At 71.0% G+C, this 115,343-nt stretch carries 92 protein-coding genes and 4 tRNA genes; 74 read left to right on the forward strand and 22 right to left on the reverse strand.

The genetic code is table 11. The annotated features are described in order from the left end of the window. Positions 1-251: 251 nt before the first annotated feature. Positions 252-2,849: an aminopeptidase N gene (gene pepN / locus ABTX18_RS05275; protein WP_352121392.1), complete on the reverse strand. Its 2,598-nt coding sequence runs from the start codon at positions 2,847-2,849 to the stop codon at positions 252-254. 134 nt (positions 2,850-2,983) lie between these two features. Here pepN and ABTX18_RS05280 point away from each other — a divergent pair, with 134 nt between their 5' ends. Next, positions 2,984-3,634 carry a mycothiol-dependent nitroreductase Rv2466c family protein gene (locus tag ABTX18_RS05280; protein WP_352121393.1) on the forward strand — a complete coding sequence of 217 codons (651 nt, stop codon included), beginning with the start codon at positions 2,984-2,986 and terminating at the stop codon, positions 3,632-3,634. Positions 3,635-3,677: 43 nt separating this feature from the next. Here ABTX18_RS05280 and ABTX18_RS05285 read toward each other — a convergent pair whose 3' ends face one another. Then, on the reverse strand, positions 3,678-4,211 hold the full coding sequence (locus tag ABTX18_RS05285) for a DUF4240 domain-containing protein (RefSeq protein ID WP_352121394.1): 534 nt from the start codon (positions 4,209-4,211) through the stop codon (positions 3,678-3,680). 161 nt (positions 4,212-4,372) lie between these two features. Here ABTX18_RS05285 and ABTX18_RS05290 point away from each other — a divergent pair, with 161 nt between their 5' ends. Continuing rightward, positions 4,373-5,263, forward strand: coding sequence for a DUF4232 domain-containing protein (locus tag ABTX18_RS05290; protein WP_352121395.1), 891 nt, complete (start codon positions 4,373-4,375; stop codon positions 5,261-5,263). A gap of 150 nt (positions 5,264-5,413) precedes the next feature. On the opposite strand, the gene ABTX18_RS05295 is transcribed toward ABTX18_RS05290, so the two are convergent. Further along, positions 5,414-6,055 carry a superoxide dismutase gene (locus tag ABTX18_RS05295; protein ID WP_352121396.1) on the reverse strand — a complete coding sequence of 214 codons (642 nt, stop codon included), beginning with the start codon at positions 6,053-6,055 and terminating at the stop codon, positions 5,414-5,416. A 181-nt stretch (positions 6,056-6,236) separates the two neighbouring features. Beyond that, positions 6,237-7,658: an amino acid permease gene (locus ABTX18_RS05300; RefSeq protein ID WP_352121397.1), complete on the reverse strand. Its 1,422-nt coding sequence runs from the start codon at positions 7,656-7,658 to the stop codon at positions 6,237-6,239. Between the two features lie 414 nt (positions 7,659-8,072). On the opposite strand from ABTX18_RS05300, the gene ABTX18_RS05305 reads away from it, so the two are divergent. After that, the gene (locus tag ABTX18_RS05305; protein WP_352121398.1) at positions 8,073-8,669 is read left to right on the forward strand and encodes a biotin transporter BioY; all 597 of its coding nucleotides are present in this window, start codon (positions 8,073-8,075) and stop codon (positions 8,667-8,669) included. Between the two features lie 120 nt (positions 8,670-8,789). On the opposite strand, the gene ABTX18_RS05310 is transcribed toward ABTX18_RS05305, so the two are convergent. After that, on the reverse strand, positions 8,790-10,244 hold the full coding sequence (locus ABTX18_RS05310) for an amino acid permease (RefSeq protein WP_352121399.1): 1,455 nt from the start codon (positions 10,242-10,244) through the stop codon (positions 8,790-8,792). A 230-nt stretch (positions 10,245-10,474) separates the two neighbouring features. Here ABTX18_RS05310 and ABTX18_RS05315 point away from each other — a divergent pair, with 230 nt between their 5' ends. Both ABTX18_RS05315 and ABTX18_RS05320 read left to right on the forward strand, forming a co-directional pair. After that, the gene (locus ABTX18_RS05315; protein ID WP_352121400.1) at positions 10,475-10,963 is read left to right on the forward strand and encodes a ribose-5-phosphate isomerase; all 489 of its coding nucleotides are present in this window, start codon (positions 10,475-10,477) and stop codon (positions 10,961-10,963) included. An 85-nt stretch (positions 10,964-11,048) separates the two neighbouring features. Beyond that, positions 11,049-11,858 (forward strand): Fpg/Nei family DNA glycosylase, encoded by an 810-nt coding sequence (locus ABTX18_RS05320; RefSeq protein WP_352121401.1) that lies wholly within the window; start codon positions 11,049-11,051, stop codon positions 11,856-11,858. A gap of 101 nt (positions 11,859-11,959) precedes the next feature. On the opposite strand, the gene ABTX18_RS05325 is transcribed toward ABTX18_RS05320, so the two are convergent. After that, entirely contained in the window at positions 11,960-13,192 is a 1,233-nt protein-coding gene (locus ABTX18_RS05325) for a GNAT family N-acetyltransferase (RefSeq protein WP_352121402.1), read from the reverse strand. Between the two features lie 105 nt (positions 13,193-13,297). Between ABTX18_RS05325 and ABTX18_RS05330 the strand changes: the two genes are divergently transcribed. Next, a complete protein-coding gene (locus tag ABTX18_RS05330) occupies positions 13,298-14,443 on the forward strand; it encodes a PP2C family protein-serine/threonine phosphatase (RefSeq protein ID WP_352121403.1) in 1,146 nt (381 codons plus the stop codon). A gap of 119 nt (positions 14,444-14,562) precedes the next feature. Beyond that, positions 14,563-15,048, forward strand: a complete 486-nt coding sequence (locus tag ABTX18_RS05335; RefSeq protein WP_352121404.1) for an HD domain-containing protein — start codon at positions 14,563-14,565, stop codon at positions 15,046-15,048. 57 nt (positions 15,049-15,105) lie between these two features. Here ABTX18_RS05335 and ABTX18_RS05340 read toward each other — a convergent pair whose 3' ends face one another. Then, a complete protein-coding gene (locus tag ABTX18_RS05340; RefSeq protein ID WP_352121405.1) occupies positions 15,106-16,254 on the reverse strand; it encodes an acyltransferase family protein in 1,149 nt (382 codons plus the stop codon). Positions 16,255-16,743: 489 nt separating this feature from the next. Here ABTX18_RS05340 and ABTX18_RS05345 point away from each other — a divergent pair, with 489 nt between their 5' ends. Further along, positions 16,744-16,938, forward strand: a complete 195-nt coding sequence (locus tag ABTX18_RS05345; RefSeq protein ID WP_136325240.1) for a hypothetical protein — start codon at positions 16,744-16,746, stop codon at positions 16,936-16,938. 139 nt (positions 16,939-17,077) lie between these two features. Here the strand turns inward: ABTX18_RS05345 and ABTX18_RS05350 are convergent. After that, positions 17,078-17,151: transfer RNA gene (locus ABTX18_RS05350), tRNA-Gly, on the reverse strand. Positions 17,152-17,316: 165 nt separating this feature from the next. Here ABTX18_RS05350 and ABTX18_RS05355 point away from each other — a divergent pair. The 5 genes from ABTX18_RS05355 to clpX all read left to right on the forward strand — a co-directional run bounded on the left by ABTX18_RS05355 (position 17,317) and on the right by clpX (position 22,010). Then, a tRNA-Pro gene (locus ABTX18_RS05355) sits at positions 17,317-17,393 on the forward strand. 151 nt (positions 17,394-17,544) lie between these two features. After that, the gene (tig, locus tag ABTX18_RS05360; protein WP_352121406.1) at positions 17,545-18,921 is read left to right on the forward strand and encodes a trigger factor; all 1,377 of its coding nucleotides are present in this window, start codon (positions 17,545-17,547) and stop codon (positions 18,919-18,921) included. Positions 18,922-19,185: 264 nt separating this feature from the next. Then, positions 19,186-19,791, forward strand: coding sequence for an ATP-dependent Clp protease proteolytic subunit (locus tag ABTX18_RS05365; RefSeq protein WP_352121848.1), 606 nt, complete (start codon positions 19,186-19,188; stop codon positions 19,789-19,791). Positions 19,792-19,870: 79 nt separating this feature from the next. Then, complete coding sequence (locus ABTX18_RS05370) at positions 19,871-20,554, forward strand: ATP-dependent Clp protease proteolytic subunit (RefSeq protein ID WP_306070064.1); 684 nt, start codon at positions 19,871-19,873, stop codon at positions 20,552-20,554. Positions 20,555-20,711: 157 nt separating this feature from the next. Further along, complete coding sequence (gene clpX / locus ABTX18_RS05375; protein WP_352121407.1) at positions 20,712-22,010, forward strand: ATP-dependent Clp protease ATP-binding subunit ClpX; 1,299 nt, start codon at positions 20,712-20,714, stop codon at positions 22,008-22,010. A gap of 74 nt (positions 22,011-22,084) precedes the next feature. On the opposite strand, the gene ABTX18_RS05380 is transcribed toward clpX, so the two are convergent. Both ABTX18_RS05380 and ABTX18_RS05385 read right to left on the reverse strand, forming a co-directional pair. Beyond that, a complete protein-coding gene (locus ABTX18_RS05380) occupies positions 22,085-23,077 on the reverse strand; it encodes a hypothetical protein (protein WP_352121408.1) in 993 nt (330 codons plus the stop codon). Between the two features lie 94 nt (positions 23,078-23,171). After that, a complete protein-coding gene (locus tag ABTX18_RS05385) occupies positions 23,172-23,297 on the reverse strand; it encodes a hypothetical protein (protein ID WP_352121873.1) in 126 nt (41 codons plus the stop codon). Between the two features lie 276 nt (positions 23,298-23,573). Between ABTX18_RS05385 and ABTX18_RS05390 the strand changes: the two genes are divergently transcribed. The 21 genes from ABTX18_RS05390 (at position 23,574) to ABTX18_RS05490 (ending at position 52,987) form a co-directional block, all read left to right on the forward strand. After that, positions 23,574-26,195: a valine--tRNA ligase gene (locus tag ABTX18_RS05390; RefSeq protein WP_352121409.1), complete on the forward strand. Its 2,622-nt coding sequence runs from the start codon at positions 23,574-23,576 to the stop codon at positions 26,193-26,195. A gap of 114 nt (positions 26,196-26,309) precedes the next feature. Continuing rightward, positions 26,310-27,833, forward strand: a complete 1,524-nt coding sequence (gene folC, locus ABTX18_RS05395; RefSeq protein ID WP_352121410.1) for a bifunctional tetrahydrofolate synthase/dihydrofolate synthase — start codon at positions 26,310-26,312, stop codon at positions 27,831-27,833. Between the two features lie 5 nt (positions 27,834-27,838). Continuing rightward, positions 27,839-28,195: a DUF4233 domain-containing protein gene (locus ABTX18_RS05400; RefSeq protein WP_352121411.1), complete on the forward strand. Its 357-nt coding sequence runs from the start codon at positions 27,839-27,841 to the stop codon at positions 28,193-28,195. A 108-nt stretch (positions 28,196-28,303) separates the two neighbouring features. Next, complete coding sequence (ndk, locus tag ABTX18_RS05405) at positions 28,304-28,717, forward strand: nucleoside-diphosphate kinase (protein WP_024492992.1); 414 nt, start codon at positions 28,304-28,306, stop codon at positions 28,715-28,717. 289 nt (positions 28,718-29,006) lie between these two features. After that, a complete protein-coding gene (locus tag ABTX18_RS05410; protein ID WP_352121412.1) occupies positions 29,007-30,026 on the forward strand; it encodes a rod shape-determining protein in 1,020 nt (339 codons plus the stop codon). Between the two features lie 99 nt (positions 30,027-30,125). Beyond that, positions 30,126-31,178 carry a rod shape-determining protein MreC gene (gene mreC / locus ABTX18_RS05415; RefSeq protein ID WP_352121413.1) on the forward strand — a complete coding sequence of 351 codons (1,053 nt, stop codon included), beginning with the start codon at positions 30,126-30,128 and terminating at the stop codon, positions 31,176-31,178. An 11-nt stretch (positions 31,179-31,189) separates the two neighbouring features. Next, positions 31,190-31,855, forward strand: coding sequence for a rod shape-determining protein MreD (mreD, locus tag ABTX18_RS05420; RefSeq protein ID WP_352121414.1), 666 nt, complete (start codon positions 31,190-31,192; stop codon positions 31,853-31,855). 106 nt (positions 31,856-31,961) lie between these two features. After that, positions 31,962-34,127, forward strand: a complete 2,166-nt coding sequence (mrdA, locus tag ABTX18_RS05425) for a penicillin-binding protein 2 (RefSeq protein WP_352121415.1) — start codon at positions 31,962-31,964, stop codon at positions 34,125-34,127. Further along, entirely contained in the window at positions 34,127-35,317 is a 1,191-nt protein-coding gene (rodA, locus tag ABTX18_RS05430) for a rod shape-determining protein RodA (protein ID WP_352121416.1), read from the forward strand. Before mrdA ends, rodA begins: the two co-directional genes overlap by 1 nt. Before the next feature lie 52 nt (positions 35,318-35,369). Further along, positions 35,370-36,899 (forward strand): CYTH and CHAD domain-containing protein, encoded by a 1,530-nt coding sequence (locus tag ABTX18_RS05435; RefSeq protein ID WP_352121417.1) that lies wholly within the window; start codon positions 35,370-35,372, stop codon positions 36,897-36,899. A gap of 50 nt (positions 36,900-36,949) precedes the next feature. After that, on the forward strand, positions 36,950-38,875 hold the full coding sequence (locus ABTX18_RS05440) for a TIGR03960 family B12-binding radical SAM protein (RefSeq protein WP_352121418.1): 1,926 nt from the start codon (positions 36,950-36,952) through the stop codon (positions 38,873-38,875). Positions 38,876-38,980: 105 nt separating this feature from the next. Beyond that, positions 38,981-40,171 (forward strand): hypothetical protein, encoded by a 1,191-nt coding sequence (locus ABTX18_RS05445; protein ID WP_352121419.1) that lies wholly within the window; start codon positions 38,981-38,983, stop codon positions 40,169-40,171. Positions 40,172-40,293: 122 nt separating this feature from the next. Continuing rightward, the gene (locus ABTX18_RS05450) at positions 40,294-41,076 is read left to right on the forward strand and encodes a TIGR03936 family radical SAM-associated protein (RefSeq protein ID WP_352121420.1); all 783 of its coding nucleotides are present in this window, start codon (positions 40,294-40,296) and stop codon (positions 41,074-41,076) included. A gap of 230 nt (positions 41,077-41,306) precedes the next feature. Next, on the forward strand, positions 41,307-45,374 hold the full coding sequence (locus ABTX18_RS05455) for an Rne/Rng family ribonuclease (protein ID WP_352121421.1): 4,068 nt from the start codon (positions 41,307-41,309) through the stop codon (positions 45,372-45,374). 110 nt (positions 45,375-45,484) lie between these two features. Continuing rightward, entirely contained in the window at positions 45,485-46,375 is an 891-nt protein-coding gene (gene galU / locus ABTX18_RS05460; protein WP_352121422.1) for a UTP--glucose-1-phosphate uridylyltransferase GalU, read from the forward strand. 60 nt (positions 46,376-46,435) lie between these two features. Next, entirely contained in the window at positions 46,436-47,188 is a 753-nt protein-coding gene (locus tag ABTX18_RS05465; RefSeq protein WP_352121423.1) for a phosphocholine cytidylyltransferase family protein, read from the forward strand. After that, entirely contained in the window at positions 47,176-48,237 is a 1,062-nt protein-coding gene (locus tag ABTX18_RS05470) for an iron-containing alcohol dehydrogenase family protein (protein ID WP_352121424.1), read from the forward strand. The genes ABTX18_RS05465 and ABTX18_RS05470 overlap by 13 nt, the downstream gene beginning before the upstream one ends. A 196-nt stretch (positions 48,238-48,433) precedes the next feature. Continuing rightward, positions 48,434-48,754: a 50S ribosomal protein L21 gene (gene rplU / locus ABTX18_RS05475; protein WP_018551604.1), complete on the forward strand. Its 321-nt coding sequence runs from the start codon at positions 48,434-48,436 to the stop codon at positions 48,752-48,754. A gap of 14 nt (positions 48,755-48,768) precedes the next feature. Continuing rightward, the gene (gene rpmA, locus ABTX18_RS05480) at positions 48,769-49,026 is read left to right on the forward strand and encodes a 50S ribosomal protein L27 (protein WP_018103204.1); all 258 of its coding nucleotides are present in this window, start codon (positions 48,769-48,771) and stop codon (positions 49,024-49,026) included. Between the two features lie 141 nt (positions 49,027-49,167). Beyond that, entirely contained in the window at positions 49,168-50,607 is a 1,440-nt protein-coding gene (obgE, locus tag ABTX18_RS05485) for a GTPase ObgE (protein WP_352121425.1), read from the forward strand. A 340-nt stretch (positions 50,608-50,947) separates the two neighbouring features. After that, entirely contained in the window at positions 50,948-52,987 is a 2,040-nt protein-coding gene (locus ABTX18_RS05490) for a glycosyltransferase (protein ID WP_352121426.1), read from the forward strand. Between the two features lie 101 nt (positions 52,988-53,088). On the opposite strand, the gene ABTX18_RS05495 is transcribed toward ABTX18_RS05490, so the two are convergent. Together ABTX18_RS05495 and ABTX18_RS05500 are read right to left on the reverse strand one after the other, a co-directional pair. Next, positions 53,089-56,658 carry a bifunctional glycosyltransferase/CDP-glycerol:glycerophosphate glycerophosphotransferase gene (locus ABTX18_RS05495; RefSeq protein ID WP_352121427.1) on the reverse strand — a complete coding sequence of 1,190 codons (3,570 nt, stop codon included), beginning with the start codon at positions 56,656-56,658 and terminating at the stop codon, positions 53,089-53,091. Between the two features lie 23 nt (positions 56,659-56,681). Continuing rightward, entirely contained in the window at positions 56,682-58,913 is a 2,232-nt protein-coding gene (locus tag ABTX18_RS05500; protein WP_352121428.1) for a bifunctional glycosyltransferase/CDP-glycerol:glycerophosphate glycerophosphotransferase, read from the reverse strand. 307 nt (positions 58,914-59,220) lie between these two features. Between ABTX18_RS05500 and galE the strand changes: the two genes are divergently transcribed. The 4 genes from galE to rfbD all read left to right on the forward strand — a co-directional run bounded on the left by galE (position 59,221) and on the right by rfbD (position 63,414). Then, positions 59,221-60,192: a UDP-glucose 4-epimerase GalE gene (gene galE / locus ABTX18_RS05505; RefSeq protein WP_352121429.1), complete on the forward strand. Its 972-nt coding sequence runs from the start codon at positions 59,221-59,223 to the stop codon at positions 60,190-60,192. A 266-nt stretch (positions 60,193-60,458) separates the two neighbouring features. Continuing rightward, positions 60,459-61,529, forward strand: coding sequence for a glucose-1-phosphate thymidylyltransferase (locus ABTX18_RS05510; RefSeq protein WP_352121430.1), 1,071 nt, complete (start codon positions 60,459-60,461; stop codon positions 61,527-61,529). Beyond that, the gene (rfbB, locus tag ABTX18_RS05515; RefSeq protein WP_352121431.1) at positions 61,526-62,512 is read left to right on the forward strand and encodes a dTDP-glucose 4,6-dehydratase; all 987 of its coding nucleotides are present in this window, start codon (positions 61,526-61,528) and stop codon (positions 62,510-62,512) included. Before ABTX18_RS05510 ends, rfbB begins: the two co-directional genes overlap by 4 nt. After that, positions 62,509-63,414, forward strand: a complete 906-nt coding sequence (rfbD, locus tag ABTX18_RS05520; protein ID WP_503061099.1) for a dTDP-4-dehydrorhamnose reductase — start codon at positions 62,509-62,511, stop codon at positions 63,412-63,414. Before rfbB ends, rfbD begins: the two co-directional genes overlap by 4 nt. Here the strand turns inward: rfbD and ABTX18_RS05525 are convergent. Then, entirely contained in the window at positions 63,395-64,051 is a 657-nt protein-coding gene (locus ABTX18_RS05525) for a dTDP-4-dehydrorhamnose 3,5-epimerase family protein (protein WP_352121432.1), read from the reverse strand. The two genes, rfbD and ABTX18_RS05525, sit on opposite strands and share 20 nt — an antisense overlap. 241 nt (positions 64,052-64,292) lie before the next feature. On the opposite strand from ABTX18_RS05525, the gene proB reads away from it, so the two are divergent. From proB to ABTX18_RS05550, 5 genes are all read left to right on the forward strand, one after another. Next, positions 64,293-65,378, forward strand: a complete 1,086-nt coding sequence (gene proB, locus ABTX18_RS05530) for a glutamate 5-kinase (protein WP_352121850.1) — start codon at positions 64,293-64,295, stop codon at positions 65,376-65,378. Positions 65,379-65,520: 142 nt separating this feature from the next. Next, a complete protein-coding gene (locus ABTX18_RS05535) occupies positions 65,521-66,021 on the forward strand; it encodes a DUF8830 family protein (RefSeq protein ID WP_352121433.1) in 501 nt (166 codons plus the stop codon). A 75-nt stretch (positions 66,022-66,096) separates the two neighbouring features. Then, entirely contained in the window at positions 66,097-67,380 is a 1,284-nt protein-coding gene (locus ABTX18_RS05540) for a glutamate-5-semialdehyde dehydrogenase (protein WP_352121434.1), read from the forward strand. Positions 67,381-67,445: 65 nt separating this feature from the next. Next, positions 67,446-68,042 (forward strand): SCO2584 family spore wall biosynthesis protein, encoded by a 597-nt coding sequence (locus ABTX18_RS05545; RefSeq protein ID WP_352121435.1) that lies wholly within the window; start codon positions 67,446-67,448, stop codon positions 68,040-68,042. A gap of 428 nt (positions 68,043-68,470) precedes the next feature. Then, the gene (locus tag ABTX18_RS05550) at positions 68,471-69,574 is read left to right on the forward strand and encodes an SCO2583 family membrane protein (protein WP_352121436.1); all 1,104 of its coding nucleotides are present in this window, start codon (positions 68,471-68,473) and stop codon (positions 69,572-69,574) included. On the opposite strand, the gene ABTX18_RS05555 is transcribed toward ABTX18_RS05550, so the two are convergent. Continuing rightward, positions 69,522-70,646 (reverse strand): M48 family metallopeptidase, encoded by a 1,125-nt coding sequence (locus tag ABTX18_RS05555; protein WP_352121437.1) that lies wholly within the window; start codon positions 70,644-70,646, stop codon positions 69,522-69,524. The genes ABTX18_RS05550 and ABTX18_RS05555 overlap by 53 nt on opposite strands. A 110-nt stretch (positions 70,647-70,756) precedes the next feature. Here ABTX18_RS05555 and ABTX18_RS05560 point away from each other — a divergent pair, with 110 nt between their 5' ends. The 9 genes from ABTX18_RS05560 (at position 70,757) to ABTX18_RS05600 (ending at position 75,790) form a co-directional block, all read left to right on the forward strand. Beyond that, positions 70,757-70,909: a hypothetical protein gene (locus tag ABTX18_RS05560; RefSeq protein WP_352121438.1), complete on the forward strand. Its 153-nt coding sequence runs from the start codon at positions 70,757-70,759 to the stop codon at positions 70,907-70,909. Positions 70,910-70,993: 84 nt separating this feature from the next. Beyond that, positions 70,994-71,155, forward strand: coding sequence for a hypothetical protein (locus ABTX18_RS05565; RefSeq protein ID WP_018518201.1), 162 nt, complete (start codon positions 70,994-70,996; stop codon positions 71,153-71,155). 38 nt (positions 71,156-71,193) lie between these two features. After that, the gene (gene nadD / locus ABTX18_RS05570) at positions 71,194-71,811 is read left to right on the forward strand and encodes a nicotinate-nucleotide adenylyltransferase (RefSeq protein ID WP_352121439.1); all 618 of its coding nucleotides are present in this window, start codon (positions 71,194-71,196) and stop codon (positions 71,809-71,811) included. A 19-nt stretch (positions 71,812-71,830) separates the two neighbouring features. Then, entirely contained in the window at positions 71,831-73,597 is a 1,767-nt protein-coding gene (locus tag ABTX18_RS05575; protein WP_352121440.1) for an LCP family protein, read from the forward strand. 215 nt (positions 73,598-73,812) lie between these two features. After that, positions 73,813-74,244, forward strand: coding sequence for a ribosome silencing factor (gene rsfS, locus ABTX18_RS05580; protein WP_352121441.1), 432 nt, complete (start codon positions 73,813-73,815; stop codon positions 74,242-74,244). Next, positions 74,241-74,894, forward strand: a complete 654-nt coding sequence (locus ABTX18_RS05585) for a histidine phosphatase family protein (protein WP_352121851.1) — start codon at positions 74,241-74,243, stop codon at positions 74,892-74,894. The genes rsfS and ABTX18_RS05585 overlap by 4 nt, the downstream gene beginning before the upstream one ends. Before the next feature lie 127 nt (positions 74,895-75,021). Continuing rightward, positions 75,022-75,094, forward strand: a tRNA-Ala gene (locus ABTX18_RS05590). Between the two features lie 280 nt (positions 75,095-75,374). Beyond that, positions 75,375-75,608: a hypothetical protein gene (locus ABTX18_RS05595; RefSeq protein ID WP_148018647.1), complete on the forward strand. Its 234-nt coding sequence runs from the start codon at positions 75,375-75,377 to the stop codon at positions 75,606-75,608. A 109-nt stretch (positions 75,609-75,717) separates the two neighbouring features. Beyond that, positions 75,718-75,790 (forward strand) — tRNA-Ala (locus ABTX18_RS05600). Between the two features lie 67 nt (positions 75,791-75,857). Here ABTX18_RS05600 and ABTX18_RS05605 read toward each other — a convergent pair. Further along, a complete protein-coding gene (locus ABTX18_RS05605; protein WP_352121442.1) occupies positions 75,858-77,435 on the reverse strand; it encodes a ferredoxin in 1,578 nt (525 codons plus the stop codon). Next, positions 77,432-78,685, reverse strand: a complete 1,254-nt coding sequence (locus ABTX18_RS05610; protein ID WP_352121443.1) for a ferric reductase-like transmembrane domain-containing protein — start codon at positions 78,683-78,685, stop codon at positions 77,432-77,434. Before ABTX18_RS05610 ends, ABTX18_RS05605 begins: the two co-directional genes overlap by 4 nt. A 395-nt stretch (positions 78,686-79,080) precedes the next feature. Between ABTX18_RS05610 and leuS the strand changes: the two genes are divergently transcribed. The 3 genes from leuS (at position 79,081) to ABTX18_RS05625 (ending at position 83,844) form a co-directional block, all read left to right on the forward strand. Continuing rightward, complete coding sequence (gene leuS, locus ABTX18_RS05615; RefSeq protein WP_352121444.1) at positions 79,081-81,948, forward strand: leucine--tRNA ligase; 2,868 nt, start codon at positions 79,081-79,083, stop codon at positions 81,946-81,948. A gap of 135 nt (positions 81,949-82,083) precedes the next feature. After that, positions 82,084-82,800, forward strand: a complete 717-nt coding sequence (locus tag ABTX18_RS05620; protein WP_352121445.1) for a hypothetical protein — start codon at positions 82,084-82,086, stop codon at positions 82,798-82,800. Positions 82,801-82,998: 198 nt separating this feature from the next. Then, positions 82,999-83,844 carry a DegV family protein gene (locus ABTX18_RS05625; RefSeq protein ID WP_352121446.1) on the forward strand — a complete coding sequence of 282 codons (846 nt, stop codon included), beginning with the start codon at positions 82,999-83,001 and terminating at the stop codon, positions 83,842-83,844. A 371-nt stretch (positions 83,845-84,215) separates the two neighbouring features. Here ABTX18_RS05625 and ABTX18_RS05630 read toward each other — a convergent pair whose 3' ends face one another. Then, complete coding sequence (locus tag ABTX18_RS05630) at positions 84,216-84,443, reverse strand: hypothetical protein (RefSeq protein ID WP_352121874.1); 228 nt, start codon at positions 84,441-84,443, stop codon at positions 84,216-84,218. Positions 84,444-84,639: 196 nt separating this feature from the next. Here ABTX18_RS05630 and ABTX18_RS05635 point away from each other — a divergent pair, with 196 nt between their 5' ends. The 4 genes from ABTX18_RS05635 (at position 84,640) to ABTX18_RS05650 (ending at position 89,890) form a co-directional block, all read left to right on the forward strand. Beyond that, positions 84,640-85,326 carry a ComEA family DNA-binding protein gene (locus ABTX18_RS05635; RefSeq protein WP_503061100.1) on the forward strand — a complete coding sequence of 229 codons (687 nt, stop codon included), beginning with the start codon at positions 84,640-84,642 and terminating at the stop codon, positions 85,324-85,326. Beyond that, positions 85,323-87,908, forward strand: a complete 2,586-nt coding sequence (locus ABTX18_RS05640) for a ComEC/Rec2 family competence protein (protein WP_352121448.1) — start codon at positions 85,323-85,325, stop codon at positions 87,906-87,908. The genes ABTX18_RS05635 and ABTX18_RS05640 overlap by 4 nt, the downstream gene beginning before the upstream one ends. Before the next feature lie 70 nt (positions 87,909-87,978). Continuing rightward, positions 87,979-88,821 (forward strand): arylamine N-acetyltransferase family protein, encoded by an 843-nt coding sequence (locus ABTX18_RS05645; RefSeq protein ID WP_352121449.1) that lies wholly within the window; start codon positions 87,979-87,981, stop codon positions 88,819-88,821. A 184-nt stretch (positions 88,822-89,005) separates the two neighbouring features. Further along, positions 89,006-89,890, forward strand: a complete 885-nt coding sequence (locus tag ABTX18_RS05650) for a YceI family protein (RefSeq protein ID WP_352121450.1) — start codon at positions 89,006-89,008, stop codon at positions 89,888-89,890. A gap of 39 nt (positions 89,891-89,929) precedes the next feature. On the opposite strand, the gene ABTX18_RS05655 is transcribed toward ABTX18_RS05650, so the two are convergent. After that, positions 89,930-90,175: a hypothetical protein gene (locus ABTX18_RS05655; protein ID WP_352121451.1), complete on the reverse strand. Its 246-nt coding sequence runs from the start codon at positions 90,173-90,175 to the stop codon at positions 89,930-89,932. Between the two features lie 121 nt (positions 90,176-90,296). Between ABTX18_RS05655 and holA the strand changes: the two genes are divergently transcribed. Further along, a complete protein-coding gene (gene holA, locus ABTX18_RS05660) occupies positions 90,297-91,292 on the forward strand; it encodes a DNA polymerase III subunit delta (RefSeq protein ID WP_352121452.1) in 996 nt (331 codons plus the stop codon). Positions 91,293-91,894: 602 nt separating this feature from the next. Here holA and rpsT read toward each other — a convergent pair. Further along, positions 91,895-92,161 carry a 30S ribosomal protein S20 gene (rpsT, locus tag ABTX18_RS05665; RefSeq protein ID WP_136325190.1) on the reverse strand — a complete coding sequence of 89 codons (267 nt, stop codon included), beginning with the start codon at positions 92,159-92,161 and terminating at the stop codon, positions 91,895-91,897. 214 nt (positions 92,162-92,375) lie between these two features. Between rpsT and lepA the strand changes: the two genes are divergently transcribed. The 4 genes from lepA to hemW all read left to right on the forward strand — a co-directional run bounded on the left by lepA (position 92,376) and on the right by hemW (position 99,885). After that, the gene (lepA, locus tag ABTX18_RS05670) at positions 92,376-94,250 is read left to right on the forward strand and encodes a translation elongation factor 4 (RefSeq protein WP_352121453.1); all 1,875 of its coding nucleotides are present in this window, start codon (positions 92,376-92,378) and stop codon (positions 94,248-94,250) included. Between the two features lie 356 nt (positions 94,251-94,606). Continuing rightward, on the forward strand, positions 94,607-96,496 hold the full coding sequence (locus ABTX18_RS05675; RefSeq protein WP_352121454.1) for an AMP-dependent synthetase/ligase: 1,890 nt from the start codon (positions 94,607-94,609) through the stop codon (positions 96,494-96,496). A gap of 198 nt (positions 96,497-96,694) precedes the next feature. Continuing rightward, on the forward strand, positions 96,695-98,599 hold the full coding sequence (locus ABTX18_RS05680; protein ID WP_352121852.1) for a SpoIIE family protein phosphatase: 1,905 nt from the start codon (positions 96,695-96,697) through the stop codon (positions 98,597-98,599). 53 nt (positions 98,600-98,652) lie between these two features. Further along, entirely contained in the window at positions 98,653-99,885 is a 1,233-nt protein-coding gene (gene hemW / locus ABTX18_RS05685) for a radical SAM family heme chaperone HemW (RefSeq protein WP_352121455.1), read from the forward strand. A 53-nt stretch (positions 99,886-99,938) separates the two neighbouring features. Here the strand turns inward: hemW and ABTX18_RS05690 are convergent, their stop codons facing one another. Then, positions 99,939-100,760, reverse strand: coding sequence for a DUF3097 domain-containing protein (locus ABTX18_RS05690; protein WP_352121456.1), 822 nt, complete (start codon positions 100,758-100,760; stop codon positions 99,939-99,941). Between the two features lie 25 nt (positions 100,761-100,785). Continuing rightward, the gene (locus tag ABTX18_RS05695) at positions 100,786-101,526 is read right to left on the reverse strand and encodes an MBL fold metallo-hydrolase (protein WP_352121457.1); all 741 of its coding nucleotides are present in this window, start codon (positions 101,524-101,526) and stop codon (positions 100,786-100,788) included. 183 nt (positions 101,527-101,709) lie between these two features. Here ABTX18_RS05695 and hrcA point away from each other — a divergent pair, with 183 nt between their 5' ends. The 9 genes from hrcA (at position 101,710) to ABTX18_RS05740 (ending at position 112,495) form a co-directional block, all read left to right on the forward strand. Beyond that, a complete protein-coding gene (gene hrcA / locus ABTX18_RS05700; RefSeq protein WP_352121458.1) occupies positions 101,710-102,726 on the forward strand; it encodes a heat-inducible transcriptional repressor HrcA in 1,017 nt (338 codons plus the stop codon). Further along, on the forward strand, positions 102,727-103,866 hold the full coding sequence (gene dnaJ / locus ABTX18_RS05705) for a molecular chaperone DnaJ (RefSeq protein WP_352121459.1): 1,140 nt from the start codon (positions 102,727-102,729) through the stop codon (positions 103,864-103,866). It abuts the gene before it with no gap. A 113-nt stretch (positions 103,867-103,979) separates the two neighbouring features. Further along, positions 103,980-105,053, forward strand: a complete 1,074-nt coding sequence (locus tag ABTX18_RS05710) for a nitronate monooxygenase (RefSeq protein ID WP_352121460.1) — start codon at positions 103,980-103,982, stop codon at positions 105,051-105,053. Continuing rightward, a complete protein-coding gene (locus tag ABTX18_RS05715; protein ID WP_352121461.1) occupies positions 105,050-105,796 on the forward strand; it encodes a 16S rRNA (uracil(1498)-N(3))-methyltransferase in 747 nt (248 codons plus the stop codon). The genes ABTX18_RS05710 and ABTX18_RS05715 overlap by 4 nt, the downstream gene beginning before the upstream one ends. A gap of 72 nt (positions 105,797-105,868) precedes the next feature. Continuing rightward, positions 105,869-106,426 carry a hypothetical protein gene (locus tag ABTX18_RS05720; RefSeq protein ID WP_352121462.1) on the forward strand — a complete coding sequence of 186 codons (558 nt, stop codon included), beginning with the start codon at positions 105,869-105,871 and terminating at the stop codon, positions 106,424-106,426. A 148-nt stretch (positions 106,427-106,574) separates the two neighbouring features. Continuing rightward, complete coding sequence (locus tag ABTX18_RS05725) at positions 106,575-109,787, forward strand: S41 family peptidase (RefSeq protein ID WP_352121463.1); 3,213 nt, start codon at positions 106,575-106,577, stop codon at positions 109,785-109,787. 372 nt (positions 109,788-110,159) lie between these two features. Beyond that, positions 110,160-110,519: a histidine triad nucleotide-binding protein gene (locus ABTX18_RS05730; RefSeq protein WP_352121464.1), complete on the forward strand. Its 360-nt coding sequence runs from the start codon at positions 110,160-110,162 to the stop codon at positions 110,517-110,519. Positions 110,520-110,549: 30 nt separating this feature from the next. Then, positions 110,550-111,458, forward strand: coding sequence for a ribonuclease Z (locus ABTX18_RS05735; protein ID WP_352121465.1), 909 nt, complete (start codon positions 110,550-110,552; stop codon positions 111,456-111,458). A gap of 44 nt (positions 111,459-111,502) precedes the next feature. After that, positions 111,503-112,495, forward strand: a complete 993-nt coding sequence (locus tag ABTX18_RS05740) for an adenosine deaminase (protein ID WP_352121466.1) — start codon at positions 111,503-111,505, stop codon at positions 112,493-112,495. Here ABTX18_RS05740 and ABTX18_RS05745 read toward each other — a convergent pair. Further along, the gene (locus tag ABTX18_RS05745; RefSeq protein WP_352121467.1) at positions 112,459-113,811 is read right to left on the reverse strand and encodes an MFS transporter; all 1,353 of its coding nucleotides are present in this window, start codon (positions 113,809-113,811) and stop codon (positions 112,459-112,461) included. The genes ABTX18_RS05740 and ABTX18_RS05745 overlap by 37 nt on opposite strands. A gap of 358 nt (positions 113,812-114,169) precedes the next feature. On the opposite strand from ABTX18_RS05745, the gene ABTX18_RS05750 reads away from it, so the two are divergent. Then, on the forward strand, positions 114,170-115,282 hold the full coding sequence (locus ABTX18_RS05750; RefSeq protein ID WP_352121468.1) for a carbohydrate kinase family protein: 1,113 nt from the start codon (positions 114,170-114,172) through the stop codon (positions 115,280-115,282). The last annotated feature ends 61 nt before the right edge of the window (positions 115,283-115,343 follow it).

The following is a 115,343-nucleotide window of genomic DNA, read 5'->3' on the forward strand; positions in this document are numbered from 1 at the left end:
GCCAAACCCGGCCCGTCGAGCCCACCCAGCCCGTCGAGCCCACCCAGCCCGTCCGGCGTTTGAGGACGGAACCCGTCGCCGGGGGGCCGGGCACCTGAACGAGGCCGTCACGCCGGACGGGCCGACCACTCCGGCCCGTCCGGCGCCGCACTCGGCAAACCCAGCCCGTCCGGCGTTTGAGGACGGAACCGTCGCCGGGGTGATGCGGCGCCCCCGCAAGCGCACCGCATCACCCGCGAACGCGAACCCCGCTAGGCCGCGGCCGAATCGCACCGCTGCGCCCGCAGCCCCCGCGCAAGGTCGTCCCGCGCCTCCAGGACCAGCCGCCGCAGCGCCGGCGCCGCGTCCGCGTGTGCCTCCAGCCACGCGTCCGTCGCCGCCAGGGTCGCGGGGTCGTCCTGAAGGGCCGGGAACAGGCCCCTCACGACGGCCATCCCGATCTGGATGGACCGCTCGGCCCACACCCGCTCGATCACCTCGAAGTACCTGGCCGTGTACGGCGCCAGCAACTCCCGCTGCGAGGACTGCGAGAAGCCCAGGATCGTGGCCTCCACCAGCGCGTTGGACAGCGCGTCCGACTCCACGACGCCCGCCCACGCCTGCGCCTTGACCGCGGCCGAGGGCCGCGAGGCCAGGCAGCGCACCTGGTGCCGCTTGCCGGACGCCGTGTCGTCCCGGGCCAGTTCGGCCGCGACGGCCGACTCGTCGGCCACGCCGTGCGAGGCCAGCGGGGACAGGAACGCCCACCGGAGCTCCTGATCGACGTCGAGCCCGTCGATGCGGGCGGTCCCGTCGAGCAGCCCGGACAGCAGCTGGAAGTCGGTCTCCGAGGCGGCGACCGCCGCGAAGAAACGGGCCCACGCCAGCTGGGGCTCGCTGCCCGGCGCCGCGAGCCGCAGCTCGCGCAGGGCGCCCTCGGCCAGCGCCCGGCCGCCTTCCTCGCGCCACGACGGCGCCGCGTAGTGCACCAGCGCCGTCCGCGTCCACGCGTGCAGCATCTGCAGGACGCCGATGTCCGTCTCCCGGCCGGAGAAGTCCAGGACCAGCGCGACGAAGTCGCGGGCGGGCATCAGCCCGTCCCGGGTGAGGCTCCACAGCGCGGACCAGCACAGCGCCCGCGCCAGCGGGTCCGTGATGTCGCCCAGATGCGCCCGCAGCGTGGCCAGCGACACCTCGTCGAAGCGGACCTTGCAGTACGTCAGGTCGTCGTCGTTGACGAGGATCAGCTCGGGCCGCTCGGCCCCGGCCAGCTCCGTGATCACGGTGCGCACACCCGCCACGTCCGCCTCGGCCCGGGCGTATCGCACCAGGTCACCGGCGGGCGTGCGCCGGTACAGGCCGACCGCGACCCGGTGGGGCCGCAGCTCCGGATGCGACTCGGCCGCCTCCTGGAGGACCGCCAGCTCGGTGATCCGGCCCGCGGCGTCGTACGTCGCCACGGGGGTCAGCGAGTTGACGCCGGCGGTCTGCAGCCACGAGCGCGACCACGAGGTCATGTCCCGCCCGGACGTCTCGGCCAGCACCGACAGCAGGTCGCCCAGCTGCGTGTTTCCGTACGCGTGCTTCTTGAAGTAGCGCCGCGCACCCTCCAGGAACGCGTCCCGCCCCACGTACGCCACCAGCTGCTTCAGCACCGACGCGCCCTTGGCGTACGTGATGCCGTCGAAGTTCAGCTTGGCGTCCTCCAGGTCACGGATGTCGGCCGTGATCGGGTGCGTGGACGGCAGCTGGTCGGCGCGGTAGGCCCAGGACTTGCGGTTGTTGGCGAAGGTGATCCAGCCGTCCTCGAACCTGGTGGACTCCACCATGGCGAAGACGCCCATGAAGTCGGCGAACGACTCCTTGAGCCACAGGTCGTCCCACCACTGCATGGTGACGAGGTCGCCGAACCACATGTGCGCCATCTCGTGCAGGATGACATTGGCCCGGCTCTCGTACGCCGCCCGCGTCACTTTCCCGCGGAAGATGTACTCCTCACGGAACGTGACACAGCCCGGGTTCTCCATCGCGCCGAGGTTGTACTCGGGCACGAACGCCTGGTCGTACTTGCCGAACGGGTACGGGTAGTCGAAGTGGTCGTGGAAGAAGTCCAGACCCTGCTTGGTGATCAGGAAGACGTCGTCCGCGTCGAAGTGCCGGGCGAGCCCCTTGCGGCACAGCGCGCCGAGCGGGATCTCCAGCTTCGTGCCGTCATCGAACGTACGGCTGTAGGAGTCGGTCACGTAGTGGTACGGGCCGGCGACGACCGCCGTGATGTACGTCGAGATCGGCTTCGTCTCGGCGAACCGCCACACCCCGCCCGCGCGGGACTCCTCGGCGCCGTTGCTCCAGACCGTCCACTCCTCGGGGGCCGTCACCTGGAAGCGGAAGGGGGCCTTGAGGTCGGGCTGCTCGAAGTTGGCGAAGACGCGCCGCGCGTCGGCCGGTTCGTACTGCGTGTAGAGGTAGACCTCGCCGTCCTCCGGGTCGACGAAGCGGTGCATGCCCTCGCCCGTCCTGCTGTACGCGCACTGCGCGTCGACCACCAGGACGTGTTCGCCCTCCGACAGGCCGGTCAGCGCCACCCGCGTCCCGTCGAAGACGACGGCCGGGTCCAGCGCCGTGCCGTCCAGGGTCACCGCGTTCACGGACGGGGCGATCAGATCGGCGAAGGTCGTCGCACCGGCGCGCGCCGAGCGGAAGCGGATCGTCGTCACCGAACGGAAGGTCCTCGGACCGGAGGTCTGCTCGCCCTCCCCGTCGGGCCCGCCGATCGCGGAACGGACGTCCAGCACGACGTCGTAGCCGTCGACGCTCAGCAGCTCGGCCCGCTCATGGGCCTCGTCGCGGGACAGGTTCTCACCGGGCACGAGCACACTCCTTTGTGTCACGTTCGAATAGTTTGATCCTCCCATGCCGACTTCCGGACGGGCGCTCGGGAATGGCGGGAGCGCCCGGCGGTGTTGTGGGTCACAGCATGCGATGGGTCCCTATGAGGAGAGAGATGTCTGACAACAGCACGGTGACCGGCAAGACCCCCGCCGATTTCTGGTTCGACCCGCTCTGCCCCTGGGCCTGGATGACCTCCCGCTGGATGCTGGAGGTGGAGAAGGTCCGCGACGTCGAGGTCCGCTGGCACGTGATGAGCCTGGCCGTTCTCAACGAGAACCGGCTGGACGAGCTGCCCGAGGAGTACCGGGACATGCTGGAGAACAAGGCCTGGGGCCCGGTCCGCGTCGTGATCGCCGCCCAGCAGAAGCACGGCGACGACATCGTCGGCCCCCTGTACACCGCGCTCGGCACCCGCTTCCACAACCAGGGCGAGGGCCCCACCCGTGAGGCGGTCGAGGGCGCGCTGAAGGACGTCGGCCTGCCGGTCGAACTCGCTGAGTACGCCGACTCCGACGCGTACGACACCGAGCTGCGCGCCTCCCACCAGGAGGGTATCGACAAGGTCGGCCAGGACGTCGGCACCCCGGTCATCGCGGTGCCCGGCGCGGACGGCGAGCAGATCGCCTTCTTCGGCCCGGTCGTCACCCCCGCTCCGAAGGGCGAGGACGCCGCGAAGCTGTGGGACGGCACGCTGCTGGTCGCGTCGATCCCGGGCTTCTACGAGATCAAGCGGACCCGCACGCAGGGCCCGATCTTCGACTGACCCCGAGGGGGTGCGGGGCCACCCGGCTCCGCACCCCGCCGGCTCACCCGTTAAGCGCGTCCAGCTCCGGCAGCCGCAGAGCCACCCGCTCCGCGTCGTCGAAATCGAAGTCCCACTCCGGGTCCAGACCGGGGTAGTCGATCGTGAACGAGCCCTGCGGCAAGGTCTTGCCCGTCGCCGTCCGGTACGCGTCCCACGCCACCCCGAGCACGCGCTCGCACTCCAGCTCCATGCCCTCGGCCGCCGCCGCCCTGACCACCGGCAGACCGGCCAGCGCGTCCGGATCGGCCACCACCCGCTCGAACACCTCCCGGCCCTGCGCTATCAGCCAGCCTCGGAAATAATCGAAACCGTCGTCCGAGCAGCCGCCGTTGATCGTGTACGCGGCTGCCCAGAGCGGAGCCCGGTAGGAAGCCGCCATCCGGTCCCACAGCAACTGCTGCGCGACGAGGATCTCGTCGGCCGGCCGCTCGGCGAGCAGCGCCGTCACCCGTTCGGCCACGGCCTCGGCGTCGGAGGGGTCGACGACCAGGGTGCGCGCGTCGTCGATCAGCTTCCAGAAGTCCTTGGTGTCCATGCGATCAAGCATGAAGCAGGGGTCTGACAGTGAGGATCTAGGCCGTTCGTCGGGGCCCGACTCCGGGCCTGCCCGGATGCGGCCGCGGTTGTGACGCCACCGTGACGCCGTATGTGACCCGGATCACAGCTCGGGCCCGTGGCCCCTGATCTTCTGGGCGCATGCGTATCGCCGCCACCTCAGTCGCCCTGTGTGCCGCCCTCGCGAGCACCGCACTGCTCGCCGGATGCGGGACGGAGACGGCCGGCGGTTCCGGGGCCCCCGCCGCCTCCGCCACGTGCGCCTCCGCCTCTCCCGCCGCCGACCCCTCGGGGCGGACGTGGGACAACGTGACGCTCGTCCACCGTGTCTGCGGTCCCTCCGGGGCTCCGGTCACCGAGTTCGAGGTCACCAACACCGAGAGCCAAGCGCTCACCTTCGTCATCACCTTCACCCTGATGAACGAGTCCGGGGAGGCCATGGACAACACCACGCGCACGGTCGAGTCGGTGAAGCCGGGCCAGACCGTGCGGCGCGCCCTCGATACGCAGGACACACCGGTCGCGACCTCGGGGAGCGCGCGGATCATGAAGGTGCGGACCGTCGCGGCGGACGAGGCGCCTTCGGGGTCCGGAGCCTGCCCGCCCTCCGGGATCCGGGTCACGGCCGACCGGGGCGACGCCGCCATGGGGCTGCGCGTGGTGGGCCTGCACCTGCTCAACTGCGGCACCGCCGCGTACGAGGTCGAGGGATACCCCGGACTCCAGCTGCTGGGCGAGGACCGCGCGCCGGTGAGCGGTGTGCGGATCCTCCACGGCACCGACAAGATCTCCACCGGGATCGGCGGCGACGCCGCGCCCCGGCCCGTCACGCTGAAGCCGGGCGAGTCCGCGTACGCCAACCTGGCATGGCGCAACACCACCGGCGCGGGCGAAGCGGTGAACGCCCCGTACGTCAGGGTCACCGCGAAGGCCGGTGCCGCGCCCGTGACGGTGACCCCGGAGCTCGATCTCGGGACCACGGGCAGGCTCGGCGTCGGCCCGTGGACGAAGGACGACACCTCGGCCCGCTGAGCCGAGTCCCTCGGGGCGGGCCCGGAGCCCCGGACGTACAGCAGAAGGCCCCCCGCGAGTCACGTCCTCACGAGGGGCCCTCCTTCATCCGCCTGCCCGGTGACGGTTGAGAAGACGATCACGAGGCAGGACGTTCTCCGTGCGCCGGCGTCAGGGCGCGAGCAGCAGCACGTCCGCGCGCTCCTTGGCGGCCGCGTACCGCTTCGCCACGTCCTGCCAGTTGACGACGCGCCACATCGCCTCGATGAAGTCGACCTTCTGGTTTTTGTACTGGAGGTAGAAGGCGTGCTCCCAGGCATCGAAGACCAGGACCGGGACCGAGCCCTGGCCCACATTGCCCTGGTGGTCGTAGACCTGCTCGACGATCAGCCTGCCGCTGAGCGGCTCGTACGCGAGGACGCCCCAGCCGGAGCCCTGCGTGGTGGCCGCGGCCTTCGTCAGCTGGGACTTGAAGCCCTGGAAGGAGCCGAACGAGTCGGTGATCGCGTCCGCGAGGTCGCCGACGCCGTCCGCGGCGAGGGGCTCGCCGCCGCCGTCACCGGTCATGTTGTGCCAGTAGACCGAGTGCAGGATGTGGCCGGAGAGGTGGAACGCCAGATTCTTCTGGAGCCCGTTGACCGCCCCCCAGGCCTCCTTGTCCCGCGCCTCCTCCAGCTGCTCCAGGGTGTCGTTCGCGCCCTTCACGTACGCCGCGTGGTGCTTGTCGTGGTGGAGCTCGATGATCTGCGGATTGATGACCGGTTCGAGCGCCGCGTAGTCGTACGGGAGTTCCGGGAGCGTGTACGTGGCCATGATCGAACCCTCCAGCTGCTGAACTGTTGCTATTGCGACCTATGTGCAAGAGCAGGCTAACAGCAGGAGTGGGTGAGAGGTCATCAGTCCCTCGGCTCGGGGCCACGGGCCCGCAGGTGCATGCGAAAACGCCGGGCGGGCCCGATCACTCGGGCCCGCCCGGCGTTCTCGCGTACCGGAGTTACTTGTTCGTGGCCGGCGCGGCGCGGCGCTGCCGTACGGCTCCGATCAGGACCAGGACCGCCGTCAGCGCGCCCGTCGCCAGCAGCTGGTCGCGGGTGCCGGGCTGGCGGAGCATCAGGAAGAAGATGCCGGCCATGGCGAGGAGCGCCAGCACCGTCAGGCCCGGGAAGAGCCACATCCGTACCACCAGCTTCTCGGGCGCCTCGCGCTCCAGCCGGGCGCGCAGGATCAGCTGGGAGACCGCGATGAAGATCCAGACGACCAGGATCACCGCGCCGATCATGTTGAGCAGCCACGGGAACACGTCGTCGGGCCGCCAGTAGCTCAGCAGCACGCACAGGAAGCCGAACGCGGACGAGACCAGGACCGCCGTGCGCGGCACGCCGGAGGTGACCCGGCCCAGGCGCTTGGGGCCCTGGCCGCGGGCCACCAGCGAGCAGGCCATGCGCGAGGCGCCGTAGATATTGGCGTTCATCGCCGAGAGCAGCGCCACCAGGATGACCACGTTCATGATCTCGGCCGCGCCGGGGATGCCGAGGTGGTCCAGAGCCGCGTAGAACGGGCCCACCTCCACGACCTTCGCGTCGTCCCACGGGACCAGCGTGACGATGACCGCCATGGAGCCGACGTAGAACAGCGCGATCCGCCACATCGCCGTCCGCACGGCCTTCGCGACACCCTGGACCGGATTCTCGGACTCCGCCGCGGCGATGGTGACCGTCTCCAGGCCGCCGTACGCGAAGACGGAGGCGAGCAGCCCGATGACCAGGCCGTCGGAGCCGTTCGGCAGGAAGCCGCCCTCGCCGCTGAGGTTGGCGGTGCCGGGGGCGTCCGTGCCCGGGAGCACGCCGAGGATCGCCAGCACGCCCAGCACCAGGAACAGCGTGATCGCGGCGACCTTGAGCGCCGCGAACCAGAACTCGAACTCGCCGAACTTCGTCACCGAGGCCAGGTTCGTCCCCAGGAACACCACCATGAACAGCGCCACCCAGGCCCACTCCGGGGTCCCGGGCAGCCAGCCGCCGACGATCTGCGCGGCCCCGATGCCCTCCAGGCCGACGGCGACACAGAGCAGCACCCAGAACGCCCAGCCCGCCGTGAATCCCGCCCATGGCCCGATCGCCCGCTCGGCGTGCACCGAGAACGATCCGGAGGCCGGGTTGGCCGCCGACATCTCGCCGAGCATGCGCATCACGAGCATGACCAGCAGCCCGGAGACCGCGTACGCGATGACGATGGAGGGCCCGGCGGCGGCGATGCCGGCGCCGGAGCCGACGAACAGCCCGGCGCCGATGACCCCGCCGAGGGCGATCATCGACAGGTGGCGCTGCTTGAGTCCGTGGGTGAGGGCCGAGTCGCTTCCGGTGCCGGAGGCGGCGGCGGGGGAGCCTGTGGGGGGAGGCGCGGAGGTCCGAGGCATGGACGAGCTCTGTTTCGGTCGGCGAGACGGGGGAGGTGGGCCCGGTGAGACGGGGGACTGCGCACAGTCTGAACACGTGCCCCGGTCACGGGGAACGACTGTCCGCTATACGGTCACCAGGCTCACACGCCGCGCACACCCGGCCGCGCTGGGCCGGGCGCGGTCACGAGCCGTCGCTTTAGAGGGAATTCACAGTCCCGACACGCGGCGCCTTCCCGGCCGGCGGCTGCGGCATCCGCTCCCACCTCCGTGACGAGCATCACGCCCCGGCGTGATTGCATGCCGACACTTGTGCGAACCCCACCAATCCCTCAACCGTCCCTTTGTGGGCCGCTGATGGTGATCCGGCCACAGTCCGTCGGCTAACGTCAGCCTCAGTCTGTCCCCACCTGCCCTCACCCCGCCGGAGTCCCGATGAGCACTGCTGCCGCCGCCCCCGTCCGTACCGGAGCGGTCCTCGCCGACCTGCTGCCCGCCGTCCGGCACCGCTACGCCGTGGACACCGCCCTGGTGCTCGGCGGCGCCGCGCTGACCGGCATAGCGGCCCAGATCGCCGTCCCGGTCCCCGGCTCCCCGGTCCCCGTCACCGGCCAGACCTTCGCCGCGCTCCTCGTCGGCACCGCGCTCGGCGCCCGCCGCGGCTTCCTCGCGCTCGCCGTGTACGCACTCGTCGGCATGGCCGGCATGCCGTGGTTCGCGGGCGGCAGCTCCGGCGCGGGCGGCGCGTCCTTCGGCTACGTGCTCGGCATGCTGCTCGCGGCCACCGTCGTCGGCGGTCTGGCCCGCCGGGGCGGAGACCGCTCGGTGCTGCGCACCGCGGGCACGATGGTGCTCGGCTCGGCGATCATCTACGCGGTCGGCGTGCCCTACCTGGCGCTGTCCACCGGCATGTCGGCGAGCGCCGCGATCGCGGCCGGCCTGACGCCGTTCCTGCTCGGCGACGCGCTGAAGGCGGCACTCGCCATGGGCGCGCTGCCCGCCTCCTGGAAGCTCACCGGCCGTCGCGGCTGATGCCACCGCTTGCGTAAACACCTCGGAAGAGGCTCGCCGGGTCGCATCGCGACACCGACCGGCGAGCCTCTTCCGCGTCTCCGCACCCCTCGGCGCGGTCCCCGCCGCCGAAGGAGTGGTTCAGCGACCGGCCGCCGGCTCACCGCTGCGGCGCCTGCGCGCCTCACGGACCAGCGACACGGCCACCACCAGCACCGCGACCAGCAGCGAGAGCAGCACCTGCTCGCGCCCGGCGTCGTCGGTGAGCATGTAGACGAGCACGAACGAGATCATCGCGATCGTCGCCCAGGTCAGGTACGGGAAGAGCCACATCCGCACGATCAGCTTCTCGGGCGTCTCGCGCAGGATGATGCCGCGCATCCGCAGCTGGGTGAAGCAGATGACCAGCCAGACGAAGAGCGCGACCGCGCCCGAGGAGTTCAGCAGGAACGCGAAGACGGTGTCGGGCCACTGGTAGTTGAAGAAGACGGCCACGAAACCGAAGACGACGGAGGACAGGATCGCCGCCTGCGGCACGCCCCGCTTGTTGGTCCGGGCGAACGCCTTGGGCGCGTCACCGCGGCCGCCGAGCGAGAACGCCATCCGGGAGGCCGTGTAGAGGCCGGAGTTCAGGCAGGACAGCACGGCCGTCAGCACGATGACGTCCATCACCTGACCGGCGTGCGGGATGCCGATGACGTCGAGCGCCGCGACGTAGCTGCCCTTCTCCAGGATCGACGGGTCGTTCCACGGCAGCAGGGTCAGCACGATGAAGATCGAGCCCAGGTAGAAGACGGCGATCCGCCAGATGACGCTGTTGGTTGCCTTCTGCACGGCTCGCTGCGGGTTCTCCGACTCGCCGGCCGCCAGGGTGACGATCTCGCTGCCCATGAACGAGAAGACGACCATCAGCACCCCGGTGAGGATGGCGCCGGGACCTTCGGGGAAGAAGCCGCCGGTGTCGGTGAGGTGGGCCAGTCCGGATCCGCCGCCGTCCGTTCCGGGCAGCACCCCGAAGACGGCGAGCAGGCCGACGATCACGAACGCGCCGATCGCCACCACCTTGATACCGGCGAACCAGAACTCGAACTCGCCGTACGAACCGACGGACACCAGGTTCGTCGCCGTCAGCACCAGCATCACGATCAGGGCCCAGCCCCACTGCGGGATGCCCGGCACCCAGCTCTCCAGGATCTTGGCGCCCGCCGTGGCCTCGACGGCGAGCACCACGACCCAGAAGAACCAGTACAGCCAGCCGATCGAGAAACCGGCCCAGCGGCCCAGGGCCTGGTCGGCGTAGGCGGAGAAGGAGCCCGATGCGGGGCGGGCGGCCGCCATCTCGCCGAGCATCCGCATCACGAAGACGACCATCAGGCCGACCAGCGCGTACGACAGCAGGATGGCCGGTCCGGCGGCGGCGATGCCGGCGCTGGAACCCACGAACAGGCCCGCGCCGATGACACCGCCGATCGCGATCATCGAGAGGTGACGGTTCTTGAGACCGGCCTGGAGCCCGTCCTGGGGCTCCGTCCGGTCCGAACGGTCCGGCCCGTCGGGCTGGTGGCCCGGCCCTGCCAGAGTCGTCTGCGACGTCATGGATCGAATCCTTACGTTTCGGATCACTCGGTTGCGTGGCCGGCCGCCCCACGGTGGTAGAGCGGCAAGCGATGCATTGAAGCCCGGCGAACCCCGAAAACGGAACCCTTTACTCCGATTCGTTGACCGGATCGTTGCCTCAGTGGTGTTGCCCACACAGGGCCCGCACATCAGGGGCACGCCGCACCCCGTCGTCGGCTACCCCGGGCCGCACGTGCCACACTCCTCCCATGCGCGTGTACCTCGGATCCGACCATGCCGGTTACGAACTCAAGAACCACCTCGTCGAGTGGCTCAAGGCACAGGGCCACGATGTCGTCGACTGCGGCCCCCACATCTACGACGCCCAGGACGACTACCCGCCGTTCTGCCTGCGTGCCGCAGAGAAGACGGCCGCGGACCCGGACAGCCTCGGCATCGTGATCGGCGGCTCCGGCAACGGCGAACAGATGGCCGCGAACAAGGTCAAGGGCGTCCGCGCCGCACTGGCCTGGAGCGAGCAGACCGCCGCGCTCGGCCGCGAGCACAACGACGCCAACGTGATCGCCATCGGAGGCCGGATGCACACGGCCGAGGAGTCCACCAAGTTCGTCGAGATCTTCCTGACGACCCCGTACTCGGGCGAGGAGCGGCACACCCGCCGCATCGAGATGCTCACGGCGTACGAGAACACCGGCGAGCTCCCCCCGATCCCGGCCCACCACCCGCAGCAGGCCTGACCACCCTCGTATCCTGAACCGTGCCGCCGGTACCCCCGGCGGCACAGCCATGTCCGCCCGCGCCTCACCGAGGAGAACCCCAGCCGTGCCCGAGGGACACACCATCCACCGCCTCGCGGACGACCACAGGGACAGGTTCGCCGGGTGGTCGGTGCGGGTCAGCAGCCCGCAGGGGAAATTCTCCGACGGCGCCGCCCTCCTCGACGGCCGCGTGCTGGACGGGGCCGACGCGCACGGCAAGCACCTCTTCCTCGGCTTCGAGGACACCGGCTGGGTGCACATCCACCTCGGCCTGTTCGGCAAGCTCGGATTCGGTACGGTCCCGGCCCCGCCGCCCACCGACACGGTCCGCCTCCGCCTCCTGAACGACGCGCACCACGCGGATCTGCGCGGCCCCACCGCCTGCGCCCTGATCACCGACGGCGAGAAGCGGGCGATACACGACCGCCTCGGCCCCGACCCGCTGCGCCCCGGTGACGACGGCGAGCGGGCCTGGCAGCGGATCTCCCGCAGCCGGATCACCGTGGCCGCCCTGCTCATGGACCAGAAGGTCGTCGCGGGCGTGGGGAACGTGTACCGCGCCGAGGTGCTGTTCCGGCACGGCATCGACCCGTACCGGGCCGGCAAGGACCTCAGCCGCCGCGAGTGGGACGCGATCTGGAGCGACCTGGGCGCGCTGATGCGTGAGGGCGTACGGAACAACCGCATCGACACCGTGCGCCCCGAGCACCTGCCCGAGGCGATGGGCCGCCCGCCGCGCGTGGACGACCACGGCGGCGAGGTCTACGTCTACCGGCGCGCACGCCAGTCCTGCCACATCTGCGGCACGGAGATCCGCACGGCGGACCTGGCCGCCCGAAACCTCTTCTGGTGCCCCGGCTGCCAGCCCCGCTGACCGATCAAGCCCGACCGCCCCACCAAGCCCGTCCGGCGATTGAGGACAAGCCCCGTCGCCGGACGAACCCGCACCCCGCTAAACCCCGGCGACAGCCCCCGCTAGAACCCCCGCGGCAACCACGGCGCCACGTCGGACAGGAACGCCGACGACGCCTCCGCCACCGCCCCGGCCCGCAGCTCCCGGACCCGCCCGGCCAGGGCCAGCGCGCCCAGCGCCTCATCACCCAGGTAGGCGGCACCCAACTCCCGTACCGACAGCGCCAGATCGGCCGCGTCCTCGGTGCGCTTGCACGACGCGCCGCCCTTCGCGTCCGCGGTCAGCCGCCAACGCCCGGCGTTCCAGGGGCAAAATGTGTCCTCGACCTCGAACACCACGTCCAGCGGCCCCCGGTAGGTCCGCGCCTCCAGCGCGGCCCCCACGTCCACCAGCCGCACGTGCAGCGAGTCCCGCAGCCGGATGTCACACCGCCGCACGTCCGACACCAGGTGCAGCACGGCATCGTCCACCGGCCGGTTCCGCGCCTCGACCGTCGACGTCAGGTCGATCCCGAACAGGAACCGCCAGAGCGCCGCGTACGCCGCCGGGTCCAGCGCCTGCAGATCGCTGACCGTGACGCGGCCCTTGGGACCCGACCTGTCCCATTCCGGCTTGATGTGGTAGTTCGTGTAACCGACCAGCTCGCCGTCCCGTTCCGCCAGCAGGCACTGCAGCACCGAACCGCCCTGGCGTGAACTCGCCGGATCGACCAGCGGCTTGCGCTCCCAGCCGGGCCCGTGTGCCGGGGTGCCGGGCCGCCCCGCCACCAGCCGCGCGTACACGCTCTCGCACGCGGCGACCGCCTCGTCCTCGCGCGCGTATCGCAGCCGGACCTCGTCCGTCCCCTCGGGCACGCTCAGCCGCACCCGGTCCGTGTCGATCGCCAGGGACATCTGGCGGGTCGCCGCCCCGTACCCGAACCGGCCGTAGATCGCCGGCTCCGATGCCGTGAGCACGGCGATCGGCTCGCCCAGCGCCCGCACGTCGTCGAGCTGGCGGCGCATCATCGCGGTCAGCAGACCGCGCCTGCGGTGCGTGGCCGCGACGCTCACCATCGTGACCCCGGCCGCCGGGACCATGGCCCCGCCGGGCACTGCCACGCGGAAGCTGAACGCCCCCGCCGTCGCGACCACGTCGTCGCCGTCCCAGAACCCGATCGACCGCTCGCACTCGGTGACCTCCCGGTCCAGCTCCCGCTGCTCGGGAGACTCGGGGACGCCTCCGAACGCGAGCTCCAGGGACGAGAACCACTTCTCCCACTCGGACGGCTGCAAAACGCGGAGCTCCGTTGTCATATGCCATGCCTACCAGGGCGTTCGCAGCGAGGCGAGTCGTTTTCGAACGCATTGTCACAGGGGTCCCCCTGCACCGGAGCCCGCCGGGTGGATAAGGTCCCCGCAATGGCCCGACGCGCAGGAGCAGAGACGTACCCGGCCCGATTGCGGAAATCGGCGCACCGGGTACGCACCACGCTGCGCAGGTCCGGCGTCGACTACTTCCGCGGTGACGGCTCGGACTGGATCGCCCTGGCCGGCCTGCTGCTGACCATCCCGGCGATCACCTGCGGCACCTTGCTGAACCCGATCTGGTGCTCGCCGACCGTGCTCGTCCTGCCGATCGTCGCCGGCGGCCTGCTGCTGCGGCCCGCCAGCCTGCTCGGTCTGTACGCGACCGCCGCCGCGGCCCTGATCGTGGAAGCCCTCATGCTCGGTCCGTACGAGGACGGCCCGGCCCGGGTCACTCCCGGCACCGTGCTCACGGTCGCCGCCTGCGGCTTCCTGGGGCTGATCCTCGCTCAGTTCCGTGCCCGGGTCGGCGTGCCGTGGCGGCGCGGCGGCACCATGCTCTTCGACCTGCGCGAACGCATCCGGGTCCAGAGCGCGCTGCCCCGCCTCCCGCAGGGCTGGCACCGCGAGATGTCGCTGCGCCCGGCCGGCGGGCAGTCCTTCTCCGGGGACTTCGTCGTCGCGGCCCGCACCAACGGCGGCCGCACCCTGGAGGCCGTACTCACCGACGTCTCGGGCAAGGGCATGGACGCGGGCTCCCGGGCGCTGCTGCTGTCCGGCGCCTTCGGCGGCCTCCTCGGTTCGCTGCCGCCGCACGGCTTCCTGCCCGCGGCCAACGGCTATCTGCTGCGCCAGGACTGGGACGAGGGCTTCGCCACCTCGATCCATCTGGTGCTGGACCTGGAGTCCGGCGACTACGAGCTCCTCTCGGCAGGGCATCCCCCCGCCCTCCAGCTCCACGCGGGCAGCGGCCAGTGGGAGGAGAAGGCGGCGGAGGGCCCGCTGCTCGGGGTGTACGACGGGGCGGAGTTCGACGCGGTGAAGGGCCACCTGGCCCCCGGGGACGTACTGATGCTGTTCACCGACGGACTGGTGGAGGCCTCGGACCGGGACATCGCGGAAGGCATCGACCGTTTGACGGGCGCCGCCGACCGCTACGTCACCACGGGCTTCGAGGGCGCGGCCTGGCACCTCATCGAGGCCTGCGCCAAGGACGTCAACGACGACCGGGCTCTGCTGCTGCTGTCCCGCAAGTCCTGAACCCCGAACCGTACGCAATCGGTTCGAACCGGACGCGCGTCAACACAGGCCACCCCGTCACCGGATCGGGAACGCGGCCGCCTCCCGCCCGCCGGACGCGACCGGCCTAGGGTCGGGTCATGACCGCATCACGAGCACAGTTGACCCTGGCCGAGGTCGAGGCCGTCGCCCGCCAGGCCCATGCCGCGCAGCGGGACAAGGCGGGCAGGCCGTACAGCGAGCACCTCGCGGCCGTCGCGGAGGGCGTACGGGCCCGGGGCGGCAGCGACGAACAGATCGCCGCGGCCTGGCTGCACGACGCGGTCGAGGACGACGCGCTGTCGGAGCGGTGGCTGGCCGGCGCCGCGCTGCCGCAGCAGGTCAAGGACATGGTCCTCGCGCTCACCAAGCGGGACGGCGAGGACCTGCCGGCGTACACCCGCCGCATCCTGGCCACGCCCGGCGCTCTGGTGGTCAAGGAGGCCGACCTCGCGCACAACGCCGACGCGGCGCGCCTCGCGGTGCTGGACGCGGCGACCCGTACCCGGCTGACCGGGAAGTATGCGCTGGTACGGGCGTTGCTGGGCCTCACCGTCCCACAACCCGCCCCCGGGCGACGGGATTGAGCCAACACGGGGAAGCCCGGCCCGCGAACGGGCCGGGCTCCTGTGTGTGACCCGCACTCAGAGCCTGGCGGCGTCCCGCCGGAAGGCCCAGTTCATGTCCGGCTCGGTCACACAGCGCAGGACGCGTCGCACCGGCGGCGTGCACATCAGCGTCACCCCGGCCGAGGCGACGACGCTGACCAGAACCAGGCCGGCCGGCGAGATCATCCACTCGTTCCGGTCGAACACGCCCGCGTAGCCTGCGCCCTTCACCAGGAAGCCGTGCAGCAGATAGCCGCAGATCGTGCCGGCTCCGAGCACCGTGAACCACATGTGGCGCCGGGGGACCAGGGACAGGAACGCGGCGGTGAGGAGCGTCCCGCAGCCGAACAGCGCGAGGGTCATCACCACGCCGGACCACCAGGGGTTCCCCATGTCCTGGGCGGCGGAGTTACGCAGGAACCAGCCCAGTTCCATCCGGGGCGCCGCCCAATAGGCGAAGACCACCGCGACCGCGAACAGCGGCAGGGCGAGCATCCGCACCTCGCGGCGGCGGACCAACTGGAAGTGCTCGGGCCTGAGCTGGAGTCCGAGCACGAAGAACGGCAGGAACTGCAGGACGCGCGGCAGGTCGAGATCGCCGCCGATGCTGGGGGCGAGCGAGGCGAGACAGGCGATGACGAGCGAGACCGCCAGCGGATGACGCAGGGTGCGCCACAGCGGTGTGGTGAGCCGCCAGATGAACAGTGCGGCCAGGAACCAGGTGAGGTACCAGGGCTCGGTGAGGCTGATCGGGGCGCCGGGGTCGTCCGCGTACCGCCGGAACAGGGAGTAGGCCGTCTCGAACACCACATACGGCACGGCAACGCCCGTGACCAGGCGCTTCACCTTGGCCGGGGTCATGTCGAACGAGCGTGAGAAATAGCCGGAGATGATGATGAAGGCCGGCATGTGGAACGTGTACGTCACCATGTACAGCGCTCGGGCGGCCCTGCTCCCGTCCATGACCGGCACCCATGAGTGGGCCACCGCGACGAGCACGATGGCCAGGTACTTGGCATTGTCGAAGTAGGCGTCACGCCTCTTCGCGGCGGGTGTCTGCGCAGGCCCGCCCGACGCCGGTACGGGGCCGCCGTCCGTCGCCGCCGGTGCTTGGCGTCTGGGCTCCTGCTCCCGGGTCGCCGGTGGGAGCGTGGCCCTCTGAAATGCGTTCGGAGCGTGGAACATTTCAAGCACCTTAGACGTCTCATTCGCCATTCGTAAAACTGCTGCCGAATATCGCGCACGCCCGTTCGAACGAATGCCCAATCATCGAAATCTGTCTGGTATGCCCGTGTTAATCCTCCTTAAATGGTGCATATCGGCAGGTGGTTGGGGAGTGTGAATTACTTCTCCCTGGGTGGGCGGTAATGCCTGTGAATGAACTGTGTGGATACGGAAACGATCGCCGTCGCAATTTCTTTTCCGGCAGAGCGTGCTCACGGCCGGGACGTCGCGCCGCCGGCCCTGTGGCCGCGCGGCCGGAGTGCGGTCCGGCGCCTCAAGTGACCGGCGCACAGGGGGCGCAGGGGGCGCAAGTTGGCGCGATATCGCCAGGTCGATTCGTCACCTGGCAGCGACCACGGGGGAGTTGGTGGCACGATGGACGGAACGGAGGAGTGCGCGGCCGCACGCCTCCGGGCCGGCAAGGCGGACCGACCGAGGGTGTGAGCAGTCGTGGCCATTTCACTGTCCGTGGTGCTTCTTTTGGCGATCATCCTGGTGGTCCTGATCCGAGGTGGCTCCATCAAGGCCGGACCCGCGATCGTGGCGGTGCTCTTCGGCTTCTTCCTGGCATCGACCGGCATGGCGCCGTCGATCAACAGGTTCATGAACTCGATAGCGGAGACGATCAACCAGATCAGCTTCTGAGGCCTCCGGCGCCGGGGCGGCCGCGCCGCCCCGGGAGCGCGCCCCGGGGATTCCACTCCGCGAAATCCACTCCGGGAATCGCGAAGGGCCCGGTCCGGCGGACATCCCCGAGGGGATCCGCCGGGCCGGGCCCGAAGCATGGAGCGGGCGACGGGAATCGAACCCGCGTAGCTAGTTTGGAAGACTAGGGCTCTACCATTGAGCTACGCCCGCATGCAGTGCACCGCAGGTCACCGGGACCGCGGCACGAGAAGCATCGTAGCGGGTCGCGGGCGCTGCCCGCACACCTGGTGGCGGAGCGCGCCGCCGAGTCCGGCGCGGTCCGCGTAAAGCGTCCGGCGCACCGCCCGTCGGCATGTACCCTACGTGTCGCACCGACGGGGTGTGGCGCAGCTTGGTAGCGCGTCCGCTTTGGGAGCGGAAGGTCGTCGGTTCGAATCCGGCCACCCCGACCACCGGCAAGATCGCATTGTGGGAGTTCTCCCCCTTGCCGTTACTATGCAAAATGCGTGCCCGTGTGTCTGATGTACCGGGCTCGGTCCGCGAAGCCGCCTCCTGTGCGGTGGAGCAGAACCCCAAGAAGTCAGCCACCAAGGAGACCGAACCGTGAAGAGCGCCGTGGAGACCCTGAACCCGACTCGGGTTCGGCTCAGCATTGAGGTGCCCTTCGAGGAGCTCAAGGACAGCCTCGACGCGGCGTACAAGAAGATCAACCAGCAGGTCACGGTGAAGGGGTTCCGCAAGGGCAAGATCCCCAACCGGATCATCGACCAGCGGTTCGGCCGTGGCGCAGTGCTGGAGGAGGCCGTCAACGACGCCCTCCCGAAGTTCTACACCGAGGCCGTCAACGAGGGAGAGCTCAACGTCCTCGGCCAGCCGGAGGTCGACATCACGGAGCTGAAGGACGGCGAGCTGCTGTCCTTCACCGCCGAGGTTGACGTACGCCCCGAGATCGAGATCCCGGACTACTCCGGCATCGAGGTCACCGTCGACGCGCTTGAGGTCAGCGACGAGGACGTCGAGAAGGCCGTGGAGCAGCTGCGCGAGCGCTTCGCCTCGACCAACCCGGTCGAGCGCGCCGCCGCCGAGGGCGACGTCGTGACCATCGACCTGCAGGCCAAGGTCGAGGGCGAGGTCCTCGAGGACGGCGTGGCCGAGGGTGTCTCGTACACCATCGGTTCCGGCGAGCTCCTCGAAGGCATCGACGACGCCGTCACCGGCCTGGAGGCGGGTGGCGAGGCCACCTTCACCTCCCAGCTGAAGGGCGGCTCCGCCGAGGGCAAGGACGCCGAGGTCACCGTCAAGGTCACCGCCGTCGCCGCCCGCGAGCTCCCCGAGCTGGACGACGAGTTCGCCCAGATGGCCAGCGAGTTCGACACGCTGGACGAGCTGAAGGCGGACAGCCGCAAGCGCCTTGAGGACACCAAGCAGTACGAGCAGGCCACCCAGGCCCAGGAGCGCGTCCTCGAGGAGCTGCTGAAGCTCGCCGAGGTCCCGATCCCGGAGAAGCTGCTCGCGGACGAGGTCCAGACCCGCAAGCACAACCTCGAGCACCACCAGCTCGGCCAGATGGGTCTCGACCTCGAGAAGTACCTGGAGATCCAGGGCAAGACCCTCGAGGAGTTCGAGGCGGAGACGTCCGAGCAGGCCATCAAGGGCATCAAGACCCAGTTCATCCTGGACGAGCTCGTCAACAAGGAGAAGCTGAACGTCAACCAGGAGGAGCTCACCGAGCACCTCCTGCGGCGCGCGCAGTCCTCCGGCATGAGCCCCGACCAGTTCGCCCAGGCCGTCGTCGAGGGCGGCCAGGTGCCGATGCTCGTCGGCGAGGTCGCCCGCGGCAAGGCGCTGGCCGTGGTCGTCGAGGCCGCCAAGGTCGTCGACACCAACGGTGAGGTCGTCGAGCTGGAGGACGACGAGGAGGCAGTGGACGAGGCCGCCGAGGGCACCGACGCCGCCGCCGAGGAGAAGACCGAGGCCTGAGCCTCGCGCTGAACCCGCACGACGGGCTCCGGACGCCACCGCGTCCGGGGCCCGTCGTCGTATCGGCGGACGCCCCCACAACCCTTGTGCGGACTGCGGACCTTGCGCTCCCAGCGAACAGTTGCGGAAGCGGGATGGCGTTGTCCCACCTGCGCGTTAGGGTCCATGAAGAGGAAGGGTCGGGGAGCCCCGGCCCACCCGGTACGAAGACGCTGAGACGGCCGGAGCCGTCAGAGACGAGCAGGTGGATACGTGACGAATCTGATGCCCTACGCCGCCGGAGAGCCGTCCCTCGGTGGAGGCCTCGGTGACCAGGTCTACAGCCGACTGCTCGGCGAACGCATCATCTTCCTCGGTCAGCAGGTCGACGATGACATCGCCAACAAGATCACCGCACAGCTCCTCCTCCTTGCCGCCGAGCCGGACAAGGACATCTACCTCTACATCAACAGCCCCGGTGGTTCGGTGACGGCCGGCATGGCGGTCTACGACACCATGCAGTACATCCCGAACGACGTCGTCACCATCGGTATGGGCATGGCGGCCTCGATGGGCCAGTTCCTGCTCACCGGCGGCGCCGCCGGCAAGCGCTTCGCGCTCCCGAACACCGACATCCTCATGCACCAGGGTTCGGCCGGTATCGGCGGTACGGCCTCGGACATCAAGATCCAGGCCCAGTACCTGCTGCGCACCAAGCAGCGGATGGCGGAGATCACCGCCCGCCACTCCGGCCAGACCGTGGAGACGATCATCCGCGACGGCGACCGCGACCGCTGGTACACCGCGGAGGAGGCCAAGGACTACGGCCTCATCGACGAGATCATCACGGTCGCATCGGGCGTTCCGGGCGGCGGCGGCACCGGCGCCTGACCCGGTCAGCACCGGATCGCGCCGCACCGCACCGCTTTCTCTCGTACGCCGAGACACCCAGCCACAGAACGCCACCAGGATGGTGAACACCCACATGAACAACTTCCCCGGCGCGTCCGCAAACGGCCTCTACACCGGCCCGCAGGTGGACAACCGCTACATCGTCCCGCGCTTCGTGGAGCGCACCTCGCAGGGCGTGCGCGAGTACGACCCCTACGCGAAGCTCTTCGAGGAGCGCGTGATCTTCCTCGGCGTGCAGATCGACGACGCCTCCGCCAACGACGTCATGGCGCAGCTGCTGTGCCTGGAGTCGATGGACCCGGACCGGGACATCTCGATCTACATCAACAGCCCCGGCGGCTCGTTCACCGCGCTCACCGCGATCTACGACACGATGCAGTTCGTGAAGCCGGACATCCAGACGGTCTGCATGGGCCAGGCGGCCTCCGCCGCGGCCGTGCTGCTCGCCGCGGGCACGCCGGGCAAGCGCCTGGCGCTGCCGAACGCCCGCGTCCTGATCCACCAGCCGTCCTCGCAGACCGGCCGTGAGCAGCTCTCCGACCTGGAGATCGCGGCCAACGAGATCCTGCGGATGCGGGCTCAGCTGGAGGAGCTGCTGGCCAAGCACTCCACCACGCCGATCGAGAAGATCCGCGACGACATCGAGCGCGACAAGATCCTGACGGCCGATGACGCCCTGGCCTACGGTCTGGTCGACCAGATCGTCGCGACCCGTAAGAGCGCGGCCGGAGCGGCCGCCTGACGTCGGCCTTTACCCCTTGGTGCGGCAAGGTCACCCGGCCCCGGCCGTGTGAACCGTGCCAAGGGGGGCCCGAACGGGGGCCCAGGCAAGGTACCGTCGGATAGAGGCACCAGGAGCCGCTGAACCAGGCGTCTCCCAGGCGAAGGGGAAGCACCTCGTGGCACGCATCGGTGATGGCGGCGACCTGCTCAAGTGCTCGTTCTGCGGAAAGAGCCAGAAGCAGGTGAAGAAGCTCATCGCAGGACCCGGTGTGTACATCTGCGACGAGTGCATCGATCTCTGCAACGAGATCATCGAGGAGGAGCTCGCGGAGACGAGCGAGGTCCGCTGGGAGGAACTTCCCAAGCCCCGCGAGATCTACGAGTTCCTCGAGGGATACGTCGTCGGGCAGGAGCCCGCGAAGAAGGCCCTCTCGGTAGCGGTGTACAACCACTACAAGCGGGTCCAGGCCGGGGAGAACGGCGGCGGCGGGAGCCGCGACGACGCGATCGAACTCGCGAAGTCCAACATTCTGCTGCTCGGCCCCACGGGCTCGGGCAAGACACTCCTCGCGCAGACGCTGGCCCGCATGCTCAACGTCCCGTTCGCCATCGCCGACGCGACGGCGCTGACGGAGGCCGGCTATGTCGGCGAGGACGTCGAGAACATCCTGCTGAAGCTGATCCAGGCCGCGGACTACGACGTCAAGAAGGCCGAGACCGGGATCATCTACATCGACGAGATCGACAAGGTTGCCCGCAAGAGCGAGAACCCGTCGATCACCCGCGATGTCTCCGGCGAGGGCGTCCAGCAGGCCCTGCTGAAGATCCTCGAGGGCACCACCGCCTCCGTACCGCCGCAGGGCGGCCGGAAGCACCCGCACCAGGAGTTCATCCAGATCGACACGACGAACGTGCTGTTCATCGTGGGCGGCGCGTTCTCCGGCCTCGAGAAGATCATCGAGTCCCGGGCCGGCGCCAAGGGCATCGGCTTCGGCGCCACGATCCGCTCCAAGCGGGAGATCCAGGCGAGCGACCAGTTCCAGGAGGTCATGCCGGAGGACCTGGTGAAGTTCGGGATGATCCCCGAGTTCATCGGCCGCCTCCCCGTTCTGACCTCGGTCCACAACCTCGACCGCGAGGCCCTGCTCCAGATCCTCATCGAGCCGCGCAACGCCCTGGTGAAGCAGTACCAGCGGCTGTTCGAACTCGACGGTGTGGAGCTGGACTTCGAGCGCGAGGCGCTGGAGGCCATCGCCGACCAGGCGATCCTGCGCCAGACCGGCGCGCGCGGCCTGCGCGCGATCATGGAGGAGGTCCTCCAGTCGGTGATGTACGAGGTGCCGTCCCGCAAGGACGTGGCCCGCGTCGTCATCACGGCGGACGTGGTCCGCAACAACGTCAACCCGACCCTGGTCCCGCGCGAGCCGCGGACGATCGGCAAGGGCGACGACGGACGGCACGAGAAGTCCGCGTAGCGGTTGGTTGATCTGTACGCGAAGGGGCGCCCCACCGGTTTCAGCCGGCGGGGCGCCCCTTCGCGTCGCGGTGATCAGATCTTGGTGCGAGAGGTGTTGTAGAGCTTGGCGGCGAGGGCCGCGACATCATCCTGCGACATGGACTTGTTGGTCATGGCCAGGCTCATGTCGAGGCCGGTGACGATGCCGACGGTGCTGTAGTCCGCCCAGATGCAGATGGGCATCTCGAAGGACTTGGGCCCCTTGTCGACGCTTCCGTCGCCCTCGGGGTTTTCCATCTTCAGGTTCTGGCACCGCATCAGCGCGCCCTTGAACCCGGACGGCGTGACGTCCTTGGGAGAACCGACCAGCTCGGCGGTGGTCTTGTCGTCCCCCTTCGCCATGTCGGCCTTGGCGTCGTCGAACGAGTGGTTGATCACCGAGGCCGGGTCACTGACGTCGCCCCAGTAGCCCTGGAAGCTGAGGACCTTCATGCTCAGGTCCTTCTCCGAGCCGCCCGTGTAGTTGGAGGCGGTCTTGCTGGGGCTCTTGACCCCCGATGCCTCGATCTTGGTCTTCTCGGCGCCGGTCAGCGGGCTGACGGATTTGGCTGCCGACTCGGACTTGTACGAGTCCACCGCGCGCGGCGGCGTCAGCTTGTACCCCTTCGTGGAGTCCGCGACATCGCTGTTGCTGGCGCCGCCCGACGTCAGGAAGTACACCCCGCCGCCGATCACCGCGAGCGCGACGATGACGCCGCCGATGATCAGGCCCGTCTTCTTCTTCGGCGGGGCGGCCGGGGGGAAGCCCGGCTGCTGGCCGTAGGCCGGCTGGCCGCCGTACGGGGGGGTGGGGGGCTGCTGCCCGTACGGGCCGGGCTGCTGGGCCTGCGGGTAGCCGTAGCCCGGCTGCGGGGGCTGCTGCTGGGGCGGGACGCCCTGGGGGGCCTGCTGCGGGTAGCCGTAACCGGGCTGGCCCTGCGGCGGCTGGCCGTACGGCCCCGGCTGACCCTGCGGGGGACCGCCGTACGGTCCGGGCTGGCCCTGCGGCGGCTGGTCGCCGTACGGGCCCGGCTGGTTGTAGCTCATCTGCGGAGTCCCCTGTTCGTGATGCTTACGCGTTCCGAACATACTGACGGACGCTCCGCGCGCGTGGGGCACCGGGAGGCGGACCGTTAGTCAACTAACAATGCCGGTAGGAGACCTCCGACACCCAGCAGGCCGCCTCCTTCGCCGCGCGCAGGGTCGACTCCAGGGCCGACGCCTGCACGGCATCGGGCACGAGCTTGACCTGCACCACGAGCTTCATACCGATGACCGTACAAACCTCACCGGACATATGGGCGACTTCCGTAAACCAGTCCCACCTTCCAGCGAACCAGCGACCACCTGTTCGACCCCGGCGCTCTCCGGCTCCGCCGGACACCCCCTCCCGGGCGCTCCGCGCCCGGAAGACGCCGCTACGCGCCGCGTCGCAACCACAGGATGAGATTCCTCCCGGGCGTGAACGCCCGGGGCTCCTCGCAAGATCACGCTGAACAAACCGGTTTCAGTGCATGACTGTGACGGCCCTAAACTGTGCGGCGTGACCGAGAACGCAGCGCAGCAGCCAGCCAGCATCCCCGAACTGCCGACCCAGTACACGCCGGCCGACGTAGAGGGGAAGCTGTACGAGCGCTGGGTGGAACGCGGTTACTTCGAGGCGGACGAGAACAGCGAGAAGCCGCCGTACTCCATCGTCATCCCGCCGCCCAACGTCACCGGCTCCCTGCACCTGGGACACGCCTTCGAACACACGCTGATCGACGCCCTCGTCCGCCGTAAGCGCATGCAGGGCTTCGAGGCGCTCTACCAGCCGGGCATGGACCACGCCGGTATCGCCACCCAGAACGTCGTCGAGCGCGAGCTCGGCAAGGAGGGCAAGTCCCGCCACGACCTGGGCCGCGAGGCCTTCGTCGAGCGCGTCTGGCAGTGGAAGAACGAGTCCGGCGGCCAGATCTCCGGACAGATGCGCCGCCTGGGCGAGGGCGTCGCCTGGTCCCGTGAGCGCTTCACCATGGACGAGGGCCTGTCGAAGTCCGTCCAGACCGTCTTCAAGCAGATGTACGACGACGAGCTGATCTACCGCGCCGAGCGCATCATCAACTGGTGCCCGCGCTGCCTCACCGCGATCTCGGACATCGAGGTCGAGTACCAGGAGGACGACGGCGAGCTCGTCTCCATGCAGTACGGCGAAGGTGACGAGACCATCGTCGTCGCCACCACCCGCGCCGAGACGATGCTCGGGGACACCGCCGTCGCCGTCCACCCCGACGACGAGCGCTACAAGCACCTGGTCGGCAAGCAGATCAAGCTGCCGCTGACCGACCGCACCATCCCGGTCGTCGCCGACCACCACGTCGACCCCGAGTTCGGCACCGGCGCCGTCAAGGTCACCCCGGCGCACGACCCGAACGACTTCGAGATCGGCAAGCGCCACGACCTGCCGTTCCTCACGGTCCTCGACGAGCGCGCCGTCATCACGGCCCCCGGCCCCTTCCAGGGCCTGGACCGCCTGGAGGCCCGCTCCGCCATCGTCGCCGCCCTGCGTGCCGAGGGCCGGATCGTCGCCGAGAAGCGGCCGTACGTCCACTCCGTCGGCCACTGCTCGCGCTGCAAGACCACCATCGAGCCGCGCCTCTCCCTCCAGTGGTGGGTCAAGGTCGCCCCGCTCGCCAAGGCGGCCGGTGACGCCGTCCGCGACGGCAAGGTCAAGATCCACCCGCAGGAGATGGAGAAGCGGTACTTCGACTGGGTCGACAACCTTCACGACTGGTGCATCTCGCGGCAGTTGTGGTGGGGCCACCGCATTCCCGTCTGGTACGGCCCGAACGGCGAGGTCGTCTGCGTCGGACCGGATGACGAGGCGCCCACCGGCGAGGGCTGGACCCAGGACAGCGATGTCCTGGACACCTGGTTCTCCTCCGGCCTGTGGCCGTTCTCCACGCTCGGCTGGCCCGAACAGACCGACAGCCTCGCGAAGTTCTATCCGAACTCCGTCCTCGTCACCGGCTACGACATCCTCTTCTTCTGGGTCGCCCGGATGATGATGTTCGGCCTGTACGTCAACGACGGCGTCCCGCCGTTCGGAACGATCGTCCTGCACGGCATGGTCCGCGACGAGCACGGCAAGAAGATGTCGAAGTCCTTCGGCAATGTGGTCAACCCGCTGGACTGGATGGACAAGTACGGCTCCGACGCGCTCCGTTTCACCCTCGCGCGCGGCGCCAACCCCGGTACCGACGTCCCGATCGGCGAGGAGTGGGTCCAGGGTTCCGCCAAGTTCTCCAACAAGATCTGGAACGCCACCCGCTTCGCCCTGATGAACGGCGCGACGATCGAGGGCGAACTGCCGTCCGCCGACGAGATGTCGGTGACCGACCGATGGATCCTGTCGCGCCTGAACAAGACGGTCGCCGAAGTCGACGCGTACTACGACGACTACCAGTTCTCCAAGCTCAGCGAGTCGCTCCGGCACTTCGCCTGGGACGAGGTCTTCGACTGGTACCTCGAACTGTCGAAGACCACGTTCTTCGGCGGCGGCCGGCCGGCCGAGGTCTCGGGCCGGGTCCTGGGCGAGGTCCTCGACGTGATGCTGCGGCTGCTGCACCCGGTCGTCCCCTTCGTCACGGAGACCCTCTGGACCGCGCTCACCGGCCGCGAGTCCGTCGTCATCGCCGAGTGGCCGGCGGACAGCGGCTTCCGTGACGACGCGGCCGAGAAGGAGATCGAGCTCGTCCAGCAGGTCGTCACCGAGGTCCGCCGCTTCCGCTCCGACCAGGGCCTGCAGCCCGGCCAGAAGGTCCCGGCCGAGCTCACCCTGACCGGCACGCCGCTCGCCCCGCACGAGGCGGCCATCCGCCAGCTGCTGCGCCTGCAGCCGGCCGGGGACGGCTTCCACGCCACCGCGTCGCTGCCGGTCGCGGGTGCCACCGTCGCCCTCGACCTGTCCGGCACGATCGACATCGACGCCGAGCGCAAGCGCCTGACGAAGGACCTGGAGGCCGCGCAGAAGGAGAAGGCCCAGGCCACCGGCAAGCTCGGCAACGAGGCGTTCCTGGCCAAGGCCCCGGACAACGTGGTCGACAAGATCCGCGGCCGCCTCTCCAAGGCCGAGGCCGACATCGAGCGGATCACCGGCCAGCTCGCGGCCCTGCCGCAGGGCTGAGACCACGGAAGCCCCCGGCCCCCCGCGCACACATGAAGGGGGGCCGGGGGCTTCGCCGCACCCCCGCTCCCGGGCGCTGCGCGCGATGTCCGTGCCGGTCCGTAGACTGGCCCCGTGAGTGAGCCCCGCCCTTCCGACCGGCACGACGCGTCCGACTCCGACGAGACCTTCGCGGAGATCGTCGACGAAGCGACCCAGCGCGACCCCGACCTGGCGGTGATCGAGGCCGGGAGTCGTACGCTGCGCGCCGCCTCCGGACCGCCCCAGGGCGACGACGTCCCCGCCCGCCCCGCCGACCCCGAGGTGGACAAGGCGCTGCGCGCGGTGGAGCAGGAGCTCGCCGGGCGCTGGGGCGAGACCAAGCTGGAGCCGTCCGTGACGCGCATCGCCGCGCTGATGGACGTGCTCGGTGACCCGCAGCACGCGTACCCCTCCATCCACATCACGGGGACCAACGGCAAGACGAGCACCGCCCGCATGATCGAGGCCCTGCTCGGCGCCTTCGACCTGCGGACCGGCCGCTACACCTCGCCGCACGTCCAGTCGATCACCGAGCGGATCAGCCTGGACGGCTCCCCGATGGACCCCGAGCGGTTCATCGAGACCTACCAGGACATCAAGCCGTACGTCGAGATGGTCGACGCGCAGCAGCCCTACCGGCTCTCCTTCTTCGAGGTGCTGACCGGCATGGCGTACGCGGCCTTCGCCGACGCGCCGGTCGATGTAGCCGTCGTCGAGGTCGGCATGGGCGGCGCCTGGGACGCGACCAACGTGATCGACTCCACGGTCGCCGTCGTCACCCCCATCTCGCTCGACCACACCGACCGGCTCGGCTCCACACCGGGCGAGATCGCGGTCGAGAAGTCCGGGATCATCAAGCAGGGCGCGACGGTCATCCTCGCCCAGCAGCCCGTCGACGCCGCCCAGGTCATGCTCAAGAAGGCCGTCGAGGTCGACGCCACCGTGGCCCGTGAGGGCATGGAGTTCGGCGTCGCCTCCCGGGAGATCGCCGTCGGCGGCCAGCTGCTGACGCTGCGCGGCCTCGGCGGCGAGTACGAGAACGTCTTCCTTCCGCTGTACGGCGCGCACCAGGCGCGCAACGCCGTGGTGGCGCTCTGCGCGGTCGAGGCGTTCTTCGGCGTCGGCGCCGAGCAGACCGGATCGCTCGACGCCGACATCGTCCGCAAGGCCTTCGCCTCGGTGATCTCCCCGGGCCGCCTCGAAGTGGTCCGCTCCAGCCCGACCGTCGTCCTGGACGCCGCGCACAACCCGGCGGGCGCCCTGGCCACCGCCGAAGGGCTCTCCGAGGCGTTCGGCTTCTCCCGGCTGATCGGTGTGGTCGGCGCCAGCGCCGACAAGGACGTGCGGGGGCTCCTGGAAGCCTTCGAGCCGATCTTCGCCGAGGTCGTCGTCACCCAGAACTCCAGCGGACGCGCGATGGACGCCGACGAGCTCGCCGCCGTCGCCGTCGAGGTCTTCGGCAACGACCGGGTCCAGGTCGAACCCCGGCTCGACGACGCGCTGGAGGCGGCGATCACCCTCGCCGAGGAAGAGGACGAGTACGCGGGCGCCGGGGTGCTGGTGACCGGATCCGTGATCACGGTCGGCGAGGCCCGGCTGCTTCTGGGAAGGGGCTGACCCCCGTGCGTACGCTCTGTGCGTCGACGCTGATCGGCGAGTTCTTCGTGATCGGATTCGCCGGACTCGTCGCGATGAAGTCCGACGACCTCACGTCCGCCACGGTCTGGACGGTCTGCGGCATCGGCATGCTGCTCTCCGTGCTGCTCTGCGGGATGATCACCCGCCCGGGGGGCATACAGCTCGGCTGGGCGCTCCAGATCGCCCTGGTCGCCAGCGGCTTCGTCGTCCCGATGATGTTCATCCTCGGCGTGGCCTTCGGCGCCCTGTGGTGGGCCTCCGTGCACTACGGCCGGAAGATCGACGAGGCGAAGGCCCGGTGGGCCGCGCAGGAGGCGGCGCAGGCGCCCGCCGGCGGCTGATCCCTGTGCGGGAGCCCGGCCACCCGGCGGCTGAGCCCGGCCGCCGGCCCGTCGCCGTACCCCTGTAATCTCGCTTCACCGCACCCGTATGCCTGCAAGGAGCCGCACATGACCCAGCGCACCCTCGTTCTTCTCAAGCCCGACGCCGTCCGTCGCGGTCTGGTCGGCGAAATCGTCGGCCGCATCGAGCGCAAGGCCGGCTGGAAGATCACGGCGCTGGAGCTCCGTACCCTCGACCGCGCCACGCTGGAGCAGCACTACGCCGAGCACGTCGGCCGGCCGTTCTACGAGCCGCTCGTCGAGTTCATGCAGTCGGGCCCCGTCGTCGCCCTGGTCGCCGAGGGCGAGCGGGTCATCGAGGGCGTCCGCGCCCTGGCCGGCCCCACCGACCCGATCGCCGCCGCGCCCGGATCGATCCGTGGCGACTTCGGGACGATCACCCGGGAGAACCTCATCCACGCCTCGGACTCCGAGGAGTCCGCAGAGCGAGAAATGAAGCTGTTCTTTCCCGGTCTTTCCTGACCTCGGGTCAGCCGAACAGCGCTCATGACCTGGGGCGACCGAAGTAATTCGGCCGCCCTTCGGCATAGGGTCCCCGATCGCGGGAACGCATCCCTCCGACGTAACGTCACCATGAGTGGAACGGCCACCCGTTCTGCTCAGCATGGCGAAGGACCCTCGCGCTGTGTCGGTGTCTCCGGCACTACGATGGAAGCTTCCACGCCCGCAGCGCTCATCCCGCCTACCAAAACAAGCCATCGCTTTCGCTTGGAAGGCCCGACGCATCCTCATGGGGAACAAGGGGAACTCAATGTCGTTCATCGGCCGTGACATGGCTATCGACCTCGGGACTGCCAACACGCTGGTGTACGTCAGGGGGCGCGGCATCGTTCTGAACGAGCCGTCCGTCGTGGCCATCAACACCAACACCGGCGGCATCCTCGCGGTCGGCTCCGAGGCCAAGAAGATGATCGGCCGTACGCCGGGCAACATCGTTGCCGTACGGCCCCTGAAGGACGGCGTGATCGCCGACTTCGAGATCACGGAGCGGATGCTCCGCTACTTCATCCTGAAGATCCACAAGCGCCGCTACCTGGCCCGCCCCCGGGTCGTCGTCTGCGTGCCCTCCGGCATCACAGGGGTCGAGCGACGCGCCGTCATCGAGGCGTCGACGCAGGCCGGCGCGCGCCAGGTGCACATCATCGAGGAGCCCATGGCGGCGGCCATCGGCTCCGGCCTGCCGGTCCACGAGGCCACCGGCAACATGGTCGTCGACATCGGTGGCGGCACCACCGAGGTCGCGGTGATCTCGCTCGGCGGAATCGTCACCGCCCAGTCCATCCGGGTCGCCGGTGACGAACTGGACAACGCGATCATCCAGCACATCAAGAAGGAGTACTCGCTCCTGCTCGGTGAGCGCACCGCCGAACAGATCAAGATCACCATCGGCTCGGCGTTCGAACTGGAGAAGGACGAACACACCGAGATCCGCGGCCGCGACCTCGTCTCGGGCCTGCCCAAGACCGTGGTCATCTCCGCCGCCGAGGTCCGCAAGGCGATCGAGGAGCCGGTCAACGCGATCGTCGACGCGGTCAAGACGACGCTGGACAAGTGCCCGCCGGAGCTCTCCGGCGACGTCATGGACCGCGGCATCGTCCTCACCGGTGGCGGCGCCCTGCTGCGCGGCCTGGACGAACGGCTGCGCCACGAGACCGGCATGCCCATCCACATCGCCGAGAACCCGCTGGACTCCGTCGCGCTCGGATCCGGCAAGTGCGTCGAGGAGTTCGAGGCGCTCCAGCAGGTGCTGGACGCCCAGCCCCGACGGTAGAAACCCGAACGGCCCTCCGTGCGGACGCTGCCGCTCCGCACGGAGGATCGTTGATATACAGGCACGAACATTCCTACGAGGAAGGCACGGCCGCCGCACGTGAGGGACACACGAGAGAGCCGGCTGCTCCTGGTGCTGCTGATCGCCATCGCATTCGCACTGATCACGGTGGACATCCGCGGCGGCGAGGCGTCACCGGTGGACGGCGCCCGGCAGGCCGCCGCCACCGTCTTCGGGCCGGTGGAGAACGGCGTGGCGGCAGCGGTCGACCCGGTGGGCAACGCCATAGGGGCCGTACGCGCCTCCGGCACCCGCCACGACAAGATCGCCGCGCTGGAGAAGCAGAACGCCGAACTCAAGGCGAGGCTCGGCAGTGACGACCGCAACCGCAGCCGCGTCCGTGAGCTCGACAAGATGCTCAAGAAGTCGGACGCCGGCCAGTACGGCATCAAGGCCGCCGAAGTCATCGCCATAGGAGCGGCCCAGGGCTTCTCCTGGACGGTCACCATCGACGCCGGGTCCAAGGACGGCCTCAAGCGCGACATGACCGTCCTCAACGGTGACGGACTCGTCGGCCGCGTCACCACCGTCGGCCCGGACACCGCCACGGTGCTCCTGGCCAACGACCCCGACTTCACCGTCGGCACCCGGATGGAGTCCACCGACGAACTCGGCTTCGCCACCGGCCAGGGCTCGCGCCCGCTGTCCGTCCAGTTCCTGAACGGCAAGGCCAAGGTCAAGAAGGGCGACCGGCTCGTCACCTTCGGCTCCAGCAAGGACAAGCCCTTCGTGCCCGGCGTCCCGGTCGGCGAGGTCGTCCGGGTCGACCCGTCCGGCGGCGACCTCACCCGTACGGTCTACGTCCGGCCGTTCGTCGGCTTCACCAAGCTCGACATCGTCGGCATCGTCGTCCAGGCGCCCCGCGAGGACCCGCGCGACGCGGTCCTGCCGAAGAAGCCCGTCAAGGCCGCCAAGCCGAAGCCCACCCCGACCGTCACCGTCACCATCTCGCCCAACGGCGACATCGTCGACACCAACGGCAAAGTCGTCGGGAACATCCACGAGAGCGCGACCCCCAGCGGCAGCCCGAACCCGAACCCCAGCGGGAACGCGACACCGAACGCCGACAACGCGGTAAACGAACAGAGGTAGAGCTGATCCCCATGCGCGTCAACCGGACTCTGCTCTCCATCGTTCTGGTCGTGATCGCCCTCGTCGTCCAGGTATCCGTACTCGCCCGGCTCCAGCTCCCCGGCGCCGTACCCGACCTGCTGCTCATGGTCGTCCTCGGACTCGCCTTCGTGTACGGGCACGTCAGCGGGGGCCTCATCGGCTTCGGCGCGGGCCTCCTCGCGGACCTCGCGCCCCCGGCCGACCACGCCGCCGGACGCTACGCCCTGGTGCTCTGCGTCATCGGCTACCTCGCCGGACTGGCCAGGCCCGAGAACGGGCAACTCAAGTCCGCCTTCCTCCCGATGGCCGTGGTCGTCGCGGCGGCGATCGGATCGACGCTGCTCTACGCGGGCGTCGGCGCCCTCGTCGGCGACACGGCCGCCCGCCATGTGGGCCTGGGCAGCCTGCTGTTCACCGCGGCCGTCTACGACCTGCTCCTCGCGCCGTTCACCGTCCCGCTGATCATGGCCCTCGCCAGACGCACGGTGAACGACCCCCTGGCCGAGTCCTCCTCCGGCCGCGGCGACGTCGCGGCCGGCTGGCTCGCCGCGGGCACCGGGCTGCGGATCGGCAGCCAGCGCGGCGGACTCCGCGTCAAGGCCGCCCGCAACCGGGCCGCGCGCGCCGGACGGATCAAGGGAGTCAAGCGACTGTGAGGCCGCACCACCCGGGGGCCGCCGACCGCGCCCCCCGTACCCCCAGCCGAACCACCACCGGGGGCCACCCCCGTACCCCCAGCCCGACCACCAACGGGGGCGCCCCGTGAGCAATATTCCGGAGACGGGACGGACCCAGCGGGTCCAGATCCGCCTCATCGTCATCCAGGTCCTCGTCTTCTCCCTGCTGCTCACCCTCGGCGGCCGCCTCTGGTACCTCCAGATCCGCAACGGCCAGGAGTACTCCGACGAGGCGAAGAACAACCACGTCCAGCAGGTCGTCCAGCCCGCCGCCCGCGGCTCCATCCTCGACGCGCGTGGCGTACCCCTCGCCGACAACGAGACCCGCCTCGTCGTCTCCGCCAGCCGCACCGAGCTGCTGAAGATGGACGACGACGGCAAGGGCGTCCTGACCCGGCTCGCCGACGTACTCGACATGAAGCCCAAGGACGTCATCGACAAGGTCCGGCTCTGCGACGCGAAGACCCCGCAGCCCTGCTGGAACGGCTCGCCCTACCAGCCGATCCCCGTCACCGACGAGGCCACCACCCAGCAGGCCCTCCAGATCCGCGAACGCGCCGAGGACTTCCCCGGCATCACCGCCGAACCCACCGCCGTCCGCCGCTACGCCGCCCCCGGCAAGGCCAACACCGCCCAGGTCCTCGGCTACCTCTCACCCGTCACCGACGAAGAGATCACCAAGGCCCAGGACACCGAATCGCCCTACCTCCGCTCCGACCAGGTCGGCCGCTCCGGCCTGGAGCGCACGTACGACAAGGAACTGCGCGGCAAGGCAGGCGTCACCCGCTACGAGGTCGACAACCTCGGCCGGGTCATCGGCCAGGCCAAGAACGACGAGGCGGAGGCCGGCGCCAGCGTCGTCACCTCCATCGACGCCCGCGTCCAGGCCGTCGCCGAGTACGAGCTCAACCAGGCCATGAAGACGGCCCGCAAGGAGTTCGACACCAACACCGGCGAGAACTACAAGGCCGACTCCGGCGCCGTCGTCGTCATGGAGGCCAAGACCGGCCGCGTCGTCTCCATGGCCTCGCTGCCCAGCTACGACCCCAACGCCTGGGTCGGCGGCATCTCCGCCAAGGACTACGCCAGGCTCACCGGCAAGAATTCCAACTTCCCGCTCCTGAACCGGGCCATCCAGGGCCAGGCCGCCCCCGGCTCCATCTTCAAGGTCATCTCCTCCACCGCCGCCGTCAACGCCGGATACCCCTTCGACGGCAACTACCCCTGCCCCAGCTCGTACTCCATCGGCGGCCAGACCTTCAAGAACTTCGAGTCCCAGGGCCACGGCAGCATCACCATCGGCCGCGCCCTCGAAGTCTCCTGCGACACCGTGTACTACGGCCTCGCGCACAAGGAGTGGCAGAAGGACGGCGGGAACAGTCCCAAGAAGAACCCGAACGACTGGTTCTACAAGACCGCCCACCAGTTCGGCCTCGGCAAGGAGACCGGCATCGACCTCCCCAACGAGGTCAGCGGCCGGGTCCCGGACCGCCAGTGGAAGAAGAACTTCGCCAAGGCCAACCACGACGCCTGGTGCAAGCAGGGCAAGAAGGGCGGCACGTACGTCGAGCAGATCGCGTACGAGAACTGCCTCGAAGGCGACAAGATGCGCGCCGGTGACTCCGTCAACTACTCGATCGGCCAGGGCGACACGCTCGTCACCCCGATCCAGATGGCCACGATCTACGCGGCCATCTCCAACGGCGGCACGCTGTACGACCCCACCGTCGGCAAGGCGATCGTCAGCGGCGACGGCAAGTCCGTCCAGATGATCGAGCCCAAGTCGCACGGCAAACTCCCCTTCACCAGGAAGACGCGCAACCAGATAGACGAAGCCCTCGCGGGTGTCGCGACCCGCGGCTCCGCCGCCTGGCGATTCGGCGGCTGGCCGCAGGACAAGATCCCGATGCACGCCAAGACAGGCACGGCCGAGGTCTACGGCAAGCAGACGACCTCCTGGTTCGCCACGTACACCAAGGACTACTCGATCGTCATGACGATCTCCCAGGGCGGTACGGGTTCCGGTGCCTCGGGACCCGCCGTCCGCAACATCTACAACGCGCTCTACGGCCTCGACGCCACGGGCAAGCAGGACATCAAGAAGGCCCTGCTGCCGACGCCGCAGAAGTCCCTGCCGAAGATCCAGACGGACGGCACCATCGACGCCCCGAAGATCAAGCCCTACAACCCCGCCTCGCAGAAGCCGCCCACCGAGCAGACGCTCGCCGCGGTGCTGGGGAGGCGCGACTGATGGCTGGCTTCTCTGTCCCTCGCTACGGCCCCGAGCGCTCCGCGTGGGGCCGGCTCACCGCCCGTGACTCCGTCGTGCGCCGCCTCGACTGGCCGCTGCTCGGCTCGGCGATCGCGCTCTCCTTCATCGGCTCGCTGCTCGTCTGGTCGGCGACCCGCGGACGCGACACGCTCACCCACGGCGACCCGTACTACTTCCTCTTCCGCCACGCCCTCAACACGGGCATCGGCTTCGCCCTGATGGTCGGCACGATCTGGCTCGGCCACCGGACCCTGCGCGGCGCGGTGCCGATCCTGTACGGCCTGTCCGTGCTCCTCGTGATGGCGGTCCTCACCCCGCTCGGCGCCACCGTCAACGGCGCCCACGCCTGGATCCTGCTGCCCGGCGGCTTCTCCCTGCAGCCCTCGGAATTCACCAAGATCACCATCATCCTCGGCATGGCGATGCTGCTCGCCGCCCGCGTCGACGCGGGCGACCAGCTGCACCCCGACCACCGGACCGTCGCCAAGGCCCTCGGCCTCGCGGCGCTCCCGATGGCCGTCGTCATGGGCATGCCGGACCTCGGCTCCGTGATGGTCATGGCCGTCATCGTGCTCGGCGTCCTGCTGGCCTCCGGCGCCTCCAACCGCTGGGTCTTCGGACTCCTCGGCGCAGGCACCGCGGGCGCCGTCGCCATCTGGCAGCTCGGACTGCTCGACGACTACCAGATCGCCCGGTTCGCCGCCTTCGCCAACCCGGCGCTCGACCCGGCCGGCGTCGGCTACAACACCAACCAGGCCCGTATCGCGATCGGCTCCGGCGGCCTCTCCGGAACCGGCCTGTTCCAGGGCACCCAGACCACCGGCCAGTTCGTCCCCGAGCAGCAGACCGACTTCGTCTTCACCGTCGCCGGTGAGGAACTCGGCTTCCTCGGCGCCGGACTGATCCTGGTCCTGCTCGGCGTCGTCCTGTGGCGCGCCTGCCGCATCGCCCGCGAGACCACCGAGCTCTACGGCACGATCGTGGCCGCCGGAATCATCGCCTGGTTCGCGTTCCAGGCCTTCGAGAACATCGGCATGACGCTCGGCATCATGCCGGTCGCCGGACTGCCCCTGCCGTTCGTCTCCTACGGAGGCTCCTCGATGTTCGCCGTCTGGGTGGCCATCGGACTGCTCCAGTCGATCAGGATGCAGCGGCCGATAACGGCCTGATCCGGCACACACCGCCCTGCATATCCGCCCCTTTCGCGGATAGATTCGGTATATGGCGGACTCCAAGCGAGAGATCGAGCGGAAGTACGAAGCCGCGACCGAGACCCGGCTGCCCGACCTGACGAAGGTGCCCGGGGTCTCGGCCGTCCTCCACCGGGGCGTGAGCGAACTCGACGCCGTCTACTACGACACCCATGACTTCCGCCTTGCCGCGGACTCCCTGACCCTGCGGCGCAGGACCGGCGGGAGCGACGCCGGCTGGCACCTCAAATTCCCCGTCGCCCCCGGCGTCCGTGACGAGATCCAGGCCCCGCCGGCCGACACGCTCCCCGGCGAACTCGCCGCACTGCTCCGCTCCCGGGTCCGCGACGCGGAGATCGTCCCCGTCGTCCGGATCCTCACCACCCGCGACGTCCACCACCTCGTCGACGACGAGGGAGGGCTCCTCGCCGAACTCGGCGTCGACGAGGTCTGCGCCCAGCGGCTGCCGGAGAGCGGCGGCCCCACGGCGGCCTGGACGGAGATCGAGGTGGAGCTCTCCGACGACGGCGACCCCGCGCTCCTGGACGCCGTCGAGAAGCGGCTGTGCAAGAAGGGCGTGCGGCCCGCGGCCTCCACCTCCAAGCTGGCCAGGGCCCTGGAGGAGACCGCATCGGGCTCCGTGCCCCCCGGGACGAAGGAGCGGCAGGGCGCCCCCGTCACCGCGGGGGACCACGTCCTCGCCTACCTACGCCGCCAGGCCGAGGCGATCGTCACCCTCGACCCGGCGGTGCGGCGCGACCTGCCCGACTCCGTACACCGGATGCGGGTCGCCACCCGTCGGCTGCGCAGCGCCTTCAAGACGTACCGCGCCCTCCTCGACCGGAGCGTCACCGACCCGGTCGGCGACGAGCTGAAGTGGCTCGCCACCGAGCTCGGCGCCGGACGCGACCACGAGGTGCTCGACAAACGCCTGCGCACCCGCCTCGGCGGCGTCCCGCAGACCCTGCTCCTGGGGCCGGCCGCCGCCCGGTTGCACGTATGGTCCACCGCCCACGGCATCGAATCCCGGGAGCGCGTCCTCGCCGCGCTGAACGGCGCGCGCTATGTGGCGCTCCTGGAGCGCCTCGACGCGCTTCTCGCGGACCCGCCGCTGCGCAAGGCCGCAGGCCACGCCCCCGGCAAGGAGCTGCCCCGGGCCGTTTGGAAGGACTATGAGCGCCTGGCGGCCCGTGTCGCCCACGCCTTCGAACAGCCGCCCGGTCACGACCGGGACGTGGCGACGCACGAGGCCCGCAAGGCCGCCAAGCGCGCCCGCTACGCGGCGGCCGCCGCCAGGCCCGCGCTCGGGAAGCCCGCCAAGAAGTTCGCCAAGCGGATGAAGGCCGTGCAATCGGTGCTCGGCGACCACCAGGACAGCGTCGTCGCCCGCGACACCCTGCGCACGCTGGCCGTCCAGGCACATGCGGCGGGGGAGACCGCCTTCACCTGGGGGTTGCTGTACGGGGAGGAGGAGGCGTCCGCCGCCGGCCGGGAGCGCGAACTGCCGCAGGTCTGGGCGAGGGCGTCCAGGCCCCGGCTGCGGTCGGCGCTGAAGGGCTGAGCAGCGCGGTACGCTGGATGGTCACCCCTGCCAGCTCTCGAAAGTTCGCGATGTCTGTCGATTCGGTCTTCCCACAGCTCGAAGCTCTGCTCCCGCATGTGCAGAAGCCCATCCAGTACGTCGGCGGTGAGCTGAACTCCACCGTCAAACCGTGGGACGAATGCGACGTCCGCTGGGCCCTCATGTACCCGGACGCCTACGAGGTCGGGCTCCCCAACCAGGGCGTCATGATCCTGTACGAGGTGCTCAACGAGCGCCAGGGCGTCCTCGCCGAGCGCACGTACAGCGTCTGGCCGGACCTCGAAGCGCTGATGCGCGAGCACAAGGTGCCGCAGTTCACCGTGGACGGCCACCGCCCGGTCAAGGCGTTCGACGTCTTCGGGCTGAGCTTCTCCACCGAGCTCGGCTACACCAACATGCTCACCGCCCTGGACCTGGCCGGCATCCCCCTCTCCGCGAAGGACCGCGGCCTCGACGACCCGATCGTGCTCGCCGGCGGCCACGCCGCGTTCAACCCCGAGCCCATCGCGGAGTTCATCGACTGCGCGGTCATCGGCGACGGCGAGCAGGCGGTCCTGGAGATCACCGAGATCATCCGCGCCTGGAAGGCCGAGGGCCGCCCCGGCGGCCGCGAGGAGGTGCTCTTCCGCCTCGCGAAGACCGGCGGCGTCTACGTCCCCGGCTTCTACGACGTCGAGTACCTCCCGGACGGCCGCATCGGCCGCGTCGTACCGAACAAGTCGGGCGTGCCGTGGCGGGTGTCCAAGCACACCGTCATGGACCTCGACGAGTGGCCCTACCCCAAGCAGCCCCTCGTCCCCCTCGCCGAGACCGTGCACGAGCGGATGTCCGTGGAGATCTTCCGCGGCTGCACCCGCGGCTGCCGTTTCTGCCAGGCCGGCATGATCACGCGCCCCGTGCGGGAGCGAAGCATCACCGGCATCGGCGAGATGGTGGAGAAGGGCCTCAAGGCGACGGGCTTCGAGGAAGTGGGTCTGCTGTCCCTCTCCTCCGCGGACCACAGCGAGATCGGTGAGATCGCCAAGGGCCTCGCCGACCGCTACACCGAGGACAAGATCGGCCTCTCGCTGCCGTCCACCCGCGTCGACGCGTTCAACGTGGACCTGGCCAACGAGCTGACCCGCAACGGACGCCGCTCCGGCCTCACCTTCGCCCCCGAGGGCGGCTCCGAGCGCATGCGCAAGGTCATCAACAAGATGGTCTCGGAGGAGGACCTGATCCGTACGGTCTCCACCGCGTACGGCAACGGCTGGCGTCAGGTGAAGCTGTACTTCATGTGCGGCCTGCCCACCGAGACCGACGACGACGTCCTGCAGATCGGCGACATGGCGGTCAAGGTGATCGCCAAGGGCCGAGAGGTCTCCGGACAGAACGACATCCGCTGCACCGTCTCCATCGGCGGCTTCGTCCCCAAGCCGCACACCCCCTTCCAGTGGGCCCCGCAGCTCAGCGCCGAGGAGACCGACGCCCGGCTGACCAAGCTCCGCGACAAGATCCGCGGCGACAAGAAGTACGGCCGCTCGATCGGCTTCCGCTACCACGACGGCAAGCCCGGCATCGTCGAGGGGCTGCTCTCCCGCGGTGACCGCCGCGTCGGCGCCGTCATCCGGGAGGTCTACGAGGCCGGCGGCCGCTTCGACGGCTGGCGCGAGTACTTCAGCTACGACCTCTGGATGAAGAGCGCCGAGAAGGCACTGCCCGCCTTCGGCGTGGACGTCGACTGGTACACCACCCGCGAGCGGACGTACGAGGAGGTCCTGCCCTGGGACCACCTGGACTCCGGTCTCGACAAGGACTGGCTCTGGGAGGACTGGCAGGACTCGCTCGACGAGACCGAGGTCGAGGACTGCCGCTGGACGCCGTGCTTCGACTGTGGCGTCTGTCCTCAGATGGACACGAGCATTCAGATCGGCCCCACAGGCAAGAAGCTCCTTCCGCTGACGGTCGTGAAGTGAGGAACCGTCAGTGAGGTGACACCGCCCGGCTCCTGACGGGTGACAGCTCGGTGACGAAGGCCCGGTCGGGGAAACCCCCGACCGGGCCTTCGCGTCATCAGCTGCATGGAATACGGAAAGCACCAGGCACCCGCGCGGTACGAGAGCGGTGACGGCTGTCTGACCACGCTCGTCAGGATTCCGGTGCGGATCGTCGTCCTCGTGCTCGTCCTGCCGGTGCGGATGGTGTGGGACGCCCTGGTCGTGGGCGCGCGTGCCGCCGACCGGATCCTGCTGCGCCCGCTGGGGCGCGCGCTGGCGTGGCTCTTCGAGGTACTGGCCGTGATTCCGGCCCGATGGCTGTACGCCCAGGTGCTGACCCCGCTCGGGCACGGGCTGCGGTGGCTGGCCACGGCGGTGTTCGTGTGGCCGTGGGTCGCGCTGTGGCGGTACGTGGTGGTGCCCGGGGTCTGGTATGGCATCGTGGTGCCGGTCACATGGGTCTACGCGCACGTGCTCACGCCGATCGGGCACGGGCTGCTGTGGTTCCGGCGGGCGCTTCTGGACCCGGCCGGACGGGGGATCGCGACCGCTGTGAAGTGGCTGCTCACCGTCGTGCTCGTGATGCCGGTGGTCCTGCTGTGGCGGTATGTCCTCAAGCCGCTGGGGCTGGCCGTCGCCTGGCTGGTGGAGCATCTGATCGTGCTGCCCCTGGCGTGGACGTACCGGGAACTGCTCACCCCGCTGGGCCACGGCATCGCCTGGCTCCTCGAGCTCCTGGTCCGCGGCATCGAGGCCGGCTGCCGGGGGCTGTGGGCCGCCGTGCGGTGGCTGGTCACCGTCCTGCTCGTGATCCCGGTGGTGTGGGTGTACCGGCGCGTCCTGACGCCCGTCGGCCGGGAGATCGCCGCCGCGTTCGGCGTTGCCTGGCGGGTCGCCGGATTCCTCTCGCGGGCTGTCGGGCGGGCCCTGGCCTGGCTGGCGTGGCACCTGGTCGGGGCGCCGGTGACCTGGGCCTACCGCAACGTGTGCACCCCGGTCGGGCACTTCCTGCGGGACGCCGTACTGGCGCCGGCCGGACGGGCGGCCCTCGCGATGGGCCGGACGGCCCGGCAGACGCTGCGTACGGCACGCGAGACCGTGCGGCAGGCCAGGCGCGACGCATGGCGGGCCCTGGTCGGCGGAGCCCGGGAACCGGAGCCCCGGGAACCGGGAAGCGTCCTTGCGCGTACTCTGGGTAGTACAACGACTGTGCCCAGCGCGGTGCCCGAACCAGAGATCTCCCTGCGGACAGAGAAATCCGCTCCGCAGGGGTGAGCCGGACCGGACACGCCGGGGCCATCCGTATTTGTGGGCGGCGCGCCACCGCGTCCGCCCCGCACCGAGGAGAAGAACCACTGGGCAAGCGACAGCCCGAAGGCCCGCCGCCCGCACCGGCAGTGCAGCGCATCCGACTGCGCTACACCAAGCGCGGCCGCCTCCGGTTCACCAGTCATCGAGACTTCCAGCGTGCCTTCGAGCGGGCGCTGCGCCGCTCCGAGGTGCCCATGGCCTACTCGGCGGGCTTCACGCCGCACCCCAAGGTCTCGTACGCCAACGCCGCACCCACCGGCACCGGCAGCGAGGCCGAGTTCCTGGAGATCGCCCTCACCGAGGCCCGTGACCCGGGCACCCTGCGCGAGCTGCTCAACGACTCGCTGCCCGACGGTCTCGACATCACCGACGCCGTCGAGGCCCGCACCTCGGGTCTCGCGGACCGGCTCACCGCCTCCATCTGGGAGATGCGGCTGAACGGGGTAGCCGTCGAGGACGCCGAGAAGGCGGTCGCAGCGTTCAACGCGGCGGAGAGCGTCGAGGTCGAGCGCCGTACGAAGAACGGGGTGCGGAGCTTCGACGCACGGTCCGCCGTCGTCGACCTGCAGGCCCTTGATCATCAGCCTGATAGGCCCGGCGACAAGGCCTGTGCGATACTGCGGCTGGTTGTTCGGCACGTGACACCTGCCGTTCGGCCTGACGACGTCCTGTCCGGTCTCCGCGTTGTGGCCGACCTGGCGCCGCCGGTCCCCGCAGCGGTGACCAGGCTGGCGCAGGGGCTCTTCGACGAGGAGTCCGGCACGGTGACCGACCCGCTCGCGCCTGACCGCGAGGCAGCCCCGGCCGCTCCATCCAAGGCCGCCGGGACCGCCGTCGCGACAGCGCCTGAAGGTGCAGGTTCCGCGTAGGGCGGTCGTTGTAGCGCAGCCCTCGGACTCGGGAGCCACCTGGGCCGGGCCGCGCGCTGACCCATAAGACTTTCGCCAGGCCGTGCGCACCGCGTAGGGAACCGGCGAGCCAGACATTCAGCCCCCGTGCGGCGCCCGCGCCCCGGACGGCGGAACCGCGTACACCACGCGGACCGTGCCGGACCGGAATCAGACGCGGCGCCCGGGAGCCCGACGGGAGAACCGCCCGCATGCCTCAGCCCATCGAACCCGGCACGACCGGGAACGCAGAAGACAACAACGCCCCCGGGGACAAGCTGCCGCCGCGCCGCAGGCGCCGCGCCGCGTCCCGCCCGGCCGGCCCGCCCACGGCGGGCGTCCAGGCCGGCGCCGAGGCTCCGGCCATACCGGCCGTTGACGCCGGAGAGTCCCAGAGCAGTACCGAGACCACCCCCGAGGCCGCGCCGCCCGCCCGTGCGCGCCGCCGGGCCGTCCGCAAGGCGACCGCCCCCGCCGGTGCGCCGCAGGCCGTGGAGACCGTGGAGATCGTGGAGCCGGCACTCGCGGCTCCCGCACCGGCCGAGGAGCAGGCCGCGCCGCCCGCGGAGGAGCAGGCCGTGGAGCCGGTCGAGGCGCCGCGTGCGCGTCGCCGTGCGTCCCGCAAGGCGACCGCCCCGGCGGGTGCCCCGCAGACCGCCGAGGCCGCCGTGGTCGTGGAGCCGGCTGCGGAGCCGGTCGAGGAGGACGCCGCGGAGCCGGTCCAGGCACCGCGTGCCCGCCGCCGGGCCGTCCGCAAGGCGACCGCCCCCGCCGGTGCGCCGCAGGCCGCCGAGGTGGCCGAGATCGTCGAGGAGGCCGTCGCGGCCGAGGCCGCCGAGCCCGCCGTGGCCGAGCCCGTCACCGAGGCGCCGCGTGGCCGTACCCGGCGCAGGGCATCCGCCCCCGCCGGCGCCCCGCAGGCCACCCGGACCGAAGCCGCCGAGCCGGCTGCCGCAGCCGCGCCGGTCGCCGAGCCCGCGCCCGCGCCGGTCGAGGAAGAGGCCGCGGAGCCCGTCGAGGCCCCGCGTGGCCGCCGTCGCGCGTCCCGCAAGGCGAGCTCTCCGGCGGGTTCCCCGCAGGTCACCGAGGCCGCCGAGGAGCGCACCGAGGTCCCGGCGGGCGAGAGCCTGCCCGAGGCCGCCGTGGAGGAGCTGGCCGCCGAGACGGCCGAGGTCGAGGAGGCCGCCCCGCGCGGCCGTCAGCGCCGCCGGGCCACCGCCGCGGCGGGCCGGCCCGAGTTCACCGGCAAGGTCGAGGAGCCTGCGCGCGGCAGCCGCCGGGCGACGCGCCCCGCAGTCGCCGTGTTCCAGGCGCCGGTCTTCGCCGAGCCGATGTTCCAGACCCCGGAGACCGCGGCCGCCGCTGCGGCCGCCGCACCCGCGGCCCCGCTCGACGAGGAGCCCGAGGACGAGACCGTGACGGTGGAGGAGCAGGCCGCTCCCGAGCAGGCCGCCCCCGCCGAGAGCGGCGGTTCGCGTCGCCGTCGCCGCCGCCGCGGTGAGGCCGCCGAGGCCGAGCCCGTCGCCGCCGCTCCCGCCGCCGCGCCGGTCCAGGAGCAGGCCGAGGACGAGCAGGAGCCTTCGAACGAGAGCGACGCCGAGCAGGACGGGGAGGAGACCGACGAGTACGGCGACCGCCCGTCGCGCCGTCGCCGTCGCGGTGGCCGTCGCCGCCGCCGGGGCGAGTCCGCCGAGGACGACGCCGCCGAGCAGCACGCGGAGGACGCGGTCGCCGAGCGTTCCGAGGACGAGCACGAGGGTGCTCAGGAGTCCGAGGACGAGCAGGACGACAACGACAACGGGGCTTCCGGATCCAGCAGCAGCCGTCGGCGCCGTCGCCGTCGTCGCCGCAGCGGTGACGCCTCGTCCGACGCCGAGAACGGCACGGACGACCCGGAGCGCACGGTCGTCAAGGTCCGCGAGCCGCGGGAGCGCCGCGCGAAGGAGACGGCCGAGCGCGAGCCCGGCACCGGCTTCGACGAGGTCCAGTCCATCAAGGGCTCGACCCGTATGGAGGCGAAGAAGCAGCGCCGCCGTGAGGGCCGCGAGCAGGGCCGTCGCCGGGTGCCGATCATCACCGAGGCGGAGTTCCTCGCCCGTCGCGAGGCCGTCGAGCGCGTCATGGTCGTCCGCCAGAGCGGCGAGCGCACCCAGATCGGCGTCCTCGAGGACGATGTGCTCGTCGAGCACTACGTCAACAAGGAGCAGGCCACCAGCTACGTCGGCAACGTCTACCTGGGCAAGGTCCAGAACGTCCTGCCGTCCATGGAGGCCGCCTTCGTCGACATCGGCAAGGGCCGCAACGCCGTCCTGTACGCCGGTGAGGTCAACTTCGAGGCGCTCGGCATGGCCCATGGGCCGCGCCGTATCGAGACCGCGCTCAAGTCCGGTCAGTCCGTCCTCGTGCAGGTGACGAAGGACCCGATCGGCCACAAGGGCGCCCGCCTGACCAGTCAGGTCTCGCTGCCCGGCCGCTACCTCGTCTACGTGCCCGAGGGCTCGATGACCGGGATCAGCCGCAAGCTGCCCGACACCGAGCGCGCCCGGCTCAAGACCATCCTCAAGAAGATCGTCCCCGAGGACGCGGGCGTCATCGTCCGTACCGCGGCGGAGGGCGCCAGCGAGGACGAGCTGCGCCGCGACGTCGAGCGGCTGCAGCAGCAGTGGGAGGACATCCAGAAGAAGTCGAAGAGCAGCGGCAGCTCCAACGCGCCGACGCTGCTCTACGGCGAGCCGGACATGACCGTCCGGGTCGTCCGCGACATCTTCAACGAGGACTTCTCCAAGGTCATCGTCAGCGGTGACGACGCGTGGGAGACCATCCACGGCTATGTCTCGCACGTGGCGCCCGACCTGACGGACCGGCTGTCGCGGTGGACCTCCGAGGTCGACATCTTCGCGACGTACCGGATCGACGAGCAGCTCATGAAGGCGCTGGACCGCAAGGTCTACCTGCCGAGCGGCGGCTCGCTGGTGATCGACAAGACCGAGGCGATGGTCGTCGTCGACGTCAACACCGGCAAGTTCACCGGTCAGGGCGGAAACCTCGAGGAGACCGTCACCAAGAACAACCTGGAGGCGGCCGAGGAGATCGTGCGTCAGCTGCGGCTGCGCGACCTCGGTGGCATCGTCGTCGTCGACTTCATCGACATGGTGCTGGAGTCCAACAGGGATCTGGTGCTGCGGCGTCTGCTGGAGTGCCTGGGCCGTGACCGTACGAAGCACCAGGTCGCCGAGGTCACCTCGCTCGGCCTGGTCCAGATGACCCGTAAGCGGGTCGGCCAGGGTCTGCTGGAGTCGTTCTCCGAGACCTGTGTCCACTGCAACGGGCGCGGCGTGATCGTGCACATGGAGCAGCCCACCTCGGTCGGCGGCGGCAACGGCAAGCGTGCCAAGAAGCGCCGCGGCGGTGCGGGCCTGGAGCACGACCACGACCACGAGCACCTTTCCGAGTCGGACACCGACGTCGAGACCGAGGCGGAGGTGGCGGCGGAGGTCGCGGCCCCGCTGGCGCTTCCCGAGCCGGAGTTCGTCCCGGACGAGGAGCTGTACAGCAGCCCGGCCGAGGCCGAGGCGGCTGCCGGTCGTGGCCGCGGCCGGCGCCGGGCGACCCGTAAGGCGACGGCTCCGGCCGGCGCCCCGCGGGCCGCGTCCGCTCCGGCCCCGGTGGCCGAGCCGGCCGTGACGCCGGAGCCCGTGGTGGAGCCGGAGCCCGTCGTGGCACCGGAGCCGGTCGCCGAGGCCCCGGCCGAGGCGCCCCAGGGTCGTACGCGCCGTCGGGCGACCCGTAAGGCGACCGCCCCGGCGGGTTCGCCCGCACCGGCCGCCGAGCCTGCCCCGGTCGTCGAGCCCACGCCCACCCCCCTCGCGGAGGAGCCGGTGTCCGACGCCGATCCCGTCGCCGCGGAGGACCCGGTCGTCGAGGCGCCGCACGTCGAGGCCCCTGCCGAGGAGCCGGCACCGCCGCGTGCCCGGCGCCGGGCGACCCGTAAGGCCACCGCGCCCGCGGGTTCCCCCGCAGGCGCCGAGGACGCCGCGGTCGTCGTGGTGACGGGCGCCGAGCCGGAGTCCGCCCCCGAGGCCGAGGCCGAAACGGCACCGGCGAAGAAGGCGGTCCGCAAGACGGCGAAGAAGGCCACGGCGAAGAAGGCGGCCGTCAAGAAGACGACGGCTGCCAAGAAGACCGCCGCGAAGAAGACGACGGCGAAGAAGGCGGCGAAGAAGACGGTGGCGGCCGAGCAGTCCTCGCCGTCCGTCACGGCTTCGGCCGACGAGGCCTGATCCGCCTCGCACCGCGCGCGACACAGTCGGGCCGGTCCCTCCACGGGGCCGGCCGGCTGCGTTCCGGCGTCCGGCCGCCCCTGCCATCTGATACGGAAGTTTCTCAGCACATGCGCAAGATCCAGAAGGCCGTCATACCTGCCGCCGGGCTCGGTACCCGGTTCCTGCCGGCGACCAAGGCGACTCCCAAGGAGATGCTGCCGGTCGTCGACAAGCCGGCGATCCAGTACGTCGTGGAGGAGGCCGCCGCCGCGGGGCTGAGCGACGTGCTGATGATCACCGGGCGCAACAAGCGTGCCCTCGAGGATCACTTCGACCGGAACTACGAGCTGGAGTCGGCGCTCACCCGCAAGGGCGACGACGAACGGCTGGTCCGGGTCCAGGAGTCCAGCGACCTGGCGACCATGCACTACGTCCGGCAGGGCGACCCGAAGGGCCTCGGCCACGCCGTCCTGTGCGCGGAGCCGCACGTCGGCGCGGAGCCCTTCGCGGTCCTGCTCGGCGACGACCTGATCGACCCGCGCGACCCGCTGCTGACCCGCATGACCGAGATCCAGGAGCGCGAGGGCGGCAGCGTCGTCGCGCTGATGGAGGTCGCGCCGGAGCAGATCCACCTGTACGGATGCGCCGCGGTGGAGTCCACGGCTGATGGCGACGTCGTCCGGGTCACCGGTCTGGTCGAGAAGCCCGAGCCGGGCGACGCCCCCAGCAATCTCGCGGTCATCGGACGGTACGTCCTGGACCCGGCCGTATTCGGGGTGCTGCGCGACACGGAACCCGGCCGGGGCGGCGAGATCCAGCTGACCGACGCGCTGCAGCAGCTGGCCGCGGACGAGAAGCTCGGCGGTCCGGTGCACGGCGTCGTCTTCCGCGGCCGCCGCTACGACACCGGCGACCGGGGCGACTACCTGCGGGCCATCGTCCGGCTCGCCTCCGAGCGCGAGGACCTGGGCCCCGACTTCCGCAGCTGGCTGCGCGACTTCGTGACCAACGAGCTCTGAACGACCGCACCCGCACACACTCCACCGACACCCCCGCACCAAGGACCAAGGAGAACCCTCATGATCGGCATGATTCTGGCGGCCGGCGCAGGCCGACGTCTGCGCCCCTACACCGACACGCTTCCCAAGGCCCTGGTGCCGGTCGGTCCCGAGGGGGACGAGGAGAGCCTGACCGTCGTCGACCTGACGCTCGGCAACTTCGCCGAGGTCGGCCTGACCGACGTCGCGATCATCGTGGGCTACCGCAAGGAGGCCCTGTACGAGCGCAAGGCCGCCCTCGAGGCCAAGTACGGCGTCACGCTCACGCTGATCGACAACGACAAGGCCGAGGAGTGGAACAACGCCTACTCCCTCTGGTGCGGCCGTGACGCCCTCAAGGACGGCGTGATCCTCGCCAACGGCGACACCGTGCACCCCGTCTCCGTCGAGAAGACGCTGCTCGCCGCCCGCGGCGAGGGCAAGAAGATCATCCTCGCCCTCGACACGGTGAAGCAGCTCGCCGACGAGGAGATGAAGGTCGTCGTCGACCCCGCCAAGGGCGTTCAGCGGATCACCAAGCTGATGGACCCGGCCGAGGCCACCGGCGAGTACATCGGTGTCACCCTCATCGAGGGCGACGCGGCCGCGGAGCTGGCCGACGCCCTGAAGACCACCTTCGAGCGCGACCCGGACCTCTACTACGAGGACGGCTACCAGGAGCTCGTCAACCGCGGCTTCAAGGTCGACGTGGAGCCGATCGGCGACGTCAAGTGGGTCGAGATCGACAACCACGAGGACCTGGCCAAGGGCAGGAAGATCGCGTGCCAGTACTGACCCGGCTGATACCCGCGCCGGTCGTCGTCGACATCCGGGCCGGCGCTCTGGCGGATCTGGCGGGCGTCCTCGCCGATCAGCGGATCTCCGGCTCGGGCAAGCTGGCGATCGCGATCAGCGGGGGTTCCGGCCGGGCGCTGCGGGAGCGGCTCTCGGACAGCCTGCCGGGTGCTTCATGGTTCGAGGTGGGCGGCGGCACGCTGGACGACGCCGTCAAGCTCGCCGAGGCCATGAAGTCCGGCCGGTACGACGCCGTCGTCGGTCTCGGCGGCGGCAAGATCATCGACTGTGCGAAGTTCGCCGCGGCGCGCGTCGGGCTGCCGCTGGTCGCCGTGGCGACGAACCTGTCCCACGACGGTCTGTGCTCACCGGTGGCCACGCTGGACAACGACGCGGGCCGCGGCTCGTACGGTGTCCCGAACCCGATCGCCGTCGTCATCGACCTCGACATCATCCGTGAGGCGCCGGTCCGCTTCGTACGGTCCGGGATCGGTGACGCGCTCTCGAACATCTCCGCCGTCGCAGACTGGGAGCTCGCCCACCGGGTCAACGGCGAGGACATCGACGGACTGGCCGCCGCGATGGCCAGGCAGGCCGGCGAGGCCGTGCTGCGCCACCCCGGGCACCTGGGCGACGACGCCTTCCTCCAGGTGCTGGCCGAGGGGCTGGTGCTGACCGGTATCTCGATGTCGGTGGCGGGGGACAGCCGTCCCGCCTCCGGCGCCTGCCACGAGATCAACCACGCCTTCGACCTGCTCTTCCCACAGCGGGCGGCGAGCCACGGCGAGCAGTGCGGTCTGGGTGCGGCGTTCGCGATGCACCTGCGCGGCGCGCACCAGGAGTCCGTACGGATGGCCGAGGCGCTGCGGCGCCACGGGCTGCCGGTCACGGCGGAGGAGATCGGCTTCAGCGCGGACGAGTTCGTCCAGGTGGTCGAGTTCGCCCCCCGGACCAGGCCCGGCCGCTACACGGTCCTGGAACACCTGAACCTGTCCGCGGACGGGATCAAGGACGCCTACGCCGACTACGTCAGGGCGGCGGCGGCCTGAAAGTCGGCCCGGTTTGACCGGGCTGTACAAGGCCCCGTAATCTTGACCGTCGGCGTTTGTTCCGCCACACCTCTGAGCACCCACCTCCCGCTCGTACGGGAGAGGCCGCTCGTCCAATCCGGATCGTCATGGGTCTTAGGACCCGTGTGAGCGGCTGGCTTCAGAGGTTTCCGCTTCGAGTGAGAGTGAGATCCGCGTGTACGCCATCGTGCGCAGCGGTGGTCGCCAGCACAAGGTTGCTGTCGGCGACATCGTTGAGGTTGACAAGATTCCCACCGCCAAGGTTGGCGACACGGTAGAGCTCTCTACCCTGCTCGTTGTCGACGGCGACGCCGTGACCAGCGACCCGTGGGTGCTGGACGGCATCAAGGTCCAGGCCGAGATTGTGGACCACCACAAGGGCGCGAAGATCGACATCCTTCGCTACAAGAACAAGACCGGCTACCGCCGTCGCCAGGGTCACCGCCAGCAGTACACGGCGATCAAGGTCACCGGTATCCCCGCGGCTGCGAAGTAAGGGACTGAGGAGACATGGCACACAAGAAGGGCGCATCGTCCACCCGGAACGGGCGCGATTCCAATGCTCAGCGGCTCGGCGTGAAGCGCTTCGGCGGTCAGGCCGTCAACGCCGGTGAGATCCTGGTCCGCCAGCGCGGCACCCACTTCCACCCGGGCACGGGCGTCGGCCGTGGCGGCGACGACACGCTGTTCGCCCTCGCCGCCGGTGCGGTCGAGTTCGGCACGCACCGTGGCCGCAAGGTCGTGAACATCGTTCCGATCGCCGGCTGATTTTCGGCGCTCGTCGAGCGGTATGACGTGGAGGCGGACCTCACTTCCTGTTACGGGAAGTGGGTCCGCCTTTCGCGTGTTGCTCCTAGAGGGGCGCACGAGCGAGACATTTCTGCACGTATGTAACTGGAGGTTCCATCCATGACCACCTTCGTGGACCGCGTCGAACTGCATGTCGCCGCGGGTAACGGAGGCCACGGCTGTGCCTCCGTTCACCGTGAGAAGTTCAAGCCGCTCGGCGGCCCGGACGGCGGCAACGGCGGCCGTGGCGGCGACGTGACCCTGATCGTCGATCAGGCGGTCACCACGCTCCTCGACTACCACCACCACCCCCACCGCAAGGCCACCAACGGCCAGCCCGGCGCGGGCGACAACCGCACCGGCAAGGAGGGCCAGGACCTGGTCCTGCCCGTGCCGGACGGCACCGTCGTCCTCGACGGCGAGGGCAATGTGCTGGCCGACCTGGTCGGTCAGGGCACGATGTTCGTCGCCGGTCAGGGCGGCCGCGGCGGTCTCGGCAACGGCGCGCTGGCCTCCGCCCGGCGCAAGGCCCCCGGCTTCGCGCTGCTCGGCGAGCCCGGTGAGGCCCGGGACATCGTCCTGGAGCTGAAGACCGTCGCCGACGTCGCGCTCGTCGGCTACCCGAGTGCGGGCAAGTCCTCGCTGATCTCGGTCCTGTCGGCCGCCAAGCCGAAGATCGCCGACTACCCCTTCACGACCCTCGTCCCGAACCTGGGCGTGGTCACCGCGGGCTCCACCGTCTACACCATCGCCGACGTCCCGGGTCTGATCCCGGGCGCCAGCCAGGGCAAGGGCCTCGGCCTGGAGTTCCTGCGGCACGTGGAGCGCTGCTCGGTGCTCGTACACGTGCTGGACACGGCGACGCTGGAGTCCGACCGCGACCCGGTCTCCGACCTCGACATGATCGAGGAGGAGCTGAAGCTGTACGGGGGCCTGGACGACCGGCCCCGTATCGTCGTCCTCAACAAGATCGACATCCCGGACGGCCAGGACCTCGCGGACATGATCCGCCCGGAGCTCGAGGCCCGCGGCTACCGCGTCTTCGAGGCGTCGGCGGTCGCCCGTACCGGCCTCAAGGAGCTCTCCTTCGCGCTGGCCGGGGTCATCGCCGAGGCGCGTGCCGCCAAGCCCGTGGAGGAGGCGACCCGTATCGTCATCCGGCCCAAGGCCGTGGACGACGCCGGGTTCACCGTGAAGCTGGAGGACGACGGCATCTACCGGGTGCGTGGCGAGAAGCCGGAGCGCTGGGTGCGCCAGACCGACTTCAACAACGACGAGGCCGTCGGCTACCTGGCGGACCGGCTGAACCGGCTCGGTGTCGAGGACGCGCTCCGCAAGGCCGGTGCCAAGGCCGGCGACGGCGTGGCGATCGGCGCCGAGGACAACGCCGTGGTCTTCGACTGGGAGCCGACGGTGACGGCCGGTGCGGAGATGCTCGGCCGCCGCGGTGAGGATCACCGGCTCGAGGAGCCGCGTCCGGCCGCGCAGCGTCGCCGCGACCGCGAGGAAGAGCGCGACGACATCAGCAAGGAGTACCAGGAGTTCGATCCGTTCGCGTAGGACGGATGCGTGAGGGGCGTGTCCCCGCACCGGAGTGTCCGGTGCGGGGACACGCCCCTTCCCGCCGCCGGGGGAGAAAGTGTTCCCCCTGACTGTCATGGCGGACAGATGTGCGGGTAAGTGTATGGATTCCGTATGCCCTCACCCCACCCGGTACGCTATGGTAAAAGATTCGATAAAGTTTCACCTCGCGCACAACCCTGTGACCCTCCTGTCCGTCTCCCTTGTGCGAGGACAGGGCCTGCCCTCGCACAGCCGGGGGGTAGGGGGAGCGTGGTGTGATCATCACGCGAGGCTGCCCTGGGATTGCCGCATGCCGCGGCCCAGCCGAAAGACGCAAGTGAAGATTTCTTTTCTGGTGCGCGATCTCTGTCACATGGGCGGAGTGGTCAGTGCCACGCAGAACCTGGCAGGTGCGCTCGCGGCCCGGCACGAGGTGGAGATCATCGCTCTCCGCAAGGTGCGGGACGAGTCCTACTTCCCGCTCGACCCGCGCGTCAGCGTGCGTGCCCTGACCGACCTGCGCAAGCACTCGCCGACCTCGGACCTGGACGACCCGCTGATCGAGGTCTTCCCCAAGGTCTACCCCGTCGATCCGGCGGAGAAGAAGCCGGTGGTGAGCCGGCTGGCCGAGCTGCGGCTGCTGGAATTCCTCGCGACCACGGACGCCGACGTCGTGGTGAGCTCCAGCCCGCGCAACACGATCATGCTCTCGTACGCCAAGGGCGACTACCTGCGGGTCACGCAGGAGCACTCGATGCCCTCGATCTACGCGAAGTACTACCAGGGCCGGCTGTTCAAGGCGTACCACTCGCTGGACGCGCTGACGGCGCTGACGCCCGAAGAGGTCGTGAGCATCGGCAAGCTGGTGCCGGGCGTACGCAACCGGCTGGCCGTCATGCCGAACTGCGTGCCCGCCGCCCCGGTGCAGTCCACGGGCACCAGCAAGGTCATCATCGCGGCCGGGCTCCTCAAGGAGAACAAGAACTTCGCGGCGGTCGTCGACGCCTTCGCCACCGTCGTCGCCAAGCGCCCCGACTGGCGGCTGCGGATCTACGGCGGCGGCACCGAGAAGGCCAATCTGCGCAAGCAGATCGAGACCCTCGGCCTGCACAACACCGTGACGCTGATGGGTCCGGCCGCCCCCGTCTCACCGGAGTTCAGCAAGGGCGCGATCTTCGTGCTGCCCTCCAAGCGGGAGGCGTTCGGCAATGTGATCGTCGAGGCGATGGCGGCCGGTCTGCCCGTCGTCAGCACCGACGCCGACCACGGCCCGCGCAACATCATCACCCACGGCGAGGACGGGCTCATCGTCCCGCGCGGTGACACCGCCGCCATGGCCGAGGCCATCCTCGAACTGGTCGAGGACGACGAGCGCCGCATGCGCATGGGCGAGGCGGCCGTGCGCAACGCGGTGCGCTTCCACGAGCCGGCCAGCTGCGAGCGCTTCGAGGCGATCCTGCACGACGCGGCCGCCCGCCGGGCCCTGCCCACGACCGCCACCGCACAGGTCGACGCCCAGGGCTCGGTCCGTATCGACGTCGGCGCCCTGCCCGCACAGGCGCACGGCGCCGAGATCCTCTGCCGCCGGGTCGGACGGAACCCGGTGGAGGAGCGGTTCGCGATCGAGCCCGACGGCAGCGCGCTGGTGCCCTGGCGCGGCGGGCTGCCCGGGGGGACGTGGGAGCTCTCCGTCCGCACGGCCGCGGGCCACGAGGTGCCGCTGACCGCGGACGGCTACGGCTGCGACGTACGCGAAGTGCTCAATGTGCCGCTGCCCCGCGACGACAGGGGGCCGGCCATGGAGCTCCTGCTGCCGCACCGGGGCGAGGGCGACCGCCTGCGGATCCGTAGCGTGGTGCGCGACACGCATGTCGAGGTGGACGAACTGGCCGTCGGCAGCGATGACTTCGAGCTGCGCGCGGTCTGCTGGGGCGTGGGCCTCGGCCCGGGTGCGGCCCTGGAGGCCGTGAACCGCAGCCAGAAGGACCAGGTGCTGACCGTCCCCGTGACCGCGGGGGAGGGCGGCCGGTTCGTCGCCCGCGTCGACTTCGGCCTGCTGGTGGGGGAGCATGAGGGGCCCGAAAGGATCTGGGACGTGTGGCTGCGGCCCGAAGAGGGCGCAGAGCGCATCGCCGTGGGCAAGCTGGCCACCGATGTGCTGGAGCCGATCGGCGTGTTCACCTTCCCCCGCCCGGTGATCACCGTCTCGACGCCGCCCGCGCCGACCCTGCTGACCAGGGTCAACCGTCGCGTAGCGAGAAAGCTGAAATTCGCAGGCTCCGCCGAGGCCGCCGCGCCGGCGCGTCCTGTGAGGGTGGAGATCCGCCCCTACTTCACGGCCCTCTCGCAGTTCGCCTTCAAGACGGTCGACGTGTAGGACGGCGCCGCCGGATTCCCGGCGCGGACAACGGACGAAAGGGGGCTGCCCCGGCCACAAGGCCGGGGCAGCCCCCTTTCGTCGTGTCGGCGCTCCGGGCGTCAGTGCCCTTCGGCCGCCTGCTCCAGCATCCGGTCGATCACGCGCTGCGAGGCGTGACCGTCGTCCAGATCGCAGAACAGCTCGTGGAAGCGGTCGAACCGGTCCTTGTACTGCGTCGACAGCACGTCGATGTCACGGATGGAGCCGACCAGCTCCTCGGACGTACGGACCAGCGGCCCGGGGGAGTCCTTCTCGAAGTCGAAGTAGAACCCGCGCAGGGTGTCGCGGTAGTGCTCCAGGTCGTACGTGAAGAAGAGCATCGGCCGCTTGAGGTGCGCGTAGTCGAACATCACGGACGAGTAGTCGGTGATCATGATGTCCGAGGCCAGGTACAGGTCCGCGATGTCCGGGTACTCGGAGACGTCGAAGACGAATCCGTTGCCCGCTCCGGGCACCGCGTCCACCACGTTGGAATGACGGCGGATCAGCAGCACGTGGTCGTCGCCGAGGCGGCGACGGGCGTCCTCGAGATCGATCTGCAGGTCGAATTTGTACTGCCCCGCGCTGTGCGACTGGTCGTCGCGCCAGGTCGGCGCGTACAGCACGACCTTCTTCCCGGCCGGCAGCCCGATCCGCTCCTTGACCTCCGCGGCCCTCTGCTCCCGGTCGGGGGAGTAGAGGTAGTCGTTGCGCGGGTAGCCCGCCTCCAGGATCTCCCCGTCGTACGAGAACGCGCGCTTGAGGATCGGAGTGCTGAAGCGGTTCGAGGAGACGATCATGCTCCAGTTCTTCGCCTCCAGGGCCAGCCGGTTCTGGTACTCCTTGTCGAAGTGCAGGGTGTCGATGTCATGCCCGATCTTCTTGAGCATGGTGCCGTGCCAGGTCTGCACGATCACCTGCCCGGGGCGCCGCTCGACCCACTCCGGGAGGTGTCCGTTGGTCACGATGTAACGGGACGTGGCCAGCGCCTCGAACCACTCGCGGCCCCACATCCGTACGACGTCCGCCGTCTCCGGCACGACAACCTGGCCGTCCCGGACGGCCCACAGATGCTTGAGGTCGCTGCCCCGGCGGACCAGTTCCTCGTGCATGGCGCGGGGACTGTCGGAGTACTGCTTGCCGTTGTAGCTCAGGTAGAAGACCTGGTCGCGCAGCGGCTCGTTGCGCAGGGGCTCGTAGACCTCGCGACGCTGCTGGAGCATGCGGTACGGGCCCCGCTCCAGGTCGCTCAGCTCGCTGCGGCAGTTGAGCTGGGGGTTGTCGATCCAGCGTGCCTCGAACCAGTAACGCCGCCCGTTCAGCACGGCGTGCAGCGGGAAGTCGGAGGCGGCGAGCCGGTCGATGGCGAACGGGACGTCGGAGTCCTCCTGGCCGGGGCGGCGCAGGAAGAGGTTCCAACGCCCCGCCTTCAGCGGGACATTGCCCGCGCCACCCATGACCGAGGGGTCGAACTCGGCCTCGAAGGAGCCCTCGGACAGCCACGTGGCCGGGACGATGCGTTCGTCGAACCGGTTGGCCGACTTCACCAGGAAGTCGGAGCCGGTCAGCGTCGCATGGCTGCGTCCGGAGACGACGATCCGGCCGTCCCGGAGGGCGATCTTCTCGATCACCGCGCGGCGGGTGCGCCCGGAGATCTTGAGGTAGCCGTTGTTCCCGCCGACCACCGCGATCTCATTGCGCTCCGCCTGGGCGCCGAAGGACTCGGGCAGCGCGAACTCGACGTCCGGCAGGCCCTCCTTCAGGACCGTGCTGAAGCGGCGCTCCTTCTCGTCGGCACCGGTGGCGACGAGAACGGTGCTCCAGCTGCGCTTGCGGGGCTGGGCCTGCTTCTCGACCGTCTCACTGGTGACCAGGGCCACGTCGGCGACCGGAACCCGGGCCGTGAAGGGAGTCAGGCCGGCGGAGCGGGGCTCGAGGAGGACGGGGTACTCGATGATCTCCCCGCCGCCGTCGGTGCTGATCCGCAGCTGGACCGTCTCGTCGGCGGCCAGCGGCACCCGGATCACACCGGTGATCTCCAGGTGATCGCCGTCCATGCGGCGGCCGGTGATCAGCGCCCGTACCTTCTCGATACGCAGTTTGAAGGCGCTGCGCTCGATGGTCGGGACCATCCGGTATTCGTCGTCGAGCCACTGGTACGGCGGGTAGTTGGCGGCCGAACCGCTGGTGGTCGCGATACCCGCCTTGCGGACGAGGCCGGAGGTGAACATGCCCACCCCGACGTGCCAGGTGCCCTCTTCCCACTGGTTGTTCTTGCGGAGCTTCGTGGGGTCGAGCGCGAACTCCCAGCCGGACCAGTCGTAGTTGTAGCGCTTCTGCCCGGAGTCGGTGGTGCGCTCCGGACGGTAGACGTTCTTGGCGGACATGATCAGACGGCGGCGCGAACCGCCCTTGCGCAGCTGAAGCACCTTCATGGAGCTGCGGCGGCCCGGCAGGTCGATCCTGTCTATCCAGGCGTCACCGGAGAGCAGGAGCTTGCCGTCCTCCCACTGCGCGGAGCGCAGCGATGTCCGCAGGGCCAGATCCCGGTCGATGCGCAGGGCCGTCTTCGGCAGGCTGATGCCGCTCTTCTCCAGGGACCCGAAGGAGGCGTACTTGCGAAGACCGCCGGAGACCTCGATGGGCTCCTTGCGGCGCTGATCGGCGAGCAGGGCTATCAGTTCCGGGATGGCGTGCTTGCGCACCAGCAGCCACTGCACCCGGAGCGGGGTCGGCAGGCCCATCACGATCTGGGGATCGATGCTCGACAGGAAGCGGTTGGTGGCTTCCAGGAACGCCGCGTGGAACTCGGCGTCCGCGTCCGGCAGGACGTTCAGGAAGAGCCGCAGGTCGTCCTGGAGCACCCGGGAGTCGTACTCGCGCTTGTACCGGGCGAACTCGGGGCCCGGCCGGCCGGCGAGGAACGTGCTGACCGTGGTGACGGCGGTGACCCGGTCCCGGATCGCCTGCGGTTCCTTGCGGCGCTGGGTGATCGAGGGAGCGGCCTCGCCCTCGCGGAGCCGCCAGTAGTAGACGGGCTCCCCGATGATGTCGATGGCCTCGGCGAGGTAGTGCGCGGGAAGCACCACCGGGATGTCCTCGTGGAGGATGCCCTCGGGGAAGGTGAAGCCGTGCTTCTCCCAGAACGTGCGCCGGAACACCTTGTTGCAGGCGATACGGTCGGCCACCAGCTTCGGGACCTTGGAGATGTGGGTCCGCTTGCGCGCCTCACCGGCGAGCATCCTCAGCAGCGGCACCTGCCAGGACCGCTCGCCCTTGAGGTGGAAGACGTTGCCGGTGGCGAAGTCGGAACCCGTCTCGTCGAGGCTCTTCAGCATCAGGCGATAGGCGTCCGGCGGGATGACGTCGTCGCTGTCGACGAACGTCAGGTACTCGGAATCCGGTGAGATGTTCTTTATGCCGGTGTTGCGGGCCGCGCCGAGACCGGCGTTCTCCTTGCGTACCAGGGTGAAGCGCGGGTCACGAGCGGCGTACGAGGCTGCGATGGCGGCCGAGTCGTCGGGGGAACCATCGTCGACCATGATGACTTCGAGGTCCTGGAAGGTTTGTGCCTCCAGGGAGTCGAGACATGCCGCCAGATAGTGTTCGACGTTGTAGATCGGGACGATGACGCTGAGCCGAGAGGCCATGGCGTTTCCGGATTCCTTTCGGTTCAGACCCGCTCGACCAGTTCGAGCGCCTGGGCAGGAGAAGGTGCCGGCGTTCGCTCGGCAAGGGGTGTGACGGGGAGGAGGCTCTCCTCGCGGAGGAACACGCTGCGGACGACTCGTTCGGCGGCGCGGCCGTCGTCGAAGTCGCAGAAGCGCTCACGGAACCTGGCACGGAAGGCGGCGGAGGTCTCGTCGCGCCACTCGTCGGACCGGAGGATCCCGGTGAGCTGCGCCTGGCTGGTGGCGACGGCGCCGGGGGGCTCGGCCATCAAGTCGAAGTAGCTGCCCCGGACGACCTTGTAGGTGTCCCAGTCGTCCGCGAAGATCACGATCGGCCGGTCGAGGTTGGCGTAGTCGAACATCGCCGAGGAGTAGTCGGTGATGAGGGCGTCGGCCGCGAGATAGAGCTGCTCCACGGCCTGGTGCCCGGAGACGTCGACGACCCGGCCGCTGTCCTGGAGTTCGGCGAGCCGGCCGGTGGGCTTGTAGAAGTAGTGGCCGCGCACCAGCAGGGTGACGTCCGGTCCCAGCTCCTCGGACAGCTTCGCCAGATCGATCCGCGGGGTGAATTCCTTCTGGTACTCACGGTGCGTCGGCATGTAGAGGAAGACCTTGGAGCCGTCCGCGACACCGAGTTCCCGACGGGCCTGTGCGACCTCGCGGGCTCCGGAGTTGATCAGCACGTCGTTGCGCGGGTATCCGGTCTCCAGCGAGGTGTAGGAACACGGATAGACCCGCTCCCAGACCGTGGTGGAGAAGCGGTTGGAGGAGATGCTGTAGTCCCAGCGGTCGCACCGCCGCAGCAGGTCCTCCATCTTCATGCTCGTGGAGGCCGGGTAGTCGGCCTGGTCGAGGCCCATCGTCTTCAGCGGGGTGCCGTGATGGGTCTGCACATGGATCTGGCCGGCGCGCTTGACCAGCGCGTCGGCGAAGTTCACGTTGTTGATGAAGTACTTGCCGCGGGCCAGCGCCGTCCAGTACTCGCGGGAGCCGACGACGACCACCTCGACGCCCTTGGGCACCCGGCTCACATGCTCCGCGTGCACCGCCCAGACCCGGCGGATGTGCGGGGCCAGCCGGGCCAGCTCGGCATCGATGGCCGCGGGGTTGCAGGAGTAACCCCTGCTCCAGTAGGCGGAGAACACCGCGAGGTTCTCGTCCACGGGCAGCCGCAGCTGCGACTGGTAGAACATCCGCATCCCGGCGCGCTTGGCCCGCTTGATGCGCTTGCTGTTGGCCGCCCGTGCCCGGTTGCGCACCCGGTTCGCCCGGGTGACACCGGTCAGTGCCGGATAGGAGTCCATGCCGAGCAGCGCGTACTTGTAACCGCGGGCGCCGCCCGGACGCTCGAACCCCTCGGGCAGCCGGCGGCTGTAATCGGCGGCCGCGCGGTGAAAGAATTCGGACCGTGCACTCTTGGGAAGGCGGTCGGCCCTTTCCAGCACCGTGAGATACTGGTCGGCCATTTTACGGAAAAGGGCCGGGCGCCAGGAATTGAATTCCGGATGTTCGTCCAGATAGGTGAACACGCGCTCGTACTGGTCGAATACATCGAAATGCTTGCGGCTGACGGTGCCCAGGATGTTTCCGCCCTCGCGCCGCTGGCGGTAGAGCACGCAGATGCGGTCGAGCACCGCGATGCGCTCGGCCGCGATCAGGGTCGAGTACGTCCAGGGGGCGTCCTCGTAATACCCGGACGGGAACCGGAAGCCGTGCGCCTCGACGAAATCGCGGCGGTAGGCCTTGTTCCAGACGATCTGCAGCAGGTCGAGCAGTCCGGGCCGCTCGGTCAGCGGGAAGACCGCGGGGTCGCCTGCGGCGAGGACGTCCGCTCGCTGGTTGGGCAGCAGCCGGCCGTCCCAGTAGCTGCGCGCGTAGTCGTAGACCAGGACGTCCGGGTCGCCGGTCGCGTCGAGACGGGCGGCGATGCCGCTCAGCGAGCCGGGCGTCAGGGTGTCGTCGCTGTCGAGGAAGAGCAGATAGTCGCCGGTCGCCTGCTCGATCCCGGCGTTACGGGCGTGACCCAGCCCCACGTTCTCGCTCAGGTGGAGCACCCGCACCCGGTCGTCGCGCTGCGCGTACTCGTCGAGGATGGCGCCGGAGCCGTCCGGCGAGCAGTCGTCCACGGCGACGACCTCGAAGTCGGTGAAGTCCTGCCGGAGCACGGAGTCGAGGCACTCCCGAACATACCCCTGCACGTTGTACGCAGGCACGATGAGTGTCAGTCGAGGCATCCTTCACCAGTCCAGAGAGCTGTCTGCAGGGTCTGTGCGGAGGCGCCGATTCGCACCGCGGAATCATGGGGGAGCGCCGGAGCACCTGAACAGCGTAATTGATTGACATCCGCCCGCCGTGGCCCTGTGTTTGCCCCGCCTTCATCCGGAGCTGTCCGGCTTCACCCGGGGTGTTCCCGGGCTGTCTCCCACGCACGGCTTCATATCGCACGATAATACGCTTAGGTCCTATTTGTCTGATTCGATTTTCCGTACACGTAGGGTGAACCTGTCGGCAGGACCACCCACAGAGGGAGAGACGTACAGAATGACCTGGATGGTTACGGGCGGGGCCGGATACATAGGTGCGCACGTCGTGCGGGCGATGCTCGCGGGTGGTCTGCGCGTGGTCGTGTACGACGACCTCTCCACGGGAAACGCCGGGAGCGTGCCCGAGGGCGTGCCCCTGATCACCGCGAGCGTGCTGGACCGGCAGGCCCTGGACGCGGCGATCCGTGACCACACCGTGACGGGTGTGGTGCATGTCGCAGGCAAGAAGCAGGTCGGCGAGTCCGTGGAGCGTCCCCTCCACTACTACCGGGAGAACGTGACCGGCCTGGAGGTGCTGCTGGAGAGCATGGTCGCGGCGGGAGTCGACCGGCTGGTGTTCTCCTCGTCGGCCGCGGTCTACGGCATGCCCGACGTGGACCTCGTCACGGAGGACACCCCCTGCGCGCCGATGAGCCCGTACGGGGAGACCAAGCTCGTCGGCGAATGGCTGATCAGCGCGGCCGCCCGGGCCCACGGACTGCGCTGCGCGTCCATGCGCTACTTCAACGTCGCCGGTGCGGCCTCGCCCGAGCTCGCCGACGCCGGGGTGTTCAACCTCGTCCCGATGGTCTTCGAGCGCCTGGAGGCCGGCGAGGCTCCGCGGATCTTCGGCGACGACTACGCGACGCCCGACGGCACCTGCGTCCGCGACTACATCCATGTGGAGGACATCGCCTCCGCCCACCTCGCGGCCGCACGCCGGCTGGAGGACGCCGCGCCCGGCACGGACCTCACGCTGAACATCGGCCGCGGCGAAGGCAGCTCGGTGCGCGAGATGGCCGAGCGCATCCTCAAGGCGACCGGCCACGAGGACGTCGTCCCCGAGGTGGCCGCGCGCCGCCCCGGCGACCCGGCACGCGTGGTCGCGGGCGCGGACCGGATCCGCGCGGAGCTGGGCTGGTCGGCCCGGTACGGCGTCGACGAGATGATCGAGTCCGCCTGGCAGGGCTGGCGCCTGCGTCACCCGTAATCGTTGTCTCTCCCCGGGGCCGCCGCCCCGGGGAGGCCGGCGCATTCGATATCGAGTTCGACATGCGTCATGCATGACGGATTTCGCGGACGGGCCGGAATGAAACGCAGTCGAATGGTTACGGGAGACCGCCGCTTTTCCTCCGGATGAGTCGGTAAGCGGGTCGACGGTGCTGTTTCGCCGCGGATGAGCCGCCGGACCTGACTAAGGTCACCCGGTAGGTCGCAGCTGCGACAGGACCGCCGACTCGTCGTGGGGGCAGAACTGTGAAGGCTCTCGTACTTTCCGGTGGGGCAGGCACCCGGCTCCGTCCCATTACCCATACCTCGGCCAAACAGCTGGTCCCGGTCGCGAACAAACCGGTGCTGTTCTACGGGCTCGAAGCCATCGCGGAAGCCGGCATCACCGAGGTCGGCATCATCGTGGGCGACACCGAGGAGGAGATCCGCGCGGCCGTCGGCGACGGATCCCGGTTCGGCATCGACGTCACCTACATCCCGCAGTCCGAACCGCTCGGCCTCGCCCACGCGGTCCTGATCGCCCAGCGCTTCCTCGGCGACGACGACTTCGTCATGTACCTCGGCGACAACTTCATCGTCGGCGGGATCGCCGGGCTGGTCGAGGGGTTCTGCGCGGACCGGCCCGATGCCCAGATCCTGCTGACCCAGGTGCCCGACCCGACCTCCTTCGGCGTCGCCGAACTCGACGGCGACGGCCGGGTCGTGGCCCTGGAGGAGAAGCCGAAGGAGCCCAAGAGCGACATGGCGCTCGTCGGCGTCTACCTCTTCACCCGGGTCATCCACGAGGCCGTCCGCTCCATCCGCCCGTCCTGGCGCGGCGAACTGGAGATCACTCACGCCATCCAGTGGCTGATCGACCAGGAGCGCGACGTCCGCTCCACCACGATCCGCGGGTACTGGAAGGACACCGGCAACGTCACCGACATGCTGGAGGTCAACCGCACCGTGCTGGAGACCGTCGAACCCTGCACCGCCGGAGCCCATGTGGACGACGAGAGCGAGATCATCGGCCGGGTCCGGATCGAGCCCGGCGCCCGGGTCACCCGCAGCAGGATCGTGGGCCCCGCCATCATCGGCGCCCGCTCCGTGATCAGCGACGCCTACGTCGGGCCGTTCACCTCCGTCGCCCACGACTGCCGGGTCGAGGACAGCGAGATCGAGTACTCCATCGTCCTGCGCGGCGCCTCGATCGACGGAGTCCGCCGCATCGAGGCCTCCCTCATCGGCCACGAGGTCGAAGTGACCCCGGCCCCCCGGAGCCCCTCCGCCCACCGACTCGTCCTCGGCGACCACAGCAAGGTGCAGATCTCCTCATGACGACCCGCCTCCTGGTGACCGGCGGCGCCGGCTTCATCGGCTCCCACCACGTACGCACCCTGCTCGGCCCCGACGGTCCCGGCGACACCGCCGTGACCGTGCTCGACAAGCTGACGTACGCGGGCAACCCGGCCAACCTCGACGAGGTGCGCGGCCACCCCGGATTCTCGTTCGTGCAGGGCGACATCTGCGACGTGGAGCTGGTCGGCCGCCTCATGGCCGGGCACGACCAGGTGGTGCACTTCGCCGCCGAGTCCCATGTGGACCGCTCCATCGACGGCGGCGCCGAGTTCGTGCGTACGAACGTCCTGGGCACCCACACCCTCGTCCACGCCGCACACCTGGCAGGCGTCCGGACCTTCGTGCACGTCTCCACCGACGAGGTCTACGGATCGATCGACGAGGGCTCCTGGACCGAGGACGAACCGCTCGCCCCCAACTCCCCGTACTCCGCCTCCAAGGCGTCGAGCGACCTGATCGCCCTGTCCTACCACCGCACCCACGGACTCGACGTACGGGTGACCCGCTGTTCCAACAACTACGGGCACCACCACTTCCCCGAGAAGGTCATCCCGCTCTTCGTCACCAACCTGCTGGAGGGCCGGCAGGTCCCGCTGTACGGCGACGGCGCCCATGTGCGCGACTGGCTGCACATCGACGACCACGTCCAGGGCATCGAACTCGTCCGCGCCAAGGGACGCCCGGGCGAGGTCTACAACATCGGCGGCGGCACCGAGCTCTCCAACAAGGAGCTCACCGGACTCCTCCTGGACGCGTGCGGCGCCGACTGGGACACCGGCGTCGTCCACGTCGAGGACCGCAAGGGCCACGACCGGCGCTACTCCGTCGACTGCACCAAGATCCGCGAGGAGCTCGGCTACGAGCCCCGCAAGGACTTCCGCACCGGGCTCGCAGAGACCGTGCGGTGGTACCGCGAGAACCGCTCCTGGTGGGAGCCGCTCAAGGAGAGGGCCGCCCTGTGAGCTCCCGCTGGCTGGTCACCGGGGCCGCCGGAATGCTCGGACAGGACCTGATGGCCGCGCTCGCCCACGAGGGCGTCACCGCCGTCGCCGCGGACCGCGCGGCCCTGGACATCACCGACCCCGGCCGCGTCCGGGAGGCCTTCGCCGCCCACCGCCCCGCCGTCGTGGTCAACTGCGCGGCCTGGACCGCCGTCGACGAGGCCGAGAGCCAGGAGGACGCCGCCCTGCGGATCAACGGCACCGGCCCCGCCGTCCTCGCCGCCGCCTGCCGCGCGCACGGCGCGGTCCTGCTGCACGTCTCCACCGACTACGTGTTCGCCGGGGACGCGGACACCCCGTACGCCGAGGACGCCCCCACCGCCCCGCGCAGCGCCTACGGCCGCACCAAACTGGCCGGCGAACGCGCCGTCCTGGAGACCCTCCCCGACACCGGCTACGTCGTGCGCACCGCCTGGCTCTACGGGGCGGGCGGTGCCAACTTCGTCCGCACGATGATCCGGCTGGAGGGCGTCAAGGACACCCTCGACGTGGTGGACGACCAGCGCGGTCAGCCCACCTGGACGCTCGATCTCGCCGGCCGGCTGGTCCGGCTCGGGCAGGCCGCGCTCGCCCGCACCGCCCCGGCGGGCGTCTACCACGGCACCAGCGGCGGCGAGACGACCTGGTTCGGCTTCACCCGGGAGATCTTCCGGCTGCTCGGCGCGGACCCGGCCCGGGTCCGACCCACCACCAGCGCCGCCTTCGCCCGTCCGGCCCCCCGGCCCGCGTGCAGCGTGCTCGCGCACGGCCGGTTCGCGGCAGCCGGGATCGAACCCATCCGGGACTGGCGCACCGCACTGGAGGAGGCGTTCCCGGCCTTGCTCGCCGCGGAACGCCCCCTGCTCAGCGGCCGGCCGGGCTGAGCGGCTGCGGTTCGCCCGCGCGCACCCGGGGCACCGGCGCGCCGGCCGCCCGCAGCCGCGCGTAGTACGCCTCGCACTCCGCGTACGACGGAAGGAGCCCCTGCTCCTCGGCCCCGGCCAGCGAGGGCGCCGAGGCGTCCTTCGGGGACAGCAGCGGCGTGATGCCCGCCGGCCACTCGATGCCCAGCTCGGCGTCGAGCGGATCGATGCCGCGCTCGCGCCCGGGCGCATATCCCTCGGAGCAGAGATAGAGGACGCACGCGTCGTCGGTCAGCGCCATGAAGGCGTGGCCGAGCCCCTCGGCGAGGTAGACCGCCCGGTGATCCGTGTCGTCGAGGCGGACACCCTCCCAACTCTTGTACGTGGGCGAGCCCGCCCGGACGTCCACGATCACGTCGAGCACCGCGCCCCGTACGCACTTCACGTACTTCGCCTGGCCCGGCGGCACGTCCGCGAAATGGATCCCGCGCAGCGTGCCCCGCCGCGAACGGGAGAAGTTGGCCTGCGCCAGTCCCAGCGGATGACCGGTCGCCTCCCCGAGGTCCGCGGCCCTGAACCACTCGTGGAAACTCCCGCGGCTGTCGGGGATGATGCTGGGCTCGTGCACCCAGGCCCCGGGGATGGAGAGCTGGCGCATGCGATCACGTCCTCTGCCTGAAATTCGCCGAGTCTTCCCGTCATGGGCCGACATCCCCTGCAACGAGCCGTGGTACGGAACGGATACGGAACCGTACGGACCCGGACGAAACGGGGTCCACGGTACGGAACACGAAGGCGCCGCCCGCCGTGCTCGCGTAGATTGCGGGGTCCAGCGAGGCGAACCATGGGGGATACACGTGTCAGGGGCCAGGCAGGGCGTCACGGAGGCCCGCAGGATCGTGGTCAAGGTCGGATCCTCCTCCCTCACCACCGCCGCGGGAGGCCTCGACGCCGATCGGGTCGACGCGCTCGTCGACGTACTCGCCAAGGTGCGCAGCGGCGGCGAGCGGGAGGTCGTCCTCGTCTCCAGCGGCGCCATCGCGGCCGGACTCGCCCCGCTCGGACTTCACCGCAGGCCCAAGGACCTGGCCAGGCAGCAGGCCGCGGCCAGCGTCGGCCAGGGGCTGCTCGTCGCCCGCTACACCGCCTCCTTCGCCCGCTACGGCATCCGCGTCGGCCAGGTCCTGCTCACCAGCAACGACACCAGCCGCCGCGCCCACTACCGCAACGCCTACCGCACCCTGGACCAGCTCCTGGACATGGGCGCGCTGCCGGTCGTCAACGAGAACGACACCGTCGCCACCGACGAGATCCGCTTCGGCGACAACGACCGGCTCGCCGCGCTCGTCGCCCACCTGGTCCGCGCCGATCTGCTGATCCTCCTCTCGGACGTGGACGGCCTCTACGACGGCGACCCGAGCATCCCGGGCACCACCCGCATCGCCGAGATCACCGGCCCCGCCGATCTGGCCGGGGTCAGCATCGGCAGCGCCGGCAAGGCGGGCGTCGGGACCGGCGGCATGGTCACCAAGGTCGAGGCCGCCCGGATCGCCACCGCGGCCGGCGTCCCCGTCGTCCTGACGTCGGCGAGCCACGCGGCCGACGCGCTGGCGGGCCGGGACACGGGCACCTACTTCCACCGCACCGGACGCCGCTCGGCCGACCGGCTCCTGTGGCTCGCCCACGCCTCCACCCCGCAGGGATCGCTGACGCTGGACGACGGGGCCGTGCGGGCCGTCGTGGAGCGCCACAGCTCGTTGCTGCCGGCCGGGATCGCCGCGGTCGAGGGCGAGTTCACCGCGGGCGACCCGGTGGAACTGCGCGATCTGCGGGGCCGTCCGGTCGCCCGCGGCCTCGTCAACTTCGACGCCAAGGAGATCCCGCAGCTCCTCGGCCGTTCCACTCATGAGCTGGCCCGCGAACTCGGCCCCGCCTACGAACGCGAGGTCGTACACAGAGACGACCTGGTCGTCCTCCAGGGCTGACGAGCACCCGAAACGGCTGAAAGTCCAGCCTTCGGGCAGAGACCTTCACGAAAACCGCCCCAAGCCGGGCCGCGGGCTGGTCCACTTTGTAGCAGGGACAGTGCGGGGTTCAGCACGGCAACATATTCACAGGAGGCCGCCGGTGAGACGAGCGCGCCCGGGGGCGCCGCCCCGAGGGACGGGTGGCCGCGCCCTGACCAGCGTCGGAGCCGGTACCGGCTTCGACTCGAGCAGATCCGCGGACCGGAGGGACGAACGGGCCACCCGGCCGGAACCGGCGCCGGCCGGCCAGGAGCGCACGCACTCCAAGCTGTGGCACATCACGCTCTGCGTCTCCGGTTCCGAGATCCCGCTGAAGGAGGTCAGACGCGGCCTCGAGCAGCTAGCGCACGACCATCCCTTCTTGCTGACCAGCCGCTATGCCCACGACCACGCGGAGGTCCGCTACTGGGAAGAGGCCCGCGACCTGCACGACGCGGCCGCGGTGGCCCTGCGGCTGTGGGGCGAGCACCGCTCCAGCGCCGGGCTGCCGCCCTGGGAGATCGTCGGCCTGGAGGTCATCGACCGCGAGACGTACCACCAGCGCGTCGCCGAAGGCTACGGGCCGCCCCCGGCCGCCCCGGTCGGCGTGCACCCGTTCTGACCCGTCCACCGGACGGCCGTCTCGCATCACGGGATACGTGACGGATGCCCGCAGTGTGCGCATTACGCTGCGGGCATGACCACGCTTTCGCCGTACGACAACATGTCCCCGGTCGCCCAGGCCGCCTACCGGGCCCGCTCCGCGGCCGCCGATATCGCGCCACTTCCGCGCGCGGCGAAGGACGACGCGCTGCTGGCGATCGCGGACGCGCTCGAAGTGCGCACCAGCGACATCCTCGCTGCCAACGCCGAGGACGTGACGCGCGCCCGTGAGGCCGGTACGAGCGAGTCGGTCGTCGACCGGCTCACCCTCACCCCCGAGCGGATCCGCGCCATCGCGGCCGACGTCCGGGACGTGGCGGCGCTGCCGGACCCCGTCGGCGAGGTGGTGCGCGGCTCGACCCTGCCCAACGGCATCGATCTGCGCCAGGTCCGGGTGCCCCTCGGCGTGGTCGGGATCATCTACGAGGCCCGGCCCAATGTGACGGTGGACGCCGCGGCCCTCTGCCTCAAGTCGGGCAACGCCGTACTGCTGCGCGGTTCGTCCTCCGCGTCCTCCTCCAACCGTGCGCTCGTCCGGGTGCTGCGCGACGCGGTCGGCGGCTCCGGACTGCCGGCCGACGCGGTGCAGCTGGTGCCGGGCGAGAGCCGTGACTCCGTGCGCGAGCTGATGCGGGCGCGCGGTCTGGTCGACGTGCTCATCCCGCGCGGCGGCGCCTCCCTGATCCGCACCGTCGTCGAGGAGTCCACCGTCCCGGTGATCGAGACGGGCACGGGCAACTGCCACGTCTACGTGGACGCGCAGACCGATCTCGACATGGCCGTCGCCATCCTGATCAACTCCAAGGCGCACCGCCCCAGCGTCTGCAACGCCGCGGAGACGCTCCTGGTCCACAAGGACGTCGCCGACGCGTTCCTGCCGCGCGCCCTCGACGCGCTCGCCGAGGCCGGTGTGACGGTGCACGGTGACGAGCGGGTCCTGGAGTACGCCGAGGGGGCCAAGGCCACCGTGGTTGCGGCGACGCCGGAGGACTGGGAGACGGAGTACCTCTCGTACGACATCGCGGCGGCCGTCGTGGAGTCGCTGGACGCCGCCGTGGCGCACATCCGGCTCTGGTCGTCCGGCCACACCGAGGCGATCGTGACGACCTCACAGGCCGCGGCGCGCCGCTTCACCCAGTTGGTCGATTCGACGACGGTGGCCGTGAACGCCTCGACCCGCTTCACGGACGGCGGTCAGTTCGGCTTCGGGGCGGAGATCGGCATCTCCACGCAGAAGCTGCACGCCAGGGGTCCCATGGGGCTGCCGGAGCTGACGTCCACCAAGTACATCGTGACCGGCGACGGCCATGTGAGGTGACCCCGCGAGGCGGCGAATGTGCCGTCTCCCTGCCCAAAACGACGCCGCGGGTCTAGGCTGAAGCCGTGCCGGACGACGTGGGGGGCAGGCCGTTCCCGAACGGCTGGGAGCCCGACGACGACCGCGGGGGCGCGGACGAGGACTTCGCCTCCGTGGTGTTCGACGAGGATTTCGTACGGGCAGCCGAGTTCCACGAACCGACCGCGATTGAGCGGCTGTTGGCCGCTGCCGAGGCGCGCGCCGAGGCCGATGCCTTCCGGGCCCGGGCCGGCGGTGGGTCCCTGGACGACGACCTCTACGACGACGGCTACGGGCCGGGTGGCGCCTACGGCCCCGGCAGCGGCTACGGCGACCCGCTGGACGCGGACGACGACTACCGCGTCGGCGGCCCGTACGGGCGTCACGGCGGCGCGCTGCGGCCCTACCGGGGCACCGCCCGCTGGCACCGGCCGGTGGCGTGGCTGCTCGCCCTGCTGATGGGCGTCGGCATGGTCGCGCTGGCCTTCAGCGCCGTGTTCCGCAACGCCTCGGGCGACCGGCAGGACCAGGTCCCGCCCCCGGCCACGAGCGGCGTGGACAGCGCGCCGGGGCCCACGGCGGCCCCGTCCGCCGCGGCCGGTTACTCCCGCCCGATGGTCTCAGCCGTCCCGCGCACACCCTGACCCGACCGGGGCCCTGCGGGCGCAGGCCGCCACGGGTGGGCTGGGGCGCCGGGCGGCCCGCGCGCGCACGGACACAAGGGTGGTCCGCGCGCACCGACGCCACCGACACGGGTTACCGGGGCGCACCGACACGGGTGGCCCAGCCCGGTCCGGTGGTCTGGGACCTCGCCGTTCCCGCTTACACCGCTGACATATCACCGGTGCCAACCGCCCGACCGGGGTACCCCGCGGCAGTTCCCGCCCGTCACCGCGTTTACCTCTGTCGTAATCGACCTACTCTCAAGATATGACCCCTCACCCGCTCGAAGAGGGGGCTTCTCACTTGTCCGTTCATGCCCCCGCATGTCGGGCAGACCCTGTCCGGAGCCTTCCGGCCGGAAGGGGCGCACCGATCGGCCCCGGTCGCTGGCGTGGAGTCGGGAGAAGTCATGGCAGACCGCGGAGATCCACCCGAAGGCCCGTCGGAGAACGGTGCGAGCGGCAGCGAGGACGAATACCGGTCCCTCGTCTTCGACGAGTCCTTCGTCCGGGCTGCCCGGCTGCAGGAGTTCTCCGCCCAGGAGCGGATGGGGGAGCACGCCCGTGCCGTCCGGAGCCTGCCGGGCCGTGCGGTCCGCAACGGCTCACGGGCCGCGCTCGCCCTCGTCGTCCTGATCGCCCTGGCCTTCGGCACCGCCGTCTTCCTGGGCTTCCGCCACCCCTACCAGAACTCCGTCACCCGACGGGCCGAGCCGCTGCGGATGACCGTCGTCCCGCTGGCGCCCCGCGGAGTCGTGCCCGCCGGCACCCCGGCCGGCCTCTTCGCGAGCAGTCCCGCCGCCTCGTTCGCGAAGGGGGCCGCCGGCATCAGCCTCCCGGTGACCCGGCGGACGGACAGCTTCTCCGAGAACCAGGTGTACACCGCCCTGGCCACGGCCAAGGACTATCTGGTGGCCTCCTCGCTCGACCTCGACGTCCTCGGAGGGAACGCGGTACGACCCGTCGAGTCACTGCTCGATCCCGACCAGAGCGAACAGTTCGAGCGGAGCATGAACGCCCCGCGCGACGACGGGCAGCACGCGGCGACCGGCTGGCTGGTGCGGTTCGACCCCGCCGAGATCACCCCCGATCCGGAGATCCGGGTCCGGGGCACCCTCCGGTACACGGAGGCGGGGGCCGACACCCTCGAGGTCATGTCGGACCACACCTTCGCCTACGTGCTCCATCCGGCCGTCTCCGGTCCCCAACAGGCGGGCAGCGCCTCGCTGTTCACCGTACGGCGGGAGATGCGGTTCCGGTTCGACCGGGACGATCTGCGGCTGCACCGACTGGAGGTGCAGACCAGCTACGTCCAGGCCGGACCGCAGTCCTGCCCGGCCGACACCACCGGCGTGCTGCGGCCGCTGCTCGCGGGCGAACGGGCGGTCGTGCGCGGCCCGGCGGGCACCGACCCGTACGCGACGGGCCGGCCCACGGCCGCGCTGTGCGGGACGCTGGCGGTCAGTTCCCCGCCGGACCCGCAGCAGGCCCCTCCGGGTCCGAGTCGTCCGTAGCGTCGCCCCCGCCCGCCGCCGGGCCCTTGGCTCCGCCGCCCGCCGCGCCGGTGAACTTGTCGCGGAGCTTGCCGCCCAGGTCCCCGGCGCCACCCGCTATGTCGCCGACCAGCTTCATCAGCGGGTCCTTGCTGCTGCGCACCGAATCGGCGTAATGCGCGGCGGACTCCTTGAAGGCGTCCGTCACCGAGGTGTCCTTGTCCTCATCGCGCCGCGGGTAGTGGCCATCCATGATCCGCTGGAAGTCGCGGGTCTCGGACCACTTCTTCAGCTCGGCCGCGCGCACCGTGGTGAACGGGTGCGAACGCGGCAGCACGTTCAGGATCTTGAGGACGGAATCGCGCAGATCGCCGGCCTTCTCGTACTCGTCGGCCTGGGCGAGGAACGCGTCCACGTTCATCTCGTGGAGGTGGTTGCCGCCGGCGATCTTCATCAGCCCGCGCATCGAGGCCCGCAGATCCTGGCCGACCAGCAGCCCGGCCCGGTCGGCGGACAGCTCGGACTTGCGGAACCACTCCCGCAGCGCGGTGACGATCGCCATGATCGCGACGTTGCCCAGGGGGATCCAGGCCACCTTGACGGCGAGATTGGTGAGGAAGAGCAGGATCGTGCGGTACACGGCGTGGCCGGAGAGGGCGTGTCCCACCTCGTGCCCGACGACCGCCCGCATCTCCTCCTCGTCGAGCAGCTCCACCAGGCCCGTCGTCACCACGATGATCGGCTCGTCCAGACCGATGCACATGGCGTTGGGCTGCGGGTTCTGGCTGACGTACATCGGCGGGACCTTCTCCAGGTCCAGGATGTAACAGGCATCCCGCAGCATGTCGTTGAGATGGCTGAACTGCGCGTCGCTCACCCGGACGGAGTCCGACAGGAAGAGCAGTCGCAGGCTGCGCTCCGGCAGCAGGCCGCTCAGTGCCTTGAAGACGGTGTCGAAGCCGCTCAGCTTGCGCAGCGCCACCAGGGCCGAGCGGTCCGCCGGGTGTTCGTACGCCCGGGAGGAGATCCCCGGGAAACGCCTGCGCTGCCTGCTCGGCACCTGGTCATGGCTCTCGTGGCTGCCGTCGGTCATGAATGGCCCCCCTGTTCGTGCGAGATGCGTCTCGCCCCCTGACAAAACCCAGCGTAGGTGCTGGGGCTACGGTGTGCGGGGGGCTGTGGATAACCGAGGAGACGCCCGACATGCCGCACACCGTTGCTCTGCTCACCGCCGCATCCGAGGACCAGGGGCCGGGCAGCACGGTCCGCATCGTGCTGATCGTCTCCCTCGTCGGAGCCGCCCTGCTGGCCTGGTTCCTGCTGCGCGGATACCGCAACGACGACAACAACGACTGAGTCGGCGTGAGCGTGCCCGGGGCACCCGCATACGATGTCCGCGACGTCTTCCCTCCGACTACCGAGCGATAGGTCCTGCCGAAGATGAGCCTCACGAGCACCGCACACCAGCTGGTCACCGTCGCCGCCGAGGGCGAGCACGGCGGCAATCACGAAAGCCTGAGCCCCTACCTCACCGGTGGTGGTGCGTTTGTCGTGCTTCTCCTCCTGCTGTGGATCACCACGCGTTTCAACCGCGACCGCTGAGGCCGAGGCGTACAGCTGTGCCAGTAGGCTCTGCACGCATGGGAGAGCAGCACGTGCTTACCGGCCGCGGAAAGCGCCGACTCGGCGTGATGGGCGGGACATTCGACCCGATCCATCACGGACACCTGGTGGCGGCCAGTGAAGTGGCCGCCCAGTTCCACCTCGACGAGGTGATCTTCGTTCCGACCGGGCAGCCGTGGCAGAAGAGCCACAAGCAGGTCTCCCCGGCCGAGGACCGCTATCTGATGACCGTGATCGCGACGGCGTCCAACCCGCAGTTCTCGGTCAGCCGGATCGACGTCGACCGCAAGGGCCCCACGTATACGATCGACACCCTGCGGGACCTGCGCGCGGTCCATGGCGACGCGGACCTGTTCTTCATCACGGGCGCCGACGCCCTCTCCCAGATCCTCACCTGGCGGGATGCCGCCGAGCTCTTCTCGCTGTCCCACTTCATCGGTGTGACACGTCCCGGGCACCTGCTCACGGACGACGGGCTGCCGAAGGGGGGCGTCTCCCTCGTGGAGGTCCCCGCTCTGGCCATCTCCTCCACGGACTGCCGTGGGAGAGTCGCCCAGGGAGACCCGGTCTGGTACCTGGTGCCGGACGGTGTGGTCCGCTACATCGACAAGCGCCAGCTGTACCGCGGCGAATGAGCCACGGAGAGGGGCACCGGTGAACGACCGACAGAACCCGTACGACCCGTACTACCAGCAGCCGCAGATCATCGGCTACGACGAGTACGGGCAGCCGGTGTACCTGCAGCCCGCGGCGCAGCAGCAGTACGACCCGTACGCCCAGCAGCAGCCTCAGCCGCCGCACCAGGCCCAGCAGCCGCAGCAGCCCCAGCAACAGGCGCCGCAGCCCGGCCAGGGATACGGCTACGACCCGTACGCACAGCAGCCACAGCAACAGCAGCAGCCTGCCGCACCGCCGCAGCAGTACGACCCGTACGCGGCCCCGCAGCAGCAGCAGCAGCAACACCCGCAGCACAGCTACGGCTATGACGGCGGCTACGGCTACGACACGGGCGGGCAGCCCGCCGCGGTCGACACCACCCAGCAGTGGAGCATCCCGCAGCAGGCCCCGGCGCCCGAAACCGTGGCCGCTCCGCCCGCGCACGCCCCCGAACCGCAGCAAGCAGCGGAACCCGAGGCGGGCGTCCCGGCGCCGCGCCGGGGTGACCGCGACTACCGCACGGAGCAGTTCTCCTTCATCGAGGAGCCCGACGAGGACTCCGAAGACGTCATCGACTGGCTGAAGTTCACCGAGAGCCGCAGCGAGCGCCGTGAGGAGGCACGCCGTCGCGGCCACAACCGGATGGTCGCGCTGATCGTCGTGGCCGTCCTCGTCGTGCTCGGCGGCGTCGGCTACCTGTGGTCGGCGGACAAGCTTCCCGGCTTCTCCGCCGCGGAGAAGAAGAACACCGCGGCGACCGGCCCGCAGCGGCGGGACGTCATCGTGGTCCACCTCCACAACACCAAGGGCGGCGGCACGTCCACGGCCCTGCTCGTCGACAACGTCACCACCAAGCAGGGCACCACCGTCCTGCTGCCCAACTCGCTGGCCCTCTCCGACGAGGACGGTGCCACCACCACGCTCGGCAAGTCGGTCGACGACGACGGGACCTCCGGAACCCGCGAGTCCATCGACTCCCTGCTCGGCACCGAGATCAGCGGCACCTGGCGGCTCGACACCCCGTATCTGGAGAACCTCGTCGACCTGGTCGGCAACATCGAGGTCGACACCGACACCGCTGTTCCCGACACCAAGAAGGGTGCCGCGCCGCTGGTGAAGAAGGGCGAGGGGCAGACGCTCAGCGGCCCGATGGCTGTCGCCTACGCCACATACCGGGGTCCCGGCGAGGCAGAGGCCAAGCAGCTGATGCGTTTCGGGCAGGTCATGCGCGGAGTGCTGCGGAAGATCTCCGACGATCCGAAGGCCGCCACGGTCACCGTGCAGACGCTGGCCCAGATCCTCGACCCGTCCCTGCCCGAGCAGGACCTGGGCGCCTCCCTCGCCAAACTCGCCGAGCACGCCAAGATCGGCGACTACAAGACCGCGCTGCTGCCGGTCCAGGAGGACGGCACCCTCACCCAGGCCGCCACGGAGAGCGTCGTCAAGGACATCCTGGGCGGTTCGTTCAAGGCCCCGGCCGCGGACGCGGCGGTGCGGGTCGGCATCAAGAACGCCACGGGCAGCGACGCCGGTACGGAATCCGCCCGGATCAAGCTGGTCAACGGCGGCTACACCTTCGTCAACAGCGGCAAGTCCGATGCGGTGGCCTCCTCGGAGGTCGTCTACAAGGACGCGGCGGACAAGAAGAAGGCCACCGAGGTCGCCGCGACCCTCGGGCTGCCGGCGAGCGCGGCGAAGAAGGGCGAGCCGGCCGGCAACGCGGACGTGTCCGTCGTCCTCGGCCAGGACTACAAGATCAAGTAGGTCGGCTGGAGGGCCGGGCGGCAGGCTCGGCCGGCCCTGGTCCAGGGGCGGCGGCGGGAGTTCCCGGGCCGCCCCGCCGGCGCTGCGGGCCGGTTCCGTGGCAGCTCAGGGGCCCGCCGGGCGACTCCTGAGCGGTCCTCGCGGAATGATTGCGTGGGCTGTCGGCGGTCCGTGAGACCCTAGAGGTCGATCTGACCGCCGACGAAAGCCTGCATGTGACCGCCACGGACCGCTCCATCGAGCTCATCAACGCCGCCGCTCAGGCGGCCGCCGACCGGCTCGCGCACGACATCATTGCGTACGACGTCAGCGACGTGCTGTCGATCACGGACGCCTTCCTGCTGGCCTCGGCCCCCAACGACCGCCAGGTCAAGTCGATCGTCGACGAGATCGAGGAGCAGCTTCAGAAGAAGCTCGGCGCCAAGCCGGTCCGCCGCGAAGGCGACCGCGACGCCCGCTGGATCCTCCTCGACTACGTCGACATCGTCATCCACGTCCAGCACAGCGAGGAGCGCGTCTTCTACGCGCTGGAACGGCTGTGGAAGGACTGCCCCGAGCTTCCCCTTCCCGAGGACGCCGTGAAGACCCGCGGCAAGGCCGAGGAGCACGCACAGCTCACCGGCAGCACGGAAGGTGAACAGAGCTGAACGGCAGCACGAGCGGCAGGGGCCGCAGGATCGTCCTCTGGCGCCACGGCCAGACGGCGTGGAACCTGGAGCGCAGGTTCCAGGGTTCCACGGACATCGAGCTGACCGAGGAGGGCGTCGGGCAGGCCCGGCGCGCCGCCCGGCTGCTCGCCTCTCTGAGGCCGGACGCGATCGTCGCGTCCGATCTGCGGCGGGCCGCGGCCACGGCGGCCGAGCTCGTCGCGATCACCGGACTCGATGTCGCGCACGACCCGGGACTGCGCGAGACCTATGCGGGCGCCTGGCAGGGTCTCACCCACGAGGAGATCGTGGGCCGGTACGGCGACCAGTACGCGGCGTGGAAGCGCGGCGAGCCCGTGCGGCGCGGCGGCGGTGAGCTGGAGACCGAGGTCGCCGACCGGGCGGCCCCCGTCGTGCTCGCGCACGCCGACAAGCTGCCCGACAACGGCACGCTCGTCGTCGTCAGCCACGGTGGCACCATCCGGACCACCATCGGCCGGCTGCTCGGCCTGGAAGCGCACCACTGGGAAGGGCTCGGCGGACTCTCCAACTGCTGCTGGTCGGTGCTGGGCGAGGGCGCCCGCGGCTGGCGTCTGCAGGAGCACAACGCCGGCACACTGCCCGAACCGGTGCTCGGCGACGACACCTGACGGGTGCCGGGGCGGCGCCCGCGGGGCGCCTTCGGGCAGCGTCGGCCGGATTTCACTTTCTGGCTGGTCACAGGCTAAAGTTCTTCTTGTTCGCAGCGCGGAAACGCAGGGAAACACAGCGAACAGCGGGGCTATAGCTCAGTTGGTAGAGCGCCTGCATGGCATGCAGGAGGTCAGGAGTTCAATTCTCCTTAGCTCCACAATCAGGATCCCGTCCCCATCAGGGGGCGGGATCCTTCCTCGTTCCCGGACCGGCCGGCTTCCGGCGGGCTGACCCCCTTGCGGGCTCATGGCAGAATCGGACCGCCGAGGGGAGACGGACCGAACGGGGAGGAGCGCGCGATGCCTGCGAGCCGCCACGAGATCCCGGATCTTCCTCCAGGGCCTGTCCCGATCCGTCCCTCGATGCCCCGAAAGCCCGGCGCGCGCGTCGGGTCCCTTCGCCTCTGTACGGCCCGCGGCCGCACCCGGAGCTGATCCATGGGTGCACACAGGCGGAAATGCGACTGGTGCGGCAGTGGTACGCCCATCGTCAGGGACATGGACCCGGTCAACGTGGACTACCAGTACTGGTGCGAGGAATGCGCACGGGCGCTGGTCATAAAGGGCGACCCCATCGAGACCTACCGGGAGCTGGAGGGGGAGCCGATCTACGGGCGGCTGCTGGAGGAGCACTGCACGCTGAAGCGGTTCTACTCCTTCGCCACCGCCTGAACCGCCCCGGCGATCAGCCGGGGAGGGGCCGATCGGAATCGATTTGGTGGAGGGCCCGGGGACCGGTAATGTTCTCGATGTCGCCACGGGAGACCGGGCGGCGCAACGCGGGGCTATAGCTCAGTTGGTAGAGCGCCTGCATGGCATGCAGGAGGTCAGGAGTTCAATTCTCCTTAGCTCCACAGTGAAGAACGACTGGCGGGTCATCCGAATCGGATGACCCGCCAGTCGTTTGTGTGGGGGTCGACATCAACTCCGGCCGCTGCCCAGGGCGTTGCGGCCGGGGCCCGGAGGCAGCGCGGGCCGTTCGGGAGCCTGCTGCTCGATCCGCAGGGCCAGGGCGGGGCAACGGCGTACGGCACGTTGCGCGCGCCCTCGCAGGTGCATCGGAACCGCGGCGTCCGCCAGCGCCGGATACCCGTCGGGGCCCAGCCTGATCAGCTCCGGGACGATGTCCGCGCACAGACCGTGGCCCCGGCAGAGCGTCCAGTCCACGGCCAGCTTCTCGCCGCTCGGGATGGACTCCTCCACATCCTGGTAGCCGGGTGCGGGAAGAGGGAGGACACCGAAGGTCTCACGGCCGCAGCCGCCGTCCAGCACATGCGCGGCCAGGTCGTCGGTGAAGGCGGAGAGCGTGGAGGACAGAAAGCGCGCCGAACCGTCCGGGTGCTTGCAGGCGCCCCGGCCCTTGACCGCCAGCGTCACCTCACGCAGCGCCTCCAGTGCGGCCGGTCCGCCCCCGTTCAGCACGTCGGACAGCCCGCCCGCGGCGGCCGGCAGGCCGAGCTTGCACGGGCCGCACTGGCCGGCGGTCTCGGCGGCCAGCCAGTTCGCCACGCGCAGGGACTCCCCGAGCGGACAGGTCTCCGGACCGATCGGCAGGATCGCGCCCGCTCCCAGCGCACCGCCCGCGGCGGCCAGCGACTGCCGGGAGACGACGGCGTCGTGCGTCGCGTGCGCACTGATCCAGTTGCCGTGATAGCCGCCCGTCAGCACGCCCTGCGGCAGCGGGGGCGCGCCGGCCAGCTGGAGCACGTACCGCAGCGGCACACCCGTGGGCACCTCGATGACCATCGGACGCGCGACGGCGCCGGAGAGGGTCAGGAGCACCGTCCCGGGCTCGTCGGGCAGTCCGGTGTTCCCGTAGCGGCGGGCGCCCGTGCGGGCGGCGACGGCGAGTTGCGCGTACGTCTCCGCGTTCGACAGCAGGGTCGGAGCGCCGCCGACCCCCGATTCGGCGGCCCGCTCCCGGCGCCCCGGCGGCAGGGCGGGTCCGCCCGACGCGGCCCGGATGACGGCCGAGGCCTCACCGGAGACCATCCGTTCCGGCGTCCGCACCACCCGGGCCCGCAACGGCTGTCCGCGCCGGTCGGACAGACCCCGCTCGGCGAGGGCGGAGCGCACGGAGATCTCCGTGGAGTTCCGGGTGACGGCGACGATCAGCGTGCGCGCGCCGAGCGCCTCTGCGGCCAGCAGCGCGCCGTCCAGGATGAGGTGCGGCGCGCGGTTCAGCAGGACCGTGTCCTTGCGGCAGGCGGGCTCGCCCTCGCTGCCGTTGATCACGACGACCGGCCGCACCCCCCGCCGGATCGACGCCTTCGCGACGGCCCGCAGCTTCCTCCCGAACGGGAATCCGGCACCGCCGCGGCCGTTCAGCGAGATGGCCTCGGCGAGTTCCGCCAGCCGTTCGCCGGTCATCGGCTCCAGCGGGCCGTGCACCTTCAGATGCATGCCGAGGTCGAGCCGCTCCACCAGGTCGAAGCCGCTTGTCAGTTGGGGGAGGCCGACGACGCGGACTTCGGGGACGTCGGGGAGGGGGATGTTCACGGTCGGTCTCCTGCGGGTGCGGTCCAGGGTTCTCCCGCCGGGGGCGGGTAGAACGGCCCCGGAAGCGGCGCGGTGTCGCCGACGGCGGGCAGCGGAGCGGTCGCTGCTCCGGTGGGGGACTCATGGACGGTGTACGGGGGAGGGGCAGGTTGCATGGTGTAGGGGGGATGGGCCGGTCCGGCGGGCACGGGCGGGGCGGGGGACGGTGCCGGCCAGCGCCCGGACCGCTGCCGGCCGTCGGTGGCCCGGGCGGCCGGCGAGACCGCGCGGTACCCGGCGGCGATCCCCGGCCCGGGTCCCGTGAGACCGCCGGACGTGCCCGGCAGCGGGTCCGCGAGGCGGTCGGAGCTGCGGGGCGGGGCCTCGTACAGGGGCGGCGCGGGCGCCGGGAGCGTGGTCCGGGGGCGTTCGAAGGACGAGGGGAGCGGGGTGCCGCGTACCTGACGGCCGGGCCCTGCCCCGTACGCAGCGGGCAGTTCCGTGGTGTCCGCACCGGGCAGCGGGGCCTCGCGGCGCACCGGGTCCGGTACGGCGGGCACGGCGTCCGGCCTGATCAGGGCAGTGACCAGCTCGGTGATCCGCCGCTTCACCGGCGGCGGCAGCATGCGCAGGCCCAACACGGCCGCCACGGCGACCAGGCACAGGCCGTACATCACGACGACCCAGGCGGCGGGCGGCCGGCCCGCGTACAGGCCGTGGACCAGCGCGGCGCACCAGGCCGGGTAGGACAGCGCGTGCAGCGCCCGCCAGCGTCCGGCGACCTTGCCGGGGGACGCGAAGGCGCTGCGCAGCGCGCCCGTGGCGGCGGCCACGACCATCAGCAGACCGGCCAGCGCGCCGAAGCCGATCAGCCCCGCCGTGCCGCCGGCTCCGAGGCCGAAGGGTATGAGGGCGCCGAGCAGCTCCACATGCCCCAGCGAGACCTTCACCGTGACATGGAGCAGCAGGAAACCCAGCGAGGCGGCCGCGGCGGTGCGGTGGACGGCCTGGCCGATCAGCCGCTGACGCGAGGAGAGGAACAGCCGGTCGGTCGCGAGCAGGCCCCAGCCCACCGCGGCGGTGAGCGAGACCAGCGAGAGGACGCCGGTGGTGAAATCGAGCGTGGCGCGCACGCCGTCGCTGGCCGCCACGGCGAGCAACGGCAGGAGAACCAGCACAGCGACGGTCAGCCCGCCCTGTACCTGACGGCTCGGCCCCTGGAGTGGGGCGGCCGATGAGCGGGTCTTGCGATGAGGGTGAAGAGGGTTCATGGGGGGCGACTCCGAATGGCTCGGCAAAGCGGTCCCGTTGCCGCATGCTAAGTCGCCCCATACCGGCCGGTACGAGGTTTGGATGGTTGCCCCGATAGAGGGCATTACGCGGAGTAACCCCCGCTTCCCGGACGTTCTGCCGCACGGTCCACCACCCGCCGTGTCCACGGATCGGCGGCGCCCGGATGGGGGCCGGGCCTGTGCGGTACCCTGACGCCATGCGTGCCGTACGCCTTCTGCTTAGCGAGCCGCGCTGATCAGTCCCGACCGGTGAGAATGCCTGGTCGGCATCGGCGCGGCGTCCCCTCCTGTGCGAGGGGATTTTTCGTTTCCGTAGACGCGTGTCCGTAGACGTGGGCGCCCGGCAGATGACGATCGATGGAGCTTTGAGGATCATGAGCGAGACGAATTCCGCAGCCGACGTTGCTGCGCCGCACCGCTATACGGCCGCGATGGCCGCCGACATCGAGGCACGCTGGCAGGACTTCTGGGACGCCGAGGGCACGTACGAGGCGCCCAACCCGACCGGTGACCTGGCGGGCGACCCGGAGCTGGCCGCCAAGCCGAAGAAGTTCATCATGGACATGTTCCCGTACCCCTCGGGTGCGGGGCTGCACGTGGGCCACCCGCTGGGCTACATCGCCACCGACGTCTACGCCCGTCACCAGCGGATGACCGGCCACAACGTCCTGCACACCCTGGGCTTCGACGCCTTCGGCCTGCCCGCGGAGCAGTACGCCGTCCAGACCGGCACCCACCCGCGGATCTCGACCGAGGCCAACATCGAGAACATGACGGCGCAGCTGCGCCGGCTGGGCCTGGGTCACGACAAGCGCCGCTCGTTCGCCACGATCGAGTCCGAGTACTACAAGTGGACCCAGTGGATCTTCCTGCAGATCTTCAACTCCTGGTACGACACCGACGCGGACCGCGCCCGGCCCATCGCCGAACTGGTCGCCCAGTTCGAGTCCGGTGAGCGCGCGACCCCCGACGGCCGTGACTGGAGTGCGCTGAGCGCCGCCGAGCGCGCCGACGTCCTGGGCGAGTACCGGCTGGCCTACGCATCCGACGCACCCGTCAACTGGTCGCCCGGGCTGGGCACCGTCCTGGCCAACGAGGAGGTCACCGCCGACGGCCGCTCCGAGCGCGGCAACTTCCCCGTCTTCAAGGCCAAGCTGCGCCAGTGGAACATGCGCATCACGGCCTACGCCGACCGGCTGCTGAATGACCTGGACGGGCTGGACTGGCCCGAGGCCATCAAGCTGCAGCAGCGCAACTGGATCGGCCGCTCCGAGGGCGCGCGCGTCGACTTCCCCGTCGACGGCGCCGGCGGCATCACCGTCTTCACCACCCGCCAGGACACCCTGTTCGGTGCCACCTACATGGTGCTGGCGCCGGAGCACGAGCTGGTCGAGGCGATCACTCCCGCCGCCTGGCCCGAGGGCACCCACCCGGTCTGGACCGGCGGACACGCGACCCCGGCCGAGGCCGTCACCGCGTACCGCAAGCAGGCCGCGGCCAAGTCCGACGTGGAGCGGCAGGCCGAGGCCAAGGACAAGACGGGCGTCTTCACCGGCGCGTACGCGACCAACCCGGTCAGCGGCGAGCAGGTCCCCGTCTTCATCGCCGACTACGTCCTGATGGGCTACGGCACCGGCGCGATCATGGCCGTACCGGCGCACGACGCGCGCGACTTCGCCTTCGCGCGCGCCTTCGAGCTGCCGATGCGCTGTGTCGTCGAGCCGTCCGACGACCGCGGCACGGACCCCTCGACGTGGGAGGACGCCTTCGGCTCGTACGACGCGAAGCTGGTCAACTCCGCGAACGACGACATCTCGCTGGACGGCCTGGGCGTCGTCGACGCGAAGGCCCGGATCACCGACTGGCTGAAGGAGCACGGCGTCGGCGAGGGCACCGTCAACTTCCGTCTGCGCGACTGGCTGTTCAGCCGCCAGCGCTACTGGGGCGAGCCCTTCCCGATCGTTTACGACGAGGAGGGCATCGCCCACCCGCTGCCCGAGTCGATGCTGCCGCTGGAACTGCCGGAGGTCGACGACTACTCGCCGCGCACCTTCGACCCGGACGACGCCGACACCCAGCCCGAGACCCCGCTGTCGCGCAACGCCGACTGGGTCAACGTGACACTGGACCTGGGCGACGGACCCAAGAAGTACCGCCGCGAGACCAACACCATGCCCAACTGGGCCGGTTCCTGCTGGTACGAGCTGCGCTACCTGGACCCGAACAACGCCGAGCAGCTGGTCGACCCCGCGATCGAGCAGTACTGGATGGGGCCGCGCGAGGGGCAGCCGACCGGCGGCGTCGACCTGTACGTGGGCGGCGCCGAGCACGCCGTGCTGCACCTGCTGTACGCGCGCTTCTGGTCCAAGGTGCTGCACGACCTGGGCCACGTCTCCTCCGCCGAGCCGTTCCACAAGCTGTACAACCAGGGCATGATCCAGGCCTTCGTCTACCGGGACAGCCGCGGCATCGCCGTCCCGGCGGCCGAGGTCGAGGAGCGCGACGGGGCGTACTACTACGAGGGCGAGAAGGTCTCCCGCGTCCTGGGCAAGATGGGCAAGTCCCTGAAGAACGCCGTGACGCCCGACGAGATCTGCGGCGAGTACGGCGCGGACACGCTGCGTCTGTACGAGATGGCCATGGGCCCCCTGGACGTCTCGCGCCCCTGGGACACGCGCGCGGTCGTCGGCCAGTACCGCCTGCTGCAGCGTCTGTGGCGCAACATCGTCGACGAGGACAGCGGCGAGATCACCGTCGTCGACACCGAGCCCGCAGAGGACACGCTGCGCGCGCTGCACAAGGCGATCGACGGCGTCGGCGGGGACATGGCCGGGATGCGCTTCAACACGGCCATCGCCAAGGTCACCGAGCTGAACAACCACCTGACGAAGGCAGGCGGCCCGCTGCCGCGCTCCGTCGCCGAGGCCCTGGTGCTGCTGGTGGCGCCGCTGGCACCGCACATCGCCGAGGAGCTGTGGCGCCGGCTGGGCCACACCGAGTCGGTCGTGCACCAGGACTTCCCGGTCGCCGACCCGGCGTACGTCGTGGACGAGACCGTGACCTGCGTCGTCCAGATCAAGGGCAAGGTCAGGGCCCGTCTGGAGATCTCCCCGTCGATCACGGACGCGGAACTGGAGACGCTGGCCCTGGCGGACCCGGCCGTCGTCGCCGCGCTGGACGGGGCGGGCATCCGCAAGGTGATCGTGCGGGCGCCGAAGCTGGTGAACATCGTTCCGGCCTAGCCTCACGGGATGTGAGGGGTTTCCCTTACGGGCGGGTTGGGGGTTCCGATGGAACCCTCGGCCCGCCCGTTCCGTTTACGGTGGAGGGGCGCGTGAAACCGTGCCGTCAGCCGTCACACCATCCGAGGGGCGCTCATGGAAGCCGTGATCCTGATCCTGGTGCTGCTCGTCGTCGCGTTCATGGCCCTGGGGGTCTACGCGACCGTCAAGGCCGTCGGCGCGGCCAAGCGCGGCGTGGACCGCACCCTTACGCAGGCCCGCCGCACCGTGGAGGACACCACGCTGCGGGCCAGGAGCTTCGGGCAGGTGGGCGTCGCCGGAGAGCTGGCGCAGCTACGCCTCTCGCTGCGCACCTCGATGCGGGCCACGCAGGAGGCGCTGCAGTCGGGCGCGGTCGAGGACGCGTCGCTCGCGGAGTCGCTGGGCCTGTTCGAGCGCCTCGGGGTTCATGGCCGCGAGCTGGACGAGGACCTGAAGCGGCTGGAGCGCGAGCCGGACCGGACGACGGTCGCCTCGCTGCTGCCCGGCCTGAAGGAGCGCACCGAGCGGATCACGAAGGCCGCGGATTCCCTGCGGTGGGCGGCCAGGGACCGGGCCCGGCAGTTCGCCGACGACGATCTCGCGTCGCTGAACGCGCAGATCGACGTGGAGGCCGGGGCGCTGCGGCACTGGACGACGGAGGAGCCGGCACCGGAGCACGCGGACGGCGGTCAGGGCCGGCCCACGGCGAACCGGCCGACGACGGGCCCGGCGGGCGGTGGGGAGCCCCCGCAGGCCCTCACGGCTCCGGACCCGCGGCTGGGGACGGGATATCCGTGGCAGAAGTCGGCGCGGCCGGAAACCACGAACTGAACCGTCGGTGCGTGGACGTGGAGCATGTGCGGATGCGGATCTTCATGGCCGGTCGGCGTCCGGTGCGGGAGCGGCGAGGGGCCGGGCCCGCGTCGCAGGTGAACGGGGATGGCGGGATGCGGCCCGAAGCGACCGGAACTGATCATTCTGCCGGGGTCGGACTGCCGTGTCCCCTCCCCGGCAGGTAACCTCCGGCTCATGTCCCGCCATGTCGCGATCGTCACCGATTCAACGGCCTACCTGCCGCCCCAGGCGATGGAACGGCATGGCATCACCGCAGTGCCGCTGACCGTCGTCCTCGGCGACCAGGCGCTGGAGGAGGGCACCGAGATCTCGGCCCGCTCCCTGGCGCTGGCCCTGCAGAAGCGCCGTTCGGTGACGACGTCCCGGCCCAGCCCCGAGGTGTTCGCCGCCGCCTATCGTGCGGCTGCCGACGCGGGCGCGAGTGCCATCGTCTCCCTGCACCTGTCGGCGGAGTTCTCCGGCACCTACGACGCCGCCCTCCTCGCGGCGAAGGACGCCCCGGTGCCGGTGCGCGTGGTGGACACCGGAATGGTCGCCATGGCCCTCGGGTTCTGCGCCCTGGCCGCTGCGGAGACGGCCGGGGCGGGCGGCAGCCAGGACGAGGCGGTGGCCGCCGCCGAGAAGAAGGCGGCGGGCACGTCGGCCTACTTCTACGTCGACACCCTGGACTATCTGCGCCGCGGCGGCCGGATCGGCGCCGCGCAGGCCCTGTTCGGTTCGGCCCTTGCCGTGAAACCGCTCCTCCAGCTGGCCGGCGGGCGGATCGAGCTGCTGGAGAAGGTGCGGACGGCCTCCAAGGCCATCGCCCGGCTGGAGGAGATCGTCGCCGAGCGGGCGGGCAGCGGACAGGTGGACATCGCGGTCCATCACCTGGCGGCTCCGGAGCGGGCCGAGCGGCTGGCCGAGCGGCTGCGGGAGCGGATTCCCGGCCTGGTCGACCTCCATGTCAGCGAGGTGGGCGCGGTGATCGGCGCGCATACCGGCCCCGGGCTGCTGGGAGCGGTGATCTCGCCCCGCTGACGTCACTCTCCGGAGTGGTCGAGTTATCCACAACGGGCCGGTTTTCCACTGGAATTGGATGAGCTCAGCGGGATTCGGCGGAAGTGCCTAGCGTCATGTGGCATGGCTTCCCGATCACATCGTTCAACCCATCGCGCCGACGCCGGTGGAGGTGTCCGCCGCGGCGGACGCGTCAGCGTCGTTGGCGCTCTCGGCGGGACCGGGTCCGGCTCGGGACCCGGGAGCGGGCCGGGGCGCGGTCCGGCCTCGGACGGTCGTGTCCGGGGCGGGGCGGGCACCGGACCGGGCCGGCGACGGCGGGAACGAGCGCGCACTGCTGCGTCTGCGGCGGCGGCCTCGCGCAGCCGCGCGGACGCGCTGATGGCGGGCGGTTACGGAGGGCGGGTCGCGCGGCCGGTGGTGGGGGTGGTCTCTCGTTCCTCGGCGGCGTCTCCGGTCTCGGCGTCTCCGGCTTCGGCGTCTCCGGTCTCGGCGTCTCCGGTCTCGGCGTCTCGGGCCTCGGCAAGGGGCCCCGGCACACCTGGGTCCCCTTCCGTGCCACGGGCGGCGATGCGCGCGGCCGCGGTCGCGGCACCGCCCCGGCGCGAGTCGGCTGACACACCGGCCTCATCCGTGGGACTTTCCCCTGCGGCCCCGGGGCCGGGTTCCTCTGCGGCGCCGGGTCCGGGTTCCTCTGCGGCCCGGGGGCCGGGTTCCTCTGCGGCGCCGGGCCCAGGTTCCTCTGCGGCGCCGGGTCCGGGTGCCGAGGGGCGGCGGTGGGGGCCCGTCCTTCCCGCGTTGCGGGAGCGGCTCCCCGTGTGGCTCCAGCTCAGGTGCGGGCTGGAGCCGAGGACCCTGGCCGCCCTCAGCGTCGTCCTGGTCGCGGCAGCGGTGTTCGCCGCGATGCACTTCTGGACCGCGCGCCCGGGATCCGTACCCGCTCCCGAGCGTGTGGGCGAGGCCGTCCACGTGCCCGTCGCGGAGACGGACGCGGGCGACGGAGGCGCGGCTGGTGGCGCCCTTACGCCCGAACCCTCGCCCGGTACGCCGCCCGTGGCCGGGCCGGGCGGGCAGGTCGTGGTGGACGTGAGCGGGAAGGTGAGGCGGCCCGGGATCCACCGGCTGCCGGCCGGGGCCAGGGTCGCCGACGCGCTGCGCGTGGCGGGCGGGGCCCGGCCGGGCGTGGACCTCGCCGGCCTCAACCGGGCCCGGGTTGTCGTCGACGGGGAACAGATCGTCGTGGGCGCCCCGCCCGGCCCGGCTGTCGCAGGCGCTCCGGGAGGTGGCATCGGCCCGAGCGCCGTCACCCCCGGGCCGGTGAGCCTCAACACCGCGACGGTGGAACAGCTCGACACCCTTCCGGGCGTCGGCCCCGTGCTCGCCCAGCACATCATCGACTACCGCACCCGGCAGGGAGGGTTCCGGTCCGTCGACGAGCTCCGTGAGGTCAACGGGATCGGTGACCGCCGGTTCGCCGATCTGCGACCACTGGTGCGGCCGTGAGCATCCAGGACGTCCACGCCGCGTCGGGCCTCCGGCTGGGGGTCTCCGACCCGAGGCAGGAGGGCCCGGTCGATCTGCGGCTCGTTCCACCGGCCCTGGCGGCCTGGGCCGGTGCCGCGTCGGCCCTGGACGTACCCGGTCGCTGGACGGCCGTGGGCGTGGTGCTCTGTCTCGCGGCGGCCGCGATCCTCCTGGCACTGCCGGGCTTCCCGCCCTTCCGCGCGGCACTCGCGGTGCGGGCGGGGCGTGACGAGAGCGGTGCCGGTGGGGTCGCGGTGCGGGCGGTCCGCGACGGCAGCGGTGCCGGTGGGCGGTGGCGGTTGCAGACCACCGCTGCCGCGGCGGTGCTGCTCTGCGCGGCGGCGGGGGCGGGGGCCGCGGGCCTGCACCGGGCCGATGCGCGGCAGGGACCCGTACCCGGACTGGCCGGGCAGTTCGCGCGCATCGACGCGGAGATCACTCTGACCTCCGATGCCCGCCGCACGTCTCCCCGGGTGCGCGGCGACCACAGCACCCCCGTCTTGCTGCTCCTGGACGCCGAGATCGTCCGGCTGGCGAGGCCCGCCGGCGCGGCCGTACGGCTGCGTACGCCGGTGCTGGTCATCGTCACACCCGGCGGTGCGGCCGCGCAGTGGCAGCGACTGCTTCCGTCCACGCGACTGCGTGTCAGCGGCCGGCTGGCCCCGCCGTTGCACGGCGGGGAGCGCGCCACCGCCGTGCTGCGTGCCGACGGAGGGCGCGTCGGGCCCCGCGTGATCGGTCCGCCCACCCGACTCCAGCGCACGGCGGGCGGCCTGCGCGCAGGCCTGCGCACGGCGACGGAGGACCTCGCCCCCGACGCGCGGGCGCTGCTGCCCGGACTGGTCGTCGGAGACACCACGCGCGTCACACCGGAACTGCACGAGGCGTTCCGGGCGACCGACCTCACCCATCTCATGGCGGTATCGGGTGCCAACCTGGCGATCCTGCTCGTCCTGCTCATCGGACCGCCGGGCAGCGCCCTGCGCGTCGAACGCCGGGGACTGGCGCCCGCCTGGGGGATCTCGCTGCGGGGCACCGCTCTGCTCGGCGGCGGCCTCACGCTCGCCTTCGTGCTCGTCTGCCGGCCGGAGCCGAGCGTGCTGCGGGCCGCGGCATGCGGTTCGATCACGCTTCTGGCGATCGGCACCGGGCGGCGCAGAACCCTGATCCCGGCGCTGGCCGCCGCCGTTCTCCTGCTGGTGCTCTACGACCCGTGGCTGGCGCGCAGTTACGGCTTCGTCCTGTCGGTGCTGGCCACCGGGGCCCTCCTGACCCTGGCCCCGCGGTGGAGCGACGCGCTGCAACGGCGGCGGGTGCCCCCGAGGCTCGCGGAGGCACTGGCGGCGGCGGCCGCGGCACAGGCGGTCTGCTCACCCGTGGTGGTGCTGCTCGCCTCCCGGGTGAGCCTGGTGGGAATCCCGTGCAATCTGCTGGCGGAGCTCGCGGTGGCACCCGCCACGGTGCTCGGTTTCGCTGTACTGGCCCTGGCACCGGTGGCCATGCCGGTGGCCGAACTGCTCGCCCGGGTGGCGGGGTGGCCGGCGGGGTGGATCGCCTCCGTGGCCCGTACCGGGGCCGCGCTCCCCGGCGCGGAGACGGACTGGCCCGACGGCAGGCCGGGGGCGCTGCTGCTGGCCGCGCTGACGGTCCTGCTGGTGCTCCTCGCGCGGCGCGTCGGACGCCGCCCCTGGATCTGTGCGGCTGCCGCGCTGCTGCTGGTCCTCGCGGTGCTCCGGCCGGTGCCGCTGACCCGGGTGCTGACCGGATGGCCGCCACCGGGCTGGGCGTTCGCGATATGTGACGTCGGCCAGGGGGACGCCCTGGTCCTCGCGGCCGGGCCCGGCGCGGGCGTGGTCGTCGACGCCGGACCCGAACCCCGTCTCGCCGACCGGTGCCTGCGCGACCTGGGAATCACCCGCGTCCCGCTGCTGCTGCTCACCCACTTCCACGCCGACCACGTGCGGGGTCTGACCGGTGTGCTGCGGGGCAGAGCCGTAGGCACGATCCAGACGACGAGCCTGGACGAACCCCCGGAACAGGCCGCGTTCGTCAGGAGAACGGCCGCGGCGGCCGGCATCCCCATGGTGCGCACCGCCCCCGGAGAGCGGCGCCGGATCGGAACGCTCGCATGGCAGGTGCTGTGGCCGCCGGGTGGCCCGGCGGCCACGACGGGCCTGGCGGCCGGTCCCGTACCGGAGGAGCCGAACGACGCGAGCGTCACCCTGCTCGTACGGACAGGCGGGCTCACGCTGATGCTCCTCGGCGACCTCGAACCCCCGGCGCAGCAAGGGTTGTTGCGCAGCCATCCGTCGCTGCCGCGGGTGGATGTCCTCAAGGTCGCCCACCACGGTTCCGCGCACCAGGACGCGGCCCTGGTGCACAGTGCGCGTCCGAGGTTCGCGCTGGTGAGCGTGGGGCGGGACAACCCGTACGGGCATCCTGCCGCGCGGACGGTCGAGGCGCTCAGGTCCCAGGGAGCGGTGGTGCTCCGTACGGACAGGGACGGCGCGATCGCGGTGACGGGTGCCGGGGCGGGACTGCGGGCGGTGGGCCGGTCATGAGGGCACGCCGGCCGGGTCCTAGGACCATCGGCGCAGGGCGCGACACGGCTCGGGAGGACACACTGCACTCATGGACCCGCAACTGCCGCAGACCATCGACGCCTACCTGGAGCGCATCGGCGCGCTGCGCCCCGCCCGCCCCGATGCGGCGGCGCTGCGCGAGCTGCAGCTGCGTCATCTCACCACCGTGCCGTTCGAGAACCTCTCGGTCCACCTCGGCGAGGACATCGTGCTGGAGGAGAAGGCGCTGCTCGACAAGATCGTGGCGGGCCGCCGCGGCGGGTTCTGCTACGAACTCAACGGCGCCTTCGCGGTGTTGCTGCGGGCGCTCGGCTTCCGCGTCACGCTGTTCCAGGCGCGCGTCCACGGGGACGGGGGGCGGCTCGGCATCCCGTACGACCACCTGGCACTGGGGGTGGAGACGGACGACGGTACGGGGCCGTGGCTCGCCGATGTCGGCTTCGGTGACCATGCCGAGCGTCCGCTTCTGCTGGGTGACCGCGCGGACCAGCAGGACCCGCGCGGCACGTTCCGGATCGCGCAGGTCCCCGCCGGGGCGGGCGGGGACCACGGGGATGTGGATGTGCTGCGGGACGGCGCACCCCAGTTCCGGCTGGACTCGCGGCCGCGCGCGCTGGACGACTTCCGGGGCGGAGCCTGGTACCACCGCACCTCGCCCGATTCCGGCTTCACCCGGTCGCCGGTCTGCTCGCGCTTCACCCCCACCGGCCGGATCACGCTCTCCGGACGCAGGCTCCTCACGACGGTGGGCAAGGAGCGCCACGAGACGCGCCTGCACAGCGACGAGCAGGTTCTCGCCGCCTACCGCGAGAACTTCGGCGTGCGCCTCGACCGGCTTCCGCCCGAAGGAGGGGTCGGCGTCGAGGTCGGCGTTTCTGCGTCGAATGCGTGACACACACAAACGGAACGATCAATTCGGACCTTCGGTAACACCTCCGCACAAGCCCTCGCGAGCTGCTCTGTTTGCCTCGAACGCCACAAGGGTGATCGAATGCATGATCGTCGGCGGGCCGCTGTTCCGACAACGACGTCCAGCCCTCCGGCCCGAGGTGAAACCGCCCCCGGGAGTGCGTGGAATGTTCGGCCGTTGGCTCGGAAACAAGGGAGCGACGGGTGCCGTGCGCGGCAACGCCCTCGCCGGACTTGCCGTACCGGATGCCGCGGGCGTCCTCAGCTGCCGGGTGCTCGACCCGGTCAACGAGGTAGTGCGGCAGGCCGAGTTCGTGGTCACGGACGCTGCGGGACGCAAGGTCGTCGGCGGGGAGACGGACCCGTTCGGCAGTGTCCTCGCCACGGTGCCGGCGGGCGAGTACCGACTGGCCGTCACGGCGGAGGGTTTCACACCCTTCCACGGCTCGGCCACGGTCGCCGAGGGCGCTCACGCGGGTCTGGGCGATGTCACCCTCCAGGTCTCCGCGCCTCCGCAGCTGCCCGACCCGGGCGAGTGGGAGATCGAGCCGATGCACTCCCAGATCGGCTTCACGGCCCGGCACATCGGCATGGCCCGCATCCACGGCCGGTTCAACACCTTCGCCGGTGCGGTCCGGATCGCCGACCGCATGGAGAACTCGGCCATGCACGTGATCATCGATGCCGCGTCGATCGACACGAACGTCCAGATGCGCGACGATCACCTGCGCTCGGGCGACTTCCTCGACGTCGGCCGCTTTCCGACGCTGGAGTTCTACAGCGACCGCTTCGTCCACCGGGGCGGTACCCGCTGGGGCGTGAGCGGTGCGCTCACCCTGCACGGCGTGAGCCGTACGGTGACGCTGGACACCCAGTACCTCGGCCTCGGCAACGGCCTGGAGGGCGAGACCCGCGCCGCCTGCCGCGCCACCACCGAGCTGCACCGTGAGGACTTCACCCTCACCTGGCAGACGATGCTGGCCCGGGGCATCGCCGCGGTCGGCTCCAGCATCTCGATCGACATGGACATCCAGATCGTCCCGAAGAGCTGACTGCCGGGCGGTGCCCGGGGCCGGCCCCGGGCACCGCCGCTAGGGAGCCTCCAGCCAGCCCTCGTACTCGGCGGCGAACGCGTCGAGCGCCGCGGCGTCCAAGCGCTGGTCCGGGTCCTCCACGACCAGCAGCCACTGGGCGTCCTCGGCGTCGTCCTCGCCGGCCAGCGCGTCGCGTACGAGTTGCGGCTCCTCGGCGACCCCGAACCGGTCGGCCAGCTCTCCGGCCGCCTCCTCCGCGGCGTCGCGGTCGGGCAGCACCAGTACATGTCTCACATCGCTCACCGGCCCATTCTCGGCTACGCGCCACGGGGCTCGGTGCGGTGGTCGTCGCCGTAGCCGGCCGCGAGGCCGGGGGCAGTGGTCGCGGCCGGGCTGTCAGCGGCCCGTGGGATGCTGGACGGCGATGGCCACCAGAAGGAATTCCACCGACGACCCGCTCGCCCCCCTCACGCTCGCCGTGGGGCAGGAGGACCTGCTCCTGGACCGCGCCGTGCAGCAGGTGGTGGCGGCCGCCCGTGCCTCCGACCCCGACACGGACGTCCGGGACCTCGCCCCCGACCAGCTTCAGCCGGGCACGCTGGCCGAGCTGACGAGCCCCTCGCTCTTCGCCGAGCGCAAGGTGGTGATCGTGCGCAACGCGCATGATCTCTCCGCCGACACGATCAAGGACGTCAAGAAGTATCTCGACGACCCGGTCGAGGAGATCACCCTCATGCTGCTGCACGCCGGCGGCGCCAAGGGCAAGGGCCTGCTCGACGCGGCACGCAAGGCCGGGGCGCGGGAGGTCGCGTGCCCGAAGACCACGAAGCCCGCCGAGCGGCTGTCCTTCGTGCGGGGCGAGTTCCGGACGCTGGGACGCTCCGCGACACCCGAGGCCTGCCAGGCGCTGGTCGACTCCATCGGCAGCGATCTGCGGGAGCTGGCGAGCGCGGCGGCACAGCTCGTCGCGGACGTCGAGGGCACGATCGACGAGGCCGTCGTCGCGCGCTACTACACGGGGCGCGCGGAGGCGTCGAGCTTCACGGTCGCCGACCGGGCCGTCGAGGGGCGGGCGGCGGAGGCGCTGGAGGCGCTGCGCTGGTCGATGTCGACGGGTGTGGCCCCCGTCCTGATCACGAGTGCGCTCGCGCAGGGCGTACGGGCGATCGGCAAGCTCTCGTCGGCACGCGGGGGGCGGCCGGCCGATCTCGCCCGGGAGCTGGGCATGCCGCCCTGGAAGATCGACCGGGTGCGCCAGCAGATGCGGGGATGGACGCCGGACGGGGTAGCGGTGGCGCTCCGGGCGGTCGCGGACGCGGACGCGGGGGTCAAGGGCGGTGGGGACGACCCGGAGTACGCGCTGGAGAAGGCCGTGGTCGCGGTGGCGCGGGCCGCGCGGATGGGGCGGGCGGGGCGGTAGCGGGGGCCGCCCCCGCGTGGGGCCGCCCCCGCGTGGGGCCGCCCCCGCGTGGGGCCGCCCCCGCGTGGGGCGGTGGCCTCGGGTGCCGGTTCGTCGTGCGGCTGGCCGTGGTGCCCTCAATCGCCGGACGGGCTTGAACTTGCCGTTCGGGCGTCCTCAATCGCCGGACGGGCTTGAGGTGGCTGCCCGGATGTCCTCAATCGCCGGACGGGCTTGAACTTGCCGTTCAGTGTCCTCAATCGCCGGACGGGCTGGGTTTGGCCGGGCGCGGCCGGAACGTGTCGCCTCGCGTCCAGCGCGGCGGAGGCGGCCCGTGGCCCGTGCCGGCGGAGGCGGATCGCGGCCACCGCAGCGTGGCGGCCCGCGGCCCGTCGTACCTAAGACACGCCGAAGGCCCCGGAGGCGGCCCGTGGCCCGTCGTACGCACGACATGCCGAAGGCCCCGGTCGTCTCCCTGGGGAGGGAGACGACCGGGGCCTTCGAGGTGCGCTTGGTGCGCCGCACCCGCGTGGCGAACGCAGGTTCGGTGTGCGGCGCGGGGTGCCGGTCAGGAGCGGGAGAGAGGGCCCGCTGGGTCCGTACCGGCGATCACATCAGAATGCTCAGCCCTGGAGGGTGGCAACCTTGGTGGCCAGCGCCGACTTCTTGTTGGCGGCGGCGTTCTTGTGGATGACACCCTTCGAGACAGCCTTGTCGAGGGCGCGCGAAGCGTCGCGAACGGCCACGGTGGCCTTCTCGACGTCGCCCGCCACGACGGCCTCGCGGGCCTTGCGGATCGAGGTCTTGAGCGAGGACTTGACGGCCTTGTTGCGCAGGCGCGCCTTCTCGTTCGTCTTGTTCCGCTTGATCTGGGACTTGATGTTCGCCACGAAAGAGCCTTTTCAGGTTCGTTGGATCTTCGATGTGTGTCCTTGCGGCCCGAGAGCCACGAGGCACAGCTGTCCACGGTACCAGTCGCACTCCGAGCGGCCCAAACCGGTCTTCACCCCGCAGGCGTGGGACGATGGAGGCTACGTACAGATCCGACCGACCCGACATCGACCCGAGACACGGCGTTCGGCGTCTCAAGAATCAGGACCCTGCGTGCCCGCGACTCCTCTCCACGTGCCCGAGCCGAGCCGTACCGACCCGGCGCTGATCCGCAATTTCTGCATCATCGCGCACATCGACCACGGCAAGTCGACCCTCGCCGACCGGATGCTCCAGCTGACCGGTGTGGTCGACGTGCGGCAGATGCGCGCCCAGTACCTCGACCGGATGGATATCGAGCGCGAGCGCGGCATCACCATCAAGTCCCAGGCGGTACGACTGCCCTGGGCGCCCACGGCAGGTGAGGGCCAGGGCAGCACCCATGTCCTCAACATGATCGACACCCCGGGACACGTCGACTTCACCTACGAGGTCTCCCGGTCGCTCGCCGCCTGTGAGGGCACGGTCCTGCTGGTCGACGCCGCGCAGGGCATCGAGGCCCAGACGCTGGCCAACCTCTACCTGGCGATGGAGAACGACCTCACCATCGTCCCGGTGCTCAACAAGATCGACCTGCCGGCCGCCCAGCCCGAGAAGTTCTCCGAGGAGCTGGCCAACCTCATCGGCTGCCAGCCCGAGGACGTCCTCAAGGTCTCCGCGAAGACCGGCGTCGGCGTGGACGCGCTGCTGAACCGGGTGGTCAGGGACGTTCCCGCGCCCATCGGCAAGGCGGACGCCCCGGCCCGCGCGATGATCTTCGACTCGGTCTACGACGCGTACCGCGGAGTCGTCACGTACGTCCGTGTCGTCGACGGCCAGCTGAACAAGCGCGAGCGCATCCGGATGATGTCGACCGGCGCCACCCACGAGCTGCTGGAGATCGGTGTCTCCTCCCCGGAGATGACCCCGTCCGACGGCATCGGTGTCGGCGAGGTCGGCTACATCATCACCGGCGTGAAGGACGTCCGGCAGTCCAAGGTCGGTGACACGATCACCTCGCTGAGCAACGGGGCGACCGAGGCGCTGGGCGGCTACAAGGACCCGAAGCCGATGGTGTTCTCGGGTCTGTACCCGCTGGACGGATCGGACTACCCGGATCTGCGCGAGGCGCTGGACAAGCTCCAGCTCAACGACGCCGCCCTGGTGTACGAGCCGGAGACCTCCGCCGCGCTCGGCTTCGGTTTCCGTGTCGGTTTCCTCGGCCTGCTCCACCTCGACGTGGTCCGTGAGCGGCTGGAGCGCGAGTTCGGTCTCGACCTCATCGCCACCGCGCCGAACGTGGTCTACCGCGTCGAGATGGAGGACGGCAGCGAGCACGTCGTCACCAACCCGAGTGAATTCCCCGAGGGGAAGATCGACAAGGTGCACGAGCCGGTCGTCCGGGCCACGGTCCTGGCGCCCAGCGAGTTCATCGGCGCGATCATGGAGCTCTGCCAGCAGCGCCGCGGCACGCTCCTCGGCATGGACTACCTCTCCGAGGACCGGGTCGAGATCCGCTACACCCTGCCGCTCGCCGAGATCGTCTTCGACTTCTTCGACCAGCTGAAGTCCAAGACGCGGGGTTACGCCTCGCTCGACTACGAGCCCACCGGCGAGCAGTCCGCCCAGCTCGTCAAGGTCGACATCCTGCTGCACGGCGACAAGGTCGACGCGTTCTCCGCGGTCACGCACAAGGACAAGGCGTACGCCTACGGCGTACGGCTCGTCGCCAAGCTGCAGAAGCTCATCCCCCGGCAGAACTTCGAGGTGCCGATCCAGGCGGCCATCGGCTCCCGGGTCATCGCCCGTGAGACCGTCCGCGCCATCCGCAAGGACGTCCTCGCCAAGTGCTACGGCGGTGACATCTCCCGTAAGCGGAAGCTGCTGGAGAAGCAGAAGGAAGGAAAGAAGCGGATGAAGATGGTCGGCAACGTGGAGGTGCCGCAGGACGCGTTCATCTCGGTGCTGTCGACCGACGAGTCCGCCGGGGAGACCAAGGCCAAGAAGTAGTACGGAGGAGGGGGCCGGGGCGGAGTTCCGTCCCGCACTCCTACCGGCCAGTAGATGAACGGGTCCCCGCAGCGCACGACGTCGCGCCGCGGGGGCCCGTTCGTTATGAAGCGGCGCCCCGTTGCCCCTTACGCGGGGCGCGCGGGCGCTTTACTCTGATCACGGCTTCGTAGTTACTCGCCAGTTAAACAAGCAGGATCAAGCAGCACGCAGTACCCGGCACGCGCAGACCCGAGCAGTCAGGGATCAGCACGTGCGGACCCCAGCACGCAGGATCAAGCACGCAGACCCAAGCGGAGAGCACACCCGCAATCAGCAGCCCCTCGTGAAGCACTGCCGCAGGCCCGGAGGATGTCGTGAGCGACACACAGACCATGATCGAGAACCGTCCGCCCTCCGTGGCGACCCTCTTCGTCGACCGGGTGGCCGCCACCCCGGACGGGGAGGCCTACCGCTACCCCGTCCCCGCGGCCGCCGGCCAGGGTCCCGACGAGTGGAAGTCGCTGAGCTGGGCGCAGGCCGCCGAGCGCGTCTACGCGGTGGCGGCCGGGCTGATCGCGCTGGGCGTGCAGCCGGAGGAGCGCGTCGCGCTCGCCGCGAGCACCCGGGTCGAATGGATCCTGGCCGACCTCGGAGTCATGTGCGCGGGCGCCGCGACCACCACCATCTACCCCTCGACGAACGCCGAGGAGTCGGCGTTCATCCTCTCCGACTCCGAGAGCCGGGTCCTGATCGCCGAGGACGCGGCCCAGCTGGCCAAGGCCCGCGAGCGCCGCGCCGAGCTGCCGAACCTCGCGCACGTCGTCGTCATCGACGCCGAGGGCGCCGGACCGGCCGAGGGCGACCCGGAGGGCTGGGTGCTCTCCCTGGCCGACCTGGAGGCCCGGGGCGCCGAGTACCTGGCAGAGAACCCGGAGGCCATCAAGGCGCGGGTCGACGCCATCACCCCCCAGCAGCTCGCGACCCTCATCTACACCTCGGGCACCACCGGCCGCCCCAAGGGCGTACGGCTGCCGCACGACAACTGGTCGTACATGGCCAAGGCCACCGTCTCCACCGGCCTGATCACCAAGGACGACGTCCAGTACCTCTGGCTGCCGCTCGCGCACGTCTTCGGCAAGGTGCTCACCTCCGGACAGATCGAGGTCGGACACGTCACCGCCGTCGACGGCCGGGTCGACAAGATCATCGAGAATCTTCCGATCGTCCAGCCGACGTACATGGCGGCCGTCCCCCGGATCTTCGAGAAGGTCTACAACGGCGTCGCGGCCAAGGCCCGTGCCGGTGGCGGGGCCAAGTACAAGATCTTCCTCTGGGCGGCCGGCGTCGCCCGCGAGTACGCGAAGGTCTCCCAGGACAACTTCCGGCGCACCGGCACCGCCTCCGTGCCCTTCGGGCTCGGCGCCAAGCACAAGGTCGCCGACACCCTCGTCTTCGCCAAGATCCGCGAGGCGTTCGGCGGCCGGCTCCGCGCCTGTGTCTCCGGCTCCGCCGCGCTCGCCCCCGAGATCGGCTTCTTCTTCGCCGGCGCCGGCATCCACATCCTGGAGGGCTACGGCCTCACCGAGTCGAGCGCCGCCTCCTTCGTCAACCCGGGCGAGGCCTACCGCACCGGCACGGTCGGCAAGCCGCTTCCCGGTACCGAGGTCCGGATCGCCGACGACGGCGAGATCCTGCTGCGCGGCCCCGGCCTCATGGAGGGCTACCAGGGGCTGCCGGACAAGACGGCCGAGGTGCTGGAGGCCGACGGCTGGTTCCACACCGGCGACATCGGTGAACTGTCCGTGGACGGCTATCTGCGGATCACCGACCGCAAGAAGGACCTGATCAAGACGTCCGGCGGCAAGTACATCGCGCCGGCCGAGGTCGAGGGCCAGTTCAAGGCGGTCTGTCCGTTCGTCTCCAACATCCTGGTGCACGGCGCGGACCGTAACTTCTGCACCGCGCTCATCGCGCTGGACGAGCCGACCATCCTCGGCTGGGCCGCCGAGAACGGCATGGAGGGCAAGTCGTACGCGGACGTCGTGGCGTCCCCGCAGACCGTCGAGCTCATCGAGGGTTACGTCAAGCGCCTCAACGAGGGACTGCAGCGCTGGCAGACCATCAAGAAGTTCCGGCTGCTCCCGCGTGACCTCGACATCGAGCACGGCGAGGTCACGCCCAGTCTCAAGCTGAAGCGGCCGGTCGTCGAGCGCGCGTACAAGGACCTGATCGAGGACATGTACGCGGGCTCCCGCGAGGCATAGCGGACGGGGCCCCGGCCCGTTCACCGCACCCGGCCCCCCGCGCCCTCGCGCGGGGGGCCGGGCCGTGTTCTCCAGGCACTTCGGTAACTCGACGCGTATGCGAAGGGCCGATCTGTCACTCTGTCCGTGTTGAAAGGCCCTAACGGAGAACAGGCAGAGCGAGAACAGGTCAGGAGCCGCCCTGTGGGGTCCATTCCCTTGCAGCGGGACATCGTGCAGCGTCCCGGAACCACTGGCGCGTCCACGGGCGCGCAGCCCGTCGCCCGGACGAGCCTGCCCGGGAATCTGCTGGCGCCCTCCGCGGCCCGGCGGTTCGTCGCGGCGGCGCTCGCCGAATGGAGCGGGCTCGGGCTGCCCGCGGCCGTGGGTTTCAGCGAACGGCTGTCCGACGACGCGGCGGTCGTCGTCAGCGAACTCGTCACCAACGCCGTCGTGCACGCCGGAACCCACGTCGACCTCCTCTTCCGGCTGGAGGAGGCGACCGAGGACGAGGACTCCGCGCTGGTCCTGGAGGTCTCCGACCACCACCCCGCCCGCGCCGTGCGCAGCGACCGCCCCGAGCACGGCTCCGTGAGCGAGGACGCGGCGGGGGAGCCCGCCGAGTACGGGCGGGGCCTGGAGCTCGTCGCCACCCTCGCCGAACGCTGGGGCATCACCTACCGCACCGGCCTCAAGACCGTCTGGGCCCGGCTCCCCGTCGACGACTGGAACCCCTTCCCCGACACCCGTACGGCGCCCGGATTCCAGCGCGGACTGCGCGCCGCCGAACTGCTCGCCCCCACCGCCCGCCGCGCCCTGCGCGACGACGCGGACTGGGCGGGCCGTGGCGCGCTGTCGTTCCTCGCCGAGGCATCGGACCTGTTGGCCGGCCAGCTCGACGAGGACATCGTGGCCGCGCTCGCCGGACAGTTACTCGTGCCCCGGCTCGCCGACTGGTGCGCGATCTGGCTGGAGCCCGAGACCGCCGGCCGCGCCGCCGTCCCGCGGCTCGCCAAGGTCTGGCACGTCGACGAGAGCCGCATCCAGCCCCTGCGCACCCTGCTGGAGGGCGACCCCCTCCGGCTCCCGGAGCGGGTCGGGACCGGGCCGGTGTCGCTGCCCTGGCCCGGCGGCACGGAGGACGGCGGGCAGCCGGACGGGACCGAAGGCGTCACGCTCGCCTACCGGATCACCTCGGGCGGCCGCACCCTCGGGGCCGTACTCCTCGGCCGCGAAGGCATCGCCCGCGTCCCCGACGAGGTCACCGCCCTGATCGAGGACTTCGTACGCCGGGTCGGCCTCGCCGTAGGCGCGGCCCGCGCCTACACCCGGCAGGCCACCATCAGCCGCATCCTCCAGCGCGGACTGCTGCCCAGCAAGGTCGCCGAGATACCGGGCGTCGCCAGCTCCCTGGTCTACGAGCCCAGCGACGACGGAGTGGTCGGAGGTGACTTCTACGACATCTTCCCGTGCCCCGGCGACCGCTGGTGCTTCGTCCTGGGCGACGTCCAGGGCAGCGGCCCCGAGGCGGCCGTCGTGACCGGGCTGGCCCGCCCCTGGCTGCGGCTGCTGGCCCGCGAGGGCTTCCAGGCCGACGAGGTCCTGGTCCGCCTCAACCGGCTGCTCCTCGACGACGCCATGGAGGCCGCGGAGGCGGCCGCGCTCATGGTCGCCGCCGCCGGCGGCCAGCACTCGCCGGACAGCGGCCAGTCCCGCTTCCTCTCCCTGCTGTACGGGGAGCTCGTGCCGCTGCCCGGCGGTGGCGCGCGCTGCACCCTGGTCAGCGCGGGGCACCCGCTCCCGTTGCTGCTGCGGCCCGACGGCACGGTGCGCCCGGCCGCCGAACCGCAGCTGCTCCTCGGCGTCATGGACGACGCCGTGTACGAGACCCAGAGCTTCGACCTGGCCCCCGGCGACAGCCTCCTGTGCGTCACCGACGGGGTGACCGAGCGGCGCTCGGGGGCGCTGATGTTCGACGACGGGGACGGGCTGGCCCAGGCGCTCTCCGGCTGCACCGGGCTGACCGCCGAAGGCATCGCGGACCGCATCAAGCACGCCGTGCACGCCTTCGCCGAGCGCCCGCCGGACGACGATCTGGCGCTGCTGGTCCTCCAGGCCGAGTAGCCCGGTCCCGGGCGTGGCGTCCGGTTGCCGGGCGGCGCGCGACAATGGGCGGTATGCCTTCCGTACTGCCCGATGGTGAACCCGTACCCGACGACGGGGCGCTGCCCCGCCACGCCCTGGAAGGCGCCGCAGACCGCCCGCTCGGCTTCTACCTGCACGTGCCGTACTGCGCGACCCGCTGCGGCTACTGCGACTTCAACACCTACACCGCCACCGAGCTGCGCGGCTCCGGCGGTGCGCTGGCCTCCCGGGACAACTACGCCTCCCATCTCGTCGGCGAGGTCCGCCAGGCCCGCAAGGTCCTCGGCGACGACCCCCGCCAGGTCCGTACGGTCTTCGTCGGAGGCGGCACGCCGACCCTGCTGGCCGCCGCCGACCTGGTCCGGATGCTGGCCGCGATCCGGGAGGAGTTCGGCCTCGCGGACGATGCCGAGATCACCACCGAGGCCAACCCCGAGTCCGTCGGACCGGCCTACCTGGCCGAGCTGCGCGAAGGCGGCTTCAACCGGATCTCCTTCGGGATGCAGAGCGCCCGGCAGCACGTCCTGAAGATCCTCGACCGCACCCACACCCCCGGCCGGCCCGAGGCCTGTGTCGCCGAGGCGAGGGCCGCCGGCTTCGAGCACGTCAACCTCGACCTGATCTACGGGACCCCCGGCGAGTCCGACGACGACTGGCGCGCCTCCCTCGACGCGGCGATCGGCGCCGGGCCCGACCATGTGTCGGCGTACGCCCTGATCGTCGAGGAGGGCACCCAGCTGGCCCGCCGGATCAAGCGTGGCGAGATCCCGATGACGGACGACGACGCGCACGCCGACCGCTACCTCATCGCGGACGAGGCGATGGCCGCGGCCGGCTTCTCCTGGTACGAGGTGTCGAACTGGTCCCGGACGCCCGAGGGCCGCTGCCTGCACAACGAGCTGTACTGGCGCGGGGCGGACTGGTGGGGAGCCGGACCCGGCGCGCACAGCCACGTCGGTGGCGTGCGCTGGTGGAACGTGAAGCACCCGGGGGCGTACGCGCAGGCGCTGGCCGAGGGACGCTCGCCCGGCGCGGGCCGCGAGATCCTCTCCGCGGAGGACCGGCGGGTCGAGCGCATCCTGCTGGAGCTGCGGCTCGTCGACGGCTGCCCGCTGTCGCTGCTCGCCCCGGCGGGTCTCGCGGCGGCGGGACGCGCGGTGACGGACGGGCTGCTGGAGCCGGGGCCGTACGGGGAGGGGCGTGCGGTGCTGACCTTGCGGGGGCGGCTGCTGGCGGATGCGGTGGTGCGGGACCTGGTGGACTGAGGGGGTGGGCGCGGGCCGCGCGGAGGAGTGCCCGAGGGGCTGGAGGTGCGACCCTACGCGGGAGGCGCTGTCACGTAGTCGATCAGTTCTTCGACCCGGCCCAGCAGCGCCGGTTCCAGGTCGCGGTAGGAGTGGACCGTGGACAGGATCCGCTGCCATGCCGCGCCCGTGTTCTCCGGCCATCCCAGCGCCCGGCACACGCCTGTCTTCCAGTCCTGGCCGCGGGGCACCACGGGCCAGCCGGCGATCCCCACGGACGACGGCTTCACGGCCTCCCACACGTCGATGTACGGGTGGCCGACCACCAGGACGTTCCCGTCGGAGACCTGCGCGGCGAGGCGGGACTCCTTGGAGCCCGGGACCAGATGGTCGACCAGCACCCCGAGGCGCGCGTCCGGACCCGGGGCGAACTCGCGGACGATCGCGGGGAGGTCGTCGATGCCCTCCAGGTACTCCACGACCACGCCCTCGATGCGCAGGTCGTCGCCCCAGACCCGCTCCACCAGTTCCGCGTCGTGCCGGCCCTCCACGTAGATCCGCCCCGCCCGCGCCACCCGGGCCCGCGCACCGGGCACCGCAAGCGAACCGGAGGCCGTACGGGCGGGCCTGGCGGGGCCGCCCGCCGCGGGGCGGACCAGCGTGACGACGCGGCCCTCCAGCAGGAAGCCGCGCGGCGCCATCGGGAAGACCCGGTGCTTGCCGAAGCGGTCCTCCAGGGTCACCGTCGGGCCCTCGGCCGTCTTCTCGCAGCGGATCACCGCTCCGCAGAATCCGGTGACGGCCTCCTCCACGACCAGATCCGGGTCGGCGGGCACCTCGGGGGCGGGGGCCGACTTCTTCCACGGCGGGGTCAGGTCCGGCTGGTAGCTGCGCATCGGACGACGATAAGCGGCGAGCGGACTACGACACGCCGAACCTGGCAGCGAGGGCGTCGCGCTGCGCCCGTACGAACGCGGCGTCCACCACGGCCCCGTGCCCCGGCACGTACAGAGCGTCCTCGCCGCCCAGCTCCAGCAGCCGGTCCAGCGCCGCCGGCCAGTGCCCGGGGAAGGCGTCCGGGCCCGCCTGGGGCTCGCCGGACTCCTCGACCAGGTCGCCGCAGAACACGATCGCGGGGGAGCCGGGCGAGCTCGGGGCGGCGGGGACGAACACCGCCAGATCGTGGCCGCTGTGCCCCGGGCCCACGTTCGCGAGCAGCACCTCGCGCCCGCCGCCCAGATCGAGCGTCCACTCGGCCGACACCTCGTGATGCGGCGCCACCAGTACATCGGCGGACTCGGCCGCGTCGTGTGCGGGCAGACCGTGCCGCACCGCGTCGTCGCGCAGTTCGTCCGCCCCGCGCCTGAGCAGATCCGTCATGCCGACCGCGGCGAACACCTGCGTCCCGGCGAAGGCCGCCGTGCCCAGCACGTGATCGAAATGGGGGTGGCTGAGTGCGATATGCGTCACCCTCCGGCCGAGCAGCGCCTGTGCCTGGCCACGCACCCCGGCCGCTTCACGGAGTGACGAACCGGTGTCGCAGAGCAGCACTCCGTCCGGCCCGCACACCAGGGCGACCGTCGCATCCCACACCGGGAGCCGTCGCCGGCCCACACCGTGTCCGAGTCGCTCCCAGCCGAACTCTTCCCAAGAGGCGTCCATACGGCGACGCTATCGGCATCGACCTGCGCAGTCGCGCGGTGGCGTGGCCGGTCGCCCTTGCTAGGGGGCCGCCCCGTCGCCGTACACTGGCGGGGGACCGCTGGCACTCGTACGTACCGAGTGCCAGGGCGGGATCCGGGAACGGCCCGGGAACCACCGAGGACACAGCTGGAGGTGTGCGCGATGCTCAGCGAACGCAGACTCGAAGTGCTGCGCGCCATCGTCCAGGACTATGTCGGCACCGAGGAGCCCGTCGGCTCCAAGGCGCTCACGGAGCGGCACCAGCTGGGGGTCTCCCCGGCCACCGTTCGCAACGACATGGCGGTGCTGGAGGACGAGGGCTTCATCGCCCAGCCCCACACCAGCGCGGGACGCATCCCGACGGACAAGGGCTACCGGCTCTTCGTCGACCGGCTCGCGGGCGTCAAGCCCCTGTCGTCGCCGGAGCGCCGCGCCATTCAGAACTTCCTCGACGGCGCGGTCGACCTCGACGATGTCGTGGGACGTACCGTGCGGCTGCTCGCGCAGCTGACCCGGCAGGTCGCCGTCGTGCAGTACCCCTCGCTGACCCGCTCGACGGTGCGGCACGTGGAACTGCTGCCGCTGGCCCCCGCCCGGCTGATGCTCGTGCTGATCACGGACACCGGCCGGGTCGAACAGCGGCTGGTCGACTGCCCCGCGCCGTTCGGTGAGACCTCGGTCGCCGATCTGCGGGCCCGGCTCAACAGCCGGGTCGTGGGACGCCGCTTCGCGGACGTCCCGCAGCTGGTGCAGGACCTGCCGGAATCCTTCGAGAGCGAGGACCGGTCAACCGTGTCCACCGTGCTCTCGACCCTCCTCGAATGCCTCGTCGAGGAGACGGAGGAGCGGCTGATGATCGGCGGCACCTCCAACCTCACCCGCTTCGGGCACGACTTCCCTGTGATGATCCGGCCGGTGCTGGAGGCATTGGAGGAGCAGGTCGTGCTGCTGAAGCTGCTCGGCGAGGCCAAGGACTCGGGCATGACCGTACGTATCGGGCACGAGAACGCCCATGAAGGGCTCAACTCCACGTCCGTCGTCGCGGTCGGCTACGGTTCGGGCGACGAGGCAGTCGCCAAACTCGGCGTGGTCGGACCGACCCGCATGGACTACCCCGGAACGATGGGAGCGGTACGCGCAGTGGCACGTTACGTCGGACAGATCCTGGCGGAGTCGTAAGTGGCCACCGACTACTACGCCGTACTCGGCGTGCGCCGCGACGCTTCGCAGGACGAGATCAAGAAGGCCTTCCGGAGGCTCGCCCGCGAGCTGCACCCGGATGTGAACCCCGATCCGAAGACCCAGGAGCGGTTCAAGGAGATCAACGCCGCCTACGAGGTGTTGTCGGACGCTCAGAAGAAGCAGGTCTACGACCTCGGCGGCGACCCGCTGTCCGCCTCCGGAGGCGGTGGCGGCGCGGGCGGATTCGGACAGGGCGGCTTCGGCAACTTCTCCGACATCATGGACGCGTTCTTCGGTGCGTCGTCGCAGCGCGGACCCCGTTCGCGCACGCGCCGCGGCCAGGACGCCATGATCCGGCTGGAGATCGACCTCTCCGAGTCGGCCTTCGGTACGACCAAGGACATCCAGGTCGACACGGCCGTCGTCTGTACGACCTGCAGCGGCGAGGGCGCCGCACCCGGCACCTCCGCCCAGACCTGTGACATGTGCCGCGGCCGCGGCGAGGTCTCCCAGGTCACCCGGTCCTTCCTCGGCCAGGTCATGACCTCGCGGCCCTGCCCCCAGTGCCAGGGCTTCGGTACGGTCGTGCCGACGCCGTGCCCGGAGTGCGCCGGTGACGGCCGCATCCGCTCGCGGCGCACGCTCACGGTGAAGATCCCCGCCGGTGTCGACAACGGCACCCGCATCCAGCTCGCGGGCGAGGGCGAGGTCGGCCCCGGCGGCGGCCCGGCCGGCGATCTCTACGTCGAGATCCACGAGCTGCCGCACGCCGTGTTCCAGCGGCGCGGCGACGATCTGCACTGCACGGTCACCATCCCCATGACGGCGGCGGCCCTCGGCACCAAGGTGCCGCTGGAGACGCTCGACGGTCTGGAGGAGGTCGACATCCGGCCGGGCACCCAGTCCGGCCAGTCCGTCCCGCTCCACGGGCGCGGCATCACGCACCTGCGGGGCGGCGGGCGCGGCGACCTGATCGTGCACGTCGAGGTGATGACCCCGACCAAGATGGACCCGGAACAGGAACGCCTCCTGCGCGAGCTGTCGAAGCTGCGCGGCGAGGAGCGGCCCACCGGCCAGTTCCAGCCCGGGCAGCAGGGCCTGTTCTCGCGCCTCAAGGACGCGTTCAACGGCCGCTAGATCCACGCACCGATGTCGTACGGGCCCGGTTTCCGGGCCCGTACCGCATTGCGGACAAAACGTGGCAGCGGGGTGGGCATCGCGGGACACGAAGGACATGACACGATGCGGTCATGTCATCCGAGTTGACCGATCTCTGCCGGTATCCGATCGTGCAGGCCCCGATGGCGGGCGGCACGTCCTGCCCGCAGCTCGTCGCGGCCGTCGCCGAGGCCGGCGGGCTCGGTTTCCTGGCCGCCGGGTACAAGACGGCGGACGGCATGTACAACGAGATCAAACAGGTGCGCGGCCTCACCGGCCAGCCCTTCGGCGTCAACCTCTTCATGCCGCAGCCCGACCTCGCCGACCCGGCCGCGGTCGAGGTGTACCGGCACCAGCTCGCGGGCGAGACCTCCTGGTACGAGACCCCGCTCGGCGACACCGACGCCTGCGGCGACGACGGCTACGAGGCCAAGCTCGCCATCCTGCTGGAGGACCCCGTCCCGGTCGTCTCCTTCACCTTCGGATGCCCCTCCCGCGACACCCTCGACGCGTTCGCCGCGGCGGGCACGTACACCGTCGTCACGGTCACCTCGCCGGAGGAGGCCCAGGCCGCCCAGTGGGCGGGCGCCGACGCCGTCTGCGCCCAGGGCGTCGAGGCGGGCGGCCACCACTCCACGTTCCGCGACGACCCGCAGGCCGACGGCGCCGGTACCGGACTGCTCTGCCTGGTGGCCCAGGTCCGCGAGACCGTGCAGATACCGGTCATCGCCGCGGGCGGGCTGATGCGCGGCTCCCAGATCGCCGCGGTGCTGGCGGCGGGCGCCGACGCCGCGCAGCTCGGCACCGCCTTCCTGCCCTGCCCCGAGTCGGGCGCCCATCTGCTCCACAAGCAGGCCCTGACCAACCCGCTGTTCGTCCGCACCACCCTGACCCGGGCGTTCTCCGGCCGCCCGGCCCGCGGCCTTGTCAACCGCTTCGTACGCGAGCACGGACCGTACGCCCCCGCCGCCTACCCGCAGGTGCACCATCTGACGGCCGCGCTGCGCAAGGCGGCGGCCAAGGCCGGGGACGCGCAGGGCATGGCACTGTGGGCCGGGCAGGGCCACCGGATGGCCCGCGAACTGCCCGCCGGCCGGCTGGTCAGACTGCTCGCCGAGGAACTGGACGCCGCACGGACGGCACTGAGCACGAGGAGTACACAGTGACGGCACCCGTCTTCGTCGTCGAACAGCTGCCGCAGGGGCCGGAGTTCGTCCTGGAAGGCCCCGAGGGCCGGCACGCCGTCTCGGTGAAACGCCTGCACGCCGGTGAGGACGTCGTCCTGACGGACGGGCGCGGGCGATGGGCCGAAGGTGTCGTGATGGCCGCCGAGGGCAAGGACCGGCTGGTGATCACCGATCTGGAGTCCGTCCACGAGGAACCCCGTCCCGGCGTCCGCATCACCGTCGTCCAGGCGCTGCCCAAGGGAGACCGGGGCGAGGTCGCCGTCGAGACGATGACGGAGACCGGTGTCGACGCGATCGTGCCGTGGCAGGCCGCCCGCTGCATCACCCAGTGGAAGGGCGACCGCGGCCTCAAGTCCCTGGCGAAGTGGCGCAATACGGCCCGCGAGGCCGGCAAGCAGTCGCGCCGCGTGCGGTTCCCGGACGTGGTGGACGCGATGACGACCAAACAGGTTGCCGCACTTCTGGCCACGTCCGACTTCGCGGCGGTTCTGCACGAGGACCGTGGTTGCGAGAGTGAGCCACTGGCCACCGTCGAACTGCCCGACGAGGGCGAGATCGTGCTGGTCGTCGGCCCCGAAGGGGGCGTCTCACCCGATGAGTTGGCGGTGTTCGCCGCCGCCGGCGCCCGGACCTGCCGGCTCGGAACGACCGTACTGCGCACCTCGACGGCGGGCACCGCGGCGACCGCGCTGCTGCTCGGGCGCACGGGCCGCTGGTCATAAGAGCTTCCCTTTCGAGTGGTTGTGGCCGCAAGCGGTCTACCGCCGGGTCAAGGGCGGTGGGAAGCTGCCCGTATGGGGACATCAAGGGCGTGGGGTCGCCGGGCGACCCGTCGTATTCCGGCCGCGGTCTGCCTCGCGGCCACCGCGGTCGTGGGCGTCACCGCGTGCGAACCCACGGACGGGCTCAACACCGCGTCCATCGCCGTGACCACCGACCGGACCGCCACCCGTGCACTGGAGCACGAAGGTGTCGACGTGCAGTGGCTGACCTGCACGGCGAACGTGAACGGGGGCGGAGCCAAGGCGTCGCCCGCACGGGCGGGTTCGGCCACCGCCTCCCCGCGTCGCATCGCCGACGTCGACTGCAGCGGCAGGACGAAGGACGGCCGGGACATCACGGTCGCCGGCCAGGTCCGGCAGGCGGTCGACGGCCGGTGCGTGCGCGGCGACCTGACCGCGAAGGCCGACGGCCGCACGGTGTTCCGGGCCAGCCTGCTCGGCAACTGCGAGGCGCCGCTCCCGACCGCCGCGCCGGACGACGGCAAGGGCGGCGGCGGGGGCGGCGGCGGAGGGGCCCGGCCGACGGTCACGGTGACCGTCACGGTCACCGAGAGGCCCCAGGGCAAGTGACCGGAGCCGCCCGGGCATTCGGCACAGCCGGCGCGTAGGCGCCCGCCCCGTTGCGTGCACGCCTTTTGCGTGTGCCGGGCATGCACCGTACGGCGGACTCCGGCCATCTCCGTTCCGCCGGCCACTGGCGCGGCCTAGGGTGATCGGTGTGACACAGCCTTCCTACCTCCGGTATCCCCATGTCCAGGGCGACTCGATCGTCTTCACCGCCGAGGACGATGTCTGGCTCGCGCCGCTCGACGGCGGCCGAGCCTGGCGGGTCAGCGCCGACAACCGTCCCGTCACCCAGCCGCGCATATCGCCCGACGGCACCCTCGTCGCCTGGACGTCCACCCGGGACGGGGCGCCCGAGGTGCACCTCGCGCCCGTCGACGGCGGTTCCTCCCGGCGGCTGACGCACTGGGGTGACGCGCGGACCGCCGTACGCGGCTGGACCCCCGACGGCGACGTGCTGGTCACCAGCACCCAGGGCCAGGTCTCGCTGCGGCGCAGCTGGGCCCGGGCCGTCCCGGTCGACGGCGGTCCCGCCCGGACCCTCCCGTACGGGCCGGTCGGCTCCCTCGCGTACGGTCCCGGCGGACGGGTCCTGCTGCTCTCGGCCACCATGGGGCGTGAGGCGGCCACCTGGAAGCGCTACCGGGGCGGCACCGCGGGCAAGCTGTGGATCGCGGCCGAAGAGGACCCGGCGGAGTTCGTACGCGTCCACGAAGCGCTCGACGGCAACATCGAGTGCCCCCTGTGGGTCGGCGAGCGGATCGCCTTCCTCTCCGATCACGAAGGCGTCGGCGCGCTCTACTCCTCCCTCCCCGACGGCACGGACCTGCGCCGGCACACCGGCGTCGACGACTTCTACGCCCGGCACGCCACCACCGACGGCACGCGCGTCGCCTACGCGTCCGCCGGTGAACTCTGGCTCCTGGACAGCCTGGAGAGCGACGAACCCCGCCGCCTCGACATCCGGCTCGGCGGCCAGCGCGCCGACCTCCAGCCGCACCCGGTCCACGCCGGCAGCCACCTGCACACCGCGTCCCCCGACCGCACCGGCCGCGGCAGCGCCGTCGGATCCCGCGGCGCCGTCCACTGGGTCACCCACCGCGAGGGCCCGGCCCGCGCGCTCGCCGTCGAGCCCGGCGTACGGGCCAGGCTGCCCCACGCCTTCCAGGCCGACGGCGACCAGCACGTCGTCTGGGTCACCGACGCAGAGGGCGACGACGCGCTGGAGTGCGCACCCGCCACCGGGACCGGCCCGGGAGCCGTGCCGCGCCGCCTCGCCGCGGGCCGGATCGGCCGGGTCCTCGACCTGGCACCGGCCCCCGACGGCAGCCGGTTCGCCGTCGCCGCCCACGACGGACGCGTCCTGATCGTCGAGCGGGAGAGCGGCGAGGTCCACGAGGTGGACCGCAGCGAGCACGGCGACGCCTCCGGCCTCGTCTTCTCGCCCGACTCCGCCTGGCTCGCCTGGTCGCACCCCGGCCCCGAGCCACTGAGCCAGCTCAAGCTCGCGCACCTGGCGGACCTGTCGGTCTCCGAGGCGACCCCGCTGCGCTTCCGGGACTTCGCGCCCGCCTTCACCGCCGACGGAAAGCACCTCGCCTTCCTCTCCGAGCGCGCCTTCGACCCCATCTACGACGCCCACGTCTTCGACATGGCGTTCATCGGCGCCTGCCGTCCGCACCTGCTGACGCTCGCCGCGACCACCCCCTCGCCGTTCGGGCCGCAGCTCCACGGCCGCCCGACCGAGAAGGAGAAGGGCGGCGACGGCGAGGACAACCCCACCGCGCTCCCCGTCACCCGCATCGACCTGGACGGCCTCGCCGACCGGATCGTGCCGCTGCCCGTCGAGGCCGCCAGCTACTCCTCGCTGCGCGCCGCGAGGGACGGTCTGCTGTGGCTGCGCCACCCGGTGACCGGAGTGCTCGGCACGAGTGCGGCCACCCCCGACGCCAACGGCCCCGAGACCGTCCTGGAGCGGTACGACCTGGAGAAGCTGCGCTGCGAGGAACTCGCCTCCGACATCAGCCGGTTCGCGGTCAGCGGTGACGGCAAGCGGCTGGTCCTGCACAGCCACGGCAAGCTGCGCGTCGTCCCGTCCGACAGCCGGGTGTCCGCCTCCGACGACGACAGCGACGACGGCAACGTCACCGTCGACCTGTCCCGCGTGCGCCGCACCCTCGACCCGGCCGCCGAATGGCGTCAGATGTACGACGAGGCCGGGCGCATCATGCGGGACAACTTCTGGCGCTCCGACATGGGCGGCATCGACTGGGACGGCGTCCTGGACCGCTACCGGCCGGTCCTGGAGCGCGTCGCCACCCACGACGACCTCATCGACCTCCTCTGGGAGGTCCAGGGCGAACTCGGCACCTCGCACGCCTATGTGACCCCTTCCGGCGGCTGGCGCGACGACTCCGCCCGGCAGGGGCTGCTCGGCGCCGACATCTCCCGGGCGGACGACGGGAGCTGGCGCATCGACCGCATCCTGCCGTCCGAGACCTCCGACCCGGCCGCCCGGGCGCCGCTCGCCGCGCCCGGCGTCGCGGTGCGTGCCGGTGACACGATCGCGGCCGTCGACGGCCACCCGGTCGACACGCTGACCGGTCCGGCACCGCTGCTCACCGGCTCGGCCGGCAAACCCGTCGAGCTGACCGTCTCACCGGTCGACGGCGGCGACCCGCGCCATGTCGTCGTCGTGCCGATCGCGGACGAGGAGGCGCTGCGCTACCACGCGTGGATCGCCGACCGGCGCGCGTACGTCCACGAGCAGTCCGGCGGGCGCCTCGGCTACCTCCACGTCCCCGACATGGTCGGCTCGGGCTGGGCGCAGATCCACCGCGACCTGCGCACCGAAGTCGCCCGCGAGGGCCTGGTCGTGGACGTACGGGAGAACCGCGGCGGCCACACCTCGCAGCTGGTCGTGGAGAAGCTGGCCCGCCGCATCGTCGGCTGGGACCTGCCCCGCGGCATGCGGCCCTACAGCTACCCGGGTGACGCGCCGCGCGGCCCCGTCGTGGCCGTGGCGAACGAGTTCTCCGGCTCGGACGGCGACATCGTGAACGCGGCGATCAAGGCGCTGAACATCGGGCCCGTGGTCGGCGTACGCACCTGGGGCGGCGTGGTGGGCATCGACAGCCGGTACCGGCTCGTCGACGGCACGCTGGTCACGCAGCCCAAGTACGCCTTCTGGCTGGAGGGGTACGGGTGGGGCGTCGAGAACCACGGCGTCGACCCCGACGTCGAGGTCGTCATGACCCCGCAGGACCATGCGGCGGGCCGCGACCCGCAGCTGGACGAGGCGATCCGGATCGCGCTGGAGTCGCTGGCGCGGACGCCGGCGAAGACGGCGCCGTCGCTGCCGGAGTGATTTTGGCGCGGGGCGGGGTGGCGTGGGCGGGCGGTGGTGGCTGGGCTCGGTGCGGCTGCCCGGGCCGGTGGGACGGGGCGCCTGCGGCGGGCCTGTTCCCCTCCCCGCCCCTTCCCGTAACCGGGGCTCCGCCCCGGACCCCGCGCCTCAAACGCCGGCGGGGCTGGGGGAGGCGGCTGTGCTCCGGGCCTCCGCCTCAAACGCCGGCGGGGCTGGGGGAGGCGGCTGTGCTCCGGGCCTCGCGCCTCGGACGCCGGCGGGGCTGAGGGCGCTCCGCCCCGCACCCCGCACCCCGCGCCTCGGACGCCGGCCAGGCGCGGGGCACCGCTAGGCTGCTCCGTAACGGATCAACGAGACAGAGGAGCGCCCCCCATGGCAGGAGAACCGCAGCCCGACTGCCTGTTCTGCAAGATCGTCTCGGGTGAGATCCCGGCCACCATCGTCCGGGAGACCGACACCACGGTCGCCTTCCGCGACATCAACCCCCAGGCCCCCACCCACGTCCTCGTCATCCCCCGCGCCCACCACCCCGACGCCGCGTCCCTCGCCGCTGCCGAGCCGCAGATCCTCGCCGACGTGCTGGCCGAGACCGGGCGCGTCGCCGCCGACGAGAAGGTCGACGGGACCGGGTACCGGGTCGTGTTCAACACCGGCGCCGGAGCCGGGCAGACCGTCTTCCACGCACACGCCCACGTCCTCGGCGGCCGCGGCCTCCAGTGGCCCCCCGGATAGGCGCAGGACCGGAACAAGGAAGCCGCACCCGTGTCCGCACGCGAACTCGTCGTCCTCGGCACCGCCAGCCAGGTCCCGACCCGGCACCGCAACCACAACGGCTACCTGCTGCGCTGGGACGGCGACGGCATCCTCTTCGATCCCGGCGAGGGCACCCAGCGCCAGATGCTGCGGGCCGGTGTCGCCGCGCACGACATCGACCGGATCTGCGTCACACACTTCCACGGCGACCACTCGCTGGGCCTCGCCGGGGTGATCCAGCGGATCAACCTCGACCAGGTCCCGCACCCCGTCACCGCGCATTACCCGGCGAGCGGACAGCACTTCTTCGACCGGCTCCGGTACGCCACCGCCTACCGCGAATCCGTCGCGCTGACCGAGGCCCCGGTCGCCGCCGACGGGCCGCTGGCCACCACGGACGCGTACACCCTCAGCAGCCACCTGCTCTCGCACCCCGTCGAGTCGTACGGCTACCGGCTGGCCGAGCCCGACGGGCGGCGCATGCTTCCCGCGAAGCTCGCCGCGCACGGCATCGCGGGACCGGACGTCGGCCGGCTCCAGCGTGAGGGCGCCCTCGGCGGCGTCACCCTCGACGACGTATCCGAGCCCAGGCGCGGACAGCGGTTCGCGTTCGTCATGGACACCAGGCTGTGCGACGGTGTGTACGCACTCGCCGAGGGTTGCGACCTGCTGGTCATCGAGTCCACCTTCCTCGACGAGGACGAGGCACTGGCCACCGACCACGGCCACCTGACCGCCGGACAGGCGGCCCGGGTCGCACGGGAAGCGGGCGTACGGCACCTCGTGCTCACGCACTTCTCCCAGCGCTACCCGGACCCGGAACTCTTCGAGGCCCAGGCCAGGGCGGCCGGGTACGAGGGCGAACTGACCGTCGCCCAGGACCTGATGCGGGTCCCCGTACCGAGCCGTCACCCGTAAGACGTCACAGCGAACCGCACGACCCCTGCGTAAGTGAGAAACACGTGCACCTCCCCAAAGCGGAACTCCACCTCCACATCGAAGGAACCCTCGAACCCGAGCTGGCCTTCGCGCTCGCCGCACGCAACGGCGTGCCGCTGCCCTACGCGGACACCGAGGAGCTGCGCACCGCCTACCTCTTCGACGACCTGCAGAGCTTTCTCAACCTGTACTACGCGCTGATGGCCGTGCTGCGGACCGAGGACGACTTCACCGAACTCGCCGACGCCTACCTCGCCCGCGCCGCCGCCCAGGGCGTACGCCACGCGGAGATCTTCTTCGACCCGCAGGCGCACACCGCCCGCGGCGTCCCGATCGGCACCGTCGTCGAGGGACTCGGCCGGGCGCTGGAGCGCAGCGAGGAGAAGCACGGCATCTCCACCCAGCTCATCATGTGCTTCCTGCGCGACCAGTCCGCCGACTCGGCGATGGAGACGCTGGAGGCCGCGAAGCCGTATCTGCACCGGATCAGCGCCGTCGGTCTGGACTCCGCCGAGGTCGGCCACCCACCCGCCAAGTTCCGCGAGGTGTACGCGGCGGCCGACGCGCTCGGACTGCGCAAGGTCGCCCACGCGGGCGAGGAGGGCCCGCCCGCCTACATCACCGAGGCGCTCGACGTACTCGGTGTGGAACGCATCGACCACGGGCTGCGCTGCATGGAGGACCCGGAGCTGGTGAAGCGGCTGGTCGCCGACCGGGTGCCGCTCACCCTCTGCCCGCTGTCCAACGTACGGCTGCGCGCCATCGACACGCTGGAGCAGCATCCGCTGCCGGCCATGATGGACGCCGGACTGCTCTGCACGGTGAACTCCGACGATCCCGCCTACTTCGGCGGGTACGTCGGCGACACCTTCCACGCCGTTCACGAGGCGCTCGGCCTGGACCGCGAGCAGTTGCGCACCCTGGCCCGCAACTCCTTCGAGGCGGCCTTCCTCGACCACGACGAGGAGCGCAGGGCGCGCTACCTGTCGGAGGTCGAGGCGTACGCGTTCGACTGACCGGCGCCCGACGGGCCGGCCGTCCGGAACGCACTCCTGACCAGGCGCCTGCGGCGCAGCGCGGGCAGGCTGATCTCCGTGACGGCCTGCTCGGGCGCGCCCAGCTTCGGGACCGCGCCCGGCACCGCACCGGTGGTGACGGCGAGCAGCGCCGCCGGAGCGCCGCCCCTGCGGCGCACCGAACCCGGCACCAGCGGACGGCCACCGGTGTGCAGGGCCACCGCCGTCACCGGCACCGCGACCAGCAGCGTCACGGTGCCGAGGATCAGCCCCATCACCGGGAAGCCGGCCCCCTCGGACAGCACACTGCCGAGCACCGGACCGCAGGCCACGCCGACCGACGAGGCCGAGCCCGCCAGGACCGCCCAGCGGCCGCGCACGTCCAGGGAGGCGGCCAGACCGATCAGATAGGACAGGACCACCGGGTAGACGGTGTTCCACAGGATCTCGCCGGTCGCGAACGAGCCGAGGCTCCCGGCCGACGAGCTGAGCACGATGCTCGCCGCGATGATCACGGTGCCCAGGCCGATCGGCACCGCCCGTCCGAGCCGGGCCCCCAGCACCCCGGCGCCCATCACGCCGAGCAGACCGGCGCCCAGCGCGGCGGCGAACACCGCGCCGATCGTGACCTCGGAGAGCCCGACCTGATCGACGCCGATGCGGCTGCTGACCCCCCACAGCGCGTTCTGCGCCATGGACCAGACGAGCATGCCGCCCGCCAGCACCAGGCCCGAACGGCGGTGCGGCAGCCGGCCCGACGCCGGGACGGCGGGACCCGCCGGGACCGGAGTGCCGAGCCGGGAGGTGGCCGGCCAGACGAGCAGCGCGACCAGCGCGATCGACGCGAACGGCAGCCGGTGACCGCCGCCCAGGTGCGGGACCGTCAGATACAGGGCGCCCGCGGTCGCCGAGACGCTCAACAGCCCCAGGGACGAGGTCCGGTGCGGATCACGCTGGGCGGCGATGCCGGCCGCGGCGACCGCGGTCGCCGTACCGGAACCGAAACCCCCGACCACCGCGCCCAGGACCACGAGCGGCACGGAGCCGGCCAGCGCGGCGCAGCCGTACCCCAGCACGGCCAGCGTCAGCCCGATCCGCGCCGGTCTCCGTGGCCCGTACGTCTCGACGCGGCCCGCCAGGCAGAAGCCGGCCGAGGCCGAACTCAGCAGCAGTGCGCTGCCGACCAGACCGGCTTGCGCCGTGGTGAGACCGAGATAGACGGAGAGCCGTCCCACGATGGTGGGGAGGAGGTAGGCGGCGAGGTAACCGGCGGTGAACACGGCAACCAGGGGCCACGCGGCGCGGCGCGGGGACATGGGCGTTCCTGAAGACATGCCAGAGGAGGCGGAGAAGACAGAGGGGGGCGATGCGAGAAATGCGAAGGGGGGAACTGCGGGGAACGCGGAAAATGCGGGGAGTCGGCACACTCGCCGGATACATCCCCAACGGTGGTCGCGGGCCAATTTGTATCAAGTGCCTGCCGCCGACCGAAAGCCGACCTGGTGTGATCTGAGTCACTTAAGCGTTTGCCGTGTTTTCATGCGGGTAGCCGCGCATGTTTATGCAGGTCAGCCGCTGCGTACGGGGCCCCGCCACTGGCCCCGGCGCGGGCCCCGCACGCGCAGGCGGGAATCGGGCACACTGGCCGCAACCGCCACGACCGGGGAGCGCAAGGTGAGCACCGACATTCCAGCCATCGACCCACTGGACGGGCTGCGCGCACCGCAGGACCCCGGCTTCGACGTGTTCCTCACCGGCACGGTCTTCCTCGACATCATCTTCACCGGCCTGGACAGCGCACCGGTGCGCGGCACCGAGTCCTGGGCCCGCGGCATGGGCTCCAGCCCCGGCGGCGTCGCCAACATGGCCACCGCGCTCGCCCGGCTGGGCCTGCACACCTCACTGGCCGCCGCGTTCGGCGACGACCACTACGGCGAGTACTGCTGGGACGCCCTGGAGCAGGGCGAGGGCATCGACCTGTCCATGTCGCACACCGTCCGCGGCTGGCACTCCCCGGTGACCGTCTCCATGGCGTACGAGGGCGAGCGCACGATGGTCTCGCACGGCCACGAGGCCCCGCCCCCGCCCGCCTTCGCGCCCCCCGGCGCCCCCGCGGCCACCTCACCCCGGTGCCCGCCGCGGACCCGGGCCGCGATCGCCTCCCTCGTCCCCGGCCGCAGCGAGCCCTGGGTGGCCGCGGCGGCCCGGCAGGGGGCCGCGGTCTTCGCCGACGTCGGCTGGGACGAGACGGGCCGCTGGGACCTGGACGGACTGACCGACCTCGCGCACTGCCAGGCCTTCCTCCCCAACGCCGAGGAAGCCATGCGTTACACCCGCACCGACTGCCCGCGCGCCGCCGCCCACGCCCTCGCCGAGCGCGTCCCGCTCGCCGTCGTCACCCTGGGCGCCGAGGGCGCGTACGCGGTCGACGCGGCCACCGGCACCACCGCCGAGGTCCCCGCGATCGAGGTCGAGGCCCTGGATCCGACGGGCGCGGGCGACGTCTTCGTCGCGGGCTTCGTCACCGGCACCCTCGCCAACTGGCCGCTCGCCGACCGTCTCGCCTTCGCCGGCCTCACCGCGGCCCTCTCCGTCCAGGAGTTCGGCGGCTCGCTCTCGGCCCCCGGCTGGGAGGAGATCGCCGCCTGGTGGCAGCGGATCCGTACCGTGGCCGACCAGGACCCGGCCGCGCTCCAGCGCTACGCCTTCCTCCAGGACCTGCTCCCGGCGGCCGCCCGCCCCTGGCCGCTGCGCCGGGCCGTCCCGACGATCGGCTTCCGCCCGTAACCGAGCCGACTCCTCCCGCCTGCGAAAACCTCTCGGTGTTGTCAGCGTGGAGTCGTAGGCT

Source organism: Streptomyces sp. NPDC096323 (genome assembly GCF_040302845.1).
Lineage (GTDB): Bacteria > Actinomycetota > Actinomycetes > Streptomycetales > Streptomycetaceae > Streptomyces.

What these genes read in the sequence shown, in the direction of transcription:
- ABTX18_RS05410 (WP_352121412.1), top strand. Translation starts at nt 29,007, where the DNA reads ATGTCGTTCATCGGCCGTGACATGGCTATCGACCTCGGGACTGCCAAC.
- ABTX18_RS05745 (WP_352121467.1), bottom strand. Translation starts at nt 113,811, where the DNA reads ATGTCCCCGCGCCGCGCCGCGTGGCCCCTGGTTGCCGTGTTCACCGCC.
- holA (WP_352121452.1), top strand. Translation starts at nt 90,297, where the DNA reads ATGGCCACCAGAAGGAATTCCACCGACGACCCGCTCGCCCCCCTCACG.
- ABTX18_RS05325 (WP_352121402.1), bottom strand. Translation starts at nt 13,192, where the DNA reads ATGACAACGGAGCTCCGCGTTTTGCAGCCGTCCGAGTGGGAGAAGTGG.
- ABTX18_RS05340 (WP_352121405.1), bottom strand. Translation starts at nt 16,254, where the DNA reads ATGTTCCACGCTCCGAACGCATTTCAGAGGGCCACGCTCCCACCGGCG.
- mreD (WP_352121414.1), top strand. Translation starts at nt 31,190, where the DNA reads ATGCGCGTCAACCGGACTCTGCTCTCCATCGTTCTGGTCGTGATCGCC.
- rfbB (WP_352121431.1), top strand. Translation starts at nt 61,526, where the DNA reads ATGACGACCCGCCTCCTGGTGACCGGCGGCGCCGGCTTCATCGGCTCC.
- ABTX18_RS05690 (WP_352121456.1), bottom strand. Translation starts at nt 100,760, where the DNA reads ATGCGCAGCTACCAGCCGGACCTGACCCCGCCGTGGAAGAAGTCGGCC.
- obgE (WP_352121425.1), top strand. Translation starts at nt 49,168, where the DNA reads ATGACCACCTTCGTGGACCGCGTCGAACTGCATGTCGCCGCGGGTAAC.
- ABTX18_RS05645 (WP_352121449.1), top strand. Translation starts at nt 87,979, where the DNA reads ATGGACCCGCAACTGCCGCAGACCATCGACGCCTACCTGGAGCGCATC.
- ABTX18_RS05310 (WP_352121399.1), bottom strand. Translation starts at nt 10,244, where the DNA reads ATGACGTCGCAGACGACTCTGGCAGGGCCGGGCCACCAGCCCGACGGG.
- ABTX18_RS05385 (WP_352121873.1), bottom strand. Translation starts at nt 23,297, where the DNA reads ATGAAGCTCGTGGTGCAGGTCAAGCTCGTGCCCGATGCCGTGCAGGCG.
- galE (WP_352121429.1), top strand. Translation starts at nt 59,221, where the DNA reads ATGACCTGGATGGTTACGGGCGGGGCCGGATACATAGGTGCGCACGTC.
- ABTX18_RS05445 (WP_352121419.1), top strand. Translation starts at nt 38,981, where the DNA reads ATGGAATACGGAAAGCACCAGGCACCCGCGCGGTACGAGAGCGGTGAC.
- ABTX18_RS05285 (WP_352121394.1), bottom strand. Translation starts at nt 4,211, where the DNA reads ATGGACACCAAGGACTTCTGGAAGCTGATCGACGACGCGCGCACCCTG.
- ABTX18_RS05380 (WP_352121408.1), bottom strand. Translation starts at nt 23,077, where the DNA reads ATGAGCTACAACCAGCCGGGCCCGTACGGCGACCAGCCGCCGCAGGGC.
- ABTX18_RS05365 (WP_352121848.1), top strand. Translation starts at nt 19,186, where the DNA reads ATGCCCTACGCCGCCGGAGAGCCGTCCCTCGGTGGAGGCCTCGGTGAC.
- ABTX18_RS05565 (WP_018518201.1), top strand. Translation starts at nt 70,994, where the DNA reads ATGAGCCTCACGAGCACCGCACACCAGCTGGTCACCGTCGCCGCCGAG.
- ABTX18_RS05300 (WP_352121397.1), bottom strand. Translation starts at nt 7,658, where the DNA reads ATGCCTCGGACCTCCGCGCCTCCCCCCACAGGCTCCCCCGCCGCCGCC.
- ABTX18_RS05710 (WP_352121460.1), top strand. Translation starts at nt 103,980, where the DNA reads ATGTCATCCGAGTTGACCGATCTCTGCCGGTATCCGATCGTGCAGGCC.
- ABTX18_RS05560 (WP_352121438.1), top strand. Translation starts at nt 70,757, where the DNA reads ATGCCGCACACCGTTGCTCTGCTCACCGCCGCATCCGAGGACCAGGGG.
- ABTX18_RS05370 (WP_306070064.1), top strand. Translation starts at nt 19,871, where the DNA reads ATGGTGAACACCCACATGAACAACTTCCCCGGCGCGTCCGCAAACGGC.
- ABTX18_RS05555 (WP_352121437.1), bottom strand. Translation starts at nt 70,646, where the DNA reads ATGACCGACGGCAGCCACGAGAGCCATGACCAGGTGCCGAGCAGGCAG.
- galU (WP_352121422.1), top strand. Translation starts at nt 45,485, where the DNA reads ATGCGCAAGATCCAGAAGGCCGTCATACCTGCCGCCGGGCTCGGTACC.
- ABTX18_RS05500 (WP_352121428.1), bottom strand. Translation starts at nt 58,913, where the DNA reads ATGCCTCGACTGACACTCATCGTGCCTGCGTACAACGTGCAGGGGTAT.
- ABTX18_RS05625 (WP_352121446.1), top strand. Translation starts at nt 82,999, where the DNA reads ATGTCCCGCCATGTCGCGATCGTCACCGATTCAACGGCCTACCTGCCG.
- ABTX18_RS05315 (WP_352121400.1), top strand. Translation starts at nt 10,475, where the DNA reads ATGCGCGTGTACCTCGGATCCGACCATGCCGGTTACGAACTCAAGAAC.
- ABTX18_RS05550 (WP_352121436.1), top strand. Translation starts at nt 68,471, where the DNA reads ATGGCAGACCGCGGAGATCCACCCGAAGGCCCGTCGGAGAACGGTGCG.
- ABTX18_RS05540 (WP_352121434.1), top strand. Translation starts at nt 66,097, where the DNA reads ATGACCACGCTTTCGCCGTACGACAACATGTCCCCGGTCGCCCAGGCC.
- ABTX18_RS05455 (WP_352121421.1), top strand. Translation starts at nt 41,307, where the DNA reads ATGCCTCAGCCCATCGAACCCGGCACGACCGGGAACGCAGAAGACAAC.
- ABTX18_RS05595 (WP_148018647.1), top strand. Translation starts at nt 75,375, where the DNA reads ATGGGTGCACACAGGCGGAAATGCGACTGGTGCGGCAGTGGTACGCCC.
- ABTX18_RS05650 (WP_352121450.1), top strand. Translation starts at nt 89,006, where the DNA reads ATGTTCGGCCGTTGGCTCGGAAACAAGGGAGCGACGGGTGCCGTGCGC.
- leuS (WP_352121444.1), top strand. Translation starts at nt 79,081, where the DNA reads ATGAGCGAGACGAATTCCGCAGCCGACGTTGCTGCGCCGCACCGCTAT.
- rodA (WP_352121416.1), top strand. Translation starts at nt 34,127, where the DNA reads ATGGCTGGCTTCTCTGTCCCTCGCTACGGCCCCGAGCGCTCCGCGTGG.
- nadD (WP_352121439.1), top strand. Translation starts at nt 71,194, where the DNA reads ATGGGAGAGCAGCACGTGCTTACCGGCCGCGGAAAGCGCCGACTCGGC.
- ABTX18_RS05290 (WP_352121395.1), top strand. Translation starts at nt 4,373, where the DNA reads ATGCGTATCGCCGCCACCTCAGTCGCCCTGTGTGCCGCCCTCGCGAGC.
- hrcA (WP_352121458.1), top strand. Translation starts at nt 101,710, where the DNA reads ATGCTCAGCGAACGCAGACTCGAAGTGCTGCGCGCCATCGTCCAGGAC.
- ABTX18_RS05730 (WP_352121464.1), top strand. Translation starts at nt 110,160, where the DNA reads ATGGCAGGAGAACCGCAGCCCGACTGCCTGTTCTGCAAGATCGTCTCG.
- ndk (WP_024492992.1), top strand. Translation starts at nt 28,304, where the DNA reads ATGACCCAGCGCACCCTCGTTCTTCTCAAGCCCGACGCCGTCCGTCGC.
- ABTX18_RS05610 (WP_352121443.1), bottom strand. Translation starts at nt 78,685, where the DNA reads ATGAACCCTCTTCACCCTCATCGCAAGACCCGCTCATCGGCCGCCCCA.
- ABTX18_RS05620 (WP_352121445.1), top strand. Translation starts at nt 82,084, where the DNA reads ATGGAAGCCGTGATCCTGATCCTGGTGCTGCTCGTCGTCGCGTTCATG.
- ABTX18_RS05720 (WP_352121462.1), top strand. Translation starts at nt 105,869, where the DNA reads ATGGGGACATCAAGGGCGTGGGGTCGCCGGGCGACCCGTCGTATTCCG.
- ABTX18_RS05330 (WP_352121403.1), top strand. Translation starts at nt 13,298, where the DNA reads ATGGCCCGACGCGCAGGAGCAGAGACGTACCCGGCCCGATTGCGGAAA.
- hemW (WP_352121455.1), top strand. Translation starts at nt 98,653, where the DNA reads ATGCCTTCCGTACTGCCCGATGGTGAACCCGTACCCGACGACGGGGCG.
- ABTX18_RS05440 (WP_352121418.1), top strand. Translation starts at nt 36,950, where the DNA reads ATGTCTGTCGATTCGGTCTTCCCACAGCTCGAAGCTCTGCTCCCGCAT.
- ABTX18_RS05465 (WP_352121423.1), top strand. Translation starts at nt 46,436, where the DNA reads ATGATCGGCATGATTCTGGCGGCCGGCGCAGGCCGACGTCTGCGCCCC.
- ABTX18_RS05280 (WP_352121393.1), top strand. Translation starts at nt 2,984, where the DNA reads ATGTCTGACAACAGCACGGTGACCGGCAAGACCCCCGCCGATTTCTGG.
- ABTX18_RS05695 (WP_352121457.1), bottom strand. Translation starts at nt 101,526, where the DNA reads ATGGACGCCTCTTGGGAAGAGTTCGGCTGGGAGCGACTCGGACACGGT.
- ABTX18_RS05525 (WP_352121432.1), bottom strand. Translation starts at nt 64,051, where the DNA reads ATGCGCCAGCTCTCCATCCCCGGGGCCTGGGTGCACGAGCCCAGCATC.
- ABTX18_RS05495 (WP_352121427.1), bottom strand. Translation starts at nt 56,658, where the DNA reads ATGGCCTCTCGGCTCAGCGTCATCGTCCCGATCTACAACGTCGAACAC.
- ABTX18_RS05335 (WP_352121404.1), top strand. Translation starts at nt 14,563, where the DNA reads ATGACCGCATCACGAGCACAGTTGACCCTGGCCGAGGTCGAGGCCGTC.
- ABTX18_RS05295 (WP_352121396.1), bottom strand. Translation starts at nt 6,055, where the DNA reads ATGGCCACGTACACGCTCCCGGAACTCCCGTACGACTACGCGGCGCTC.
- rpmA (WP_018103204.1), top strand. Translation starts at nt 48,769, where the DNA reads ATGGCACACAAGAAGGGCGCATCGTCCACCCGGAACGGGCGCGATTCC.
- ABTX18_RS05435 (WP_352121417.1), top strand. Translation starts at nt 35,370, where the DNA reads ATGGCGGACTCCAAGCGAGAGATCGAGCGGAAGTACGAAGCCGCGACC.
- ABTX18_RS05305 (WP_352121398.1), top strand. Translation starts at nt 8,073, where the DNA reads ATGAGCACTGCTGCCGCCGCCCCCGTCCGTACCGGAGCGGTCCTCGCC.